Origin of the sequence: Nocardioides koreensis (assembly GCF_039531775.1) — a bacterium.
GTDB classification, from domain to species: domain Bacteria; phylum Actinomycetota; class Actinomycetes; order Propionibacteriales; family Nocardioidaceae; genus Nocardioides; species Nocardioides koreensis.
On the sequence record NZ_BAAAQR010000001.1, the window covers coordinates 285769 to 395822 of the forward strand.

Sequence of the window (110054 nt, forward strand, 5' to 3'; positions counted from 1 at the left end):
GGGGCGATCGATCGAGCCCTTCCGTGTCGCCCGGCCTCGAAGGCCTCCTTGCCGCCGCGGAAGCCGAAGGGCAGCAGACGCGGACCAGCCGATCGACCGCCAGCATCCGCTGTCTCACGGCGTCGCGCAGTGCCGTGCCGAGCAGCGCCAGCCCAGGTCGGACGGCCGGGTCAGACGATCGTGCGGTCGTGGCCCTGCCAGTACGGCGCCCGCAGCTCGCGCTTGAGGATCTTGCCGGTGGGGTTGCGCGGCAGCGCCTCGATCACGTCGACCGAGCGCGGGCACTTGAAGTGCGCGAGGTGCTCGCGGCAGTAGGCGATCAGCTCGTCCTCGGTGGCGGACGTGTCCGGCTTGAGCGACACCACGGCCTTGACGACCTCGCCCCACCGGTCGTCGGGGACGCCGATGACCGCGACCTCCATGACCGCCGGGTGCTCGGCGAGGACCCGCTCGATCTCCGGGGAGTAGATGTTCTCCCCGCCGCTGATGATCATGTCCTTGAGCCGGTCCTCGACGAACAGGAAGCCCTCGCCGTCGACCTTGCCCATGTCGCCGGTGCGGAACCAGCCATCCTCGGTGATGACCTTCGCGGTCTCCTCGGGCAGCCCGAGGAAGCCCTTCATCAGCTGCCTGGTGCGCAGCCAGATCTCACCGTGCTCGCCGGCCGGCAGGTCCTCGAGGGTGCCCGGGTCGACGATCCGCAGCTCCATCCCGGGGATCGGTCGGCCCGCCGAGACCAGCCGCTCGGGGTGCTCGGCGTCCCGGTGCGCCTCGGGCATCAGGTGGGTCGCGACGCCCGCGACCTCGGTCAGCCCGTAGACCTGGATGAAGTCGGTCTCCGGCCACGCCTCCATCGCCGCGCGCAGCAGCGGCAGCGGCATCGGGGACGCGCCGTACGTGTAGGTCCTGAGCGCGCCGAAGAGCTTCACCGCGTCGGGGCCGGCCTGGAGCACCTGGGCCAGCACCGCGGGGACGAGGAAGGTGCGGTTGGCCCCGCCGAGGATCGCGCCCGCGAGGGACGCTCCGTCGGGCTCGCGGGTCATGATGCTGGGGATGCCGTCGTGGATCCCGAAGAGCACGTACGACGAGCCGCCCACGTGGAAGAGCGGCATCGCGACCATGCTCTTGTCGCCGGGCTCGAACGCCCAGCCGTCGTGGGCGTTCACGGTGTGCTCGACCATGTTGGTGTGCGTGAGCATCACGCCCTTGGGGTGGCCGGTCGTGCCGGAGGAGTACATCACCAGGCAGGTGTCGTCGGGGTCCACGTCGGCGGGGCGCGAGACCGGCGAGGAGGCGGCCAGCCACGCTTCGTACTCGTCGCCCTCGGCGCCGTCGATCGTCACCTCGATGACCTTCTCCACCTTCGGGAGCCGGTCCCGGATCTTCTCCACCATCGGCATCAGCTCCGAGCCGACGACGAGGACCTTCGCGCCGCTGTCGTTGACGGCGTAGTCGACCTCCTCGCCCGCCAGCCGCCAGTTGACGATGGCGTTCGCGGCGCCCAGCGAGCCCGCGGCCATGCTGATCTCGACGCAGGCCGGGTGGTTCTTGTCGAGGAAGGCGACCACGTCGCCGCGCCCGATCCCCAGCGCCTGCAGGCCGCCGGCTGCGCGGCGTACCCGGTCGTTCCACTCGGCCCAGCTCCAGGTGCGGGAGCCGTAGGTCATGGCCTCCGCATCCGGGGTCTCGGCGGCCCAGTGGGCGAGGCGGTCGTCGACGAAGCGGGGCGCGGGGGCTGTCATGCGCCGATTGTGTCGGAGGCCACAAGGCCCGACAAGCCGCTCAGGCCGTATGTCCGAGCCGTCGCACGTCGGGCGAGAGCAGCGCCAGCAGCGCCGAGCCGCCCATCACGCAGCCCACCACCACCAGCCAGCGGTCGAAGCCGACCCACTCCGCCACCGGCCCCGTCAGCGCCAGGCCGAGCGGGCGGGCCACGAACGACCCGACGATGTCGAAGGAGTAGACCCGGGCGAGCCGGTCCTCCGGGATGTTCCGCTGGATGGAGAGATCCCAGTTCACGCTGAAGATCTCGAGGCCCAGCCCGTGCAGGAAGGCGCCGAGCAGCACCGGCCAGAGCTGGTCGGAGAGCGCCATCGCCAGCGGGAACGCCGCCGTCAACGACAGCAGCGCCGTCCCGACGTACAGGCCACGCACCGGTCGCCACCGCAGGCAGACCAGTCCGCCCAGCACGAACCCGGCCATCAGCGCGCCGAGCGCCAGGCCCCAGGCGGAGCGCCCGATGGCGTCGCCGACCACGATGGGCCCCAGGACGCCCTGCACTCCCCCGTAGAACAGGTGGTAGAGCAGCGCCTGCCCGATCAGCAGCCAGAGCCAGGTGTGCCGCAGCACCTCACGCGCCCCCTCGGCGAGGTCGGCGAGCAGGGACGGGCGCGCACCCTCCGGCCGGGTCTGCGGCACCCGGAGCAGCGAGAAGCACACGGCGGCCACCGCGTACGTCGCCGCGTCGACCGCGATCGCCCAGCCGGACCCCACCGCGGCCACGAGGAGCCCTCCGACGGAGAACCCGACCACCCCCGCCATGGTCTGCAGCAGCCGGCGCAGCGCCACGGCGGAGCCGAGCTCCTCCGCCGGCACCGTCAGCCGCGTCATGGCCTGCGACGAGGGGCTGCTGAGCGCCGCCAGGCAGCCGTTGACCATGCCGATCGCGCCCAGCGCCGGGATGGTGGCCCAGCCGCCGACGAGCAGGATCGCGATCAGCGCCTGGGTCGCCGAGCTCGCAGCGGCGGAACCCTCCATCATCAGCTGCCGCGGCACCCGGTCACCCAGCACGCCTCCGAACAGGACCGTGACGACCTCCGCGAGCGCGAAGGCCGCGATCACGAGACCGAGCTCGGACGCCGAGCCGCCGAGGTCGAGGACCGCGAAGGCCAGCGCCACGGGGGTGATCGCGTTGCCGAGCGAGCTGGTCGTGGTGCCGGTGACCAGGAGCCGGAAGTTGCGCGAGCGCAGCGGGCTCGCTCGTACGGCTGGTTTGTCGGTGGTGCTCATGTCTCCCCCGTCGTCGCGGCGGATGACTGTATCCCGCGTCACGTCCCGTGGTTCTTCGTGGCCGCCCAGCGGCGTCTCAGCAAAGTCACAGGCGGGCACGGCATCTTCGACATCATGACCGACACCCCCTCCGTCCCGCCCCCGGGCGAAAGGCCGACCGCTCCCCCGCCGTACACGTCGCCGTACCCGATGTCCCCCTCGGGCGGTCCCCCGCCGCCCGCCGGGCCGGCGCCGACGCGGCGTGGTGGTCGTTCGGGCCTCGTGGCCTCGGTGGTCGCGACGTCCCTGCTCGTGGGCGGGGCGGCGGGGGTGGCCGGTGCGGCCGCCTGGGACCAGTGGGGGACCAACGGCGCCGGCTCGGCCCCGCCGTCCGCGGCGCGGAGCACCTCGCAGGTGGTGGACACCCCCGACCGGCCCGCCGCCCAGGGCTCGGTGGAGCAGGTCGCCCAGAAGGTGCTGCCGTCGGTGGTGAAGATCGACGTGGCCGGCGCCCAGGAGTCGGGCTCCGGCTCGGGCATCATCCTGAGCTCGGACGGCCAGATCCTCACCAACAACCACGTGGTCGCGATCGCCGGCAGCTCCGGGAGCATCTCGGTCTCCTTCAACGACGGGTCCTCGGCCAAGGCGAAGGTGCTGGGCACCGACCCGCTCACCGACACCGCCGTGATCCAGGCCGACGGCGTCTCCGGGCTCACCCCGGCCACCATCGGCAAGTCCGCCGACCTCGCGGTCGGGCAGGGCGTGGTGGCGATCGGCTCTCCGTTCGGCCTGGAGTCGACGGTGACCAGCGGCATCGTCAGCGCGCTCGACCGGCCGGTCGACGTGGGCTCGGACGGTCAGGGCAACACCACGGCGTACCCCGCCATCCAGACGGACGCGGCGATCAACCCCGGCAACAGCGGCGGCCCGCTGGTCGACCTCAACGGACACGTGGTCGGCATCGACGCCTCCATCCAGACCACCGGTTCCTCGGGCACCGAGCAGGGCGGCTCCATCGGGCTCGGCTTCGCGATCCCCATCGACGAGGTGATGCCGATCGTCGACCAGATGGCCAACGGCGAGACGCCGACCCATGCCCGGCTGGGGATCTCGGTCTCCAACGTGGCGAGCAACGTCGGCGCCACCGTGACCGAGGGCGCGCAGGTGCGCGACGTCAACAACGGCTCGACGGCCGCCAACGCGGGCCTGCAGAACGGCGACGTGATCACGAAGGTCGACGACCACCAGATCAGCGGCGCCGACTCGCTGGTCGCGACGATCCGGTCCTACCGGCCCGGCGACGAGGTCACCCTCACCTACCAGCGCGGCGGTGACACCAACACCGTCCAGCTGAAGCTCGACTCCGACGCGAACACGTCGAGCTCCTGAGCCACACGACACCCGGGCGTGGGTGAGAGCCGCCCGGGTGTCATGCCCCCGAGAAGGCGGGGCCCCGGCCATCGAACGGTCCGTCTCCCGTTCGACCCGGCTGTGGCCCCGCTTCCTCGTGCCCCCGGCGGGCGGTGAGCAGGCCACCGATCGGCGTAGGCGGAACGGTGGCTCACCCACCGCCTAGGGTGCGTGTCTCAAGTCGACGCCGTCGCGAGCGGGGTTTCGCGCCGTATCTGGCAAGGCGGAGGCGCGAAGGCGGGACGGAGTCCCGGCGAGTCGCCGACAACGCCGCCAGATCGGATGCGAAGGCCCGCGCAGCAGGCGCATCGACTTGAGAGACGTGCCCTAGCTAGGTGCCGACGACCAGCCGCTTCTGGAACTCGCCGAGCCGGGCGATCGGCACGAACCCGAGGCGCTCGTTGACGCCGACCATGTGGGCGTTGACCTCCGCGTTGTACGTCGTGAGCTGCGTCAGGTCCGGGCGCCGGGCCTGGAGCAGGCGCAGGTTCGCGACCTTGACCGCCAGGCCCAGCCGGTGACCCCGGGCATCGCGGCGGACCAGGGTCCCCCACTGGTAGGCCTTTCCCGGCTCGTGCTCGGTGGTGGCGACATCCGAGTAGGCGACCACGTCACCGCGCGCGTCGAGGGCGACGGTGTTGTACTTCCGCCGGCCCTGTCGGGCCAGCAGCGCCTCGTCCTCGCGGACCACCGCGGGGTCCGCGCTCTCCGGCTCGCGCTCCAGCTCACCGGTGGGCGCCTCGGTCATCAGGGTCGAGGTGAGCCGGGCCCAGCCGTCCACGAGGTCCTCGGGAACCGGCCCCGCGAAGGACCGCAGCGTGTACGCCGCGTGGTGCGGCGCCGCCTCGGCCGCCAGGCCGTCGAGCAGCCCGGCCGGCACCGGCAGCTCGAGCACCCGCTTGACGTCGCCGAGCCCGAGCTCGTAGCCCGAGGCGCGTGCGAACTCCGGCCCGGGCTCCCCCGCGCCCTCCGACCCGGCCTCGTGGCTCCACACCGACTCGGCGTTGAGCAGGGCGCGCCCACGCTCGCGGGCCTCCACCTCGAGCCGTTGCACCATCTGTGTCGCCAGGCCGCGCCGCTGCGACCCGGGGTGCACGTGCACGGCGAGCGTGGCGCTGTCCAGGTTGTCCAGCAACGGTGTCGACACCTGGCCGACCACGACGACCCGACCGTCCCGAAGGCCCCGGAAGCCGCCGATCCAGCGACGGGCGCCCTGTTCGAGGAACGAGGCCCGCACCTCCTCACGCATCCACGGCGAGGCGACGTCGCCCATCGCGTGCTCGGCGGCGAGGTAGACGTCGTAGAAGGCGTCGAAGGCGTCCCGGTCGTGGGGGTCGACCGTCTCGATGACCAGGTCGTTCATCGGACGCGCTGCACCCGGCCCTCGTCCCACACCGGGCCGTCGGACTCGTAGACCCCACCGTCCGCGCCGTACACGAGGAACCGGTCGAAGCCGCGGGCGAACCAGCGGTCGTGGGTGACCGCCAGCACGGTGCCCTCGAACGCCTCGAGGCCCTCCTCCAGCGCCTCCGCCGACTGCACGTCGAGGTTGTCGGTCGGCTCGTCGAGCAGCAGCAGCGTCGCGCCGGAGAGCTCGAGCAGCAGGATCTGGAAGCGCGCCTGCTGGCCACCGGAGAGCGACTCGAACTTCTGGTCCGCCGCGTGCGCGAGCTCGTAGCGGTCCAGCACCCGGCTGGCCTGCTCGCGGCCCATCCCGTCCCGATGGTCGTCACCCCGGTGCAGGATCTCCAGGAGCGTGCGCCCGATCAGCTCGGGGTGCTCGTGGGTCTGCACGAACCACCCGGGCCGCACCCGGGCGCCGAGCTTGGCCTTGCCGGTGTGGTTCACCGGCGCCAGCTCTCCGGTGGTCGAGCCTGTCGAGACCCCGACGGGCTGGTGCTCCACGTCGGGGTCGGACCCGCCGGCGGCCAGCAGCCGCAGGAAGTGCGACTTGCCGGACCCGTTGGAGCCGAGCACGGCGACGCGCTCGCCGTACCAGACCTCGAGGTCGAACGGCTTCATCAGGCCGAGGAGCTCGAGGTCCTCGCACACGACGGCGCGCTTGCCGGTCCGGCCGCCCTTGAGCCGCATCTTCACCTGCTGCTCGCGGGGCTGCTCGGTCGGCGGGCCCGCCTCCTCGAACTTCCGCAGCCGGGTCTGGGCCGCCTGGTAGCGACTCGCCATGGCGTCGTTGTAGGCCGCCTTCTGCTTGTACATCAGCACCAGGGCCTTGAGCTTGGCGTGCTCCTCGTCCCAGCGCTTGCGCAGCTCCTCGAAGCGCGCGAACCGGTCGCGGCGCGCCTCGTGGTACGACGCGAAGCCACCCGGGTGCGTCCACACCTGGTTCCCCGCACTGCCGAGCTCGACGGTCACCACCCGGGTGGCGGTGTTGTTCAGCAGCTCGCGGTCGTGGCTGATGTAGAGGATCGTCTTGTCGGACTCCCGGATCCGCTGCTCGAGCCAGATCTTGCCGGGCACGTCGAGGAAGTTGTCCGGCTCGTCGAGCAGCAGCACCTCGTCGGGGCCACGGAGCAGGAACTCCAGCACCAGCCGCTTCTGCTCTCCACCGGACAGGGTGCGCAGCTCGCGGTACTTGGCCCGGTCGTAGGGCAGGCCCAGGCCGGCCATCGTGCAGACGTCCCAGGTGACCTCGAGGTCGTAGCCACCGGCATCGGCGTACTCGGCCAGCGCCGCGGCGTACGTCATCTGGGTCTTCTCGTCGTCGGTGTCCATCAGCGCGCGCTCGCAGCGGTCCACCCCGGCGGCGGCCGCGCGGATCCGGGGCGGTGAGACCGAGAGCAGCAGGTCGGCGACCGTGGGCGCCTCCCCCAGCCCGGCGTTGACCATCTGGCGCATCACGCCGAGCCCACCGGTCCGGGTCACGACCCCGGCGTGCGGGACCAGGTCGCCGGTGACGATCCGCAGCAGCGTGGTCTTGCCAGCCCCGTTGGCACCCACGAGCGCGACCTTGGCGCCCTCGCCGACGCGGAAGGACACCTCGTCGAGGAGCACCCGCCCGTCCGGCAGCTCGTAACGCACTCCGGCGACATCCACGTGACCCACGTCGAAGGATTCTCCGTCATCGGCCCCTGTCCCGGCATCCCGTTTAGCGGCGATACGGAAACGCGGGGGCTGCACACAGGGAACTCACAAGGTCGGTCTTCACCGTGGAGACATGCCCGGTACCACCGGGATCCCGATCCGAGGAGTCACGATGACCCACGACCGCACCACCAGCCTCCGTCGCACCAGCCGGGTGCGCCGCTCCCTCCTGGTCGGCGCCGTCACCGCCTCACTCGGCGTCACCGCAGCCTGCGGCATCGCCGCCCAGAACACCGCCGGCACGAGCACCGGCTCCGGATCCGGCACCGGAGGTGGTGGCGGATCCCACAGCTCGGCCACCACCGGCAACCACCGGTCCGCCGGCACGCCGACCCTCCAGCAGGGCTCGTCGACGGCCAGCCACGCCACCTCGAGCGGGTCCTGACATGGTCGCCGCACGCGAGTGGGACCTGTGGAGCACCCGGGCCCGCCTGGTGGTCACCGACCCGGCCGCACTCGACCCGGCACTGGTCCTGGTCGACGACCTGCTCGCGGCGGTCGAGGGGGCGGCCAGCCGGTTCCGCCCCGACTCGGAGGTGAGCGTGCTGCGTCCGGGACCGGACGGGACCGTGCTCGTCTCCCCGATGCTGGCCGACCTGCTCGGCGAGGCGCTCGCCGCCGCCGAGCGGACCGACGGCGCGGTGGACCCCACGATCGGGGCCGCCCTGTCGGCGCTGGGCTACGACCGCGACATCCGGCTCGTCGAGAGCGGGACCGGCCTGGTCGCGCTCGTCCGGCCGGTGCCCGGCTGGCGGACGCTCCGGCTCGCGGGTCGTCGACTCACGCTGCCGGACGGCCTCGAGCTCGACCTGGGCGCCACCGCCAAGGCCGTGGCCGCCGACCGCACCGCGGCCCTGGTGGCCCAGCGGCTGGGGACCGGCGTGCTGGTCAGCCTGGGCGGTGACATCGCGACCGCCGGCCCGGCCCCCGAGGGCGGCTGGCAGGTCCGGGTCCAGGACACCGGGTCCGACCCCGCCGCCCACGTCGCGCTGCCGGCCGGCTCGGCCCTCGCGACCTCCAGCACCGTCCGGCGTACCTGGATCCGGGGCTCCGAGACCCTGCACCACATCGTCGACCCGGCGACGGGTCGGCCGGCCGACCCGGTCTGGCGCAGCGTCAGTGTGGCCGCCACGACCTGCAGCACCGCCAACGCGGCCGCGACCGCGACCATCGTCAAGGGCGACGCCGGACTCGGGTGGCTCTCCGCCCGGCGGCTGCCGGCCCGCCTCGTGGACCGCGACGGCGTGGTCCACCTGCGCAACGGCTGGCCGGAGGAGCCCACGGGGGTGGCGGCATGACCGAGGCACTCTGGGCGCTCGGCCGCGGCACCGGCATCGTCGCCCTGGTGATGTTCACGATCACCCTGGTCCTGGGCATCGTCACCCGGTCCGGGCGCTCCGTGGGCGGGCTCGGCCGCTTCGGCGTCGCCGACGTGCACCGCACCGCCGCGCTCACCGGCGTCGGCCTGGTCGCCGTGCACGTGGGCAGCCTGCTCTTCGACCCGTACGCCCAGCTGCACCTCGTCGACCTGGTCTTCCCGTTCCTCGGGAGCTACCGGCCGCTCTACCTCGGCCTGGGCACCCTGGCCGTGGACCTGCTGGCGGTCGTCACCGTGGTCAGCCTGCTGCGCCACCGGGTCGGCCCGCGGGTCTTCAAGTCCGTCCACTGGCTCACCTACCTGCTCTGGCCGGTGGCCCTGGTCCACGCACTCGGCACCGGCACCGACGCCACGTCGGTGTGGATGACCGGCCTGGCCGCGGCCTGCTTCACGGCCGTGACCGCGGCCGTCGGCTGGCGGCTGCTGCCGGCGTTCGAGGACCGCGGCCGCCAGCGCACTCCCCGAAAGGTCTCCTGATGAGCACGATCGCCCCCGTCGACACCCGCCGGCTGCTCACCGCCGAGCCCGCCGACTCGCTCCCGGTGCTCTCGCTCGAGGCGCTGCTGGCGCTGGCGGAGGAGTCCGGCCTGACCGGCCGCGGCGGTGCCGGCTTCCCCACCGCCATCAAGCTGCGCGCGGTCGCCGAGGGCGGGACGGCACCCGTCGTCGTCGGCAACGCGATGGAGGGCGAGCCGCTGAGCCGCAAGGACGCCGTGCTGCTGACCCGTGCCCCCCACCTCGTGGTCGAGGGGCTGGCCCTGGTCGGGCGGGCGCTGCGGGCCCGCGAGACCGTGCTCGCGATCGGTCCCGAGATCAATCCGGCCGCGGCCGAGGCGGCGGCCCGGGTAGGCCGGGTCCGGGTCGCCCGGCTCGAGGGCGGCTTCGTGGCCGGGCAGGAGTCCGCGCTGGTCAACCAGCTCGACGGCCGTCCGGCGGTGCCCCGCGACCCGCTGGTCCGGATCACCACGAAGGGTGTCGACGGGCGACCGACGCTGGTCCTCAACGCCGAGACCCTCGCCCAGCTGGCGCTCGCCGCACGGCACGGCGCGGCGTGGTTCCGGCTGGCCGGCACCGAGGAGGACCCCGGCACCTCGCTGTTCAGCATCAGCGGCGCCGTCGAGCGCTCGGGCGTGGTGGAGGCCGCCCGCGGCAGCCGGCTGCGCGACGTACTGGCCGCCGCGGTCCCGGTGGACCCGGTGGCGGTGCTGGTCGGCGGCTACCACGGCGCCTGGCTGCCGGCCTCGCAGCTCGACACCCGGCTGACCGCCCGGGAGCTCAGGCCGTGGGGTGCCGCGGTCGGCGCGGGTGTGCTGTACGTGCTGGGCCGGGACCTCTGCCCGATCCGCGCGGCCGCCGCCATCGCGACGTACCTCGCCGACGAGTCCGCCGCCCAGTGCGGACCCTGCGTCAACGGACTGCCCCGGATGGCCGATGCCCTGCAGCGGCTCGCCGACCGGGTCCCGGACCCGGGGCTGCCGCACGAGATCGACCGGATGCGGCTGCTCGTCGTCGGGCGCGGCGCCTGTGCCCACCCCGACGGCACCGCCCGCATGGTCGCGAGCACGATGCGCGTCTTCGAGGACCACGTCACCAGGCACCTCGCCGGTCACTGCGAGATCGAGGGAGCTCGACGATGAGCCGGCTGCACGTGGACTGGACCCGCTGCGACGGGCACGGTGCCTGCGCCGAGCTGGTGCCCGAGCTGCTCGCCAGCGACGAGTGGGGGTTCCCGGTCAGCCGGACCGGCGAACGCGACCCGGAGGTGCCGGCGTACCTCGCCGAGCACGCCGAGCACGCCGTCCGCAGCTGCCCGCTGATGGCCCTGAGCCGCGTCTGAACGAGTGACCCGAAAAGGGGACGTTTCGCCGGCGTCCCCCGCTTAGGATCCCGAGCATGGGGACGGGGCCCGGGAGTGTGGCGCGCGCGCAGGCCGTCGAGCGTGCCCCGAGCACGCGGCCGTGGGCGCGCACCACCGCGATGTCGGTGTACGCCGCGCTGTTCGTGCTCTGGTCCGAGCTGCTCGGGATCCCCAGCGGCACGCTCCAGGTGTTCGCCTGGCTGTGGCTGGGCACCGTCGCCTGGCACGTCGAGGCGCACCCTCGCTACCACCTGAACTTCCTGCTCGACTGGTGGCCGCCGGTGGTCGGGCTGATGATCTACTTCTACAGCCGCGGCCTGACCGACGACCTCGGGTTCGGGGTGCACTTCACGATGCCGATCACGGTGGACAGCTGGCTCGGCGGGGGCGAGACGCCGACCCAGCGGCTGCAGGAGGCCTGGTGCGGTGACCCGTGCCTGCGGGAGACCCCGCCGCGCTGGTTCGACGTCGGCTTCACCACCGTCTACATGTCGCACTTCCTGGCCGGCCTCACGATCGCCGCGGTGCTGTGGGTGCGCAACCGGGTCGAGTGGGTCCGCTGGATGCGCCGCTACGTGACCATCAACTTCGGGGCCCTGGTCGTCTACATCCTCTACCCGATGGCGCCGCCGTGGATGGCCGCCGAGCAGGGGTACCTCCCCTCCGGCATCCACAAGATCACCGGTCGCGGCTGGTCGGACCTAGGCCTCGGCCACTTCGACGTGGCCCTGTCAGGGGTGGGCAACCCGGTGGCGGCCATGCCGTCGCTGCACGCCGGCATGACCGTCCTGATCGCCGCGTACGCCGTGCAGCGGCTACGCACGCCCTGGCGCTGGCTGCTGCTGGCCTACCCGGTGGCGATGTCGACCGCGCTCGTCTACTACGGGGAGCACTACGTGGTCGACGTGCTGGCCGGCGCCCTGCTCGCCGCCCTCGTGCTCGTCGGCTGCAAGGTGTGGGAGGACGCGCGCGGCACCTGACCCCCGGGTGGCTCAGTCCTCGGCCTACCCGGCCCAGAGGTTGATGCCCGAGTCGACCGCGTCCTTGTCGATGGCGGCGAGCTCGTCCTCGCTCAGCGGCGGGAAGGCGAGCGCGTCGAGGTTGGTGTCGAGCTGCTCGACCGAGCTCGCGCCGATGACCGCCGAGGTCACGCGCGGATCGCGCAGCGCCCACTGCAGCGCCATCTGCGCCAGCTTCTGGCCGCGCGCCGAGGCGATGTCGTTGAGCCGGCGCACGTGGCCGAGCACCTTCTCGTCGAGGTGCTCCCCGGGGATCGTGGAGTCGGAGCGGGCGGCGCGCGAGTCCTCGGGCACACCACCCAGGTAGCGGTCGGTGAGCAGCCCCTGGGCGAGCGCGGTGAACACGATGCAGCCCATCCCCTGCTGCTCGAGCTCGTCGAGGAGACTCTGCCCTCCGGTACCAGGGGCCTCGATCCAGCGGTTCAGCATCGAGTACGACGGCTGGTGGATCAGCAGCGGCGTCCCGAGGTCGCGGGCGATGGTGGCGGCCTCGCGGGTCTGCTCGGCGGAGTACGACGAGATGCCGGCGTAGAGCGCCTTGCCCTGTCGCACCGCGTGGTCCAGCGCCGTCATCGTCTCCTCGACCGGGGTCTCCGGGTCGAAGCGGTGGCTGTAGAAGATGTCGACGTACTCCAGGCCCATCCGGGCCAGCGACTGGTCGAGCGAGGCGAGGACGTACTTCCGCGAGCCGCCGCCCTGGCCGTAGGGGCCGGGCCACATGTCGTAGCCGGCCTTGGTCGAGATGACCAGCTCGTCGCGGTAGGGCGCGAAGTCGTCCTTGAGGTAGCGACCGAAGTTCTCCTCGGCGCGGCCGTAGGGCGGGCCGTAGTTGTTGGCGAGGTCGAAGTGGGTCACGCCCCGGTCGAAGGCCCGGCGCAGGATCGCGCGCTGGTTCTCCTCCGACCGGTCGTCACCGAAGTTCTGCCAGAGCCCGAGCGAGAGCGCGGGCAGCTTCAGGCCGCTGCGACCGGTGAAGCGGTACTCCATGCCGGTGGCGTCGGTGTCGTAGCGGTTCTCGGCTGCTTCGTAGGTCATGCCCAGCATCCTCTCTCGCCCGCCCGGGCGTGGGGGAATCAGGCCGGGCGGCGGCTCTCCAGCACCCGGAACCCCTTGGCGCTGGCGAGCCGCGCGGTCGGGTAGCCCTGCTCCGCCAGCCACCGTTGCAGCGAGTCAGCGCCAAGGTTCTTGCCGACCACCATCACCGCGCGGCCCCCCGGGACGAGCCGGGGCAGCCAGGTCAGCAGCAGCTGGTGCAGCGCCTCCTTGCCGATCCGGATGGGCGGGTTCGACCAGATCTCGTCGTACGCCGCGTCCGCGGGTACGCCGTCCGGCGTGCCGGCCGTGTAGCGGTCGGCCACGCCGAGGGCTGCGGCGTTCTCGTTGGCCAGCAGCACCGCACGCTCGTTGACGTCGACCGCGGTGACCACGGCGGTCGGGGCGGCCACCGCCACCGCCAGCCCGATGACGCCGTACCCGCAGCCCAGGTCGAGGACCCGGCCCCCGCCCGGCGGCTCGGTCTCCCGGAAGAGCACCGCCGTGCCGATGTCGAGACGTCCCTGGGCGAAGACCCCGGACCCGCTGGTCAGGTCGAGGTCGTGGCCCCACACCGTGGCGTGCACCGGCGCCCGCTTGAAGGCCACCGACGGATCGGCGCTGAAGTAGTGCTCATCCATGTCCCACCTCGGTCCTCCGGGCGCGGGTCTGCTCGGCGCGCGCGGCCAGCTCCCGGTCCGCGGGGTAGCCGACCTCCTCGAGCGTGAGCCCGTGCGCGTGGGCGACGGTGACCGCGGGGTCGCGGACCCGGGCGCCCAGCACCTCGCCGGCCCACGCGACCGGCCGGCGTCCCTCGCCCACGGCCAGCAGGCAGCCGACCAGGGCGCGCACCATGCTGTGGCAGAACGCGTCGGCGCGGACGGTGGCCACGGCGACACCGACCGGGTCACGGTCCCAGGAGAGGTCCAGCAGCGTGCGGATCGTGGTCGCACCCTCGCGCTTCTTGCAGAACGACGCGAAGTCGTGCTCCCCCACCAGCAGCGCCGAGGCCGCATTGACCGCGTCGAGGTCCAGCGGACGCGACCAGGCCAGCACGTGCCGGCGGGTCAGCGGGTCCACCGTCCCCGGTCGGTCCGCGACCCGGTAGGCGTAGCGCCGCCACACAGCGGAGAAGCGGGCGTCGAACCCGTCCGGGGCCGCGGCCACGCGGCGTACGCGCACGTCGGGGGGCAGGATCCCGTTGAGCCGGCGCAGCAGCGCCTCCTCAGGGGGGTCCTCCGAGCGGCCCGCCGAGGCGGCGAGCACGGACTCCTCGACGTCGAGGTGGGTGACCTGGCCGCGCGCGTGCACGCCGGTGTCCGTCCGCCCCGCGCACACGACGCTCGCCTCCGGGACCCGCAGCGCCGTGGCGAGCGCCGCCTCGAGCTCGCCCTGCACGGTGCGCAGTCGCGGCTGGGTCGCCCAGCCGTGGAAGTCGGTGCCGTCGTAGGCGAGGTCGATCCGGATCCGCACGCCCCGAATCCTGCCATCGGCCCGGTCGGCACCAGGCCGCCGACCTGCGCTCAGCCTGAAGTCACCGATCCGGTGAGTTCAGGCTCAGGGGAGCTCGTGGCGGTACGGCGGGTCCGCGCCGGGCCGCGACACGGTGACCGCCGCCGCGCCGGCGGCGTGGGAGAGGATCGCCTCGACCTGCTCGCGGTCGAGCGCGCCGAGCGCCTCCCGGTGGTCGGCGCCGAGCTGGCCGGCGTCCCACAGGGCGTCGAGGAGGGCCGCGCCGAAGGTGTCGCCGGCGCCGATCGTGTCCGCCACCTCGACGGTGTGGGAGTCGACCTCGACCACGTGGTCCGGGCCGACCCAGAGCGCCCCCTCGCCTCCCCGCGTGACCACGACGGCCCGGGGACCCAGCGACAACAGGCGACGCGCGGCCTTGACCTGGTCCAGCTGCGGGTAGATCGCCTCGAGGTCCTCGTCGGAGGCCTTGACCAGGTCGGCGATCGCGGCCATCCGCTCCACCCGGTCGATGAGGTCGGGCCCGGTGCCGGTGATCGCCGGCCGGGCGTTGACGTCGTAGCTGATCGTCGCCACCTCGCGCAGGCCCTCGAGCAGCGCGACCACGTCGTCGGCGCCCGGGCTGAGCACCGCACCGAGCGAGCAGGTGTGCACGACCAGCGGGTCCGGGCCGGACTCCACCTGGTTGAGCCGCCACTCGAGGTCGAACTCGTAGTCCGCGGCCCCGTCCACGCCGATCGTGGCCTCCGCCGTCGAGGTCCGCGAGACGGCTCCCGGGTCGGAGGCCAGGGTGACGCCGGCCGAGCTCAGGTGCTCCGCGACCAGGCGGCCGTGCTCGTCGTCGGCGAAGCTGGTCGCGAACCGGACGGTCCGGCCGAGCCGGGCCAGGGCGACGGCCACGTTGGCGGCGCTGCCGCCGGCGTACTCCTTGGTCTCCCCGTCCGCAGCGTTCACGATGTCGACCAGGGACTCACCCACCACCAGCACGTCGCGATCCATGGGGAGACTCTGACGCATCGGCCGGGCGGTGCGACACGTAGGGTCCGTCTCATGGACGTGCACCCGATCGACGCCGCGTCGGGCACCCCGCCGTACGAGCAGCTGCGCACCCAGATCGCCTCGCGGGTGGCGTCCGGCGAGCTGGCGACCGGCACCCGGCTGCCGACCGTGCGGGCGCTGGCGGCCGACCTGAACCTGGCCGTCAACACGGTCGCCCGGGTCTACCGCGAGCTCGAGGCCGACGGCGTCGTGGGTGACCGAGGGCCGACGCGGCACGTTCGTCGCCACCTCGGCCGCGGCGGGGTCGGGGGCGGCTCGACGGGCCGCGGAGCAGTACGCCGCCGCCCTCCGGCGCCTCGGCGTCAGCCTGCCCGAGGCCCACAAGATGCTCGACCAGGCCTGGTCCACCTCCTGACCCACCCGGGGCGTCCCCGAGGTGGCGGACGGCAAGGCGGCCAAGGGGGCCGCCCTGCCCGGTCGTGCGGCGAGTGGGACCAGCCGCTCTCTGCTGTCAAACCCGGTCAGGCTCGCTCTCACCTGCGGCTCGGCACGACCTCGTCCGCCACGGCACGGCGTCCCTCACTGCAGGAGCCGTCGTGCCAGCTTGCAGAAGTCGAAGTCGGGGTAGGTCGGGAAGTGTCCCTTCTCATCGATCACGTAGAGATTCTTCAGCTCCCCGCCCGGCTGGTGGTCGCCGAGCGTGTCGAAGAGCGCCCGGAGCGTGATCCGTCCTGCGTCTGACAGGACCGGCTGGTGCCTGGCGTTCTCCACGGCGAAGGGCACACCCTCGTCCACGGTCAGGAAACGCCACAGGTCGCCCTTGACGTGCTCCGCGCTGAGCTCGCGGAAGTAGCCGTGGCCGTGGGCGTACGCCTTCTTGCCGTTGTCGAGGTTGGTCCAGGTCTCGTGCCACCGGTAGTGGTCGTGCAGCAGGTAGGCCTGGCGGTGCGAGCCGGGGACGTTGTAGATCACCTGGTGGCCGCTGGCGTGGCCGGAGATCTTCCACGGGAAGCCGCATGACTTGTCGACGTTCGAGTAGGGCTCGTCATAGTGCTTGTCCGAGTAGACGCTCCCCGCCTGGGTGGCCAACGCGGGAGCGCCCAGCGGGATCAGTGCGAAGAAGAAGAGGGTCGAGAGCAGTCGACGGATCATGGCCGTCCTCCTTGCCGGGCCACGACAGGGCGCGCGGCCCTGCTCACGTGCCTACTCCACAGACCCCGCTCCGCGCATCCCCCACAGTGGCGATCATGGCTGCCGACGGACCGGCCGCAGGCTCCGCTCCCCCGGTCCTGTGGACAACCCCCGTCCCCCGGTCCGGGCTGTCCCCACCGCCTGCCAGTGTGGTCGGCACGTTCCCACGGAGGCCCCATGACCGACCACGACCCGATCCTCGCCAAGGTCCGCAAGCTGCTGGCCCTGGCCGAGGACCCGGCGGCAACCGAGCACGAAGCCGCCACCTACACCGCCAAGGCGGCCCAGCTCATCGCCGACTACGGCATCGACCAGGCTCTTCTCGCCCGGTCGGACCCCGCGTCGGACCCGGTGGGTGACCGCGTGCTGACCCTGGACGCGCCGTACGCCGCGGACAAGGCCGACCTGCTCTCGACCGTCGCCTGCCGCCTGCGCTGCCGGGCGGTGCAGCGCACCCGCTGGCGCGACGGGCGCAAGGAGCTCTCGCTGCACCTGTTCGGCCACCACTCCGACCTCGAGCGCACCGAGCTGCTCTTCACCAGCCTGCTCCTGCAGGCGGCGACCGGCCTCTCCCGGACCCGCGTCCCGCCCGAGGAGCACAAGGCCGCGTTCCGCCGGTCCTGGCTCGCCGGCTTCCGGATGGCGATCGGCGACCGCCTCGACACCGCCGAGCGGCGGGCGCAGGCGGCGTCCTCCGACAGGTTCCGCGCGTCCGGGACCTCCACGGAGCTGGTCCTCGCCGACCGGTCCGCCCTCGTCGAGGCCGCACTCCACGACGCCTACCCGCGTCTCGCCACCGCGCGGGCGCGACAGCTGTCCGGCTCCGGCGGCGCCGAGGGTTGGGCCGCCGGCCGCCGCGCCGACCTCGGCGAGCGACGCGTCGGGGGCGACCGGCGCAGCCTGCCCCGCCGCGGCTGAGGCGCCCCGGATCGCGACATGACGAAGGCCCGCCACCCTCGCGGGTGACGGGCCTTCGCTGACCTGGTGTGGGTCAGGCCTTGCCCTCGGTGTCCTCGGCCTCGGTCTCCTCGGCGGGAGCCTCGGCGGCCTCCTCCGTGGTCTCGGCCTCGGCGACGGTGCTCTCGGGCACGGTCTCCTCGGTCATCTCGACCGGGGCGTCCTCAGCCGGAGCCTCGGTCTCCTCGGCCGGAGCGGCCTTGGGGGCCTCGGCCTTCTTCGCCTTCGTGGCCGGCGCCTTCGGCGAGTACGCCTCGGTCACCAGCTCGATCACGGCCATCGGCGCGTTGTCGCCCTTGCGGGGGCCGATCTTGGTGATCCGGGTGTAGCCACCCGGACGCTCGGCGAAGGTCGGCGCGATCTCGGTGAACAGCACGTGCACGACCGACTTGTCGCGGACGGTCTTGAGGACCTCGCGACGGTTGTGCAGGTCGCCCTTCTTCGCCTTGGTGATCAGCTTCTCCGCGACCGGGCGCAGCACGCGCGCCTTGGCCTCGGTGGTGGTGATCCGACCGTGCTCGAACAGGGCCGTGGCCAGGTTCGAGAGGATCAGGCGCTGGTGGGCCGGGCTGCCGCCGAGGCGGGCACCCTTCTTGGGAGTGGGCATTGCTTCTCTCGTTTCTCTCCGGCCGTGTCAGGTACCGGGGTAGACGACCCGGGGAGGGTCGGTTTGGTTGATTGGTACTGCTCGTCCTCGACGCTGATCAGTACTGTTCGTCTTCGACAAACGCGTCGTCGTCGTCGTCGCCGTACGCCGCCAGGGCGGCGTGCGGGTCGAAGCCGGGCGCGCTGTCCTTGAGGGACAGGCCCATCTCGACCAGCTTGGCCTTGACCTCGTCGATCGACTTGGCGCCGAAGTTGCGAATGTCGAGCAGGTCCTGCTCCGAGCGCGAGATGAGCTCACCCACGGTGTGGATGCCCTCACGCTTGAGGCAGTTGTAGGACCGGACGGTCAGCTGCAGGTCCTCGACCGGGAGGGCGAGGTCGGCAGCCAGCTGCTCGTCGACCGGCGACGGGCCGATGTCGATGCCCTCGGCCTCGACGTTCAGCTCGCGCGCCAGGCCGAACAGCTCGACCAGGGTCTTGCCGGCCGAGGCGATCGCGTCGCGGGGACGGATCGACGGCTTGGTCTCGACGTCGATGACCAGCTTGTCGAAGTCGGTGCGCTGCTCGACACGGGTGGCCTCGACCTTGTAGGTCACCTTCAGGACCGGGCTGTAGATCGAGTCGACCGGCATCCGGCCGATCTCGTTGTCGGCACCCTTGTTCTGCACCGCCGAGACGTAGCCACGGCCGCGCTCGACGACGAGCTCCATCTCCAGCTTGCCCTTGTCGGACAGGGTGGCGATCTTCAGGTCCGGGTTGTGCACCTCGACACCGGCCGGGGGCGCGATGTCGGCGGCGGTGACGTCACCGGCGCCCGACTTGCGGAGGTACATGGTCACCGGCTCGTCGTGCTCGGAGGAGACGACGAGGCCCTTGAGGTTGAGGATGATCTCGGTGACGTCTTCCTTGACGCCCTCGATGGTCGAGAACTCGTGGAGAACGGTGTCGACCTTGATGCTGGTGACGGAGGCGCCGGGAATCGACGACAGCAGGGTACGACGCAGCGAATTGCCGAGCGTGTAACCGAAGCCGGGCTCGAGCGGCTCGATCACGAACCGAGAGCGGAACTCGTCAACGGTCTCTTCCGACAGGGTCGGGCGCTGAGCGATAAGCACTGATTCTTTCCTTTCCGGGCCAGCCCACTATTTGACGGGCCCGAACAATGAAGGTGAAAAGGAAGGTGGTGACACCCCGGGGAGTCCCGGGGTGCCCCCGTGGGTGTTACTTCTTCGAGTAGTACTCGACGATCAGCTGCTCCTGGACCGGGATGTCGATCTGCGCCCGGACCGGGAGCTGGTGCACCAGGACCCGCATGCGCGAGGGGATCGCCTCGAGCCACGCCGGGACGACGCGCTCACCGTGGGTCTCGCGAGCCACGATGAACGGGGTCATCTCCAGCGACTTCTCCCGGACGTCGATGACGTCGTGGGCGGTGACCTGGAAGGACGGGATGTCGACCTTCTTGCCGTTCACCTTGAAGTGGCCGTGCACGACGAGCTGACGAGCGTGGCGGCGCGTGCGGGCGAACCCGGCGCGGTAGACCACGTTGTCGAGGCGGCACTCGAGCATCTGCAGCAGGTTGTCGCCGGTCTTGCCCGGACGGCGCGAGGCCTCGACGTAGTACTTGTGGAACTGCCTCTCGAGGATGCCGTAGGAGATACGCGCCTTCTGCTTCTCACGAAGCTGGAGGAGGTACTCGCTCTCCTTGATGCGGCCGCGGCCGTGCTGGCCGGGCGGGTAGGGGCGACGCTCGAACGCCGAGTCGCCACCAACGAGGTCGACACCGAGACGGCGCGACTTCTTGGTCATGGGGCCGGTGTAGCGGGCCATAACTCAGTTGTCTCCTAGTTCAGTCTCGGGTGATCAGACGCGGCGGCGCTTGGGCGGCCGGCATCCGTTGTGGGGCGTGGGGGTGACGTCCTGGATGGTGCCGACCTCGAGGCCGATGGCACCCAGCGAACGGATCGCCGTCTCGCGGCCCGAACCCGGACCCTTGACGAAGACGTCGATCTTCTTCATCCCGTGCTCCATCGCCCGACGACCCGCGGCCTCGGCGGCCATCTGCGCGGCGAACGGGGTGGACTTGCGCGAGCCCTTGAAGCCGACGGTGCCGGCCGAGGCCCACGAGATCACCGCACCGGTGGGGTCGGTGATCGTGACGATGGTGTTGTTGAACGTGCTCTTGATGTGAGCCTCGCCCTGGGCGACGTTCTTCTTCTCCTTGCGGCGCACCTTCTTGGCGCCGGCCGCTGTGCGGCTCTTGGGAGGCATGCAGTATCTCCTGAAGTAGCTGGTCTGGAAGTCTGTGGAAGATCAGGTCGGTGATCTGCCGATTTCGGTGGTCGGGACCACCTCCGTCAGGCAGGGGTCACTTGGCCTTCTTCTTGCCGGCAACCGTGCGCTTGGGGCCCTTGCGGGTACGCGCGTTGGTCTTGGTGCGCTGACCGCGGACCGGGAGGCCCATGCGGTGGCGGCGACCCTGGTAGCTGCCGATCTCGATCTTGCGGCGGATGTCTGCCTGGACCTCGCGACGGAGGTCACCCTCGATCTTGAAGTTGGCTTCGATCGCGTCACGGAGCTTGACCAGCTCTTCATCACCCAGCTGGTGGACGCGGAGGTCGGGGCTGACCCCGGTGGTCTCCAGCAGCTGCTGGGCGCGGGTACGGCCGATGCCGTAGATGTAGGTGAGTGCGACCTCGATGCGCTTGTCGCGCGGAAGGTCAACACCAACGAGGCGTGCCATGTGGTGGCGCTTCCTTTCAAAAGGGCCGAAGCCCTTCGGGTTGTCCACAGAGGTGTCTGGTCGTGTCGCGTCCCACTCCTCGTCGGGTGGGCTCCGGCCTCTGCTCCGGAGGTGGTTCGGCACGTCGTACGACGGGCCAAGCGATCACGTTCGGGTGTTCAGTTGTGGTCGGGCTGGGTCTCGCGACTCAACCCTGGCGCTGCTTGTGGCGCGGGTTCTCGCAGATCACCATGACGCGGCCGTGGCGACGGATCACCTTGCACTTGTCACAGATCGGCTTGACGCTCGGCTTGACCTTCACGAAAGGTCCCTCTCAATTCGGCTGCTCACTTGTAGCGGTAGACGATCCGACCCCGGGTGAGGTCGTACGGCGAGAGCTCCACCACCACGCGGTCCTCGGGGAGGATCCGGATGTAGTGCTGGCGCATCTTGCCGCTGATGTGGGCGAGAACCTTGTGCCCGTTGCTCAGCTCGACGCGGAACATGGCATTCGGCAGGGCCTCCACGACGGTGCCCTCGATCTCGATCACGCCTTCTTTCTTCGGCATGTCCTCCACAATCTGTTGGTCGTTCGGCTCCCTCGCGGGAGCCGCCGGTCTACCGTGGTGCACTGTCCCCGGATCGGTCCGGGGCCAGGTGGCCCGGGAACCTCCACGTCGACCTGCTCGTGCTGCGCCGGTCGGGCGTGGTGGACCTCGTGCAGCCGTCCCGGGAACCTCATCCCGGGCACAGCCCGACGTGCTCTAGTGAGCTCGTCGAACGATGATCCGGGCAGCCGCGAGGCACCACGAAACAGACCCACGTTGGGCCGACACGCCAGTTTAGTGGCAAACGGCCGGCAAACACGAATCCACTCAGGTTCAGTCCGCCTGCGCGAGCAGCCGGAGCGTCTCCTCCCGGGCCGGGCTGGTCGCCGGCTCGGTCCCGACGTGCGCGCCGGCGACCGGGTGCACCATCACCTCGTCCACGGCGTACGCCGCGGCGAGCTCGTCGATCCGGGCGCGAGCCTCCTCGGGCGAGCCGATGACCCAGCGGGACCGCATCGCCTCGACGACGTCCCGGTGCGGCTCGGGCAGCTCCACCTTCTCCGCCTCCTCGACCAGCTGCTGGGCGGTCAGCGGCTGGCCGGTGCGCAGCGCGAGCATCGCGAGGAGCTGCGGCAGGGCCAGCCGGTGGGCCTCCTCGGTGGTCGGCGCGACCACGGCGTTCACCGTGAGGAACGTGCGGGGCTCGGCCAGCTCCGCCGACGGCCGGAAGGCGGAGCGGTAGAGCTCGAGCGCCTCCGCGGTGCCGCTGCCCGAGAAGTGGTGCGCGAAGACGTAGGGCATCCCCTTCTCGGCCGCCAGCCGGGCGGAGTAGTCCGAGGAGCCGAGCAGCCAGATGTCGGGCACCGAGGTCGCGACGGGGGTGGCGCGCAGGGGGTAGCTGCGCCCCTGGATCCCGATCGCCACGCCCTCGGCGTCCATCATGGCCAGCACGTTGTCGACGTACTCGGGGAACCGGGTGACCGCCTCGTCGCTGACCCCGCCCGCGCCGTGGCGCAGGGCGTAGGTGGTGACCGGGTCGCTGCCGGGCGCGCGGCCGATGCCGAGGTCGATCCGGCCCGGGTAGGCGGCCTCGAGCAGCGCGAACTGCTCGGCCACGACGAGCGGCGCGTGGTTGGGCAGCATCACTCCCCCGGAGCCGACCCGGATCTCCCGGGTCGCACCGGCCACCAGGCCGATCAGCACCGGGGGGTTCGTGGCGGCCACCGCCGGCATGTTGTGGTGCTCGGCGAGCCAGTACCGGCGGTAGCCGAGCTCGTCGGCCACCCGGGCCAGGGACAGCGTGGCCGCCACCGCGTCCCGGGACGCCTGGTCGCTGCGGACCGGCACCAGGTCGAGGACGGACAGGGTCGGACGTCGGGTGCTCACCCCGACCCAACCCCGACCGCCGGGCCGGGTATTCCGCGGGTCTCAGCCCTCGTCGGGCTCGCCCAGCGAGATGGTGCGCTCCTCGATCTCGGCCTGCGACATGTTCCTGGAGACGAGCAGGCTGACCACCGCGGTGACGGCGAGCGTGCCGACGATGATGACCAGCGAGAGCCAGATCGGGATGTCGGGCGCCCACTCGACGGGTTCGCCCCCGTTGATGAACGGCAGCTCGTTCTCGTGCAGCGCGTGCAGCACCAGCTTCACCCCGATAAAGCCCAGCAGGACCGCCAGCCCGTACGAGAGGTAGATGAGCCGCTGCAGCAGGCCGCCGATGAGGAAGTACAGCTGGCGCAGGCCCATCAGCGCGAACACGTTGGCCGTGAAGACGAGGTACGGGTCCTGGGTCAGGCCGTAGATCGCGGGGATCGAGTCGAGCGCGAACAGCAGGTCGGTCGTGCCCAGGGTCAGCACCACCAGGAACATCGGCGTGATCAGGCGCTTGCCGTTCTCCCGGCTGAACAGCTTGGTGCCGTTCCACTCGGTGGTCGCCGGGAGGTGCCGCTCCGCGAACCGCACCAGGCGGTTCTCCTCGTACTCCTCGTCGTCGTCGTCGTTGCGCCCCTCCCTGGCCAGCTTGACCGCCGTCCACAGCAGGAAGGCACCGAAGAGGTAGAACACCCAGCTGAACTCGTTGATGGCCGCCGCGCCGATGACGATGAAGATCCCCCGCATCACCAGCGCCAGCACGATGCCGATCATGAGCGCGGTCTGCTGGTACTGCCGGGGCACCGAGAAGTTCGCCATGATGATGATGAAGATGAACAGGTTGTCGATCGACAGCGAGTACTCCGTGAGCCACCCGGCGAAGAACTCCGGACCGGGGGCCGAGGAGAGTGCGTGCGGCTCGGCGAAGAGCCAGAGCGCACCGCCGAAGAGGACGGCCAGCCCGATGAAGAACGCCAGGTGGCGGCTCACCTCGCCCATCGTCGGCTCGTGGGGTCGACGGGCGATCACCACCAGGTCGACGAACAGGGCCCCCACCGTGACGACGATGGTGATGGCCCAGACGAGCGGGGAGGCGACCGAGTCGCCCATGATGGCATTCATCGAGTGAATTTCTCCTCCGGAGCAGGCGGCGGCGCCGGCACAGGAGCTGCGCCGGCCGTTCTTTTCTCCGGAGGTCTCTTCCGCTCGGGTGACCGAGCCGGTGGCACCGGGTCCGGGCTGAGCCGGGCCGTACTGACGACACCACCGTGACGGGAATACTCCCCTCCTGGGGTCCCATCGTCCCACGCCGGGACCGGCGCGGGGCAGGTGACCCTAGTCAGCGCCTCCGAACGGCACGCCGAGCGCGGTCAGTGCCGCCTCGCCGCCGTCGAGGGCCGTGAGCACCCAGGCCCCCCGCGGGGTGAGGGTGAAGGTGTGCTCGAAGTGGGCGGCCCAGGAGGCGTCGGAGGTGATGACGGTCCAGTCGTCCTCGAGGACGACCGTGTCCTTGGTGCCCAGCGTGATCATCGGCTCGACCGCCAGCGCCAGGCCCTCGACGAGCCTGGGTCCCCGTCCGGGCCGGCCGAAGTTGGGCACGTTGGGGGGCATGTGCATCTGCGTGCCGATGCCGTGGCCGACGTAGTCCTCGAGGATGCCGTAGGAGCCCTGGCTGCGCACGTGGCTCTCCACGGCGTGCGAGATGTCGGTGACCCGGCCTCCGAGGCGGGCGGCGCCGATCCCGTGCCACAGCGCCTCCTCGGTGACCCGCATCAGCTCGGTCACCTCGTCCGGGACGGTGCCCACCGCGACCGTGATCGCGGCGTCGCCGTGCCAGCCCTGACCGGAAGCGTCCGGAGTGATGGCGCCGCAGTCGATCGAGATGACGTCACCCTCGGCCAGGACCCGGCCACCGGGGATGCCGTGGACCACCTCGTCGTTGACCGAGGTGCAGATCGAGCCCGGGAAGCCGTGGTAGCCCTTGAATGACGGGGTCGCGCCGGAGGACCGGATGTTGTCCTCCGCGATCGCGTCGAGCTCCCCCGTGCTGATCCCGGCACGCACCGAGGAACGGAGCAGCTCGAGGGTCTGCCCGACGACCAGCCCGGCCCGGCGCATGCCGGCGATCTGGTCGGGCGTCTTGATCTCGAGTCCGCGGTCACGGAAGCCCATGACACCTCCCCAGAGCGGCGCTCAGGGCGTGCGTCGGCAAGGCGGAGGAGGGAAGGCGACCTTCAAGGCGCAGCGGTCGTCGACCGACGACAACGCTGCTGACGTGCGTCATGAGTGCCGCTCAGCTCTGCGTGACGACGTCCAGCGCCTCAAAGATGCGCTGGGTGACCTCGGCGACCTCGCCCATCCCGTCGACCTCGATCAGGATGCCGCGGGCGCGGTAGACCTCGATCAGGGGCTCGGTCTGCTCGGCGTAGATCTCCTGGCGCTTGCGGATGACGTCCTCGGTGTCGTCGGCCCGACCCTCGACCTGGGCCCGCTGCAGCAGCCGCTCGACGATCTCGTCGGCGTCGACGGTGAGCACCACGACCGCGTCGAGGCTGTGCCCGGTGAACTTGATCATGCCGTCGAGCTCTTCGACCTGGGCCAGGGTCCGCGGGTAGCCGTCGAGCAGGAAGCCGGGCTCGGCGTCCTCCTCGTCGATCCGGTTGCGGACCATCAGGTTGGTGACCTCGTCGGGCACGTAGTCGCCGGCGTCCATGTACCGCTTGGCCTCGATCCCGAGCGGCGTGCCCTCGGAGACGTTCGCGCGGAAGATGTCGCCGGTGGAGATGGCGGGAATCCCGAAGTGCTCGGCGACGAACTTCGCCTGCGTGCCCTTGCCGGCCCCGGGCGGGCCCATCATGATCAGTCGCATTTAGCGGAGGAATCCTTCGTAGTTGCGCTGCTGGAGCTGGCTCTCGATCTGCTTCACCGTGTCCAGCGCGACACCCACCATGATCAGGATGGAGGTGCCACCGAACGGGAAGTTCTGGTTCGCGTTGATGAAGACGAACGCGATCAGCGGGATCAGGGCGATCAGGCCCAGGTACAGAGCGCCCGGCGCGGTGATGCGGGACAGGACGTAGGACAGGTAGTCCTCGGTCGGCTTGCCCGCCCGGATCCCGGGGATGAAGCCGCCGTACTTCTTCATGTTGTCCGCGACCTCTTCGGGGTTGAAGGTGATCGAGACGTAGAAGTAGGTGAAGAAGACGATCAGGAGGAAGAAGGTGATCATGTACAGCGGGTGGCTGCCGCGGACGAAGTAGTCGTTGATCCACGTCACCCACGGAGAGTCGCTGTTCTGGTTGAACTGCGCGGCCATGGCCGGCAGGTAGAGCAGCGACGAGGCGAAGATGACCGGGATGACACCGGCCTGGTTCACCTTCAGCGGGATGTACGTCGAGCTGCCACCGAACATCTTGCGGCCGACCATCCGGCGCGCGTACTGCACCGGGATGCGGCGCTGGGCCTGCTCGATGAAGATGACGGCCGCGATCACCAGCAGGCCGATCACCACGACGATGCCGAAGACCCACCAGCCCTTCTCCTTCTGGACGGCCCAGAGGGAGGACGGGAAGCCGGAGACGACCGTGGTGAAGATCAGCAGCGACATGCCGTTGCCGACGCCGCGCTCGGTGATGAGCTCACCGAGCCACATGATGACGGCCGTGCCGGCGGTCATGGTGACGACCATGACCATGAAGGTCCCGGTGCCGTTGTCGTGCAGCAGCGGCTTGGCGCAGCCCTGGAGGAGGTTGCCGGAGCGGGCGAGCGCCACGATGCCGGTCGCCTGGAGCAGGGCCAGGCCGAGGGTCAGGTAGCGGGTGTACTGCGTGATCTTCGTCTGCCCCGACTGCCCCTCCTTCTTCAGCGCCTCGAGCCGCGGGATCACCACGACGAGCAGCTGCAGGATGATGCTGGCGGTGATGTAGGGCATGATCCCCAGCGCGAAGACCGTCAGCTGGAGCAGCGCACCGCCCGAGAACAGGTTGATCAGGCTGTAGACGCCCGAGTTGCCCACGTCGTTGACGCAGGACTGGACGTTGGCCACGTTGACGCCCGGGGTCGGGATCTGGGATCCGAGCCGGAAGATCGTGATGATCAGCAGGACGAACAGCAGCTTGCGCCGCAGGTCCGGGGTCCGGAAAGCGTTCGCGAACGCGCCTAGCACAGGATCCTCTTTCTCCGAGCGGGGTGCGGCCCTCGCACGACACCCGCGAAGACCCGGGGAAGCCTAACAGGCTCCCCACTGGGTCCGATGATGCCCGATGGATGTGGCGAGGGCGCGGCCGGCCTCAGCCGTCCGCGCCCTCGCACCACACACATCAAAGGCAGGTCAGTTTTTCCGTCACAGCACCGTGGTGCTGCCGCCGGCCGCCTCGATCTTCTCCTTCGCCGAGCCGGAGAACGCGTTGGCGCTCACCTGGACGGCGACGGACAGGTCACCCTGGCCGAGGACCTTGACCGGGTGGCCGTTGCGGACGGCGCCCTTGGCGACCAGGTCCTCGACGGTCACGGTGCCACCCTCGGGGAAGAGCTCGTTGATCCGGTCGAGGTTGACGACCTGGAACTCCACCTTGAAGGGGTTCTTGAAGCCCTTCAGCTTGGGCAGGCGCATGTGGATCGGCATCTGGCCACCCTCGAAGGCGACCGGAACCTGGTAACGGGCCTTGGTGCCCTTGGTACCGCGACCAGCGGTCTTTCCCTTCGAGCCCTCACCGCGACCCACACGGGTCTTCGCGGTCTTGGCGCCGGGAGCCGGACGCAGGTGGTGCAGCTTGAGCGTCATCTCACTCGACCTCCTCGACCGTCACCAGGTGACGGACGGTGTTGACCATGCCCCGGATCTCCGGGCGGTCTTCCTTCACGACCACGTCGCCGATCCGCTTGAGACCGAGCGTGCGCAGGGTCTCGCGCTGGTTCGCCTTGACGCCGATCGTGCCCCGCATCTGCTGGACCTTCAGCTGTGCCATCAGGACGACACCTCCTGGGACACGCCCTCCGGAACCTCGGCGCGAGCCTTCAGCAGCGCCGCCGGAGCGACGTCCTCGACCCGCAGGCCACGGCGCGCAGCGACGGCCTCCGGCTGCTCCAGCATCCGCAGCGCCTCGACGGTCGCGTGCACGATGTTGATCTGGTTGGACGAACCGAGCGACTTGCTCAGCACGTCGTGGATGCCGGCGCACTCGAGCACCGCACGCACCGGGCCACCGGCGATCACTCCGGTACCGGGCGCGGCCGGACGCAGCATGACGACGCCCGCCGCCTTCTCGCCCTGGACCGGGTGCGGGATCGTGCCCTGGATGCGGGGGACGCGGAAGAAGTTCTTCTTCGCCTCCTCGACACCCTTGGCGATCGCGGCCGGAACTTCCTTCGCCTTGCCGTAGCCGACGCCGACCAGACCCTCGCCGTCACCGACGATCACAAGGGCGGTGAAGCTGAAGCGACGACCACCCTTCACGACCTTGGCGACACGGTTGATCGCAACGACGCGCTCGATGTAGGCGGTCTTGTCAGCAGCCTGGCCACCGCGACGGTCGTCGCGGTTGCCTCGGCGCTCGCCACCGCGCTGTCCGCGCTGGGCTCCGCTCATGAGACTTTTCCTCTTCTCTCTCTTGCTTGTCTTGCGATCAGAACGTCAGGCCGCCCTCGCGGGCGCCATCGGCAAGGGCCGCGATGCGGCCGTGGTACTTGTTGCCGGCGCGGTCGAAGACCACGCCGTCGACGCCGGCGGCCTTGGCGCGCTCGGCAACGAGCTCACCGACCTTCTTGGCCTTGGCGGTCTTGTCGCCGTCGAAGGCCCGCAGGTCCTTCTCCGTGGTCGACGCGAACGCGAGGGTCTTGCCGACCTGGTCGTCGACGACCTGCACGGTGATGTGCTTCGACGAACGGGTGACGACGAGACGCGGACGCTCGGCGGTGCCGGCGACCTTCTTGCGGCCCCGCACCTGGCGGCGCAGGCGCGACTTGACGCGACCCGCAGTGTGCTTGTTGTTCTTCAGCGAGATCGCCATGGTCACTTACCAGCCTTTCCGACCTTGCGGCGGATTTGCTCACCCGCGTACCGAACGCCCTTGCCCTTGTACGGCTCGGGCTTGCGCAGCTTGCGGATGTTGGCCGCGACCTCACCGACGAGCTGCTTGTCGATGCCCTGCACGCCCAGCCGGGTCGGGCCGTCCACGGTGAACGTGATGCCCTCGGGAGCGTTGAAGGTGATGGGGTGGGAGTACCCGAGCTGGAACTCCAGCTGGGTCGGGCCCTTGGACAGGACGCGGTAGCCCACGCCCACGATCTCGAGCTTCTTCTCGTAGCCCTCCGTGACACCCACGACCATGTTGTTCACGAGCGTGCGGGTCAGCCCGTGGCGGGCCCGGCTCTCACGCTCGTCGTCGGGTCGGGACACGTTGAGGACGTCGTCGTTCTTCTCCACGGTGATCGGGGAGACCACGGTGTGGCTCAGGGTGCCCTTCGGGCCCTTGACCGTCACCAGCGGGCCGTCGATCGCCACGTCGACACCCGAGGGCACGACGACGGGCATTCTTCCGATGCGCGACATGTCAGTTCTCCTTCTCGGGTCTCGGGCTACCAGACGTAGGCGAGGACTTCCCCACCCACGCCCTTCTGGTTCGCCTGGCGGTCGGTGAGCAGGCCCTGGCTCGTCGAGATGATCGCGACGCCCAGGCCGCCGAGCACCTTCGGGAGTCCCGTGTGCTTGGCGTAGACCCGCAGGCCGGGCTTGCTGATGCGGCGAACGCCCGCGATGGAGCGCTCCCGGTTCCGGCCGTACTTGAGCGTGATGGTCAGCGACTTGCCGACCTCACCCTCGGCCGGCTCCTTCACGTCGAAGGACGTGATGTAACCCTCCTGCTGGAGGATCTCCGCGACGCCCTGCTTCAGCTTGCTGTACGGCATGGTCACCGCGTCGTGGTACGCCTGGTTGGCGTTGCGCAGACGAGTGAGCATGTCTGCGATCGGGTCAGTCATCGTCATGGCCGCGAGGCCCTTTCTCCACCGTGGTTTCGCACCTGCATCTCAGGTGCGACCTGCAGCGATCGTTGTTAGAAGTGGATCGGTGATTGAGCAGGCTGCGCAGCAACCGTCTCGAAATCGGTCACCAGGAGGACTTGGTCACGCCGGGCAGCTCGCCGCGGTGCGCCATCTCCCGCAGGCAGATGCGGCACAGGCCGAACTTGCGGTAGACGGCCTTGGGCCGGCCGCAGCGCTGGCAGCGGGTGTAGCCGCGGACAGCGAACTTCGGCTTGCGGGCGGCCTTGACCTTCAGAGCGGTCTTCGCCATGTCAGTTCTCCTTGAAGGGGAAGCCGAGCTGCTTGAGCAGCGCACGACCCTGGTCGTCGTTGGTGGCCGTGGTCACGATCGTGATGTCCATGCCGCGCGACCGGTCGATCCGGTCCTGGTCGATCTCGTGGAACATGACCTGCTCGGTCAGACCGAACGTGTAGTTGCCACGGCCGTCGAACTGCTTGGGCGAGAGGCCGCGGAAGTCGCGGATGCGCGGCAGCGCCAGCGACAGCAGGCGGTCCAGGAACTCCCACATCCGGTCGCCGCGCAGCGTGGTGTGCGCGCCGATCGGCATGCCCTCGCGCAGCTTGAACTGCGCGATGGACTTGCGGGCCTTGGTGACCAGGGGCTTCTGCCCGGTGATCGCCGTGAGGTCCTTGACGGCACCCTCGATCAGCTTCGAGTCGCGAGCCGCCTCGCCGACGCCCATGTTGACCACGATCTTGGTCAGGCCGGGCACCTGCATGACGTTCTTGATGTCGAACTCGGACTGCAGCGCGGGGAGGATCTCCTCGCGGTAGCGGGTCTTCAGACGCGGGGTGACCGCAGCTGAGGTCTGGGTCTCGGTCATCAGATCTCCTTGCCGGACTTGCGCGAGATGCGGACGCTGCGCGTCGACGTGTACGTCGAGCCGTCCGGGCGGCGCTTGGTGACCTCGTCACGGCGGAAGCCGATCCGGGTCACGCCGTCGCCCTCGACGAGCATCACGTTCGAGACGTGGATGGGGGCCTCGGCGGTGATGATCCCGCCGGTGTTGCCGGCGCGCCCACCCTGGTTCACGACCTTGGTGTGCCGCTTGATCCGGTTGACGCCCTCGACGATCACCCGCTGCTCCTCACGGAGCACCTGGATGACCTTGCCCTCGGCACCCTTGTCCTTGCCGGCGATCACCTTGACGGTGTCGCCCTTCTTGATGTTCACGCTGTTCTTGCCCATGAGTCAGAGCACCTCCGGCGCGAGCGAGATGATCTTCATGAACTTCTTCTCGCGCAGCTCGCGGCCCACCGGGCCGAAAATGCGGGTGCCTCGCGGCTCGCCGTCGTTCTTGAGGATCACGGCGGCGTTCTCGTCGAAGCGGATGTACGAACCGTCGGGACGGCGACGCTCCTTCACGGTGCGCACGACAACGGCCTTGACGACGTCACCCTTCTTCACGTTGCCACCGGGGATCGCGTCCTTCACGGTGGCAACGATGACGTCGCCGATACCGGCGTAGCGCCGACCCGAGCCACCGAGAACACGGATGCAGAGGATCTCCTTTGCACCGGTGTTGTCGGCGACCTTGAGTCGCGACTCCTGCTGGATCATTGTCTCTCCTGGTTGTCGAGCTGGTTCTCAGCGCCTCGCGGACGGTGAGCCTGGCCGAACTGATGTGGTTGTCCTCGCCGGAAGGCGAGAGGGTTACTTCGCCTTCTCGAGGATCTGCACGACGCGCCACCGCTTGGTGGCGGACAGCGGACGGGTCTCCATCAGGAGGACGCGGTCGCCGATGCCGCACTCGTTCTGCTCGTCGTGCGCCTTCAGCTTGCTGGTGCGACGCATGACCTTGCCGTACAGCGCGTGCTTCACGCGGTCCTCGACGGACACGACCACGGTCTTGTCCATCTTGTCGCTGACGACCAGGCCCTCACGGACCTTGCGAGCGTTGCGCTCAACTGCCTGCTCGCTCATGCGGCACCATCCTCGTTGTCCTGAACTGCATCGTTCTGGCCAGGAGCGGTCCGGATGCCGAGCTCGCGCTCACGCACCACGGTGTAGATCCGGGCGATGTCCTTCTTGACCGTACGGAGCCGGCCGTGGCTCTCCAGCTGGCCGGTGGCCGCCTGGAAGCGGAGGTTGAAGAGCTCCTCCTTGGCCTCGCGCAGCTTGGCCTCGAGGTCGATGTTGGTCATCTCGTCGAGCTCGTGAGCAGTCGTAGCCATCAGAATTCACCTGCCTCACGGGAGACGAAGCGGCACTTCATCGGGAGCTTGTGCATCGCGCGGCGCATGGCCTCACGAGCAATGTCCTCCGAAACGCCGGAGAGTTCGAACATGACGCGGCCGGGCTTGACGTTGGCGATCCACCACTCCGGCGAGCCCTTTCCGGAACCCATGCGGGTCTCGGCAGGCTTCTTGGTCAGCGGGCGGTCGGGGTAGATGTTGATCCACACCTTTCCACCGCGCTTGATGTGGCGGGTCATCGCGATACGCGCCGACTCGATCTGGCGGTTGGTCACGTAGTGGCCCTCGACCGCCTGGATGCCGAAGTCGCCGAAGGCGAGCTTCGTGCCACCCTTGGCAGCACCGGTCCGCTTGGGGTGGTGCTGCTTGCGGTGCTTGACACGACGGGGCATCAACATGGCTCAGGCCTCCTTCGGAGCGTCAGCAGCGGGGGCAGCGGCCTCGGCCGGAGCGTCCTTCGCCGGCGCCTCGGCGGCGCGGTCCGAACGGGACGGACGGTCGCCACGCGAGCCACGGCTCGGGCGGTCGCCGCCACGCGACGGACGACCACCGCGGCCGGGGACACCGGCGCGGGCAGCGGCCTGGGCCTGGCGCTCGGCACGGGTGCCGGCGACCTCGCCCTTGTAGATCCAGACCTTCACGCCGATGCGGCCGAAGGTGGTCTTGGCCTCGTAGAAGCCGTAGTCGATGTCGGCGCGCAGCGTGTGCAGCGGCACGCGACCCTCGCGGTAGAACTCGGTGCGCGACATCTCGGCGCCGTTGAGGCGGCCGGAGCACTGGATCCGGATGCCCTTGGCACCCGAACGCATCGAGGTCTGCATCGCCTTGCGCATCGCGCGACGGAACTGCACGCGGCCGGCGAGCTGCTCGGCGACACCCTGGGCGACCAGCTGCGCGTCGATCTCGGGGTTCTTGACCTCGAGGATGTTCAGCTGCACCTGCTTGCCGGTGAGCTTCTCCAGCTCGCCCCGGATGCGGTCGGCCTCGGCGCCACGGCGACCGATCACGATGCCCGGACGCGCGGTGTGGATGTCCACCCGCACGCGGTCCCGGGTGCGCTCGATCTCGACCTTGGCGATGCCGGCCCGCTCCATGCCCTTGGACAGCAGCTTGCGGATCGCGACGTCCTCACCGACGTAGCTCTTGTAGAGCTTGTCGGCGTACCAGCGGCTCTTGTGGTCCGTCGAGATTCCGAGGCGGAAGCCGTTCGGGTTGATCTTCTGGCCCATCAGGCCTTCCGTCCCTTCTTCTCAGCGACCACTGCGGCCGGCTGTACGGCCAGCGTGATGTGGCTCGTGCGCTTGTTGATGCGCGTCGCGCGGCCCTGCGCGCGAGGACGCCAGCGCTTCATGGTCGGCCCCTCGTCCACGGTGCCCACGGAGACGACCAGGTCACCGGCGTCGAGACCTTCAGTGGTCTCGGCGTTGGCGACGGCGCTCTCCAGCACCTTGTAGACGGTCTCCGACGCGGCCTGCGGCGCGAACTGCAGCAGCGCCAGGGCCTCGTCGACGGGGAGGCCGCGGACCATGTCGACGACACGGCGGGCCTTCATCGGGCTGATCCGCACGAAGCGTGCGCTCGCGAAGGCACCCGGCTGGTCGCCGAGCAGCGACTCGCGGCGGGCGCTGGTGCGCCTGCGCTCGGTAACGCTCATGGCTGTATATCTCCTCTGGCCCCACCGCGTCAGCGGCGGCGACCCTTCCGGTCTTCCTTCACGTGCCCGCGGTAGGTGCGGGTGGGGGCAAACTCGCCGAGCTTGTGGCCGACCATCGAGTCGGTCACGAACACGGGAACGTGCTTGCGGCCGTCGTGCACGGCGATCGTGTGGCCGATCATGTCCGGCACGATCATCGAGCGGCGCGACCAGGTCTTGATCACGTTGTGGGTGCCCTTGTCGTTCTCCGCGTCCACCTTCTTCTGAAGGTGGTCGTCGATGAAGGGGCCCTTCTTCAGGCTGCGAGGCATGTCGGTTACTTCCTACCCTTGCCGGACTTGCGACGACGGATGATCTGGGAGTCGCTGGCCTTGCGCTTGCGCGTGCGGCCCTCGGGCTTGCCCCAGGGGGACACCGGGTGGCGACCACCGGACGTCTTGCCCTCACCACCACCGTGCGGGTGGTCGACCGGGTTCATGACGACACCACGGACGGTCGGGCGCTTGCCCTTCCAGCGCATGCGGCCGGCCTTGCCCCAGTTGATGTTCGACTGCTCGGCGTTGCCGACCTCGCCCACCGTGGCGCGGCAGCGCACGTCGACGAAGCGCATCTCGCCCGAGGGCATGCGCAGCGTGGCGCGCGAGCCCTCACGGGCGACGAGCTGCGCGCTGTTGCCCGCGGAGCGGGCGATCTTCGCACCGCCGCCGGGACGCAGCTCCACGCAGTGGATCGTCGTACCGACCGGGATGTTGCGCAGCGGCAGGTTGTTGCCCGGCTTGATGTCGGCGCCGGAGCCCGACTCGACCGCGGTGCCCTGGCGCAGGTCCTTCGGCGCGATGATGTAGCGCTTCTCGCCGTCGGCGTAGTGCAGCAGCGCGATGCGCGCGGTGCGGTTGGGGTCGTACTCGATGTGGGCGACCTTGGCCGGCACGCCGTCCTTGTCGTAGCGACGGAAGTCGATGATGCGGTAGGCGCGCTTGTGACCGCCACCCTGGTGCCGGGTGGTGATCCGGCCCTGGTTGTTGCGGCCGCCCTTCTTGGGCAGCGGACGCGTCAGCGACTTCTCCGGCGTGGTCCGGGTCACCTCGACGAAGTCGGCGACCGACGAGCCACGACGGCCCGGGGTGGTCGGCTTGTACTTGCGGATAGCCATTTTTCAGTCCTCGTATCTGTGCCCGGTCAGGAGACCGGACCTCCGAAGATGTCGATGCGGTGACCCTCGGCCAGGCTGACGATCGCGCGCTTGGTGTCGGCGCGCTTGCCGAGACCGTTGCGGGTACGACGCGTCTTGCCGGCGCGGTTGATGGTGTTGACCGACGTGACCTTGACGTTGAACACCTTCTCGACCGCGATCTTGATCTCGGTCTTGTTGGCGTCAGGACGCACGATGAAGGTGTACTTGTTCGCGTCGAGCAGGCCGTAGCTCTTCTCGGACACGACCGGCGCGATCAGGATGTCGCGGTGGTCCTTGTGCAGCGTGCTCACTTCGAACCCTCCTTGGCGGTGCCGCCGGACACGAGCACGTCGTACGCGCCCTTGGTGAAGACGATGTCGTCGGACGCCAGCACGTCATAGGTGTTGAGCTGGTCCACCGCGACGATGTGCACCTCGGGGGCGTTGCGCAGCGACAGCCAGGTGAGGGCGTCCGTGCGCTCGAGCACCACGAGGAACCGCGTGCGGTCCGAGAGGCCGGCGAGCCCGGCGAGAGCCGACCTGGTCGACGGCTTGTCACCCGAGAACAGCGACTCGACCACGTGGATCCGGCCGTTGCGGGCCCGGTCGGAGAGGGCGCCACGCAGGGCGGCGGCCTTCATCTTCTTGGGCGTGCGCTGGTCGTAGCTGCGCGGCTGCGGGCCGTGGACGGTGCCACCACCGGCGAACTGCGGCGCACGGGTCGAGCCCTGGCGGGCGCGGCCCGTGCCCTTCTGCTTGTAGGGCTTCTTGCCACCACCGCGGACGTTGCCGCGGGTCTTGGTGGCGTGCGTGCCCTGACGGGCGGCAGCCTGCTGCGCGACGACCACCTGGTGGATCAGCGGGACGTTGACCGCCACGTCGAAGATCTCGGCGGGGAAGTCGACCTTGACGGTCTTGACCTCAGACTTGGTAGCCATGCTCACGCCTCCTTGCCCGTAGTGATGACAGAGCCCTTGGCGGCCGAGCGGAGCACCACGAGACCACCCTTGGGGCCGGGGACGGCGCCCTTGAGGAGGATCAGGCCCTTCTCGGTGTCGACCGCGTGGACGGTGACGTTCTGGGTGGTGACGGTGTCGGCACCCATGCGTCCGGCCATGCGCACACCCTTGAACACGCGACCCGGCGTGGCGCAGGCGCCGATCGACCCGGGCTTGCGGTGGTTGCGGTGCGCACCGTGCGAGGCGGACACACCGGAGAAGCCGTGACGCTTCATCGTTCCGGCGAAGCCCTTGCCCTTGCTGGTGCCGGTGACGTCGATCTCCTCGCCGGCGGCGAAGGTGTCGACGGCCAGCTCCTGGCCAACGGTGTAGGTCGCGGCGTCCGCGGTGCGGATCTCCACGAGGTGGCGGCGCGGGGTGGTGCCCGCCTTGGCGAAGTGACCGGCTCGCGGCTTGTTCACCTTGCGGCCGTCGATCTCGCCGAAGCCGACCTGGACGGCGTTGTAGCCGTCGGTGGCGGGCTGGCGGACCTGGGTGACCACGTTGGTGCTCGCGGCGATCACGGTCACGGGGACGACGCGGTTGTTCTCGTCCCACAGCTGGGTCATGCCGAGCTTGGTGCCCAGCAGGCCCTTCACGTTGCGTTCGAAAGTCATGTCAGTGACCTCAGAGCTTGATCTCGATGTCGACACCGGCAGGCAGGTCGAGACGCATCAGCGAGTCAACCGTCTTCGGCGTGGGGTCGATGATGTCGATGAGGCGCTTGTGGGTGCGCATCTCGAAGTGCTCGCGGGAGTCCTTGTACTTGTGGGGCGAGCGGATGACGCAGTACACGTTCTTCTCGGTCGGCAGCGGCACAGGGCCGGCGACCTTGGCACCCGTGCGGGTGACGGTGTCCACGATCTTGCGCGCCGAGGTGTCGATCACCTCGTGGTCATAGGCCTTGAGCCTGATGCGGATCTTCTGTCCCGCCATAGGTCTCTCTCGTCCTTAGTCAGTTCTGTGCCGGCCACATGAGCCGGAACCGCGTGCCTTCGTTTCTCGACCTGGCCCCGGGTGAGGCCCTGCCGCCCTGCTCCACCACCCCCGACGCCCGGCCTCTCGGCCGACCCCCGCGGTCGGGCGTGTCGCCACCTGCGAAATCGAACTCTGCGGGCGCGCAACACGGGACCGGGGTCTCGCATCGTTGTTGGTGACACTCGACGGGTTCGTCGAGTGAATCGGGTCCCCCTCCCTGCAGTGATGCAGGGCCGGTGCGGCCGCACGCCAAACCACCGAAACCATCAGGAGACGCGATTCAGTAGTCAAGATGTGCCGCACCCCGGCGACCCGCCGGAGCAACCGGACTATCTTGGCAGAGATCCAGCACAGCGCCAAATCGGTTCGGGACCGGGCGGTGGCGGGGCCGGATCACCCCTGCGCGAAGTCGATCACGGCCCGTCCCGCGGGCAGCAGCCGGCCCCGGTAGTCGGCCATCAGCTCGTACCCGTGACCCGATCCCCCGTCGAGGAAGGGCGTCCCGGACGTGCGCGCCAGGCGCCGGGCGGCGGCGTACTCGAGGGGTCCGTCGCTGCGCGCGTAGACGATCATGCCGGGCGACGCGTCGCGGAGGGCGGCGGCCCGCGACTGGAGGCGTACGCCGTCCCAGGTGCTGACGCCGGACACGTCGACCCAGGCGTCCACCGGGGCACCGTCGGAGACCGCGATCACGGTGTTGGAGCCGCCCATGGACGCGCCGACCAGCACCACCCGCCGCGCTCCCACCGTGTCCCGCGCGTAGGCCGCGGCCGACTCCACCTGTCCCCGCGGGTCGCGCTCCAGGCCCGGCGGGCAGGCGCTGTCGCCGTACCCGCACATGTCGATGGCCACGACGGCCAGCCCCTGCTCGGCCGCCCGGCTCGCGAACCGGCCCCAGCCGCAGAGGCCTCCGGGCCCGGTCTGGTGGAGCAGCACCAGAGCGGTCCGTGCCCGCTCGGGGCCGAAGGCGGCGGCGGACAGCCTCGCGCCGTCGGGTCCGTCCAGCACCAGGGCCCGGGCCTCGGCGTCGGAGGGGATCGCGGTGCCGCACCGCTGCGCCAGGTCGGCGGCGGGCTCGGGGCCGCCGGCGGTGCCTCCGGACGTCGGCTGGTCGCTCCCGGAGCAGGCGCCCAGGACCGCGCACAGCACGAGGAGGACGAGCACCCGCAGGATCGGCACCGGGCAAGGTTATGCCGTCGCCACGCCGGGGCACCGTGCTCTGACAGGATGGCCGCCTCGAGATGCGTCGTGAGGGGATCTGATGTCGGGCAGCGAGTGGTACCCGCCTCCGGGGCCGGCCACCCCGCCGGGTGGACAGGCCCCGCCGCCGGGGTGGAGCCCTCCCCCTCCGGGCTGGGCACCGCCCCCTCCCGGCTGGGCGCCCCCGCCCGCCGGCTGGGCTCCTCCTCCGGGTCAGGTGCCCGGGATGCTCGGCGCGGCTCACAAGCCCGGGGCGCTGCCGCTGCGGCCGCTGGGCATCGGCGACATGTACGACGCGGCGTTCCGCATCATCCGCTTCAACCCCCGGGCCACCGTGGGGTCCGCGGTCCTGGTGGCGGCGGTGGCGATGGCGATCCCGGTCCTGGTGACCGCGCTGCTCACCTGGACCGTCGACCTGTCGCTGGACCAGGGCGGCGACGACATGTCCGGCGCGGACGTCGCCGGGATGATCGGCGCCTTCGGCTCGCTGGGGCTGGGCAGCATCCTGCAGTCGATCGGGCTGATCCTGGTCACCGGGATGATCGCCCACGTGACCGCGGCGGCGGCGATCGGCAAGCGGCTCACCCTGGGTGAGGCGTGGCGGGCCACCCGGGGCAAGCGCTGGCGCCTGATCGGCCTGACGCTGCTGCTCGGCCTGATGCTCGTCGCGATCATCGCCGGCTACGCGCTCTCCTGGATCCCGGTCGTGATGCTGCTCGACGGCGGGCAGGTCCTCCTCTACGGGGTCCTCACGGTCCCGCTCTTCCTGTGCTTCCTGGTGTGGTTCTGGGTCCGGGTCTACTACCTGCCGGTGCCGGCGCTGATGCTCGAGCAGGTCGGTGTGCTCGGGGCGATCGGCCGGGGCTTCCGGCTCACCCGGCGTCAGTTCTGGCGGACCTTCGGCATCGCGCTGCTCACCGTGGTCATCGCGCAGGTCGCCGGCTCGATGCTGGCCATGCCGATCTCCCTGCTGGGGCAGGGCATCCTGATGGGCTCGGGGTCCGTGCACTTCGCGGTGCTGGCCCTGGTCCTCACCAACGCGCTCACCTCGGTCGTCTCGGCTGCCTTCGTGGCACCGTTCACCACCACGGTCGCCTCGCTGCAGTACCTCGACCAGCGGATGCGCAAGGAGGCCTTCGACGTCGAGCTGATGAGCCGGGCCGGGATCACCACCTCGTGATCCTCGCCCGCCTGCCGCTGTCCGACCCGCCCCTGGACCCCTCCGGGGACGAGGCGCGGTCGTGGCTGCGACAGGAGCTGCTGCATCCCGAGTACCACCAGCAGAACGTCGTCGAGCAGGTCATCACCTGGCTCCAGCGCCAGGTCGACAGGGGTGTCGAGGCCGCAAGCCACGCCCCTCCCCTGTCCACCTTCGCCGCGATGCTGGTCTTCCTGCTGCTGGTCGGCGGGCTGGCCTGGCTGCTGTCCCGGGTCCGCCGCACCGCCCGGCAGGCCACCGTGGCGGGACCGGTGCTCGCCGACGAGACCGTGACCGCCGACCAGCTGCGCAGCCGCGCGGACGCCGCCCTGGCCGAGGGGCGGCACGCAGCCGCGCTCGTGGACGGCTTCCGGGCCCTGGCCGTGCGCCAGGTCGAGCGCGGGCGGCTCGACGACCTCCCCGGCGCGACGGCGCACGAGGTCGCGGGCGCCCTCGCGACGGCGTACCCCGAGCAGCGGCAGCGGGTCGGCGGGAGCGCCGCCCTCTTCGACCAGGTGCTGTACGGCGACCGGCCCGCCACCCGCGAGCAGGCCACGGTCGTGCTGGCCCTCGACGACGAGCTGGCGGGCCGGCGATGACCACCGCGAGCGCCACGGAGACCACGGCCCCGCCGACGGAGGCGTCGTGGTGGCGGCGGCAGCGCTCGACGCTGGTCATCGTCGCGGCGATCGCGGTTGCCGTCCTCGTCGTCGTCGTCCTCGGGGTCGGCGGCGTGCGCACGTCGACCCCCCTGGACCCGGACAACCCCGACCCCGGTGGCGCGCAGGCGCTGGCGCGGGTGCTCGACGACCACGGGGTCGACGTCACCGTCGTCCGCGGCGCCGACGCGCTCGACGCCTCGCCCGTGCCGTCCGGGACCACGGTGCTGGTCACCTCGACCGACCAGCTGGGCGAGAGCACGATCCGGCGGATGCTCGACGACACCCGGGAGGCCGACCTGGTGCTGGCCGCTCCCGGGCCGGGGACCACCGAGGCGCTCGGGCTCTCCGGGTCGTCGTTCACCGTCACGGCGGGCGACCCGCGCGACGCCGGCTGCTCCGATCCCCGCTTCGCCGGCCTGTCGCTGGAGATGGACCACGCGCTGGAGTACCCCTCGGCCGACGGCTGCTTCCGCGGCCGGCACGGCGTACTGGTCGCCGAGCCGCGCGACGGTCTGACCCTGCTCGGGGCGAGCGAGGCGCTGAGCAACGACCAGGTCCTGCGCGCCGACAACGCCGCCGCGATGCTGCGGCTGCTCGGGGGCGGGGACCGCCTGGTGTGGTACGTCCCCTCGATCGACGACCTGGTCGCCGACGACGGCGTGAGCCTCTCGACGCTGCTGCCCCGGTGGATCCGCCCCGCCCTCTGGCTCGGAGCCCTCGCGCTGGTGGCCCTCGTGGTGTGGCGGGCGCGGCGGCTGGGGCCGCTGGCCACCGAGCCGCTCCCGGTCGTCGTCAAGGCGATCGAGACCACGCACAGCCGGGGCCGCCTCTACCGCCGCTCGGGCGACCGCGCGCACGCCGCCGCGGCTCTCCGCTCGGCCGCTCGCTCCCGGGCCCGGGAGCACCTGCGCCTGGGGCCCGGCAGCGACGACGGCACGCTCGTGCACGACGTCGCCCGCCAGGTCGGCCGGCCCGCGGAGTCCGTGGCCGCGCTGATCGCGCCCGACGCCCCCGCCCCCACCACCGACCCCGAGCTGATCGCCCTGGCCAACGACCTGGCCGAACTCGACAGAGAGGTACGCCGCACATGAACACCCCCATGAGCGAGACCGGGACCAAGCCGGCCGGGCACCCCGGTGACACCGGGCCCGACCCGGCGGGCGAGCAGGCGCGCGAGCGGCTGGCCGCGGTCCGGGCCGAGGTGGCGAAGGCGGTGGTGGGCCAGGACGCCGCCGTGTCTGGGCTGCTGGTCGCCCTGCTCTGCGGGGGCCACGTGCTGATGGAGGGCGTGCCCGGCGTCGCGAAGACTCTCCTGGTGCGCTCCCTGGCCGGAGCCCTGTCCGTCGACACCCGTCGGGTGCAGTTCACCCCGGACCTGATGCCCGGTGACATCACCGGCTCGATGGTGATCGACAGCAGCCGGGGCGAGCTCAGCTTCCGCGAGGGGCCGCTGTTCACCAACCTGCTGCTGGCCGACGAGATCAACCGGACGCCGCCGAAGACCCAGTCCGCGCTGCTGGAGGCGATGGAGGAGGGGACGGTCTCCGTCGACGGCGTCTCGCGCGGGCTGCCCGTGCCGTTCCTGGTGGCCGCCACGCAGAACCCGGTGGAGTACGAAGGCACCTACCCGCTGCCCGAGGCGCAGCTGGACCGGTTCCTGCTCAAGGTCGTGCTGCCCGTGCCGGAGCGGGAGTCCGAGCTGGAGATCCTGCGCCGGCACGCGGACGGGTTCGACCCCCGCGACGTCGCCGGGGCCGGGGTCTCCCCCGTCGCCGGGGCCGCGGACATCGCCGCGGGCCAGGCCGCCGTACGCCGGGTGCAGGTCTCGCCGCAGGTCGCCGGCTACATCGTGGACATCGCCCGCGCCACCCGGCAGTCGCCCTCGCTGAGCCTGGGTGTGAGCCCCCGCGGTGCCACGGCGCTGCTCCGCTCCGCGCGAGCCTGGGCATGGCTCAACGGCCGTGACTTCGTCACCCCCGACGACGTCAAGGCGCTGGCCCACGCCACCCTCGTGCACCGGCTCGGGCTGCGTCCCGAGGCCGAGCTCGAGGGCGTCGACGTCGCGCAGGTGCTCGGCAGCGCGCTCGGCTCCGTACCGGTCCCGCGGTGACGGCCCTGCGCTGATGGTGCTCCGCGGGCGCGTCCCCCTGCTGCTCCTCCTGGGCCTGGTCCCGGTGGTGCTGCGGCCCAGCATGTCCACGGTGTGGCTGTGGGTCCTCGCCGTCGGGCTGCTGGTCCTCGCGGACTGGCTGCTGGCCCCGGCCCCCGGCGCGGTCGCGCTCGACCGGGCCCCGGTGGCGCCGGTGCGGCTGGGGCACCCGGCCGAGTCCGTGCTGCTGGCCACCAACACCGGCTCCCGCCCGGTGCGGGCGAACCTCCGCGACGCGTGGCAGCCCACCGCCGGCGCCCACGACAACCGGCACCGGATCCGGCTCGGGCCCGGTGACCGGGTCCGGCTGCGGACCCCGCTGCTCCCCCGCCGGCGCGGTGACCTGCGCGCCGTCGGCGTGACCGTCCGCACCCACGGGCCCCTCGGGCTGGCGGCGCGGCAGCGCACCCGGGAGGTCCCGGGGGCGGCGCGGTCGCTGCCGCCGTTCGGCGCCCGCAAGCACCTGCCGAGCCGGCTCGCCCGCCTCCGGGAGCTCGACGGCCGGGCGGCGGTCCGGGTCCGCGGCCAGGGCACGGAGTTCGACTCGCTGCGCGAGTACGTCCGCGGCGACGACGTGCGCTCGATCGACTGGCGGGCCAGCGCCCGCAACCGCAACGTGGTGGTCCGCACCTGGCAGCCGGAGCGGGACCGGCGGGTGGTGCTGGTGCTCGACACCTCCCGGACCTCGGCCGGCCGCGTCGAGGACGTCCCGCGCCTCGACTCCGCCATGGACGCCGCGCTGCTGCTGGCCGCGCTGGCAGCCCGGGCCGGCGACCGGATCGACTTCGTCGCGGGCGACCGGCGGGTGCGCAGCCGGGTCCGGTCGGCGGGCGCGGCCGACGTGGTGGCACGCCTGCAGGACACCATGGCCGACCTCGAACCGGTCATCGCCGAGGCCGACTGGACCTCGCTCGCCGGGGCCGTCACCGGGTTCGGCCGGCAGCGGGCACTCGTCGTGCTCCTCACGCCGCTGGAGCCCGCCGCGATCGAGGAGGGCCTGCTGCCGGTGCTGCCGGCCCTGACCCGGCACCACCGGGTGGTCCTCGCCTCGGTCAAGGACCCGGCGCTCGAGCAGCTGGCGGCCACCCGCGGCACGCTCGACGAGGTGTACGACGCCGCCGCGGCCGAGCAGGTGCTGGTGCGTCGCCGGCGGACCGCCGACCTGCTCCGGGCGCTGGGCGTCGACGTGGTCGACGCCGACGCCGAGCGGCTGCCCCCGACCCTGGCCGACCACTACCTCGACCTCAAGGCCCGCGGCCTGCTCTGACGGCCCACCCTGCCGACCGGGCGGTCATGCCTGGGTGGCGACCCGGTCCTCGAGCAGGGAGGGGTCGAGGTCACCGGTGTGGCCGCGCAGGGCGGCGGACCGGCCGAGCACGAAGACGTAGGCGAGGAAGCAGGTCTCGGCGAGCACCCCGACCCCGATCCGTGCCCAGGTGGGCAGGCCGGACGGGGTCACGAACGCCTCGATCAGACCGCTCACGAACAGCACGGCCACCAGACCCAGCGCCACCGTGCCCGCGGTCCGGCCCTCCCGGGCCAGGGACTGGCTGCGGGACAGCTCCCCCGGCTCCACCCACGACCAGAACAGCCGCAGGCCCACGCCACCGGCGACGAAGACCGCCGTCAGCTCGAGCATCCCGTGCGGGAGGATCAGCCCCCAGAAGTGCCCGCCGTGGCCGTGCCGGGTCATGATCGAGCCGATCACGGCGAGGTTCGCGACGTTGCGGAACAGCAGCAGGATGATCGGCAGCCCGAGCACGCCGAGGGCCAGGCAGAGCGCGGCGACCCAGGCGTTGTTGACCCACACCTGGGCGGCGAAGTGCGACGCGGCGTACTCGCTGTAGTAGCCCTCGAAGTCGTGGTTGACCAGCTGGTCGACCTCGCCCGGGGACAGCAGGGACTGCTCGACGTCGGGGTGGTCGAGCAGCCAGAGCATCATCACCGCCGTCACGACGACGTTGGCGACCAGCGTGCCGATCCACCACCAGCGCAGTCGGTAGAGCGCGGCCGGGAACCGGTCGACGAAGAACGACCCGACCCCGCGCCAGGTGCTGACCCGGGTGCCGGAGGCCCGGTTCCGGGCCCGGGACAGCAGCGAGGACAGGTGCGCGATCAGCGAGGCGTCGGGCGCGGACGTGCGCACCACCGACAGGTGCGTGGCGACCTGCTGGTAGCGCTCCACGAACTCGTCGCTCTCGGCGCCGGACAGCCGGCGCCGACCGGTCAGCTCCTCGAGGCGTCGCCACTCGTGCGCGTGCGCGAGCACGTAGGCGTCGAGGTCCACCCGGTCACCCTAACGGGGTCTGTCGCTGGTGACGGTTGCGCGCAGGACACACGCGTTTCTGAACAGCTCACGGTGACCGACGGCACCGTCGGGGTCGTCTCCGAGGGGCTCTGGAAGCCGTTCGGCTCATGGCCGAAGCCCCCAGCGCCGCTACGATCGGCCGGGCCGGAACAACCGATGAGAGCTGGCGGGTGGCACGTCATGAGCACCGACTGGTCGCAGTGGCACGACGGCTACGCCAGGCCCGGCTCCGGCCTGGCGGATCGGCTCGCAGCGGTCAGGGACCGGATCGCACTGCACCTCGACGCCACGGCGCCCGACCCGGTGCGCGTGGTGAGCGCCTGCGCGGGCGACGGGCGCGACCTGCTCGGCGTGCTGGCCGGGCGTGCGGACGCCGACCGGGTCAGCGCGCTCCTGGTCGAGCACGACGCCGCACTGGCCGCCCGTGCCCGCGAGGCCGCCGAAGCGCTGCCCGCGACGGTCGAGGTCCGGCGAGACGACGCGGCCCGGAGCGACGTCTACACCCACGCGGTGCCGGCCGACCTGGTGCTGCTCTGCGGCATCTTCGGCAACGTCAGCGATGCCGACGTGCGGGCGACCATCGAAGCGGCGCCCGAGCTCTGCGCGCCGGGGGCCGAGATCGTGTGGACCCGGCACCGCCACGACCCGGACCTCACGCCCTCCATCCGGCGCTGGTTCGCGGACGCCGGTTTCGAGGAGCTCGCCTTCGTCGCACCGGAGGGCGAGCACTGGTCGGTGGGCGCCCACCGGCTCGTCGTCGAGCCTCGGCCTCTCGTGCCCGGCCGTCGCTGGTTCACGTTCTTCCGGTGACCCGGCGACGGGTCCCGCGGACGCCGTCCGTGAGCGCGCCGCCCCGGGCGAGCGGCAGCCGGGCAAGGGGCTGCGTCCGGACGGGGACACACCCAGTGAGCCGCCCTATGCTGACCGCGATGTCGACTCCGGAGTTCGCGACGCTGACGACCGACGACCTGGTCACAGGTGAGGCGGTCGCGCTCGACCTGCCCCCGGCCGGCCTCGGCTCGCGGATCGCGTCCGGACTGATCGACGTCACCGTCACCGTGCTGCTGCTCGTCGGCGTGGTGCTGCTCTTCACCGTCGCGGCGCTCCAGACCGACCAGGCCCTGGTCGCCACGGCGTTCGTCGGCACCCTGGTCTTCGTGTTCGTCGTCTTCCCGACGACCGTCGAGACCCTCAGCCGCGGCAAGTCGCTGGGCAAGGTGGCCCTGGGGCTGCGCACGGTGCGGGACGACGCCGGCCCGATCTCCTTCCACCACGCCTTCGTCCGCGCGTTGATCGCGGTGGTCGAGGTCTACGCGTTCGGCGGCGGCCCCGCCTTCTTCGCCGCACTGCTCAGCTCCCGCGGCAAGCGGCTGGGCGACTACGCCGCCGGGACGTACGTCGTCCGCGAGCGCGTGCGGCTCCGTCTCGCGCCGCCCGCCGCGATGCCGCCGCCGTTGGCGGCCTGGGCCGCGGCCGCGGACATGGCCGCGCTGCCGACCGGGCTGGCCCTCGCGGTCCGTCAGTTCCTCGGCCGGCTGCCGCAGATCGACCCGGCGTCCCGGGCCTCGATCGGCGGCCGGCTCGCCGCCCAGGTCGCGGAGCACGTCGCCCCGGCGCCCCCGGCGGGCACCCCGCCGGAGGCCTTCCTGGCCGCGGTCATCGCGTCCCGCCGCGAGCGGGACGCGGCCCGGCTGGCCCGCGAGGCCGAGCTGCGCCGTCGCCTCACCGCCCGCGGATGAGCGAGCTCCGCGCCCCGGGCCCGCCGTTCTCGCCCGACCTGGTCGAGCCGTCGGAGCTCTCCCCCGCCGACTTCGCCTGACTGACCTCACTCCGAGAGCTGGAAGGTCCCGTCCGGCACCGGCAGCGCACCGCACGTGAGGTCCGCCGTCGAGCAGGACCAGAGGGCGGACGACCCGCCTCGGGTCTGCACCAGCAGCGTGAGCGGCTCGTCGTTGGTGAAGCGGATCTGCTCGGGGACCCCGTCCAGGCCTCGCAGGGGGTGGGTGGCCTTGCCGTCCCAGACGTTCACGACGGCGGAGTCGTCGGGCGCGGTCTCGATCGTCGCGGCGGCGTAGGCGTACGGCGCCAGGGCACCGTCGCCACCCGGCAGCACGGCGGTCCGGTGGGCAGCGCCCGACCTCAGGTCGTAGAGGTGCGACTCACCGGACGGCCCGGCCACGAGCACCTTGCCCTGGGCCAGCTGTGCCCCCCAGTTGTCGCCCGCCTCCTGGGTGGGCACCGCCGACTCGCCGTCGGCGGTGTGCAGCACCAGGTCGACGTTCTCCGACACCAGTACGCCCTCCCCGCTGACCGCGGCGACGTAGCTGCTCCGGGGGACCTCGACTCGGAAGTCCACCCGGTCCGCCACGAGGTCGAAGACGGTCACGGTGCCCTGCAGGTCCAGCCAGGCCAGGTAGCGCCCCTCGGCCGACATCGCGACGCTCTGGACCGCGCCCACGACGGGACTGTCTTCCTTCGGGTAGCCGGTGTCGCGGCCCAGGCCCTCGTGGTCGTGCTCCCTGCCCAGCGCCACGACGTGGCTCTCCTCGTCGAGGGCGAAGACGCGCTCGGAGGTGTACCCGATGACGCCCTCCGACCGGAGGCCGAGCTCGTGCACGGTCCCGGACGGGTCCAGCGCGGTCAGGTGGCCGTCCCGGACGAACCAGACGGTCTCGGGCACCGACCGGACCTCCGGCGCTGCACCGGACGCCACCGGGACGTCCCGACCGTCGCCCGCGTCGACCAGGTGGGTGGCCCCGACCGCTCCCACGGCCAGCACCACGGCCGCCGCCCCGGCCAGCAGTACCCGACCGCCGAAGTGCCGGCGACGCTCGGCGCGGACCCGGGCCCGGAAGGCCACCTGGTCGACCGGGGGGATCTCCACGGCGTGCTGGACCTCGGTCAGCGCCTCACGGATCTCGGTGGTGGTCATGACATCTCCTGGACGAGCTCGAAGGTGGGCAGCGCGGCGCGCAGCCGCTTGATCGCGTGGTGGGTCTGGCTCTTGACCGAGCCGATCGAGCAGCCGAGCTCGCGGGCCGTGGCCTCCTCGGTGAGGTCCTCGACGTACCGGAGCACGAGCGTGGCCCGCATCCGGGGTGGGAGCTTGCGGATCTCGTCCCACAGCGCGAGGTGGTCGGCGCGGACGTCGAGCCCGCCGGCGTGGCCGGTCTCGGGGAGCGCGTCGGTGACGACCTCGCGCCCCCGGTGCCGCCACTGCCGGGACATCTGGTGGACCATCGCCCGGCGTACGTAGGCGTCGGCCGCGCGCTTGTCGCGGATGCCGTCCCACGTCACGCAGGTCCGGGCCAGGGCGCCCTGGAGGAGGTCCTCGGCCTCGTGCCGGTCCCCGGTCAGCAGGTACGCCGTGCGGTAGAGCGGTCCCCAGCGAGCCGCCATGAACTCGCTGAACGAGTGCTCTGTCCCTGCCATCTGCTGTCCTCCCGGAGCGGTGTGCCGTCAGGAGATGAAGAGGCCTGCGGTGCGGAGAAGGTTGAGGGGAGGCAGCAACTTATCGGGACCCGGCCCCTGCCGTCCCCGACTCGGGGTCACTACGGTGGGCCCATGATCGACCGAAGCCGTCTCGCGGCCCTTCGCGCGGCCGAGGAGGACCGGTTCGTGCGGGACCACCCGCGGTCCGCGGAGCTCGCGGCCCGGGCCGGCCACTCCCTGCTCGCCGGCGTGCCGATGCCGTGGATGACCCGGTGGCCGGGGGCCTTCCCGGTGTTCTTCGACCACGCGTCCGGCGCCCGGCTCACCGATGTCGACGGCCGGGAGTACGCCGACCTCTGCCTCGGCGACACCGGCGCGATGACCGGGCACGCGCTGCCCGCCGTGACGGCCGCGGTCGAGGAGCGCGCCCGCGCCGGGATCACCGCGATGCTGCCCTCCCCCGACGCCGTGTGGGTGGGCGAGGAGCTCGGCAAGCGGTTCGGGCTGCCACGCTGGCAGATGGCGATGTCGGCGACCGACGCCAACCGCTTCGTCCTCCGGTTCGCCCGGCACCTGACCGGCCGGCCCCGGATCGCGGTGATGGACTGGTGCTACCACGGCACCGTCGACGAGACCCTGGCCGTGCTGGACGGCGACCGGGTGGTGCCGCGGCCGGGCGCGCTGGGCCCCCAGGTCGACGTCGCCGAGACGACGGCCGTCGTGCCGTTCAACGACGTCGACGCCCTCGACCGGCGGCTGGCGGCCGGTGACGTCGCGTGCCTGCTCATGGAGCCGGCCCTGACCAACATCGGGATCGTGCTGCCCGACGAGGGCTACCTGGCGGCCGTCCGCGAGGTGACCCGTCGCCACGGGGTGCTCCTGGTCATCGACGAGACGCACACGCTGTGCGCGGGCCCGGGCGGCTGCACCGCGGCGTGGGGCCTCGAGCCCGACCTCGTCGTGGTCGGCAAGCCGATCGGCGGTGGCATCCCGGTCGCGGCGTACGGCATGACGGCGGAGGTCGCCGACCGGCTGCTGAAGCCGATGCTGGAGGCCGAGGTCGACGTGTCCGGGGTGGGCGGCACCCTCACCGGCAACGCCCTGGCCATGGCCGCGGTGCGGGCCACCCTGTCCACGGCGCTGCGCGCGGAGGACTTCGCGGTGGCGGTTCCCCTCGCCGAGCGCTTCACCGACGGCGTGGCCGGCGTCATCGCCCGGCACGGCCTGCCCTGGCACGTGCAGCGGCTGGGCTGCCGGGCGGAGTACTGGTTCTGCCCGCCCCCGCGCAACGGCGCCGAGGCGGCTGCCGCCGTGGACGAGGAGCTCGAGGGCTTCTTCCACCTCTGGGCGCTCAACCGCGGGATCCTGCTGACCCCGTTCCACAACATGGCCCTGTTCTCGCCCCACCACACCGCGGCCGACGTCGACCGGCACACCGAGGTCTTCGCCGCCGCCGTAGAGGAGCTGCTCGCATGATCGACCCGACCCCGCTGTGGAACTTCGACGACCCGGAGGGATCCGAGCAGCGATTCCGCGCGGAGGCCGAGAACGCCGACCCGGACGACCGGCTGGTGCTGATGACCCAGGTCGCACGGGCGCTGGGCCTGCAGGAGAAGTTCGACGAGGGCCACTCCGTGCTCGACGACCTGTCCCCGACCGAGGACGAGGTGGCGGTGAGGATCGCGCTCGAGCGGGGGCGACTCTTCCGGTCCGAGGGCGACCCGGAGCAGGCCCGGCCGTTGCTCGAGGCCGCGGCCCGCAGCGCCGGGGACGCCGGCCTGGACGCGCTCCACGTCGATGCCCTGCACATGCTGGCGCTGGTGGCGGAGCCGGCTGACCAGGTGGCGCTCGGGGAGCGTGCCCTCGCCGTGGCCCGCGCCTCCTCCGACCCGCAGGCCCGGGACTGGGACGCCTCGCTGCTCAACAACGTCGGCATGGCGCAGGCCGACGCCGGCGACTTCGGTGCGGCGCTCGGCTCCTTCGAGGGGGCCCTGGCCGCGCGCGAGCGCATCGGCGACCCGGCCCGCACCCGGGTGGCCCGCTGGATGGTCGGCTGGGCGTTGCGCCACCTGGACCGCCGCGACGAGGCGCTGGCGATCCAGCGGGGCCTCAAGGCCGAGCTCGACGCGGCCGGCCTGACCGACCCCCACGTCGAGGAGGAGCTCGCACTGCTCGAGGCATGACCCGGTCGGGCCGTTGTCCGGCCCCGAACCCCGTCGTACCGTCGAAGTGTGGAGCACGGCCCGGACCCGGGCATCCTGGAGCTGGTCGCGGCGATCGCGCTGGTGTGCGTGGTCGTCCGCCGTCGCGCCGCGCTGCGGGCGATCGTGGTCGCTGCCTTCCGGCGGGTCGTGCCGCGGCCGCCGGAGCCCGCGGGCCGCCCGATCGAGCTGATCGCCAGGGACGCACGACGACTCCGGCTGCGCTTCCGGTACCCGCCGCCGGGCCTGCGATTCGCCAAGTACGAGGGGCTCCGGCGCGCCTACGACGCCGTGCTCGCGGAGGGCTGCCGGGCGATCGGGCGGGAGCACCTGCTGGATGTGCTGCGCCCGGGGCACGAGCGCGACGCCGAGCGGGAGCGCGTGGAGACCGTGCTCGACGAGTACGGCTTCCACCTGCAGGACGCCGCCTGAGCCTGGGTCGGTCAGAGCCGGCGGTAGACCAGGTCGGTGATGGAGCGCCCCGCGGCCAGGCCCTTGCGCTCGAACTTCGTGACCGGCCGCTCGTCCCACCGGTCGGTGACGCCGCCCTCGAGCAGGCGCTCGGCGTCGAGGACCGCCACCATCTGCTCGGCGTAGTCCGACCAGTCCGTGGCCAGTCGCCACTCCGCCCCCGGCGCCAGCCGCGAGGCGGCGAGCGCCGCGAACTGCGGCGTGACCAGGCGCCGCTTGTGGTGCCGCTTCTTGTGCCACGGGTCGGGGAAGAAGGTCCAGAGCCCGGCCAGGCTGTCGGGGGCGAACAGGTGCTCCATCGACCAGACGGCGTCCACCGAGCAGAAGCGCACGTTCGTCGCGCCGGTCTCGGCCACGCGACCCAGGCTCTCGGCCACACCCGGACGCCAGACCTCCAACGCCAGCACGTTGTACGACGGGCGGGTGACGGCCAGCGCGGCCGTCGCTTCCCCGACCCCCGAGCCGATCTCCACGACCAGCGGGGCCTCGCGACCGAACACCCCGGCGAAGGAGAAGCCCGGCCGGTCCACCGCCTCGTCCGGCACGACCCACGCCTCGTGGTGCGCGTCCCAGGCGGCCCGCTGCTTCGGCGTGAACCGGCTGCCCCGGCGGGCGTACGTGAGGACCTCGCGCATCCGCCGACCGTCCTCGGTCAGCTTCTCGTGGGGGCGCGCGGGGCGGACCCGGTCGTTCATCGGCTCATTCTCCCGGAAGTGGGTCGTGGCGGGACAAGCAGAACGGCCCCGGACCGAGGTCCGGGGCCGTTCTGGTGGATCAGCTGGTGGTCGCGACAGGCTCGACCACCGGTGGGATCACTTGGTGATCTTGGTGACCCGGCCGGCGCCGACGGTCCGGCCACCCTCACGGATCGCGAACCGCAGGCCCTCGTCCATGGCGATGGGCTGGATCAGCTCGACGGCCATCTCGGTGTTGTCACCGGGCATGACCATCTCGGTGCCCTCGGGGAGGGTCACGACGCCCGTCACGTCCGTGGTACGGAAGTAGAACTGCGGACGGTAGTTGTTGAAGAACGGCGTGTGACGGCCGCCCTCCTCCTTCGAGAGGATGTAGACCGAGGCCTCGAAGTTGGTGTGCGGGGTCGTGGTGCCCGGCTTGATGACGACCATGCCGCGCTCGATGTCCTCGCGCTTGGTGCCGCGAAGCAGGAGCCCGACGTTCTCGCCGGCCTGGCCCTCGTCGAGCAGCTTGCGGAACATCTCGACACCGGTGACGGTCGACTTCTGGGCCTTCTCGCGGATGCCGATGATCTCGACCTCCTCGTTGACCTTGACGATGCCACGCTCGATGCGACCGGTGATGACGGTGCCACGACCGGTGATCGTGAAGACGTCCTCGACGGGCATGAGGAACGGCTTGTCCGTCTCGCGCTCCGGGGTCGGGATGGCCTCGTCGACCGCGGTCATGAGCTCCATGATCGAGTTGCCCCACTTCTCGTCGCCCTGGAGGGCCGGGAAAGCGGCAACGCGGACCACGGGGATGTCGTCGCCCGGGAACTCGTACTCGGAGAGGAGCTCGCGCACCTCCATCTCGACGAGCTCGATGAGCTCCTCGTCGTCGACCATGTCGCACTTGTTGAGCGCCACGACCAGGGCCGGCACGCCGACCTGGCGGGCGAGCAGCACGTGCTCACGCGTCTGCGGCATCGGGCCGTCGGTGGCGGCGACCACGAGGATCGCGCCGTCCATCTGAGCCGCGCCGGTGATCATGTTCTTGATGTAGTCGGCGTGACCAGGGCAGTCGACGTGGGCGTAGTGGCGCGCCTCGGTCTGGTACTCGACGTGCGCGATCGAGATCGTGATGCCGCGCTGGCGCTCCTCGGGAGCCTTGTCGATCTCGTCGAACGCCGAAGCGGCGTTCAGGTTCGGGAACTTGTCGTGCAGCACCTTGGTGATCGCCGCGGTCAACGTCGTCTTGCCGTGGTCGATGTGACCGATGGTTCCGATGTTGACGTGCGGCTTGGTCCGCTCGAACTTCGCCTTAGCCACGGTGGGCTCCTCCTGGTGTGTTTGTTACTTGACTCGTGATTTCAGTGTTGCGTGCCGAGGATCCCGGCAGGTGACCGGGGTGGGTCACTCGCCGCGGACCTTCTTGATGATCTCGTCGGCGATGTTCGAAGGAACCTCGGCGTACGAGTCGAACTCCATCGAGTACGAAGCCTGGCCGGAGGTCTTGGACCTCAGGTCGCCAACGTACCCGAACATCTCGGACAGCGGCACGAGGGCGTTGATGACCATGTCACCGTGACGCTCCTCCTGGGCCTGGATCTGGCCGCGGCGGCTGTTGATGTCGCCGATGACCGTGCCGAGGAAGCTCTCGGGGGTGGTCACCTCGACCGCGAACATCGGCTCGAGCAGGACCGGCTTCGCCATGCGGGCGGCCTCCTTGAAGGCCTGGTTGCCGGCGATCTTGAACGCGAGCTCGGACGAGTCGACGTCGTGGTAGGCGCCGTCCTCGAGGGTGAACTTCACGTCGACCATCGGGTAGCCGGCGAGGATGCCGAACTCCATGGCCTCCTGGCCGCCCTGGTCGACCGAGGGGATGTACTCCTTCGGCACGCGACCGCCGGACACGTTGTTGACGAACTCGTAGCCCGCGCCGGTGCCCGTCTCGGGGTCGATGTTCGGACCGAGGTTGACGATCACCTTGGCGAACTGGCCGGACCCACCGGTCTGCTTCTTGTGCGTGTAGGAGTGCTTGAGGACCTCCTTGCGGAGGGTCTCGCGGTAGGCGACCTGCGGCTTGCCGACGGTCGCCTCGACGCGGAACTCGCGCTTCATCCGGTCGACGAGGATCTCCAGGTGGAGCTCACCCATGCCGGCGATGATCGTCTGGCCCGTCTCCTCGTCGGCCTTGACCGTGAAGGTCGGGTCCTCGTCGGAGAGGCGCTGGATCGCCATGCCCAGCTTCTCCTGGTCGGACTTCGTCTTCGGCTCGATGGCGACCTCGATCACCGGGGCCGGGAACGTCATCGACTCGAGGATGACCTGGTTCTGCGCGTCGCACAGGGTGTGACCGGTCTTCGTGTCCTTGAGCCCCATCACGGCCACGATCTGGCCGGCGCCGACCGACGCGATCTCCTCACGCTTGTTGGCGTGCATCTGGTAGACCTTGCCGATCCGCTCCTTGCGGCCGTTGACCGAGTTGACCACGGTCGAGCCGGCCTCGAGCTTGCCCGAGTAGACCCGGACGTAGATCAGCTTGCCGAGGTGCGGGTCCGAGGCGATCTTGTAGGCGAGGCCGGCGAACGGCTCGTCGTCGCTGGGCTTGCGGACGATCTGCTCGCTCTCGTCCTTCACCGAGTGGCCGACGATGCCGTCGACGTCGAGCGGCGAGGGAAGGTACTTGACGACCGCGTCGAGCAGGGGCTGGACGCCCTTGTTCTTGAACGCGGTGCCGCACAGGACCGGGTTGAGCTTGTCGGCCAGGGTGGCGCGACGGATCGCGTCCTCGAGCTCGGCGACGGTGAAGTCCTCGCCCTCGAGGTACTTCTCCATGACGGTGTCGTCGGCCTCGGAGAGGGTCTCGAGGAGCTTCTCGCGGTACTCGGCGGCCTGCTCGGCCATCTCCGCGGGGATCTCCTCGACCTCGTAGTCCTCACCCATCTTGGTCTCGCCGCGCCAGGTCAGGGCACGCATGCCGACCAGGTCGACGACACCGAGGAAGTCGGACTCCGCGCCGATGGGCAGCTGGAGGACGAGCGGGGTGGAGTTGAGGCGGTCGACCATCATGTCGACGCACCGGAAGAAGTCGGCACCGGTGCGGTCCAGCTTGTTGACGAAGCACATCCGCGGCACGGAGTACTTGTTCGCCTGCCGCCACACGGTCATGGTCTGCGGCTCGACACCGGCAACACCGTCGAACACCGCGACGGCGCCGTCGAGCACGCGCAGCGAACGCTCGACCTCGGCCGTGAAGTCCACGTGGCCGGGCGTGTCGATGATGTTGATCTGGTGGTCCTTCCACCAGCAGGTCGTCGCGGCCGACGTGATGGTGATGCCGCGCTCCTGCTCCTGCTCCATCCAGTCCATCGTGGCAGCGCCCTCGTGGACCTCACCGATCTTGTAGGTGATACCGGTGTAGAACAGGATGCGCTCGGTGGTGGTGGTCTTACCGGCGTCGATGTGCGCCATGATGCCGATGTTGCGGACCTTGTTGAGGTCCGTGGTGATGTCGACAGCCACTGTGGTCAGCGTTCCTTAGAAAGAGTTGCGGGAGATTCAGGTGGAGCGGGGCGGCGTACCTGTGCGGCACGCCCACCCCGCCCGTGGTCACCAGCGGTAGTGCGCGAAGGCCTTGTTGGACTCGGCCATCTTGTGGGTGTCCTCGCGCTTCTTCACCGCGGCACCGAGGCCGTTGGAAGCGTCGAGGATCTCGTTCATCAGGCGCTCGGACATCGTCTTCTCGCGACGGTCCTGGGCGTAGCCGACCAGCCAGCGCAGCGCGAGCGTGGTGCCACGCGTGCCCTTGACCTCGATCGGGACCTGGTAGGTCGCGCCGCCCACGCGGCGGGACTTGACCTCGATGGCCGGCTTCACGTTGTCGAGCGCACGCTTGAGCGTGACGACCGGGTCGGTGCCGGTCTTCTCGCGGCAGCCCTCGAGCGCGGTGTAGACGATGCGCTGCGCAACCTGCTTCTTGCCGTCCTGGAGGACCTTGCTGACGAGCTGGGAGACCAGCTGCGACCCGAAGACCGGGTCGATGTCGATCGGGCGCTTCGGAGCGGGACCCTTGCGCGGCATATCAGCTCTTCTCCTTCTTGGCGCCGTAGCGGCTGCGAGCCTGCTTGCGGTTCTTCACGCCCTGGGTGTCGAGCGTGCCGCGAATGATCTTGTAGCGGACACCGGGAAGGTCCTTCACACGGCCGCCGCGCACGAGCACGATGGAGTGCTCCTGGAGGTTGTGGCCCACACCCGGGATGTAAGCGGTGACCTCGACGCCGCTCGACAGGCGCACACGGGCGACCTTGCGGAGGGCGGAGTTCGGCTTCTTCGGGGTGGTGGTGTAGACGCGCGTGCAGACGCCGCGTCGCTGGGGCGAACCCTTGAGGGCAGGCGTCTTGTTCTTCGACACCTTGTCCTGGCGGCCCTTGCGGACCAGCTGCTGAATGGTGGGCACCTTGGTGGTTCCCCTTCTTGTTCACTAGTCAGAACCCGACGCTCTGCCGGGCACGATGATGCTGCGTTGTTGCTGTGTGCCTGTGGTGTGAGTGCTGGCGCCGCTCGCGACCCGGTCGTGGAGGACTTGGAGCCGCGGACTATTTCCGAGCACGCGCAACGGTCTGGTCGTCCCAGACACGAGGAATGAGATTACTCGGTCGCTGAACGGGGGTCAAAACGGTACGCAAGCCGCCACGCAGGTGCGCGAACACCAGGACGGCGACCAGGACGCCGGCCATCGTCAGGACCCCTCCCGACACCAGCGTCCAGCGGGCCCCGAGGTGCTCCCCGATCCATCCGATGACGGGCGAGCCGAGCGGGGTCCCGCCCATCACGATGGTCATGTAGAGCGCCATCACCCGGCCGCGCAGGGCGGGGTCGGACTCCAGCTGCATGGTCGCGTTGGCGGAGTTCAGCAGGGTCAGCGTGCACAGCCCGATGACGGGGGCGAACGCCGCGAACGCGACGTACGACGGCAGCAGGCCGGCCACCACCTCGGCCGCGCCGAAGCCGAGCGCCGCGCCCACCAGGAGCCGCATCCGGATCCGGGTCCGCCGGGCCGCGAGCAGCGCGCCGGTCAGCGACCCGACCGCCATCGCCGAGCCGAGGATCCCGAACTCCCCCGCGCCCTTGCCGAACACCTGGGTGGCCATGAGTGCCGAGGTGATCTGGAAGTTCATCCCGAAGGTGCCGGCGAAGAACACCATGATCAGGATCATCACCATCTTGGGCTGGCTCCGGACGTAGCGGACCCCCTCGACGAGCATCCCGGGGGTTCGTGGTCGCAGCTCGGCGGTGTGCAGCAGCCGGGTGTCCATCCGCTGGAGCTGCCAGATCACCGCGGCGTACGACGCGGCGTTGATCAGGATCACCCAGCCGGTGGCCTCCACCCCGCCGCCGAGCGCGCCGATCATCAGGCCGGCGAGGCCGGGGCCCAGGATCCGGGCGACGTTGAACGCCGCCGAGTTGAGCCCGACCGCGTTGGTCAGCTCGTCCGGGCCGACCATCTCCGAGACGAACGACTGCCGGGCCGGCGCGTCGAACGCCGAGCCGATGCCGAACGCGAACGCGATCACGTAGACGTGCCAGGTCTGCGCCACCCCGGTCACGGCCAGCGCCGCGAGCAGCAGGGACGCGGCCGCCATCGTGAGCTGGGTGAGCTGGAGCAGCCGGCGCTTCGGGAACCGGTCGGCGATGACGCCGGCGTACGGCGAGAGCAGCAGCACCGGCAGGAACTGCAGACCGGTCGTGATCCCGAGGGCCGTGCCGCTGTTGCCCGGCAGCTGGAGCACCAGCCAGTCCTGCGCCACCCGCTGCATCCACGTGCCGGTGTTCGACACGACGCTACCGGCGAGATAGCGGCGGTAGTTCGGGTTGACGAGGGCGCGGAACGTGGGGCTCAAGCGGGAGATCAGTCCTTCGGCGTCATTCGGTTCGGGCGAGTCGTTCGAGGACGGGCGCGGCCTGCCGGAGCACGGCGCGCTCCTCGGGGGTGAGGTCACGCAGCCGCAGGGCCAGCCAGGCGTCCCGCCGGGCCCGGTCGGCGAGCACGGTGGCCCGGCCGGACCCGGTCAGCGTCACCAGCACCTGGCGGCCGTCGGTGTCGTGCGGCCGCCGGGCGACGTAGCCGCCCTCCTCCAGGCAGTTCACGGTGCGGGTCATGCTCGGAGGCTGCACGTGCTCGTGGGCCGCCAGCTCGCCGAGGGCCAGGTCGCCGTTGCGGTAGAGGACGCCGAGCACCGCCATCTGGTTCAGGCTCAGCTCGTTGTCGGGGTGCCGCTCGTGGGCCAGCCTCCGGCGCAGGCGCATGACGGAGAGCCGGAGCTCGGAGGCAAGACCGGCGTCAGTCCTGGAGACCTTCTCGACGGTGGGCATGTCGTGAGCATAAGTCATTACCCGTGCTAACTATTCCCGAATGACGCACCCCGGCCGAGTCGGCGCAGTTTGACGCCGAGAGACGGCCGAGTCGGCGCAGTTTGACCGTGGTACCGGTCAAACTGCGCCGACTCGGCGGGGGGCTCGGGGTGAAACTGCGCCGACTGGGCAGGGTCAGCTGAGCCAGGCGGTGATCGGGCTGATCGCGAAGTAGACGACGAAGAGCGCCGCGATCACCCACATCAGCGGGTGCACCTGGAAGAACTTGCCGCGGACGCTCTTGATCAGGACGAACGCGAGGAAGCCGGCGCCGATGCCGACCGAGATCGAGTAGGTGAACGGCATCAGCACGATGGTGAGGAACGCCGGGATGGCGATCTCGAGGTCGTCCCAGTCGATGCCCTTGACCTGCTGCATCATCAGGAACCCGACGAGGACCAGCGCGGGCACGGCCGCCTCGTTGGGGATGATCTCGACCAGCGGCGAGAACAGGGTGGCCAGCAGGAAGAGCAGCCCGGTGACGATGCTGGCCAGGCCGGTCCGGGCCCCCTCGGCGACACCCGAGGCGGACTCGATGTAGGAGGTGTTGCTCGACACGCTGGCCATGCCGCCGCCGGCGGCGGCGATCGAGTCCACGATCAGGATCCGGCGGGTGTTGGGCGGGTTGCCCTCCTCATCGAGCAGGCCGGCCTCGGCGCCGATCGCGGTCATCGTGCCCATGGTGTCGAAGAAGTCGGCCAGCATCAGCGTGAACACGAACAGCGCGGCGGTCACGACGCCGGCGTTCTCCCAGGAGCCGAGCAGGTTGAAGTCGCCGATGATCCCGAAGTCGGGCTTCTGGAACACGTCGGTCGGCCACGCCGGCACGTTGAGGTTCCAGCCCTTGGGGTTGACCCCACCGTCGTCGGTGAACGTCGGGCCGACGTTGGCGAGCTTCTCGACGACGATCGCGAGCAGCGTGGTGGTGACGATCGAGATCAGGATCGCGCCCCGGACACCCATGACGTAGAGCCCGATGACCAGTGCCAGGCCGACCGCGAAGACCAGCACCGGCCAGCCCTGGAGCTGGCCGCCGATGCCGAGCTCGACCGGGACCGGGCCGGCACCGGTACGGCGTACGAAGCCTGCGTCGACGAGACCGATCAGGGCGATGAAGAGGCCGATGCCCACGGAGATCGCGATCTTGAGCTGGCCCGGGACCGCGTGGAAGACGGCCTCCCGGAAGCCGGTGAGCACCAGCACCAGGATGACCAGGCCCTCGATGACGACCAGCCCCATCGCGTCGGCCCAGGTCATCTGGCTGGCGATCGAGAAGGTCACGAAGGCGTTGAGCCCCAGGCCGGTGGCCAGCGCGAGCGGGTAGTTCGCCACGGCGCCCATCAGGATCGTGAGGACGCCGGCGGCGAGCGCGGTGCAGGCGGCGATGGTCGCGAAGTTCCCGTCGGCGAGCACGTCGCCGTTCATGTCCTTGCCCTGGAGCAGGATGATCGGGTTCAGCACGATGATGTAGGCCATCGTCAGGAAGGTGACGATGCCGCCGCGGACCTCGCGGCCCACGGTCGAACCCCGCTCGGAGATCTTGAAGAATCGGTCGAGCCCGCCGGCGGTGGGTCTGCCGGTGGGGGTCGTCGTGGTCGGGTTCTCGGCGCTGCCCTGGTTGCTCACGGACCGGCATTCTGGCAGATGCCGCCTCGCGTGCGGGCATCCATCCGCCATCTTGGGGACTGGACTAGCGTATGGCCGTGGAGTTCCGCGACGAGCAGCCGATGAAGCACGAGATCGGCAGCCGCACCTACATCGTGGCCGACGTCGAGCCGCTCGACGTGGACGGGGTGCGCACCGTCGAGGTCGGGGTGGCGCTGTGGCTGGTCGGCTTCGTCGCCCTGCTCCCCTTCTACGGGCGGCTCGAGGACGCGGGCAACGTGTGGTGGCTGTGGACCTGCCTGGCCGGCTTCGGGCTCGGGCTCTTCGGCCTGGAGTACTGCCGCCGGCGCCGCAAGGCCCGCGCCGCGGAGCGTCGCGCGGCGGGCTGACCGGCCCGGACTAGAAGCTCTCCACCTCGTCGGGGGACAGGGTGTCGAAGACCGGCTCGGGCACCGGCTGCGGCTCGTGCTTCTTGGCCAGCCGCACCTCGGAGTGGGCCCCGCAGCCGTGGTCCAGGGACACGACCCGGCCGTCGTCGTTGGCGTCGCCGTTGGCGCAGACGCCGAACAGCTCCGAGAGCGGCCCGGCGATCCGCATCAGGAACCCGCAGGTGGTGCAGCTGTCCGGTGCGGACTGGGCCAGCGCGGCCGCCGGACCGCCGTCGCCGTCGTACCACCGCTGCGCGGCCAGCTCGCGCCCCTCCGGGGACAGCGTGCGGACGCGGCCGAGGCCGAGGTCCTGGGCGACCTGCCGCACCTGGGCCTTCTCGTCGGGGTCCAGCGGGTCGTCGCCGAAGGAGTACGTCGGCACCAGCCGCGCGTCGTCGTCGCCGACGGGCAGCAGGTCACCGGGCGAGAGGTCGCCGGGCTTGATCCGCTCGCGGTAGGGCACCCACTCGGGGGCGACGATCGCCTCGGCGCCGGGGATGAGCACGATCTCGTCGATCGTGACGACCTTCTGCCGGGGCGCCCGGGCCACGGTGACCGACCAGCGCCAGCCGAGGTAGCCGGCGCGCTCGCAGGCGAAGAGATGGGTGACCAGGCGCTCGCCCTCGACGAGGTGGCCGAGGTGCTCCCCCACGTCTGTCGCGTCGACCTCCTCCAGCAGCGCGGCACGGGCCGCGTCCACCGCGGCGACGGCAGCGGCATCGGGCTTGGTGCGCACGGAGGTCATCACGGCGAAATCATGACCCATGAGCCACCGCCCTGTCAGGTCGGCCCTCCGATCGGCCCCGTGTCCCGGCACCTGACGTCGCCGACAGCAGGCAGGATGGAGGCATGAGCGCGCCGCACCCTGACCCCCCGTCCGGGGACCAGCGCTGGTCCGACCCGGCCGCCGGTCCGGCCACGGTCGGCGCCGGCGCGCGCTCCCGCTCCGCCGGCCGCGGGCTCGGCGCCGGGGCCCGGGCCACGGCCCGGGGCGTCCGGGGTGCGGCCCGGGCCACGGGCCGCGCCGGCCGCTACACGGTCACCCAGGCCCGCCGGGCCGCCCGCGCGGAGGGTGCCGGCGACTCGGGCCTCTCCCGGCTGATCGAGATGCACGCCTTCAACACCGCCGGGGACGCGGCGGTCGCCATCTCGTTGGCCGGCACGCTCTTCTTCCAGGTCCCGACCGGGGAGGCGCGCGGCCAGGTGGCCCTCTTCCTGGGCCTGACCATGCTGCCGTTCGCGATCGTCGCGCCGCTGATCGGCCCGTTCCTGGACCGCTTCAGCCACGGCCGGCGGTGGGCGATCGGCGCGACCATGGCGATCCGCGGGTTCCTGTGCTGGGTGCTGGCCACCGCCGTCGTCGAGGACTCGAAGTGGCTGTTCCCGGCCGCCCTCGGCGTGCTGGTCGCGTCCAAGGCGTACGGCGTGACGCGCGCCGCCGCCGTACCCCGCTTGGTGCCCCGCAACTTCACGCTGGTCAAGGCCAACGCCCGGATCTCGCTCGCCGGCATCGTCGGGGCCACGGTCTCGGCACCGATCGCGGCGCTCGCGGCGTCGTTCGGCCCCGAGTGGTCGCTGCGCTACGCCTTCGCCCTCTTCGTGGTCGCGACGATCCTCGCGATCCTGCTGCCGGCCAAGGTCGACTCCAGCCAGGGCGAGATCCGGCTCGCGCTCGGGCCCGGCTCGCAGGCGCCGGCCCCCGGGCGCCCAGCCCGGCCGCGCGTGCCCCCGGCGGTCGCGTTCGCGCTGCGCGCCAACTGCGGGCCCCGGTGGCTCTCGGGCTTCCTGATCATGTTCATGGCGTTCCTGCTGCGGGAGAACCCCATCGGAGGCTGGAAGCCCGAGGTGCTGCTGGCCGTGGTCATCGGGGCCGCCGGGCTCGGGAACACCCTCGGCATCGCACTGGGTTCGCTGCTGCGCCGGGTCAACCCCATGACCACGGTGGTGCTCGCGCTGCTCGCCGACCTCGCCCTGGTGCTGCTCGCCGCACTGTTCTACGGCGTCGTCACCGCCGCCCTGCTCGGCCTGACGGCAGGCCTGGCCCAGGCGCTGGCCAAGCTCTCGCTGGACGCGACGATCCAGCGGGACGTGCCCGAACGCGTGCAGTCCAGCGCCTTCGCGCTCTCGGACACGACCCTGCAGCTGGCCTGGGTGCTGGGCGGCTTCCTCGGCATCGCGCTGCCGCTGAACCCCCAGCTGGGGCTGGGGGTCGCCTGCGCGGTGCTGGCCGTGTGGTCGGTCTACGTCCTGTCGAGCCGGCCTGCGACCGCGGGTCCCGCGCCGGCCTGAGGCCTACAGCTCGAGCTCGTCGGCGAGCGCGCGCAGCAGCTTGGCGGTGGGCTTGGCGGTGCGGGCGTCGGGATGCCGGCCGTGGCGGTAGCCCTCGCCGACGCCGTCGAGCAGCCGGATCAGGTCCTCGACGATCGAGACCATCTCCTCGGGCTTCTTGCGCCGGGCCTGCGACTGGCTGCGCGAGACCGACGCGGGCGCGTCGAGGACGCGCACCTGGAGGGCCTGGTCGCCGCGGCGGCCCTGGGCGATCCCGAACTCCACCCGGGTGCCCGCCTTGAGGCTCGTGGTCCCCTCGGGCAGCGCGTCGGCGCGCACGTAGACGTCCGGGCCGTCCTCCTGCGACAGGAAGCCGAAACCCTTCTCGGCGTCGAACCACTTCACCTTGCCAGTGGGCACGGCCTGACCTCTCGTCTGTGCGCCTCGCGGCCTGGTGCCGCAGCGGAGGTCAAGCCTATGTCGGCGCCGGACAGCCCCGCCAACCAGTTCAGGACCGGAGCGCGTCGTTCATGGACCCGGAGCGGAACCCGCGCGGGTCCAGTCCGGCCTGCGCGAAGCCGGCCCGGCGTACGTCGTCGAGCAGCGCGGTCGTGAGCTCGCCGTCCGGCCGCAGCGCACCCTCGAGCAGCGCCGCGTCGACCTCGACCGAGGCCCGGTCGCCGAGGTCGCGCACCCGCAGGTCACGCACGGGTACGCCGTGCCGCCCGAGCAGGGCGCGGACCGCCGCCTCGGCGCGCTCGACGCGGGCCAGCCGGTGCGGGGTCACCTCGACCCCGTAGGCCACCCGCGAGGACAGGCAGGCCGCGGCCGGCTTGTCCCAGGTCGGCAGGCCCCAGCGGCGGGACGCCTCGCGCACCTGCGCCTTGGTCAGGCCGGCGTCGCGCAGCGGCGTGATCGCGCCCCGCTCCGCGGCGGCGCGGATGCCGGGCCGGAAGCCCGCCACCGCGTCGTCGGCGTTGGTGCCGGTGGCGACGTGGGCCAGGCCGCGCTCCGCCGCCAGCGGGCCGAGGACGTCGAGCAGCTCGGCCTTGCAGAAGAAGCACCGGTCGCCGCTGTTGGCGCGGTAGCCCTCCCGGTCCATCTCGTGGGTGCGGGGCGTCATCACCGGCACGCCGAGCGACTCGGCGAACGCGCGCGCCGGGTCCCGCTCGACCTGCGGCAACGAGTCGGAGTAGCCGGTGGCCGCGGCCACCCGCTCGGCTCCGAGGGCCCGCACGGCCGCCGCAAGGAGGAGGGCGCTGTCGGCGCCGCCGCTGTAGGCCACCAGGACCGAGCCGCGCTCCTTCAGGTCGGCCTCGAGGGCGGCCAACCGGGTGGTCAGCAGGTGCTCGTCGAGCCAGGCCGGGAACTCCTCGAGGCTGTCGAGGACCACGTGGGTGCCGGCCGCGACGAGCTCCTCGCGGGTGCAGCCGCCGGTCAGCACCGACACGCTGAGCGCCCCGGCGGCCAGCGCGCCCTCGACGTCGTGGACGTGGTCACCCACGTAGACCGAAGCGCCCTCGCGGCGCAGCGCGTCGGCCTTGCCGATCCCCCACACCCAGCCCTCGAGGTGGTCGATGTCGAGCGCGAGGTGGTCCACGTGCCGCTGGGCGTTCGCGGGGAACTTGCCGGTGACCACGACGACCCGGCCGCGCTGCCCGCGGACCGCCGAGATGGCCTGGCGGGCCCCCGGCAGCACCGGGACCTGCGCGACGGCGTGCTCGGGGTAGAGCTCCCGGAACCGGTCACCGGCCGGCCCGACGGCGTCCTCGGCGAGGTGCGCCGCGAGCAGGTGGTCCAGCGGCGGGCCGAGCCGTGCCGTCATCTCCGCCACCGGGAACTCGACGCCGAGCTCGGCACCGAGCGCGAGCAGGGTCGCGCTGAAGCCCGGCACGGTGTCGATCAACGTCATGTCGAGGTCGAATCCGACCACGAGGGGTGTCGTCGAGGGTGTGCTGGGCATGATGCCAAGGGTAGGCAGGCGGGGGTCTGCCACTGGAATCGGTGCGGATCCGCTGCCACGCTGGGGCGTCCTGGGTCAGAATGGCAGCTTCGCGACCAGAGAGGCGGGTGTGAGCAGTGGCGGGTCGAGCGAGTGCGCGGCGGGCCGGCGTACGCCGTCGTGCCCTGGCCGCGGCCGGATCGGTCGCCGCGCTGGTCGCGTCGGTGGCCGGGTTGGTCGGCGTACCCATGTCGGCATCGGCCGCCCCCGCGGCCGACACCGCGCTCTACCTGGTGACCCTCGACGGGGCCGGCACCTCGGGCCACCTCGGGATCGTGCCCCGCACCCTGCGCCAGCTGCGGCTCCAGCACCAGCAGGACCTCGTCCTGGCCGAGGTCGGGTCGCCCGCACCGGTCTACCGCTGGACCACGGCGCTCAACGGCTTCGCGGTGCGCCTGACCCGTGGGCAGGCGGCGACGGTCGCCGCCGACCCCCACGTGGCACTGGTGGAGAAGAACGCCGTGCGCCGGCTGGCCGGCACGACCGGACCGAGCGGCGGCTTCGCCGGCAGCGGCCATCGACACGGTGGCGCCGGCACGGTCGTGGGGGTCGTCGACACCGGCATCTGGCCCGACAACCCGCTCTTCGCCGCGGTCCCGCGGCTCGGTCGCACGCCCCATGGCTTCCGCGGTGCCTGCCAGGCCGGCGAGGGCTGGGACGCCGACCGCTGCAACCGCAAGCTGGTCGGTGCCCGGTGGTTCGTCGACGGCTTCGGCGTCGACCGGGTCCGCGCCTCCTCCTCGCTCTCGCCCCGCGACGACGAGGGCCACGGCAGCCAGATGGCCTCGATCGCCGCGGGCAACGCCGGTGTCTCGGTCCTGGTGCACGGCCACCGCCTGGGCAGCTACGGCGGCCTCGCGCCGCAGGCCAGGCTCGCCGTCTACAAGGCCTGCTGGACCGCACCCGACCCCGCCGACGACGGCTGCGCGACCGCCGACCTGGTGACCGCGATCGACCGGGCCACCCGGGACGGCGTCGACGTGCTCAACCTCTCCGTCGGCGGCCCCGCCTCCTTCGACACCGTCGAGCGGGCGCTGCTCGGCGCCGCCGAGGCCGACATCGTCGTGGTGGCCGCCGCCGGCAACCACGGCGACCGGTCCTTCGCCGCGCACCCGAGCCCCTGGGTCACCACGGTCGGCAGCACCACGGGCGTCGTGCGCCGGGGCCGCGTGGTCCTCGGCTCGGGCCCCTCGCTCACCGGCGCGATGGCCTCCACGCGCGGCACCGGCCCGGCACGGGTCGTGGTCGGCGCGCGGGTCGCCGCTCCCGACGCCACCCGCGACCAGGCGCGGGTCTGCACCCCGGGCAGTCTCGACGCCGCGAGGGTCCGCGGGGCGATCGTGCTCTGCGAGCGGGGCAGCATCGGCCGGGTCGACAAGTCCGCGGCCGTCGCCGGTGCCGACGGCGTGGGCATGGTGCTCGCCAACACCGGGCCGGGCTCGGTCGACGCCGACTTCCACAGCGTGCCCAGCGTCCACCTCGACAAGCACGCCGCCACCAGGCTGCGGCACTGGCTCGCCGGCCACCCCCACGGCCACATATCCCTGCGTCCGCTCGGCGTGGGCCACCCGCCGGCGCGGCTGAGCCGCTGGTCGCCCGGCGGCGACCCCACGGCAGCCGCGCTCAAGCCCGACGTGGTCGCCCCCGGGGTCGGCCTGCTCGGCGCAGTCCCGCCGGCGGTCCGGGACACCCGCTGGGACTTCGTCTCCGGGACCTCGGCGGCCACGGCGTACACCAGCGGCACCGCGGCGCTGCTCCGGTCCCGCCACGGCTGGTCGGCCAGTGTGGTCCGGTCGGTGCTGGCGACCACGGCCGCCCCGGTGACCGGCGCACCCTCGGTCCTGCGCGGCGGCGCCGGCCGGGTCCGGTCGACGCCGCAGGCCCGCCCGGGCGTCGTCTACGCCGTCGATCCGCACGACTACCGCGACTGGCTGGACGGATCGATGCGAGCCGGGCGGCTGAACACGCCCTCTCTGCTGATCGATGACGACCAGTCCACCGCGACGCGCACCATCACCAACGTGGGGCGCCGGGCGCTGTACTTCTCCTCCTCGGCCTCGGGGTTCACCCGGCACGCGGTGGAGGTCCGTCCCGCCGCCGTGCGGCTCGCGCCCGGCGAGAGCGCCCGGTTCACGGTCCGGGTCGAGCACCACGGGACCGGGGTGCACCCCTTGGACGACGGCTGGGTCTCCTGGCGGGGCGGCAACGGCAGCGAGGCGCGGATCCCGGTGCTGATCAGCCGCTAGGCGCCGGCGCGACGTCGGCGGCGGACCCAGGTGACGAGGCCGACGACGGGGGTCGCGATCGCGAGCCCGGCCGCACTCTCGCGCCAGTGCCACGACAGCCACGAGGTGCTGTCACCGAAGACGGCCCCGGCGATGCCCCCGTGCCCGGGACTCCCGGTTCGGGTGGGGGCCACGCCGGTCAAACTGCGTCGACTCGGCGGTCAGGGGGCGTCAAACTGCGCCGCCTCGGCATTGCTAGAGGCCGAGCTGCTTCGCCGACTCCTCGCGCATCTGGACCTTGCGGATCTTGCCGGTGACGGTCATCGGGAACTCCTCGACCACCATCACGTAGCGCGGGATCTTGTAGTGCGCGAGCTTGCCGGTGGCGAAGGCCCGCACGGCGTCGGCGTCCAGCGGGGCGGCGTCGGCCTTGACCTTGACCCAGGCGCAGAGCTCCTCGCCGTACTTCTGGTCGGGGACGCCGATCACCTGCACGTCCTCGATGTCGGGGTGCTGGTAGAGGAACTCCTCGATCTCGCGGGGGTAGATGTTCTCCCCGCCGCGGATCACCATGTCCTTGATCCGGCCGACGATGTTGCAGTAGCCGTCCTCGCGCATCTCGGCGAGGTCGCCGGTGTGCATCCAGCCGTCCGCGTCGATCGCCTCGGCGGTCTTCTCGGGGTCGTCCCAGTAGCCGAGCATCACCGAGTAGCCGCGGGTGCAGAACTCTCCGGTCTGCCCGCGCTCGACGGTCTCGCCGGTCACCGGGTCGACGATCTTGATCTCCACGTGCGGGTGCACCCGCCCAATGGTGGCGGTACGCCGGTCCAGGTCGTCGTCGGCGCGGGTCTGGCAGGAGACCGGCGAGGTCTCGGTCATCCCGTAGGCGATCGACACCTCGGTCATGAACATGTCGTTGACGCAGCGCTTCATCACCTCGACCGGGCAGATCGAGCCGGCCATGATCCCGGTGCGCAGCGTGGAGAGGTCGTGCTCGGCGAAGCTCGGGTGGTTCTGCATCGCGATGAACATCGTCGGCACGCCGTACACGCCGGTGCACCGCTCCTCGGCGATGGTGCGCAGGGTGGTCTCGGGGTCGAAGCCGGGCGCGGGGATCACCATGGTGGTGCCGTGGGTGGTGCAGCCCAGGTTCGCCATCACCATGCCGAAGCAGTGGTAGAAGGGCACCGGGATGCACAGCCGGTCGTCCGGGCCGAGGTTGATCAGCTCGGTCGTGAAGTAGCCGTTGTTGAGGATGTTGCGGTGGCTGAGCGTGGCGCCCTTGGGGTAGCCCGTCGTGCCGGAGGTGTACTGGATGTTGATCGGGTCGCGCGGGTCGAGCGTCGCCATCCGCTCGCCGACCGCGCTCGCCGGCACCGACTCCCCACCGGCGACCAGCTCGGCCCAGTCGTCGGTGTCGACGTAGACCACCCGGTCCAGGTCCGGGCACTGACCCCGGACCTCCTCCACCATCGACCGGTAGTCGCTGGTCTTGAACGCCGAGGCCGCCATCAGCAGCCGCAGCCCGCTCTGGTTGACCGCGTAGGCGAACTCGTGGGTGCGGTAGGCGGGGTTGACGTTGACCAGCACCGCACCGACCTTGGCGCAGGCGTACTGGGTCAGCGTCCACTCGGCGCAGTTGGGCGCCCAGATCCCGACCCGGTGCCCCTTCTCGACGCCGGCGGCGATCAGCCCGCGGGCCAGGGCGTCGACGTCGCGGTCGAGCTCCGTCCAGGTCCAGCGCCGGCCGCTGGCCACCTCGACCAGCGCCTCGCCGTCGGGGTGGGCGGACACGGTCCGCTCGAAGTTGGCTCCGATCGTCTCCTCGAGCAGCACCGGCTCGAGCTCTCCCGCGGCGTAGGACTCCATGGCCGAAGCGTAGTCATCGGCGGCGAGTGTGGAAGGCCCTGCGTGACCTCGCCGGGTTTCGGTCGTTGCCCGGACGGGCACCCTCCCTGGTGCCCTCACCGCCGCGTGAGCGGCCCTCGGAAGGAACGCCCGTGACCGGTCGTCAGCTCTCACTCCTCCGCTCCCCCAGCGCGCGCTTCGTCGCCGCCGGCCTCCTCCTCGCCGCCGCCCTCGGCGCCGGCAGCGCCGACGCGGCCACTCCCGCCGAGGGCAGCCTCACCGACACCAGCCCACCGGCGTCCTGGAGCGGCGGACCCTTCGCCAACGACAACGCCTCGGCGCTGCTGCTCTCGCCACCGCAGTGCGACGCCACGCTGAACCCCTGCGACGACTTCACGCTGCACGTGTCCACGCCGGCCGGGTACGGCACCGACCACGCGCTCGTGGTCGACGTCAGCTGGGCCGACCCGTCCGCGGACTTCGACGTCTACGTGCTCGACGCCGCGGGCGACGTCGTCGGCTCGGCGGCCTCCACCGCCGATCCGGAGAAGGTCACCATCCCGCCGACCAGCGGCGACTACACCGTCCGGGTGGTGCCGTACGCCGCGACGGGACAGACCTACGACGCCTCCGCCTCGCTGCAGTCCACGGCGCCGCCGTCGGGTGGGGGCGGAACCGGCACCGGCAGCGGCCCGGCGTACGACACGTTCGCCGCGCCCTCGTCGTTCACCGACGCGGACAACGCCGGCGAGCCGTCGATCGGCGACAACTGGAACACCGGCACGACGATGTACCAGTCCAGCCTGTCGACCTACTCCGTCACCTGGGACGACTCGACGACCCCGGCCACGCCGCACTGGTCCGACGTCTCGGCCAACGCCGGCAACGGCTGCGCCCAGGGCTCGACGGTCAGCCTGGACCCCATCCTGTTCACCGACCACACCACCGGGCGCACCTTCGAGTCGCAGCTGACCGGGGTGGACTCGTTCACCTGCTGGACCGACGACGACGGTGCGACCTGGAACCCCTCCACCGGGGGCGGGATCCCCAGCGGCGTGGACCACCAGACGATCGGCGGGGGCGCGTTCTCCGCCGACGGCCTCGGCGCCCTGCCGACCTCGACCTACCCGGACGCCGTCTACTACTGCAGCCAGGACATCGCGACCGCGTTCTGCGCGCTGTCGCGCGACGGCGGCACCACCTTCGGCGCCGGCGTCCCGACGTACAGCCTGCTCGACTGCGACGGCCTGCACGGCCACGTCAAGGTCGCGCCCGACGGCACGGCGTACCTCCCGAACAAGGGCTGCGGCGACAACCAGGCGGTCGTGACCTCCACCGACAACGGCAGCACCTGGACCGTCAACCGGGTGCCCGGCACCACCCCGGGCGACTCCGACCCCAGCGTGGGGACCGGCGCCAACGGCACGCTCTACTTCGGGTACGTCGACGGCAGCGGCAAGCCCGGCGTGGCGGTCAGCACCGACCGGGGTGCGACCTGGTCGACCCCGCAGGCCGTCGGCACCGAGCTCGATATCCAGAACGCCGTGTTCCCCACGATGGTGGCCGGGGACGACGACCGGGCCGCCTTCGCCTACCTGGGCACGCCGACCGGTGGCGACTACCAGGACCAGGCGAACTTCCACGGGGAGTGGCACCTGTACGTCGACACGACGTACGACGGCGGCCGGACCTGGGTGACCAGCGACGCGACGCCGAACGACCCGGTGCAGGTCGGGTCGATCTGCACCGGCGGTACGTCCTGCGGCGACGACCGCAACCTGCTCGACTTCATCGACGTCACCACCGACGACCACGGCCGCGTCGAGGTCGCCTTCGCCGACGGCTGCATCAACGCCTGCGTCACCGACCCGCAGCACGCCGGTCGCGACGCCTACGCCACGATCGCGCGGCAGGCCGGCGGCAAGACCCTGCTCTCGGCCTACGACCCGGTCACGACCAACGTGCAGCTCTCGTCGCTGCAGGTGACCCGGCAGTCCGACGGTCAGCTCACCGCGCTGGTCGACCTCACGAACACCGGCAACCGAGCACTGACCGGGCTCCGGACCCAGGTGCTCGACGGCCGCAAGCAGGTCGGGCTGACCGCGCCCGTCGACCTGGGCGCCGGCGAGACCCGGACGATGTCGGTGACGTGGAAGCCGAGCGGGGCGAAGTCGCACACGGTGAGCGCGGTGGTCGACCCGTCGAACGCCCTCGCCGAGGACGACGAGACGGACAACAAGGCCGCCACGACGATCCCGCGCTAGCTCGGGGGCCGGTGCCCGGCGGGACTCAGCGTCCGGTGACCCGCCGCGAGAGCTCGTCGCCGGTCCGGGGGGCCGGCACGCTGGGCAGCACCGAGGCGAAGTAGTCCGCGACCTCGTCCTCGCCCCAGCCCCGTGACTCACGCAGGCCGAGCCCGATCGTGGCCAGGTACGTCGACGAGGGGTGCGCGTGCGGCACGTGTCCGAGACCGTGCGGTGCGGTGAAGGTCAGAAGCGGCAGGTCCTCGTGGCGCCCCACCTCGACCAGCGTCTCGTAGCGTCCCGGCCCTGCGGTGTGCCGACCGCCGTCGAGCGGGCCGAGGACGACCTCCTCGATCGGGTCGCCCTCCTGCGGCGCCCGGTGCATCTCCTGGGCGGCGATGTCGGCGAACTGGCCGGCGGTGACCAGGTAGCCGCGGGCCGCGGTGAACCCCGGGGTGTCGTGGTCGTAGTAGGCGACTCCCCCGCCCCACTGCTTGGACTCCCCCGCGAAGTACAGCGAGCCGGGCAGGTCGACGGGGATGCTGCGGGCCGGTGGGGTCCGGTCCCGGGCCCCGGGGTGCGCCCGGGCACCTCCGGGTGGACGACCGCCCTCGAGATAGGCCGCGAGGCGGGCCTCGGACATGTTGGAGCCGTAGCTGACGTACCAGACGTAGGACATGACCCCCGCTGTTCTACCCGAAGCACCGACCCGCCACACATTCGTGGCGGGTCGGTGGCCTGTGGTTGTCAGCACACGACGGGTCGACGCGCCGTCAGGTCGACGGTCGACGGGTCGGCGATGTCAGGCGTCGATGAGCGACGGGTCGGTCTCGATGACGCGGTCGTGGCGCAGCGAGGAGGCGCGGGTCTCCTTGGCGAACAGCACCGCAACGATGGTGAGCACAGATGCGATGGCCACGTAGATCCCGACGGCGGTGGTGTTGCCGTCGGTCACGTCACCGAGCAGCTTCAGCGCGATGATCGGCGCCAGGGCACCGGCGAAGATCGACGCGAGCTGGTAGCCGACCGAGGCGCCGGTGTAGCGGACCGAGGTGCCGAACAGCTCGGAGAAGAACGCCGCCTGCGGGGCGTACATCAGCGAGTGCAGGATCAGGCCGACCACGACGCCGAGCAGGATCTTCGAGGGCTCCTTGGTGTCGAGCAGGTTGAAGAACACGAACGTCCACACGGCCACGCCGACCGCACCGGCGAGGTAGAGCGGGCGACGGCCGACCTTGTCGGACAGCGCACCGAAGGCCGGCACGACGGCGAACTGGATGGCCGCGCCGATGAGCAGCGCCCGGAGGATGACCGGCTTGTCGACGGCGATGTACGTCGTGGCGTAGGTGATCGAGATGACCGTGAAGATGTAGTAGCTGATGTTCTCGGCCATGCGCATGCCCATGGCGACGAACACCTCGCGGGGGTACTCGCGGATGACCTCGAGGATCGGCATTCCGCGGTCCTGCTTCTCCATCTGCTCGGCGGCCTCCTTGAAGACCGGCGACTCCTCGATGGTGAGGCGGACCCACATGCCGACCGCGACCAGGACGGCGCTCAGCAGGAACGGGATGCGCCAGCCCCAGTCGAGGAAGGCGGCGTCGGACTGGACCGCGGCGAGGATCCACAGCACGCCGGTGGCGAGCAGGTTGCCCATCGCCACGCCGGCCTGCGGCCACGAGGCCCAGAACCCGCGCCAGCCGTCGCTGCCGTGCTCGGAGACCATGAGCACCGCGCCGCCCCACTCGCCGCCGACGGCGAAGCCCTGGAGCAGGCGGCAGAACACGAGCAGCAGCGGGGCCGCGAGGCCGATCGAGGCGTACGTCGGCAGCAGGCCGATCGCGAAGGTGCCGAGGCCCATCATCAGCAGCGAGGCGACCAGCATCTTCTTGCGTCCGACCCGGTCACCGAAGTGGCCGAAGACGACACCACCGATGGGGCGGGCGACGAAGCCGAGGGCGTAGGTCATGAACGCGTAGAGCGTGCCCTCGGTCCCGCCGATCTGGCCGAAGAAGACCTCGCCGAAGACGAGTGCGGCCGCGGAGCCGAACAGGAAGAAGTCGTACCACTCGGTCGCCGTGCCGATCAGGCTGGCAAGGACGACCTTGCCGACGGAGCGGCGTCCGGGGTCGGCCCCCGGTGAGTGGTTCGGGACGGCGTGCGTGGTCATGGTCCTGCCTTTCGGGTGCCGCGCCGGTGGCGCTGCTCGGGAGTGGGTGGTGCGGATAGTGCGGATAGTGCGGATGGTGCGGTGGTGCGGATGGTGCGGGGGCCTGGGTCAGGCGGCGGTCCAGCCGCCGTCGAGGAGGAAGGAGGAGCCGGTGATCGAGGCCGTGCCCGGGCCGCAGAGGTAGCCCACGAGGTCGGCCACCTCCTCGGGGTCCACGAGCCGCTTCACCGGGGTGCGGGAGAGCAGCACCTCGTCGAGGACCTCGCTCTCGTCGATGCCGTGGGTCTGGGCCTGCGCGGCGATCTGGCCCTCGACCAGCGGGGTGCGCACGTAGCCGGGGCACACGGTGTTGCTGGTGACCCCCTTGCCGGCGGCCTCCAGCGCGATCACCTTCGACAGGCCCTCGAGGCCGTGCTTGGCGCTCACGTAGGCCGCCTTGTACGGCGAGGCGCGGTGCCCGTGAACGCTGGACACGTGGACGAGCCGTCCCCAGCCCCGCTCGTACATGCCGGGCAGCAGCCGGCGGGCGAGCCGGAACGGCGCCTCGAGCATCAGCCGGTGGATCAGCGCGAAGCGCTCGGGGTCGAACTCCTCGATCGGGGCGACGTGCTGGATGCCGGCGTTGTTGACCAGGATGTCGGCCTCGACGTCGAGGGCGTCGATGGCGGCCCCGTCGGTCAGGTCGAGGCCGCGCGACTCGCCCCCGATGGCGGCCGCGACCTTGGCGGCTCCCTCGTCGTCGAGGTCGAGCACGACGACGTGGGCGCCGAGCTCCGCGAGCCGGGTGGCGACGGCGGCGCCGATGCCGCTGGCTCCCCCGGTGACGAGGGCGGTGCGGTCGGCGAGTGGTGTGACGGGAGTCTCCTGCATGACCCCGACCGTAGGGTGGGCGCGACCCGGCGATGAACGGTCACGATCACCACAGATCGCGCCCGAACATGTGCCGGATCACCATGTCCGCGCTCAGCGGGGTGGGGTCACCCCAGCGCGGCCTCGAGGTCGGCCCACAGGTCCTCGACGTCCTCGAGCCCCACCGACAGGCGCAGCAGCGCGTCGTCCGGGCGGGCCTCGGCGGCGACCGGACGGTGGGTCAGGCCGGCGGGATGCTGGACGAGCGTGTCCACCCCGCCCAGCGAGACGGCGTGCGTGATCAACCCGCAGCCCTGCGCGACGGCGGCCGCGGCGTCGTACCCGCCCCGCAGCTCGAAGGCGAGCAGGCTGCCGGGGCCCGCCATCTGGGTGCCGACCAGCCCGGCCGGGTCGCACTCCTTGAGGCCGGGGTAGAGCACGCGCGCGACCTGCGGGTGCTCGGCGAGGCGGCCGGCCAGCGTGGCCGCCGTCTCCTGCTGGGCCCGCACCCGCAGCGGCAGCGTCTGCAGGCCGCGGTGCAGCTCGTAGGCCGCGAGCGGGTGCAGCACGCCGCCGGTCACGGCACGGACCTGGCGCAGCCGGGTCACCCACTCCTCGTCGGCGGCGACCACGCCGCCCATCACGTCACCGTGACCGCCGAAGAACTTGGTCGCCGAGTGCATGACGAGGCCGGCGCCCTGGTGCGCGGGCTGCTGGAGCACCGGCGTGGCGAAGGTGTTGTCCACGAGCACCGGCACGCCCCCGGCCTGGGCCACGACGGCGGCGATGTCGACCAGGTCGACCGTGGGGTTGGCCGGGGTCTCCACCACGACCAGCCCGGTGTCCGGCCGGACCGCCTCGGCGATCCGGTCCGGGCGCGCCCAGTCGACCCGGGTGGAGAGGATCCCCGACGCCAGCACGTGGTCGGTGCCGCCGTAGAGGGGCCGGACCCCGACGACGTGCGGCCGGCCCGCGGCCACCGAGGCGATCAGGACGGCGCTGAGCGCGGCCATCCCCGACGCGAACGCCACCGCGCCGTCACAGCGCTCCAAGGCGGCGACCGAACGCTCGAGCCGGTCCACGTTGGGGTTCCACAGCCGCTGGTAGACGTGGGAGTCCCCGGGCCCGGGCCGGTGCCCGGTCGCGAGGTTCTCGTACGACGTGCCGCCCGCGGCGAGAGAGTCCAGCGGATACGTCGTGGACAGGTCGATCGGCGGCACGTGCACGCCCAGGGCCGTGAGGTCCTCCCGACCGAGGTGGACAGCGTGGGTGTCGAGGTGCGTCATGGGGCCCAGCCTGTGGTTCCCGCTCACAGGCTGCAAGAGTTCCGAAGATTCCTCGGCAGCCGGACCATCCTCCGAAGAAACCGGCCCGGGCCGGGCCTAGGATCGAGACCGTGCCGAAGAATGACCGCGCCCGTCCGCCGGGTCCCGAGCCCCGCCCCCGCCCGGTCCTCGACGAGGTGGACCGCCGGATCGTGGCCGAGCTGCTGCGGGACGGCCGCACCCCCAACGTCGTGCTGGCCCGGGCCGCCGGGATCGCCGAGTCCACCTGCCTGTCCCGGGTCCGCGCGCTGCGCGAGCGGGGCATCGTCACCGGGGTCACCGCCGAGGTCGACCTGGCCCGGGTGGGCCTCCCGGTTCAGGCCATGGTCGCGATCGGGTTCTCCGGGCACCTCCGCGCCGACGTGGACGCCTTCGCCGACGAGGTCTCCCGGCTGCCGGGCGTGGTCGCGACCTACAACATCAGCGGTGCCAACGACTTCCTCGTGCACGTGGCCGCTCCCACGCCCGAGGCGCTGCGCGACTTCGTGCTCGACAACCTCACCGGCCGGCCGGGCGTCGTGCACGCCGAGACCAGTCTGGTCTTCCACGTCAACCGCGGCTCCGACGTGCTGTCGGCCGGCTAGGGTGCGTCTCTCAAGTCGACGCCGTCGCGAGCGGGGTTTCGCGCCGTATCTGGCAAGGCGGAGGCGCGAAGGCGGGACGGAGTCCCGGTGAGTCGCCGACAACGCCGCCAGATCGGATGCGAAGGCCCGCGCAGCAGGCGCATCGACTTGAGAGACGTGCCCCTGGTGCGTCTCTCAGTCGTCGGCCCGGAGCCGGTGCACCCGCAGGGCGAGCTGGACGTCCAGCCCGCGACCCGGGTCACGCCAGTCGCTGCCCAGCAGCTCGGTGACCCGGTCGAGCCGCTGCACCACGGTGTTCGGGTGCACGTGCAGCCGCTCCGCGGTCTCCCGGACCCGTCCACCGGTCGCGAACCACGCCTCCAGGGTCTCCAGAAGGCTGGTGCCGCGCTGCGCGTCGTACGCCAGGACCGGGCCCAGCGTCGTGTCGACGTACTCCGCCAGCTGCCCGGGGCCGTTCTCCCCCAGCAGCAGCCGGGTCACGCCCAGCCCGGCCGCGTCGCTGACGTCGCCGGTCCGGCCCAGCGTCACCAGCGAGTCCAGGCAGCGCCGCGCGTCGGCGTAGGCGGGGCCGAGGTCGCCGTCGGTCCCGGCGACCCCGACGGTGGCCACGCCGCCCGCGGTGCGGACCGCGTCGCGCAGCGTCCCGCCCAGCTCGCGCGGGTCCCCTGAGGGCACCAGCACCACCAGCGCGCCGCGGTGCTCGCCGGCGAGCCCCCGGCGGGCAGCCGCGAGGCGCACCGCGACCCTGACCGCGGCGTGCCGGTCGATCCCCTCGACGGAGGCGACCGCGACCGCGAGCGGCGGGTCGAGCACGACGCGCTGGCGGCGGGCGCGCTCGCGCAGCAGCAGGTCGGGGGTCGCCCCCTCCAGCAGGTCGGTCAGCAGCTCGCCGCCGAGCCGCTCCTCGGTCTGGGCCACGGTGCGCGCGAACAGCAGCACCAGCGCGGTGACCAGGGCGCCACGCTCGAGGGTGCGGCGCTCCGCGAGGGCCAGCGGCCGGGTGCCGCCGTGCAGGACCAGGGTGGCGACGTGCTCGGTGCCCGCGAGCGCCGCCGCGACGTACGCTCCGGCGACCTCGACCGAGCGACCTGAGGCCACCGAGTCCGCGACGCCCCGCTGCCAGCCGTCCTGCGCGGCCGTCCCGGCCAGCAGGTCGCCGTCCGCGTCGTGGATCGCCAGGTCGGCCTCGAGCACCTCCGCGAGGACCCGGGCCACCTCCTCGACCCCGCCACCGTGCAGCAGCAGGTCGGTGAGCCGGTCGTGGGCGTGCGCGGCGCTCTCCACGGCCGCCGTGTGCTCGGTCATGGTCCGGTTGGCCTGGTCGAGCTCGGCGAACAGCCGCGCGTTCTCCAGCGCCACCGCCGCGTGGGCCGCGAACGACGTCAGCAGGGTGACCTCCGAGGACGGGAAGGGGCGCACCGTGCGGTGCACCGCGAGCAGCGCGCCGATGACCCGGCCCTCCAGCACCAGCGGCACCCCGAGGATCGCGCGGATCCGCTCGCCGGCGACCGCGTCGTCGATGAACTCGCGGTGCAGGAAGCGCGCGTCGGACTGGTAGTCCTCGGTGAAGTACGGCGCCCCGGACTGCGCGACCAGCCCGAGCAGGCCGGTGCCGAGCGGGAGCCGCAGCGTGCGGAACTCCTGGGTGAGCGCGCCGTCGGTGACCTTCATGTACGACGCGCCGTCGGCCTCGTCGTTGAGGGACAGGTAGGTCATGTCGGCGTTGAGCAGCTGGCGCGCCCGGCGCACGATCGCGGCCAGGATGGCGTCCACGTCACGGATCGCGGTCAGGTCGCTGGCGGTGTCGTACAGCGCGCTCAGCTCTGCCTCGCGGGAGCGCTGGCGGGCGATCAGCTCGCGCAGCCGCAGCGCCACGTCGTACTCACGGCGCAGCCCGGCGAGCTCGGCCGGCGTGGCGCCGGCGCGCTCGGCCTCCGCGACGACCTCGTCGAACGACGCGCGCGGGGCCTCGTCGTAGAGGAGGTCGAGGAAGGAACCGGCCACGATCGAGGACCGTAGTCCTCCTCCGGCCGGGAAAGCGACGGACCCCGTCGATCCCGGAGGATCGACGGGGCCCGCGGTGCTGCAGGGAACTTACTTGGCGGCGTGGACCTTCACGGTCATCACACCGGTCCTGCTGATCTTCAGCACCTTGATGGTGGTGCCGGTCTTCGGCACGTCGACACCGATCCAGCCCGGCTTGTAGGGGCCGGGGTGGTCGCTGGCGCCGTGCATGTCACGCAGGTGCCACCAGGTCTTGGTGTCGTCGAACAGCGACACGGCCTTGCGGCTCGGCAGCTTCACGACCTCGCCGTTGAGGTGCACGGTCTGCTTGTCGGTGCGGTGCAGCCCGAAGGTCGAGTCCAGGGTCTGGAGCTTCGTCCGGAGCAGCTGGTCACCGAGGTGCGCCAGCTGCGGGTGCGCGTCCACGGGCAGGATCTGGCCGTGGCCGGGGTGGTCACCCACGTTGTTGTCGGTGTAGCTGGTGTCCCAGTAGGAGATCAGCGCACCGGGCTCGTTGTGGTAGAAGTCCACCCAGTTCGACATGGTCAGGCTGTGCGTGTTGCGGAAGTTGTACAGGTGGTTGAGCAGCTTGTCCTGGCCGACGAACTGACGGTTGTCCAGGATGTAGGCGTTGAGGAACGACTGGATCTCGCTGCCCGTGGTGGTGCGGAAGCCGTCGAGGGTCCAGCCCTCGGTGTCGGTCTCGGCGTTGCCGATGTCGGTGCCACCCAGGGTGATGTTGTCCACCTGGAAGCCCGACAGCGCGTAGCCGCCGTCGGTCAGGTAGCGCCAGCGCAGCGCGTTGGTGCCGTCCGGGACCGTGGCGGTCAGGTCGACCCAGGCGCCGCCGGTGGTGCCGGAGATGCCGGTGCCGTCGGAGTTGGTGCCGGCCTCGTCGCTGCCGTCGTAGCTCTCGCTGGTCGGGACGTTGGCCCAGGTCTGGCCGCCGTCGTTCGAGGCCTGCAGGAAGGCGTAGTCGTAGCCGTCCTCGATCTCGTAGCGGACCTTGGCGGTCAGCGCGCCACCACCGGCGACCGTGCGGGTCATGGTGTTGTCGAGGCTGTCGCCCATGTCGGAGTAGAAGTACTTCGAGCCGCAGGCGTCACACGGAGCACCGAGGTCGAGCGGCACCTGCTTGTCGGGCAGCAGCGCGATGACGGACTTCTTGCCGAGGCTCGAGGACGAGTTCGGGTGGACCTTCGTCTCGACGGTCTCGCCCGGCTTGACCAGCTTGTAGTTCAGCCAGCCGAGGGCCAGCTTCTCCCAGGCGCCGAACGACATCGGCTGGTCGCCGATGCCCTCGTCCTTCTTGGCGGTGCCGCGCGACTGGCTCATCAGCGACCAGTGCTCGACGGTGTTCGAGGCACCACCGGTGTTGCCGGAGGTGTCGTAGAGGTCCGGCAGGCCGAGGTCGTGGCCGAACTCGTGCGCGAAGACGCTGAGGCCGCCGTTCTCGGGCTGGATGGTGTAGTCGTTGACCCAGACACCCGTCGGGTTGTTCGGGATGTCGACCTTGGCGCCGTTGGGGTCGGACAGGCCGCCCTCGCCGACGTTCACGCCACCGATCGGCGCCCCGCCCTCGGGGCCGGTGCCGAAGGGCTCGATCTGCGCGTTCCAGCGGTGGCTCCAGATGGCGTCCGAGCCGTAGATCGGGTCACCGTCGGCCGCGTCACCGCCGGCGTGCACGATCTGGAAGTGGTCGATGTAGCCGTCCGGCTCGTTGAAGTCGCCGTCGCCGTCGAAGTCGTAGCGGTCCTGGTGGTCGAACGTCTTCAGGTAGGCCTGGATCTCCTCCATGGACTTGCCGGAGTCGAGCTGGTCCTTGGTCCACACGGCGAGCGCGTCGCGGACGAGGAACCAGGTGTTGTTGCAGGCCACGCTGGCGCACAGGTCACGACCGTAGCGGGCCTCGTTGAACGGCACCTTCACCCACTCGGTGACGTCGCCGTCGATCGAGTAGTGGCCGGACGACTGCTTCTCGTAGAACGACTTCATCCGGTTGAAGTACATGTTCTCGTAGTGGGCGCGGTCGTAGTTCGACTGCCACAGAGTCGAGTTGTCCGTGGTGCGGTCCGGCTCGGGGATCTCGTTGCGCATCGGGCCGTCGACGCGCTGCGCGTCGGGAGCCTGACCGGCGAACGCCGAGTGCTGGGTGTTCCCGAACTCCGCGAGCACGACGAAGATCTTGTCGGTCTGCGCGGTGCCGACGCGGCCGTACTTGCCCTTGCCGAGCTTGACGGAGTCGCCCCTGGCGCCCGTGCGCAGCTGCTTCTCCAGCGCCGCCTGGTTGCGAGCCTCGTACTTCGCGCGCCACTTGGGCGTGCGCACGTCCGAGACCACCTTGCCCAGGGCGGGCGCCCCGGGGTTGGTGAACGTGGTGCCTGCCGGCGCGGCGCCGGCCTGGGCTGAGGTCAGCGACAGCGTTCCCGCCGCACTGAGCAGTGAAGCCGTCGCGAGCGCGACGAGCTTTGTCCTTCGCATGCAATGCCTCCCGGTGAGCCGTGGGTGCCACGGCGAAAAAGTGCACATGATCCGAATGCGCCACAGCCCCGGGATTCACACTGGTTCTCAGCGGCCTCTCAGGACACGGGCCGGGGGTAGTCCAACCCGCGCGGCGCGGATCCGCAGGCAGCCACTCGCACCGTTACCAGACCGTTACCAAACCGGCCTCATGTGAGAGTGCTCACGATTCGCGTGTGATGCTCATCTCCCGGTCGCCGAAGCGCACCCGGTCGCCGTCCAGCAGGGTGGCGGCCTTGCCGGCCGTCAGCGCGCGGCTGACGCCCTGCCGGATCAGGATCGACCCGTTCGTCGAGCCACGGTCCATCACGACCAGGACGCCGTCCGGCGCGACCTGGAACTGCGCGTGGGTCTTCGACAGCGACATGTCGCCGGACCGCAGCGGCACCAGGTGCCGGACCGGCTCACCCGGCCGCGGCTCGGGTCGGCGGCCGACGAGCGCGAGCCCCTCGACCACGAAGGTCTCGCCGGAGTCGAAGGAGACGCGCCAGCGGGCGAGGGCGCGACGGCCCTCGGTGGCGTTGCGAATGACGGTGCGTTCGGCCGCGGAGTGGCGCGGCGGCGGCGCAGCCGGTGGCCCGGCCGGCGCCGGGCCGGCCGGGGGCTGGGCCGGGGACGGTGCCCGGGCCGGGGCCGGGGCCGGGGGCTGGGCCGGGGACGGTGACGGCGCGGTCGCCGGCGGCTGGTCGGTCAGCGGCGGGCCGAGCGGCTGACGGCGTGCCGGGGGCGGGGCCACCGGCGGCGCGGTGGGCGGCGCCGCGGAGGAGACGACGACCGGCGTCGCCGCCGCGGGCACGGTGGGGGGTGGGCCGGACGGGGGTGGGCCGGATGTTGGTGGGCCGGATGCACGCGGCGCCCGGGCCGGCGCGGCGACGGGGGCCTGCTGGGGAGCGGGCACGAGACGCATCGCGGTGAGGTTGACGATCTGCCGGGGCGCCGCGGCTTCCTGCTCGGTCTCGACCGGAACGGGCCGCACGTCGACGACGATCGAGTGCGCCACGTGGTCGTGCCAGCCCCGTCGCTGCCGTCCCCGGTCCATCACCGCCGTCCAGGCGAGGGTGGCGACGCCGAGCCCGAAGGTCGGCAAGGCGGAGACGCCGAGGACCAGCGAGCGCAGCAGCGCCGGCCCCATCCCGATCGGGACGCCGCTGTCGTGGTGGACCAGCCGCAGGCCGACCGCGGCCTTGCCCGGCGACGTACCGCGCAGCCCGAGCAGCAGCGAGAACCCGAGGCCGACGACGAGGACCACCGCGAGGATGGCCCCGACCCCGGCCCAGACCTGGCCCCGGCCGATGAGGAAGTGGTACGCCGCCACCGCGGCCATGGCGTCCAGCGTCCAGGCGATGAGCCGGTCGAGGGTGAACGCGTAGAAGCGCCGGTCGAGCTCCGCCGGAGGGAAGCTCGACGCATGGGCGTTCACGGGCTGGGACATCGCGTGGCTCGCCCGGTCAGGGGTTCGCGACCTGGATGGTCACGCCGTCGCCGAGGTCGAGGATCGCGCCGGGGATCAGCTGCACCGCGATCCCGGGCTGCAGGTCGTCGGGCGGGAGCCCGGGCTGCACCAGGACCGTGCCGTTGGTCGAGCCCATGTCGGTGACGACGGCGGTGCCGTGGTCGGCTCCCGAGCCGGGACGGATCTCCAGGTGCGTCGAGGAGATCTCCTGGTTGGGGCTCTGCACGGTCACCAGCCGGGGCTGCTCGGTGGAGGTGAAGCGTCGCGCCTCGGGCGCGCGGCCGACCAGCACCGCGCGGTCGACCTCCACGGTCTCGCCGCTGGAGAAGAGCAGCCGCGCGACCGGCCGGGCGGTCACGCTCGGCGCCGGGGGCTGGCCGGGGATGCCGGGCTGCTGACGGGCGAGCTCGTCCGGGCCCCAGGCCCCGGCCTGGGTCATGCCGTCGTGGTCCTCGTCGCCCGGCACGGCAGGCGGCGGGGGCACCGGGGGCACCGGGGGCGCAGGGGGCGCAGGGGGCGCGGGGGGCGCCGGCGGTGTCGGCACCCAGATCGGCGGCTCCTCGTCGGCGTACTCGTCGGGCACCGCCTCCTGGCTGCCGGTCTCGTCCTCGATCAACGGCTCGCCGGCGAGGTAGGGCACCGCCTGGGTGGCCTCGCCGTCGAACTCGGCCGAGGCGCCGGGCTGCTCGCCGAGGACGGGCTCCTCGCTCACCGGCTCGGCGGCCAGGGGCTCGGCGGCCAGGGGCCCGGCTCCCCCGGGCTCCTCTCCGGTCGCTCGCGGCGGCTGGTCGAGCCGCGAGAGCCGGACCAGGCCGGCGGTGATCCGGAGGTCGGCGGGGCCGGACTCGTCCGCCACCTCGACGCTCATCCGCGTCACGTCGTGCAGGGAGCGCTCGACCCAGGTGCCGGCCGCCGAGCCGTCGAGGTCGACGGTCTCACCGCCCGCGGTGAAGCTCGCGCGGGCGTCGCCACGCAGCACCACCCGGGTCACCCCCTCGCCCTCGCTGACGAGGACGAAGCCGGGGAGGTCGCGCAGCCCGGCGGCGATCAGCGCGTCCAGGGTCTCGTCGAAGCCCGAGCCCCCGTCCACCATCTCCCACAGCGCGGCGACGCGGGCCTTCTCGGTGGGCGGCAGGATCACGGTGGCGTGCTCGCCGAAGATGCCGAACCACTCACCGGGCCGGAAGGACCGCGTGGTCGGTTCCTGGTCGTTCACGGCAGGGCCCCCAGCTTCTGTTCGAGACTCACCCGCTGGCGCTCGGAGTCGTAGGCGTTCTCAGTCGCCAATCCCACCACATCGACGACCACGGCCGTGGCGTTGTCCCGGCCGCCCGCGCGCACGGCCGCGGCGACCAGCTCGTCGGCCGCATCACGCGGATCCGCGACCCGGGCGAGGATCTCGGCCATCGCGTCGTCGGCGATCATGCCGGTCACACCGTCGGAGCAGAGCACCAGTCGCTCCACCGAGGGCAGGGTCAGCAGGAAGTAGTCCGCCTCGGCGCGGTCGGGGCCGCCGAGCGCGCGGGTGATGACGTGCCGCTCGGGGTGGGTCGCGGCGTCGGCGGCCGTGATCGTGCCCGCGTCGACCAGCTCCTGCACGACACTGTGGTCGACGCTGACCTGCTCGAGCATGCCGTCGAGGAAGCGGTAGACCCGGGAGTCGCCGAGGTTGGCCAGCAGCCACTTCGGGCCCTCGTCGTCCTCGACGAGCAGCCCGACGACCGCGGTGGTGCCGGCGTAGAAGCTGCGGGTGCCGCGGGACCGGTGGGCCGCGCCGAACTCGGCGATCCGGTCCTGGCTGGCGCGCAGCGTGGCGGCCACGGCCTCGGCGCCGCGCCGGGCGTCGTACCCCTCGTCGGCGAGCCGGCCGAACTCCTCGACCACGATCGCGCTGGCGACGTCGCCGCCCTCGTGCCCGCCCATGCCGTCGGCGACGACAAAGACCGGCGGGGCCGCGAGGAAGGAGTCCTCGTTGACCTCGCGCACGAGTCCGACGTCGGTGGCCGCACCGTAGTGGAGCTCGACGCCCCTGATCTGCTCTGTCATCCCACCTCCTGGGTGGAGAGGAGCGTAGGGCCTGGAACCGGTCGATGGGCGGGTAGCGTGGGAGGGATGTCCGGATCGTCCGCCCGCCGCGACGGGTTCCGCACCCTGGCCGACCAGCTGCGTGGCTGGCCGGACGAACGGCTGTCCCGGTTGCTGGTCCAGCGTCCCGATCTCGCCACTCCTGCCCCCCATGACTTCGGCCAGCTGGCCTCGCGGGCCGCCACCCGGTCCTCGCTGCTGCGTGCGCTCGACCACCTGACGCGGCTCGAGCTCTCTGTGCTTGATGCCCTCGTCGTCGCGGGCCAAACCACCCGGGCCGGACTCCGCGAGATCGTGAACGCCGCGCCCGACCGGGTCGACGCGGCGGTCGAGCGGCTGCTCGACGTGGCCCTGGCCTGGGACTCCGACCAGGGCCTGCGCCCGCTGAGCGGGGTGGCGGACGGCCTGACGGGAGGCCCGGCACGGGGTGCGAGCGGCCTGCGCCCGGTCTCCGCGGAGCCACCGCCCGCCGGGGAGGTGGAGCGGCGGCTCGCCGAGCTCTCCGAGCCGGCGCGTGCCCTGCTGGAGCACGTCGCCGACAACGGCGGCGAGGCGACCACGGGCTCGGCGCGGCACACCGTCCTCCCCGAGGACGCCGCGACGCCCGCCGAGGAGCTGCTCGCGCGCAAGCTGCTGGTGCCGCGGGGCGGCGGCGTGGTCGTGCTGCCCGGCGAGGTGGGCATCGCGCTGCGCGGCGGGCACACGACGCACGAGCCGGTCGACGACCTGCCCGAGCTCGCCACCTCCGACCGGGACCAGGGGCTGGTCGACCGGGCCGCGGCCGGGGCGGCGTTCGAGGCGGTCCGCCGGATCGAGCTGCTGCTCGACCAGTGGGGCACCGACCCCCCGGGGGCGCTGCGCAGCGGCGGCCTCGGCGTCCGCGACCTCAAGACGACGGCCGCCGGCCTGCACGTCGACGAGCCGACGGCCGCGCTGGTCGTGGAGAGCGCGTACGCGGCCGGGCTGCTCGCCACCGGGTCGGACTCCGACGGCAACCCGGTCTGGATCCCCACCGACGGCTTCGACGCGTGGGTCGCCCGGCCGGTCGCGGACCGCTGGGCGACGGTGGTCCGCGCCTGGCTGGAGAGCCCGCGGATGCCCGGCCTGGTGGGCTCCCGGGACTCCGCCGGCAAGGCGTGGAACGCCCTGTCCCCCGAGCTGGCCGCGGCCACCCAGGTGGAGAGCCGCACCATGACGTTGGACGTGCTGGCGGGTCTGCCCGCCGGCCAGGTGCTCGCCGCCGGGACCGGGGTGCCGTCGCTGGTGCACCGGGTCGCGTGGCTGCGCCCCAGGCGTCCCCGCACCCGTGCCGACCAGGTCGCCTGGGCGGTCACCGAGTCGTCGGTCCTGGGCGTGACCGGGCTCGGCGGGCTCGCGTCGTACGCCCGCAGCCTGCTCGTGGGCGACCACGCCGCGGCGACCGAGGAGCTGGCGGGACTGCTGCCCCGGCCCGTCGACCACGTGCTGATCCAGGCCGACCTCACCGCGGTCGCGCCGGGCCCGCTGGAGTCCCCGCTGGCCCGGACCCTGCAGCTGCTGGCGGACGTCGAGTCGCGCGGCGGCGCCACCGTCTACCGCTTCACGCCCGCGTCGGTGCGCCGCGCCCTCGACACCGGGTGGTCGGCCGTGGAGATCCACGACTTCCTCGGCTCGGTGTCGCGGACGCCGGTCCCCCAGCCCCTGACCTACCTCGTGGACGACACGGCCCGGACCTTCGGCACCGTCCGGGTCGGTCACGCCGAGGCCTTCCTGCGCGCCGACGACGAGGCCGCCCTCACCGAGCTGCTGCACCACCCGCAGGCGTCCTCGCTCGGGCTGCGCCGGATCGCGCCCACGGTGATCGTCAGCTCCACGCCGATCGACGTGCTGCTGCCCCGGCTGCGCGACCTCGGGGCCGCACCGGTCGTCGAGGCGGCCGACGGCACCGTCCGGGTGGCGCGCCCCGACCTGCTCCGGGCCCGCACCCCCAAGGACCGGCGCGGACCCGCCGTCCGGGCGGCGCACCAGAGCGCCCAGCTCGCGCAGGTGGTCAACGCGGTGCGCTCCGGGGACCGGGTCGCGGCCGCGCGCCCGGCCACGCCCGCCGCCGAGCTGACCCCGAGCGGATCGCTGGCCGCGCTCCGGGAGGCGGTCGAGGTGGGGTCCACGGTGCTGATCGGGTACGTCGACAACCACGGCACCAGCTCGGAGCGGATCGTCGACCCGGTCAAGGTGGAGGGCGGGTGGCTGACCGCCCACGACCACCGCAGCGACGACGTCCGGACCTTCGCGGTGCACCGGATCACGGCCGTCAAACGCGTGGACGAACGTCCGTAGACTCGGGTCGTGGACTTCCTCAGGTATGCCGAGCAGTCGGCCGCTCTCCTCAACACGGAGATCGCCGACGTCGATGCGCTCGTCGCCCATCTCACGGGGCGCGAGTGGCTGCACAGCCAGTGCACCGACCGCGACTGCATGCTGCTGCGCAAGTTCCAGCGCGAGCTGCGCCCGGTCTTCGAGGCGGGTGAGGCGGGCGACGTCGAGGGCGTGGTCGAGGGGCTCAACGCGCTGATGGTCCGGCACCCGATCACCCCCCGCATCGCCCACCACGACCACGAGGACCTGCACATGCACGTGGCGACCAAGTCCGCCAGCGTCGCCGAGCTGCTCCTGGGCGAGTCGCTGCTCGGGCTGGCCACGCTGGTCTGCGACCTCGGCCCGACCCGGCTCGGGGTCTGCTCGGCCGCGCCGTGCACCAACGTCTTCGTGGACACCTCGCCCAACCAGTCCCGCCGCTACTGCTCCGACCGCTGCTCCTCGCGCGCCAACGTCGCGGCGTACCGCGCCCGGCAGAAGGCCGTCGCCGGCGCCTGACCGCTCGACGGTCCGGGTGCACCCGGCCGGGAGGCGACCCCGAGGCGCCGTCCGTAGGATCGTCGGGTGAACGACGGACCCCTCATCGTCCAGTCCGACAAGACGCTGCTGCTGGAGATCGACCACGAGCGCGCTGCCGACTGCCGCAAGGCGATCGCGCCGTTCGCCGAGCTCGAGCGGTCCCCGGAGCACATCCACACCTACCGGCTGACCCCGCTGGGCCTGTGGAACGCGCGCGCCGCCGGGCACGACGCCGAGCAGGTCGTCGACACGCTGCTGGAGTACAGCCGGTACGCCGTGCCGCACGCGCTGCTGGTCGACGTCGCCGAGACCATGGCCCGCTACGGCCGGCTGCGCCTGGAGAAGCACCCCACCCACGGGCTGGTGCTGGCCAGCACGGACCGGCCGGTGCTGGAGGAGGTGCTGCGGGCCAAGAAGATCGCCGGGATGCTCGGTGAGCGGATCGACGACGACACCGTCGTCGTGCACGGCTCCGAGCGCGGCAACCTCAAGCAGGCGCTGCTCAAGCTGGGCTGGCCGGCGGAGGACTTCGCCGGGTACGTCGACGGCGAGGCGCACCCGATCGCGCTGGACCAGACCGAGTGGCACCTGCGCGACTACCAGCGCGACGCCGCCGAGTCGTTCTGGCACGGCGGGTCCGGCGTGGTCGTGCTGCCCTGCGGCGCCGGCAAGACGCTGGTCGGAGCGGCCGCGATGGCGCACGCCCAGGCCACGACCCTGATCCTGGTCACCAACACCGTCTCGGCCCGGCAGTGGAAGGACGAGCTGGTCCGTCGTACGTCGCTGACCGAGGACGAGATCGGCGAGTACTCCGGCGCGGTCAAGGAGATCCGGCCGGTCACCATCGCGACGTACCAGGTCCTCACCACACGCCGGAAGGGCGTCTACCCGCACCTCGAGCTGCTCGACGCCCGGGACTGGGGGCTGATCGTCTACGACGAGGTGCACCTGCTGCCGGCCCCGATCTTCCGGATGACCGCCAACCTGCAGGCGCGGCGCCGGATCGGGCTGACTGCGACCCTGGTGCGCGAGGACGGCCGCGAGGGCGACGTGTTCTCGCTGATCGGCCCGAAGCGGTACGACGCGCCGTGGAAGGACATCGAGGCCCAGGGCTGGATCGCCCCGGCCGACTGCGTCGAGGTGCGGGTGACGCTCCCGACGAACGAGCGGCTGGTCTACGCGACCGCGGAGGCCGACGAGCGCTACCGGCTGGCCTCGTGCACCCACCACAAGATCGACGTGGTGCGCGAGCTGGTCGAGGCGCACCCGGGCCAGCCCACGCTGGTGATCGGGCAGTACATCGACCAGCTCGACGAGATCGCCGCGGCGCTGGACGCGCCGGTGATCAAGGGCGAGACCTCGGTCAAGGAGCGCCAGCGGCTCTTCGAGGCCTTCCGCTCCGGGGAGATCGGGCTGCTGGTGGTCTCGAAGGTCGCGAACTTCTCCATCGACCTGCCCTCCGCGGAGGTGGCGATCCAGGTGTCCGGCTCCTTCGGCTCGCGCCAGGAGGAGGCCCAGCGACTCGGCCGGCTGCTCCGCCCCAAGGAGGAGGGCAAGACCGCGCACTTCTACACGATCGTCTCCCGCGACACCGTGGACGCGGAGTTCGCCCAGAACCGCCAGCGGTTCCTCGCCGAGCAGGGGTACGCCTACCGGATCATCGACGCGGAGGACCTGGACCGAGCCTGAGCCGAGTCGGCGCAGTTTGACCCGAGGACCGGCCGAGTGGGCGCAGTTGTACCGGCGTGGGGGTACAACTGCGCCGACTCGGCCTTGCCTTGGCGTACAACTGCGCCGACTCGGCAGGTCAGGCGACCAGCTCGGGGTCCGGCGTCGGCGTCGACTCGGTCTCCTCGACCGGGGCGGAGCGGGCGGAGCGGGCGGAGCGGGCGGTGGCGACCGCCATCAGGACCAGGCCCAGGCCGAGCACCAGGCCGTGGGTGACCCGCAGCGCCGGGGTACCGAAGAACTGGGGCAGGTAGGTCATCAGCCCGAGGCCGGCCAGCAGGCCGCCGGTGCGGCCGAGCGCCCCGGTGCGCCACATCCCGTGGGCGATCCGGCCGCCGACGAGCAGCAGCGCGAACAACCCGAGCGTGAACGTGGTGACCTCGAACGGCGCGTAGCGGAACGCGTCGGCGACGTCGAGGACGCCCGGCTCGTGGTGGTCGGTGGCGTACCGACCGATCTGGTTGAGGCCGTAGGCCTCGGCGCCGTAGTAGGGCAGCAGCAGCGCGACGGCGAGCCAGGCGCGGGTCTCGACCTCGCGGAGCGGGCGACCGGTCCACCGCCGGGGCGGCCTGGTCGCCGCCGCCCGCAGCGTGAAGGCGAGCGTGACGAAGCCGAGCATGCCCAGGGCGTGCGCGACCAGCCAGGCGGTGGCCCCGAAGTCCGCGGCTCCGGCCAGCCCGGACTCGGGACCGTAGGGACGCAGGGCCGGGTACGCCGCGAGGGCGACGCCGGCGGTCGCGAAGCCGATGACGACGCTGAGGTTGTTGCGAGTACGCATCTCGATCTCCAAAGTGTGAGCAGTGCTCTCTGTTCGATGGATCGAGTGTGCACCACCTCCCGCATCAAATGCAAGAGCAGTGCTCACAAAAGTGAGTGGCGATCTCTGATGTGGCATGCTGTGGGCATGGCCAAGGGACCCACGCCCCGCGAGATCGCGCGCGGCGAGAACATCGCGCGCATCAAGGAGCTCGCGCTCTCCCAGCTCGCCGAGTCCGGCGCCGGCGCGCTCTCCCTGCGCGCCATCGCCCGAGAGCTGAACCTCGTCTCGAGCGCGATCTACCGCTACTACGCGAGCCGCGACGAGCTCATCACCGCGCTGATCGTCGACGCCTACGACGACCTCGGCGCGCTGCTCGAGGAGGCCGTGGGCACGACCCGGGGGCCGCGCCGCCGCTGGCTGGACACCTGCCGGGCGATGCGGGCGTGGGCGCTCGGTGCGCCGCACCGGTTCGCGCTGGTCTACGGCTCGGCGATCCCGGGGTACGCCGCGCCGGCCGACACGATCGCACCCGCCGGCCGGGTGGTGCGCGCGTTCTGCGGGGCGGCGTCCGACGCCGTCCTCGTGGCCGACTCCCGGCCGCTGGGACGCCGGCTCGGCACCCAGCTGGACGTCTCCGCGGACGCGCTCGGGCTCGACGTCGACCGGGACACCATGCTGGCGCTCACCGCGGCGTTCGCCCGGGTCGTCGGCCTGCTCACCCTCGAGCTCAACGGGCACTTCGTCGGCGGCTTCGAGCCCGCCGACGACCTCTTCGACGCGCTCGTCGAGCGCGAGGCCGACCTGCTGGGGCTCGCCACCTCCCGCTGAGGCCGGTGAGAGCCCCGAGACGCAGGAGGTTGCGCCGGGGGCCTCAGGCGAAGAGGTGGTCGAGGTCGGCGTCGACCTCGAGCAGGTCGTTCTCGAGCCAGGGGGCGGCCTCGTCGCCGCCGACGGGGTGGCACCGGACGACGACTCCCGTCCCGACGTCGAGCGCGACGTCGTAGCCCTCGGGGTAGTGCCGCCCCCGCCACGACTCGGGCACCCGGGAGGGGTCGTCGGCGAAGTCGGCGAGCAGGCCGGCCTCGCTCCAGAGGAGCTCGCAGCAGTTGCCGCCGCAGCGCGGAAGGTAGCCCGTCTCGGGGACCAGGAAGGCGCGCCAGGCGGGCCGGCCCGACACCTCGTCCTCCCGCGGGTCCTCGACGCGGACGTGGTGGCTCAGCTCGACCGGGTCGAGCATCGCGACCCATGCGAAGTTCTGCCACATGGGGTCGTCGTAGTCCACCTCCGACTCGCTCGGCCGCTCGGCGACGAGGCCGTCGGGCCGCCGCGGAGGCTGCACCTCGTGCGGGAGCACGGTCCGGACCTCGCCACCGTCGGCTCCGAGCACGCTCTTCGAGTACGGCAGGCCGGACTCCCGATGCAGGGCACCGTCACGGTCGCGCACGAGCAGCGCCCCCGGCCTGCGCACCCAGGCCTCCACGCTGCCGCGGGCGTCGCGGTGCGTGAAGTGCAGCGTGGTCCAGCGCCACGGCGAGCTGCGCGCCAGGGCGTGGAACGTGTCGGCGGTCGGGATCACCCCAGCATGGTCACCCGCGGGACCGACGCGGGGCGACCGGGTTTCCCGGTGTCCGCCCTGCGTCGCGGAATCGGCGCCTCGGGCAACGCCTCCTAGGCTGGGTGACCGTGAAGGTGCTGCTGCTCGAGAACATCCATCCGATCGCCGTCGAGATCCTCGAGGCCCGGGGCTTCGAGGTCGAGCTGCGACCGGGCTCGCTGAGCGAGGACGAGCTGATCGCGGCGCTGGCCGACGTCCACCTGCTCGGGATCCGGTCGAACACCACGATCACCCCGCGGGTCCTGGAGCACGCCTCGGAGCTGCTGGCCATCGGCTGCTTCTGCATCGGCACCAACCAGGTCGACCTCGCCGCCGCGGCCGAGCGCGGGATCGCCGTCTTCAACGCGCCGTACTCCAACACCCGCAGCGTCGTCGAGCTGGTCATCGCCGAGATCATCGTGCTGGCCCGCCGTCTCGCCGAGAAGACCCAGCGCATGCACGACGGCGTGTGGGACAAGTCCGCCAAGGGCAGCCACGAGGTGCGCGGCCGCACGCTGGGCATCGTGGGCTACGGCAACATCGGCACCCAGCTGTCCAACCTCGCCGAGGCGATGGGGCTGCGGGTCATCTTCTTCGACACCGCCGACCGGCTGGCGCACGGGAACGCGCGCCGGGTCAGCACCCTCGACGAGCTGCTCGCCGAGGCCGACGTGGTGAGCATCCACGTGGACGGCCGGCCCGGCAACGCCGGCCTCTTCGGCGCCGAGCAGTTCGCCAAGATGAAGCCGCGCTCGCTGTTCATCAACGCCTCCCGCGGCATGGTCGTCGACGACGTGGCCCTGCGCGAGCACATCCTGTCCGGCCACATCGCTGGCGCCGCCCTCGACGTCTTCCCGGTCGAGCCGAAGGCGCAGGGCGACGAGTTCACCTCGGTGCTGCGCGGCCTCGACAACGTGATCCTCACCCCGCACGTGGGCGGCTCGACCCAGGAGGCGCAGGAGGAGATCGGCTACTTCGTCGCCGGCAAGCTGGCCGGCTTCGCGCTCCAGGGCCAGACCGCGCTCTCGGTGAACCTGCCGGCCGTCCAGGCGCCGGACCTCGACCGGGGCTACCGGGTGGGCTACCTGCACATCAACGTCCCCGGGGTGCTGGCCGGGGTCAACCAGGCGCTGGCCGAGCAGGGCGACAACGTGATCGGCCAGTACCTCTCCACCCGCGGCCAGCAGGGGTACGTCGTGACCGACGCCGTCGACCCGCTCTCCGACGACGTGCTCAAGCGGCTCATCGACTCCCCGCACACGATCTGGCTGCGCACCTGGCAGGCGTGACCGCTTGGCCCGGTCGGTCACGATGAGGGGGTGACTCCTCCCGGATCGACCGCCGTGCGGGCCGCGCGCACGCGGCTGGGGCACGCGTTGTTCCTGCGCGTCGCCGGGCCCGACGGGGCGAAGCACCGCGACCGGATCCACGGCCGCCCCGGGCCACGCTGGTTCGAGCCGGACAGCCCGATCGGGCGGGTGCACGGGGATGCGTCCATGTTCATCGGCGGCATCCGCGCGCTGCTGCTGCAGACCCTGCACCCCGCGGCGATGCGGGCAGTCTCCGAGCACTCCGGCTTCCGCGGCGACATGTGGGGCCGGCTGGCGCGCACCAGCCGGTTCCTCGCCGTGACCACGTTCGGCCACGCCGAGGACGCCCAGCAGGCCGTGGACGCGGTCCGCGCCATCCACGACCGGGTCACCGGCACGATGGACGACGGCACGCCGTACGCCGCCTCCGACCCGCACCTGCTGATGTGGGTGCACGTCGCGGAGGTCGACAGCTTCCTGCTCGCGCACACCGTCTACGGCAAGGAGCCGCTCGACCAGGCCGGCCGGGACACCTACGTCGCCCAGACCGCCGAGGTCGCGCGGCGGCTCGGCGTCCTCGACCCGCCGACGACCGAGGCCGAGCTGAAGGCCGCGCTGGCGGCGTACCGGCCCGAGCTCCGCGGCACCGAGGACGCCCGCGAGGCCGTGTCCTACCTGCTGTTCAGGCCGCCGCTGCCGCTGGCCGCCAGGGCGCCGTACGGCGTGCTGGTCGCCGCCGCGATCGGGCTGATGCCGCGCTGGACCCGTCGGCCGCTGCGTCTGCCCTGGCTCCCGGTCTCTGAGCGCACCGTGGTCCGGGCGCTCGGCGCCGCGGCCACCGGCACGATCCGCTGGGCGATGCGGCCCCCGGCTCAGTCCGAGCGGGACGGCAGCGCCGCCACCACCGCGTAGGTCAGCCCGCACACGACCCCGGCGAGGAACGTGCCCCAGACCAGGTCGACCACGACGACCGCGACGGGGAAGTCCCGCAGCACCGCGAGCCCGGTGAGGTCGAAGGTCGCGTAGGCGACCAGCCCGAAGAAGCCGCCGTTGAGCAGCGCCCGGGTCCGGGAGGTCGCCGGCCGGACCACGAAGTGCACGAGGCCGGCCACGAACAGCGCGTAGAACAGCACCGCGGCACCGGCGTTCGGGTCCTCCGACAGCAGGGTCCCGAGCCGCTCGTCGTAGAGGTCCTGCCCGACCGAGGAGAGCCACACCAGGTCGAGCAGGCAGAACGCGACGGCGGCCACGGCGTACTGGAGCACCCAGGTCTTCACGGGCCCCAGTAAACGGGTACCGCCCACGGGCACCGTAAACAGGTGGTCCGAACCGGGGTGCGCTGCTAGCGTCGCCGTCCCCCCTTCGACGCCCGCGACCGCGGAGGTGCCGCCATGCCCCCAGCCCCCGACAGCACAGCCGTCCACCCTGCCGGTGCCGAGCTGCTCGCCGAGCAGGAGCACCTCGCCGAGTCCCGCCGCCAGCTCGCCCGGATGAGGGAGCGGACCGCGGCGATGGACGCCGCGGCGGCGGGCGACTGGGTGAGCCGGGAGTACCTCGAGTCGACCTTCGCGCTGCGGATGAAGCAGCTGGCCGACGACCCGACGATCCCGCTGTTCTTCGGGCGGCTGGACATGGTCTCGACAGGCTCGACCACCGAAGCAGGCTCGACCACCGAAGCGGGCTCGACCACCGAAGCGGGCTCGACCACCGAAGCGGGCTCGACCACCGAGAGCTGGCACATCGGGCGGCGGCACATCTCCGACCCGACCGGCGAGCCGATGGTGATCGACTGGCGGGCGCCGGTGAGCCTGCCGTTCTACCGCGCCAGCCGGACCGAGCCGATGGGCGTGGGGCTGCGGCGCCGCTACGGCTTCCAGCACGGCCGGCTCACGGCGTTCGAGGACGAGGACCTGGCCACCGGGCGGGTGGACGAGTTCTCCGCGATCCTCGAGGCCGAGATCGAGCGGCCGCGGGTCGGGCCGATGCGCGACATCGTGGCCACCATCCAGCCCGAGCAGGACGTCATCGTGCGCTCCGAGCTGTCCCGGTCGGTGTGCGTGCAGGGCGCGCCGGGCACCGGCAAGACGGCCGTCGGCCTGCACCGCGCGGCGTACCTGCTCTACGCGCACCGCGAGCAGCTGACCCGGCAGGGCGTCCTCGTCGTGGGGCCGAACGCGAGCTTCCTGCGCTACATCCGCGACGTGCTGCCGGCGCTCGGCGAGATCGACGCGACCCAGTCGACCATCGAGGAGCTGGTGGCGAGGACGCTGCGCGAGCAGAACCCGCGCTGGGAGGTCCGGGGCGAGGATCCCGCGGACGTGGCCGTGCTCAAGGGCGACGCCCGGCTCGCCGAGGTGCTGCGCCGGGCCCTGTGGTCCCACGTGCGGACGCCGGACGAGAGCCTGGTCGTGCCGCGCGGCGCGCGGCGGTGGCGGGTCGCGGCGTACGAGGCCGAGGAGCTGGTGGCCTCGCTGCGCGAGCGCGGGGTGAGGTACGGCGCGGCGCGCGCGATGGTGCCCCAGTCGCTGGCCCACCGGGTGCTGGTGCGGATGGAGCTGGCCGGCGACTCTCCCGACGACCGGGTGCAGAACGCGGTGGCCCGGAGCAAGCCGGTCAAGGACTACGCCAAGGCGTTGTGGCCGGCGGTCGAGCCGGCCCGGCTGGTGTGGCGGCTGCTGTCCGACGCCGACTTCCTCGCCGCCGCGGCCGAGGGCATCCTCGACGCCGACGAGCAGGCCCGGCTGCGGTGGTCGCGGCCTGCCAAGAGCCCCGCCTCGACCCGCTGGTCGCTGGCCGACGCGGTGCTGGTCGACGAGGCCGCCGACCTGGTGGAGCGGACTCCGTCGGTGGCGCACATCGTGGCCGACGAGGCGCAGGACCTCTCCCCGATGATGCTGCGGGCGCTTGCCCGGCGGTCCTCGACCGGCTCGCTGACCGTGCTCGGCGACCTCGCCCAGGCGACCACCCCGTGGGCGACCCGGTCCTGGGCGGAGGCCCTCGCGCACCTCGGCAAGCCGGACGCGCACGTCGAGCAGCTGACGCGCGGGTTCCGGGTGCCCGGCGAGGTCATCGAGTACGCCGCCCGCCTGCTCCCCCACATCGCCCCGGACCTCGAGCCGCCCACGTCGGTACGCCGGTCGCGGGGTGAGCTGAGCGTGGTCTCGACAGGCTCGACCACCGAGGACCGGGTCGTCGAGGCGGTGCGCGCGGCCGTGGTGCGCGAGGGGTCGGTCGGGCTGATCGCGCCGGACGCCGGGCTCGACGAGGTCGCGGCCCGGCTCAGCGCGGCCGGCATCGGGTTCGCCGTGCTGGGGGACGCCCCGGCCGACGAGCTGGCGACCGAGTTCGACGCGCACCTCGACCTGGTCCCGGCGAGCCTGGCCAAGGGCCTGGAGTTCGACCACGTCGTGCTGCTGGAGCCGGCGGGCATCGTCGCCGGTGAGCCCGACCGGGTGACCGGGCTGCGCCGGCTGTACGTCTGCCTGACGCGGGCGGTCACCTCGCTGGTCGTGCTCCACGCGGAGCCGCTGCCGGAGGAGCTCGGGAGCCCGGCGGTTCGGGCACACTGACCGGCATGGGTGACCTCGCTGACTGCTGGCCACTGTCGGAGGGCACCGAGGTGCGTGACCGGCTGCTCGAGGCGTACGCCGACCCGGCGCGCGGCTACCACGACCTGCGCCACCTCGAGGAGGTCTGCGCCCGGGTCGAGGAGCTGATCGCCGGAGGGGTGACCGGCTGCGACCGCGAGGTGGTGCTGCTCGCGGCGTGGTTCCACGACGCGGTCCACGACGGGCGCCCGGAGGACGAGGAGCGCTCCGCCGCCTGGGCCGAGGACGAGCTGCCCGCCCTGGTCACCGAGCCCGCCACGGTCGGCGAGGTGGCCCGGCTGGTGCGGCTCACCGAGACCCACCGGCCCGCGGACGACGACGTCGACGGCTGCGTCCTCTCCGACGCCGACCTGGCGATCCTCGCCGCCCCGCGGGACCGGTACGAGGAGTACGCCGCGGACGTGCGGCGGGAGTACGCCCACGTCCCCGACGCCGACTTCAGGACCGGCCGGGCGCTCGTGCTGCGCGACCTGCTCGCCAAGCCGCACCTGTTCCACACGGCGTACGCCCGGACGCAGTGGGAGGCCGCCGCGCGGGCGAACGTCGAGCGCGAGCTGGCCACGCTGACCGGGCCTCGGTGACCTCACCCACCCGTTTGCTTGCGGCGGCGCAGGCCGGCCACGAGGAGGCGCCGCACCAGCTCGCGCGACGAGACCGGCAGCGCGCCGGCGGCGACGACCTGGTCGTACCACTCCGCGGGCACGTCGTAGTGGTCGCGGTCGAAGCCACGCTCGGGGATGCCGACGGTGCGCGCGAACGCGTGCAGCTCGTCGTACGACGCGTCGCTGGCCAGGTGGGACCAGAGCCGGCCGTGACCGGCGGTGTTGGGCGGATCGATCAGGACCGTCATCGGGTGGAGCTGACCGACCCGGCGGCGCGCTCGACGGCGCTGTCGAGCAGCAGCCGCCACGAGCGGACGTGGCCGGCGTCGACGTACGACTTGAGGGAGCCGCCCGGGCGCACCTGCGGCCCGAGGTGGAACATCGACACCCCGGCCCGCACGAACCACGGCACCTGCTCGGCGAGCAGTCCCCCACCGGGCATCAGCAGCCGGGCGACCTGCGGGTCGGCCGCGGTGGCGAGCAGGTCGTCGTACCCCACGCTGAGCCCCTGCGGCGACCCGGCCGAGCGCACCGCGACCAGGCCGGGCAGCCCGAGCAGCCGTCGCCAGGACCGGCGCGGGTCGAGCGTGGCGTCGACCGCCTCGTGGAAGGTCCACGGGACCCCCGGCAGGCTCGTCGCGAGGTGCGTGCACACCTCGGCGTCGATCTCGAGGTCGGCGTCGAGGAAGCCGAACGACACCCCCGCCGCCCCGCAACCGAGGTAGTCCTCGGCGAGGCCGACCAGCCGGGTCAGCTCGCCGCCGGTGGTGGTCCACGAGTCGTTGAGCCGCAGCAGCACGAACACCGGCAGCTCGGTCTCCCGGCAGACCGACGACACGACGCCGGGCTCGGGCGAGAGGACCGCGTCCGCGCCGGCCGCCACGAGGTGCAGGCGGTCGGCACCGCCCTCCTGCGCGCCCGGGACGTCGCGCGGGTGCAGGACCGTCACCTCGAGCAGCGCCTCGCTCATGGTCCGACTCTAGGGCCCGTCGGCCGGGATCCCGCGGCGCCGCACGTGCTCGGCGCCGCCCGCCTTGCCCGCGAGGCATGATGGAGCCCGTGGACAACGCCCTGCTGTTCGACGCCCGGGCCCGGGTCCTCGCCGACCTCCAGGCCCGCGACCACGCGACCGCGACCGCCGTGTCGGCCCTCGAGGACGCGGTCTCCCAGCGCAAGTGGTGGGCCGAGCAGTGGCCCGAGGGCGAGGTGTACGTCGCGGGGCTCGTCGCCCAGGACGTGCAGGACGCGCTGTTCGAGTCGGTCGGCCGGTGGCCGGTCTGCCTGTCCTGCGGGGACGCGCCGGTCCACACGCTCTACATCCAGCCCGACCTGGGCGGGCCGGACCCGGTCTGGGTGTGCGAGGAGTCCGGCAACCCGGTCGCCGAGCTGGGCCGGCTGCACGAGCCGTTCTAGCTCAGCCTTCCTCGCCGAGCTGCACCCACATCGTGAACCGGTCCGCCCGGTAGACCGAGCGGGACACCTCGACGACCTTCTCCTCGGCCACCGCACGACGCGAGTGGCGGAGCACGGCGGCGCCGGTCTCGGTCTCGAGCAGGCCCGCCTCCTCCTCGGTGGCGACGTCGGCGGTGATCGAGTCCTCCGCCCAGGTGGGGCGCAGCCCGCGGGCGTCCAGCGCCTCGTACAGGCTGGTGGGCATCCCGGCCTGCAGGAAGCCCGGGATCAGGATCTCGTTGAGGTAGGCGTCCTCGATGCACATCGGGATGCCGTCGGCGCGGCGCAGCCGCCGCCAGTGGATGACGGCGTCACCCTCGGTGAGGTTCAGGGCGCGGGCCACCCCCGGCCCGGCCTGCTCGCGGCGGGCGAGCAGGGTCTGCGACTCCGCGAGCAGCCCGCGGCGCTGCATCTCCTCGGTGTACGAGGTCAGCCGGCTCGCGACCCGGCGGGGCCGCGCCACGAAGGTGCCCCGGCCTGGGATCCGCTCGAGCAGCCCCTCGACCACGAGCGCGTCCATCGCCTGCCGCACCGTCATCCGGGCCACGCCGAAGCGCTGCACCAGCTCACGCTCGGAGGGGGCCGGGGAGCCCGGCGCGGCGCCGGACACGAGCGAGCGGACGTACTCCCGCACCTGGACGTGCTTGAGCGCGCGGCCCTCGGTCACCAGCAACTCCTCCACGGGAGGCACTGTAAAGCGGCGACGGCGCCGCCGTCCCGGGTTCTTCTCAGACGGGGTGGCCAAATGTTTCCCCTCTCATTCGGTCGCGATGGCTCGCAGTACGTCGAGCCGGGCGGCGCGACGAGCAGGGAAGACGGCCGCGAGGACTCCGATGAGCAGCGCCAGCAGCAGGAAGACCACCAGCTGCGCGTACGGGACACTGATCGCCTCCAGACCCTGGTCCTTCAGCGCGTACATCAGCGCGACCCCGAAGCCGATGCCGAGCACGACCCCGAGCACCGCGCCGAGCACCGAGATCACGACCGACTCCAGCGTGATCATCCAGCGTAGCTGCCGTCGGCTCACCCCGATGGCGCGCAGCAGCCCCACCTCCCGGGTCCGCTCGATCACCGACAGCGCGAGCGTGTTGACGATGCCGAGCACCGCGATCACCAGGGCCAGCCCGAGCAGGGCGTAGATCATCTGCACCAGCTGGTCGATCGGGCCGCGCTGCTCCTCCGCGAACCCCGCCTCGTCCTTCACGGTCACGATCGGGAGCTGCTCCACCACCTGGTCCAGCCGCGCCTGCACCCCGGTGGCGCCGGGCTCGGTGAAGATGATCAGCGCGTTGTCGCGCTGCGGGATCCCGGCGTCGGCCAGCGTCTCCAGCGTGGTGAGGATCGGGAAGAACACCACGGGGTTGTCGTCGTAGATCCCGGCCACCCGCCACCGCTTGGTGCCGGTGGGCATCTTGAGGGTCACGGTGTCCCCGACCGAGAGCCCGTGGTCGGAGGCCCACGAGTCCTCGAGGAAGACGGTCCCGTCCCGCAGGTCGGAGGCCCGGCCCGCGGTCATCGAGAGGCCGAGCGCCGCGGTGTCCCCGGGGTCGGTGGCGGCGACGCCCTGGTCGCCGCCGTCGCGGCTGCCGAAGCCGTAGCGCTCGCGGACCACGTTCGCGACCCCGTCGACCCGCTCCATCCGGTGGGCGATGCCGGCGGGGAACGCGCCGCCGAAGACGTTGCTGACGATGTAGTCGCCCACGAAGTTCTCGGCCACCGACTTGTCGACCGAGGCCTTGGCGGAGTCGCCGACGATCGCCATCGTGCAGGCCAGGGTCAGCCCGATCATCAGCGCCGACGCGGTGGCCGTCGTACGCCGCGGGTTGCGCAGGGAGTTCTGGCCGGCGAGGTTGCCGATGCTGCCGAAGCCGCGGGCGTAGGACGCGCGGGCGCCCAGCAGGAACGGTCGGCTGATCACCGGGCTCGCCGAGGACACCCCGAGCAGCACGGCCAGCACCCCGCCGCCGACGAAGTACCCGGCGTGCGGGACGTCGGCGAACAGCCCCAGCGCCAGCGTGGTCAGCCCGGCGCCGATCAGCACGATCCCCAGCAGCAGCCGCCGGTGCATCGAGCCTTCGGGCAGCGCCACGTCGTCGCGCAGCGCCTGCACCGGCGCGATCCGTCCGGTCCGGCGCGCGGGCAGCCACGCCGCCGTCATCGTGACGACGACGCCCACGACGTACGCCGCGAGGACCGTGCGGGGCTGGAAGATCAGCGCCTGCCCGGACAGGTCGAGCCCGAAGCGCGCGAACAGGGCCCGGATGGCCATCGCCAGCACGTAGCCCAGGCCGAGCCCGGCGGTCGACCCGAGCACGCCGAGGACGAACGCCTCGAGCAGCACCGACGCGCTCACCTGGCGCTTGGAGGCGCCGAGGGCGCGCAGCAGCGCGAGCTCGCGGCTGCGCTGCGCGACCAGGATCGAGAAGGTGTTGACGATGAGGAACGCCCCGACCACCAGCGAGATCCCGGCGAAGATCAGCAGGAACGTGGTGAGGAACGAGACCGCCTGGAGCAGGTCGGTGGCGGACTCGTCGGCCGCGGTGTCGCCGGTGACGACCTCGTAGCCGGCGGGCAGGGCGGCGTCGACGCGGTCGCGCAGCTGCTCCTGCGAGACGCCGTCCGCGGCGGTCACCCACACGTCGTTGAAGACGTCCTTCCCGCCCAGGAAGAACCGCTGCGCGGTCGGGGTGTCGAACAGCGCGAGCGTGGCGCCGTTCAGCGACCCGCCCTCGGGGAAGCCCGCGATGCCGACCAGCTCGGGCATCAGGGTCAGCCGGGTGGCCGTGATCAGCCGGACCCGGTCGCCGATCTGGTAGCCGCCCCGGTCGGCGGTCTTCTCGTCGAGCACCACCTGGTCCTCGCCGTGCGGCGGGTGCCCGCTCAGGATCGCGAGGCCCTGCAGGTCGTGACCGGCCGGGGCGCCGGTCCAGTTGCCGCCCAGCGCCGGCGGCCCGAAGCCGCCCACGACCTTGTTGTCCGTGCCCACCACGAACGCGCCGACCGAGCTGACGTTGCCGTCCACCCGGGCCGCGCCCGGCACCGTCCGCAGCCGGTCGACGACCCCTGCGGGGATCGTCTTCGTGGACGGCTCGCCGGTGACGGTGGTGCCGCCGACGGGGCGTACGACGACGTCCCCCACCGTCGAGGCGAACAGCGCGGTGAAGCTGCGGTTCAGGGTGTCGGAGAAGACCAGCGAGCCGACCACGAACGCCACCCCCAGCACGATGGCGAAGGTGCTCATGATCAGGCGCACCTTGCGCCCGAGCAGGCTCTTGAGGGCCGCGCGGATCATGTCAGGCGCCCGGTCCGGCGGCCGACATCCGGGCCATGATCTCCAGCACCTGCTCGCGGTTCGGACGGCGGACCTCGTCGACCACCCGGCCGTCGGCGAGGAAGACGACCCGGTCGGTGTACGCCGCCGCGACCGGGTCGTGGGTGACCATCACGATGGTCTGCCCGAAGTCGTCGACACTGCGCCGCAGCAGCTCGAGCACCTCGGCGCCGGAGCGCGAGTCGAGGTTGCCGGTGGGCTCGTCGGCGAAGACGATCCGGGGCCGGGAGACCAGCGCGCGGGCGACCGCGACCCGCTGCTGCTGGCCGCCGGACAGCTCGCTGGGCTTGTGCCGCAACCGGTCACCCAGCCGCACGGTCGCGATCACGCTGTCGAACCAGCCCGGGTCGGGCCTGCGGCCGGCGATGGCCAGCGGCAGCAGGATGTTCTCCTCCGCGGTCAGCGTCGGGACGAGGTTGTAGGACTGGAAGACGAAGCCGATCTCGTCGCGGCGCAGCCGGGTGAGCGCCTTGTCCTTGAGGGTGGTGAGGTCCTGGTCCCCGATGAAGACCGACCCCGAGTCGCCGGTGTCGAGGGCGGCGCAGCAGTGCATCAGCGTCGACTTGCCCGAGCCGCTGGGGCCCATCACCGCGGTGAACTCGCCGGTGGCCAGGTCGAGCGAGACGTCGTCGAGGGCCGTGACCAGCGCGGCCCCGCTGCCGTAGGTCTTGGTCAGGTGCCGGACGCGCGCGGCCGGCAGTGCGGTGTGCGTTCCGTCGGTGAGGGCGGTCTGCGTCATGGCACCACGATCTCGCGGATCACCAAACGGCGACCACGGGTTTGCGGCCCTTGCGCCCCCGGCCTCTCCTCGACTCCTCCCCGACACCCGGGACCACGAGATCGAACACGTGTTCGACGTGGCGAGGTAGCATCGGGGCATGGACTTCCAGGGAACCCTCTTCGAGGCGCCCCCGTCGGGCGTGCGGTCCTTCGCCGGGCTCGAGCGGCGGGCCCTGAGCCGGGGCGCCTGGGTGGACGTGCAGCGGACCTGGCTGCCCGGCGCCGACGAGGTGTTCGCCGCGCTCGTGGCCGAGGTGCCGTGGCGGGCCGAGCGGCGCCAGATGTACGACCGGGAGGTCGACGTACCCCGCCTCCTGCACACGTACGGCGTGGGCGAGCCGCTGCCGCACCCGGTGCTGGAGGAGGCCCGCGACGCGCTGTCCGACCACTACCTGCCCGAGCTCGGGGAGCCGTTCGTGACCGCGGGCTGCTGCTACTACCGCGACGGCCGCGACAGCGTCGCCTGGCACGGCGACACCATCGGCCGCGGCCGCAGCCAGGACACCCTGGTCGCGATCGTCTCGGTCGGGGACCCGCGCCGGCTGGTGCTGCGCCCGCGGACCGGCGGCGAGTCGATCGCGATCGAGATGGGCCACGGCGACCTGGTCGTGATGGGCGGCTCCTGCCAGCGGACCTGGGAGCACGCCGTCCCCAAGGTCGCGCACGCCGGGCCCCGGATCTCTGTGCAGTTCCGGCCGCTCAACGTCTTCTGAACGCGTCCACGGCGACCGGGCCGCGGTGGCTGCCGAAGCCCCGCCCGGGGACCCGCTGGTCACTGCCCGCCCCTCGCCCTGCAAAGAGGACCTAGGGGGCCAACTCTCACTGAGGACAAGGGACGGGCCACTTCATCCGTACCCCGGACCCAGCCCGGCTGAGGGGTCGAAGGTCCCCAGTTCTCAGGTCTTCTGGTCGCGACCGTCCGGTTTCGAGACGGTCTGAGCCTCCCCGGCCCCGCTCCCGGTCCCGGTCATCGAACAATCTCCTGGAGCGCCCAGGAGTTCCCATCGGGGTCGGTGAAGAACGCGTACTTGACGCCCCCATGTCGTTGACCTCGGAGACCACGACGCCCCTGCCCGACAGGTGAGCACGGGCCTCCTCGACGTCGTCGACCACCAGGTGCAGGTTGAGCACGCGGGGCGCGTCGGGTTCACTGAACCCGACTCCGAGGGCGATCGAGCACGCCGAGCCGGGTGGGGTCAGCTGGACGACCCGCATCCCGTTGCCGGGCTCGACGTCGTGGTCGAGGTGGAATCCCAGCCGGTCGACGTAGAACTCCTTGCTCCGGTCCACATCGGTCGTGGGCAGCGGGACGAGCTCCAGGCGCATGTCCATGTCGTGACTCCTTCTGTGGCTCGGCGCGTATCGATGGCCAGGAGCATCGCACGTTCGCTCGTCACCTCGTCGGACGCCGGAGCCGCACCAAGCGTTCGGCCAGGGCGGCGATGTCCGCCGGCCCGGTGCCACAGCAGCCGCCGACGAGGCGGGCACCGGCGGCCATCCAGTCCTCGGCGAGACCGAGGTCGAGCGGGTCCCCGTAGGCCCACTGCTTGGTGTCGCTGTCCCAGCTGCCGCCACGGTTGGGGTAGGCCACGGCCGGCAACCCGGTCGCGGCCACCGCAGCGCGCACGGCGCCCAGCACGTCGGCCTGCTCGGAGCAGTTGACGCCCGCGGCGATGATCGACCGGCTGCCGGCGAGGACGGCGTACGCCTCCGGCAGCGGCTGGCCGGCGTTGGTGGTGGCGCCGCGCACGGAGTAGCTGAACCAGGCGGGGACACCGAGATCCTCCAGCAGCGGGACCAGGACCTCGGCCTCGTCGGAGTCGGGGACGGTCTCGACGGCGAGCAGGTCGGGGCCGGCCGCGGCGAGCAGCTCCAGGCGCGGGGCATGGAACTCCCGCAGCCGCGCCGCCGGGACGCCGTACCGGCCCCGGTACTCCGAGCCGTCGGCCAGGAACGCGCCGTACGGCCCGACGGAGGCGGCCACCAGCAGCCCCGGGTGCGTGTCCGCCAGCTCGTCGCGGACCTCGCGCGCGAGGGTCACGCTGGAGGTGATCAGGCGCCGCGCCTGCGCCGCGTCGTACCCGGCGGCGACCAGGCCCTCGACGCTGGCCTGGTAGCTCGCGGTCGTCACGACCCGGGCCCCCGCCCGGTAGTAGGCGCGGTGCGCCCGCGCGATCCGGTCCGGCTCCTCGCCCAGGAGCCGGGCCGTCCACAGCGCGCCGCCGAGATCGGCGCCCTGTTCCTCCAGGGCCGTGGAGAGCCCGCCGTCGAGGACGACGGGTCCGGCGAGGGAGGCGAAGTCGAGCACGATTACATCCTGCCCCCTCGCTGCGCAGGGCTAGCTGCGCAGGTAGGAGGCGCCGTTCACGTCGATGATCGTGCCCGTGGAGAAGCGCGCCTGCGGGGAGGCGAGCCAGAGCACCGCGGCGGCGACCTCCTCGGGGCGGGCCACCCGCCCGAACGGCGACTGGGCACGTACGGCGTCGCCGCCGGGGCCGTCGAGCACCTCGCGCGCCATCTCGGTCTGCACGAAGCCGGGCGCCACCGTGCCGACGGCGATCCCGTGCGGCGCCAGGGCGAGCGCCATCGACTGGCCGAAGGCGTTCATCCCTGCCTTGGACGCCGCGTAGGCCGGGTTCGCCGGCTCGCCCCGGAACGCACCGCGGCTCGACACGTTGACGATCGCGCCGCCGCCGGCGGCCTGCAGGTGCGGGACCGCGCAGAAGGCTGCGTTGGCGGCGCCGACGAGGTTGGTGGCCAGGGTCTGCGACCAGGCCGCCTGCCACTCGTCGTACGACGTGGTCAGCGGCGGGTGCGCGCGGAAGACCCCGGCGTTGTTCACCAGCACGTCCAGCCGGCCGAGCTCGTCGGCGGCGCGGTCCACCGCCGCGCGCACCGCGTCCGGCTGGGCCATGTCCGCCTGCACGCTGACGTGCCCCTCCCCGGCGAGGGAGGCGCGCACCTCCTCGGCCGACCGCGCCGAGGTCCCGTAGTGGACCGCGACCCGGTCGCCCTGCTCCGCGAAGGCGCGGGCGATGGCGGCGCCGATGCCGCGGGAACCCCCGGTGACCAGGACACCGCGGCGCTCCGGCGTCATCGGACGCCCCCGGTGGCGCGGCTGCGGGCAGGCTCTCGTGTCATGGTGCGATCCTCTCGCAGGGCACGGGGTCGTGTGCTGCGCGAACGCGACATGCCGCGTTCCCAGGCACATGGCCCGAGGCGGGACTAGCCTGTCCGGCGTGGTGAGCCAGCCCGACACGGGAGAGATCGACGTCCTGGTCCTCGCGGCCGTGGCGCCCGCGGGTAGCACGGCCACGACCATCGCCGAGCGGCTCGGGCAGCCGGCCGAGGCCGTCCGGGCGGCCGTCCTGCGGCTCCGGCAGGGCGGCCTGGTGGAGGCGACCGGGGACTCCGTGACGCTCACCGCAGCGGGAGGACTGGCCGCCGCCCACGCCCGGAGGCTCGGACCCACCGCGGTCGCGGGGAGCCCGGCACCCACCCTCGACCTGGGCGAGGCCGCCCGGATGATCGGGTCCCTGTTCCCGGCCCGTGGCGCTCCCCCGGCGGAGACCGCGGCGCGGGACGGCCTGCTCGCCGCGGACGCCGACCGGGACGCCGTGGTGCGGCTGCTGTCCGAGGCGTTCGCCCAGGGCAGGCTCTCGTCCGGCGAGCTGGAGCAGCGGACCGGTCGTGCACTGTCGGCCCGGACCTACGGCGAGCTCGACGACGTCCTCCAGGGGCTCGGCGGTCTGCCGCGGCCGGTCAGCCGCCATCCCGTGCGCACGGCCGTCTTCTGGGTGGTCGCGCTGCTCCTGTCCCCGTTCGTGCTGCTGGGGGCGCTGTTGCTCGCATTCGGGTCCGACGCGGGTGACCGCGTCGGCGGCATCGTGCTCCTCGTCCTGCTGCTGCCCGGGCTGTACCGGCTCCGGAGCTGGGCCGCGCCGCGCGGCTGAGCCGGCTGCCGTTGGGACGTGCGTCACGCCGTCGGTAAACCGCGTGCCGCTGTCGGCGCCCGCTGCGACACTGCTCGGCGATGAGCACCACGACGCCGCCCCGCCCCAGCCTCGCCTCGTTCTGGCACGACCTGCCCCGCGAGGGGAAGCTGCTGCTGTCGGTGGTGGTCTTCGAGTTCCTCGGCACCGGCCTGGTGCTGCCCTTCCACGTGGTCTACCTGCACGAGGTCCGCGGCTTCTCGCTCAGCGACGTGGGCCTGCTGCTGGCCCTGCCCCCGCTGGTCGGGTTCCTGGTCGTCGGCCCGGGCGGCACCCTCATCGACCGGCTCGGGGCGCGCAGCATCCTGGTCGGCACCATGCTGCTCCTGGTCTGCGGAGACGTGCTGCTCGCCTTCGCCGGCACCCCGTGGTCGGCGGGGACGGCGCTCACGCTGTCGGGTGTCGCCTTCGGCGTCTCCTGGCCGGCGTCGCAGTCGTTCATCGCCGCGGCGGTCCCGGCCGCGTTGCGCCAGCGCTACTTCGGTGTCAGCTTCACCCTGCTCAACCTCGGCATCGGGATCGGGGGCATCATCGGCGGCGCGTTCCTCGACGTCGACCGGCTGGGCACCTTCCAGACGATCTACCTGCTCGACGCGGTGAGCTTCCTGCCCGGCCTGTTCCTGCTCGTGGTGCCGCTGCGGCACGTCGCCGGCCGCCCGGTGCACGACGACTCCCTCGAGGACGCCCGGGTCAGCTACCTCGCGGTGCTGCGGCGCCCGGCGGTCGCGTCCTTGATGCTGCTCGGATTCGTCTCCTCGTTCGTCGGCTACTCCCAGCTGAACGCCGGCATGCCGGCGTTCGCCCGGGCCGTGGGCGAGGTGTCGACCCAGGGCCTCGGTCTCGCGTTCGCCGCCAACACCGTGGTGATCGTGCTGCTCCAGCTCGTGGTGCTGCAGCGCATCGAGGGCCGCCGCCGGACCCGGGTCATCGCCGTGATGGGCGTGCTGTGGGCGGTGTCCTGGGTGCTGCTCGGCGGCTCGGGCCTGGTGCCGGGCACGCTCGGCGCCACCATGCTGGTCGCCGGCTGCGCCTCGGTCTTCGCCCTCGGCGAGACGCTGCTGCAGCCGACCATCCCGGCGCTGGTCAACGACCTCGCCCCCGACCACCTGCGGGGGCGCTACAACGCGCTGAGCTCCGCCGCCTTCCAGCTCGCGGCGATCATCGCGCCGCCGATCTCGGGCGCGCTGGTCGGCCACCACCTCGGCAACGTCTACATCGGCTCGCTGGTCGTCGGCTCGCTCCTGGTCGGGGCCCTGGCCATCGCACGCCTCGAGCCGCAGCTCCCGCCCGAGGTGAACGGCGTCCGCACGCCGGCGCCCGCCGAGGAGGCCGTGCCGGCCTGACAGCACGACGGGTCGCGGTCAGTCGCGCCTCGAGACCACCCACCAGATGAGGGCGAGCACGCCGAGCACGACGGCACCCTGCTTCCAGTAGCTCTTCACGAGCACCGGCAGCACGGCGGCGCCGAGGTCCAGCGCGTCGTCCCCGGCGGCCGCGTGCTTCGGCGCGCCCACCGGGGCGGCGCGCGGCGCGGGGGGCGGGGCGGCGGGGGCACCGGCCGCGTGAACCTCCGCGGCCGGCGTCCCCTCAGCGCCCGCGGCCCCGGCGACAGGGGACACCGGTTCGGCCGCGGGCTCTGCACCGGCGGCGGGAGCCTCGGCCAGCGGGCCGCCACCCAGCCTGGACTCCAGGCAGGCGACGAACTGCCCGAGCAGCTTGTCGGAGACGTCCTGCATCACCCCGCGCCCGAACTGTGCGGGCTTGCCGGTGATGGACAGGTCGGTGAGCACCTCCACGTCGGTGGCGGAACCCGCGTCGGCGTCGGCCATGGTGAGCGTGACGGTGGCACCGGCCGTGCCGTTGCCGCGCTTGTCCTTGCCCTTGGCCTCCACGACGAAGCGGTGCGCCGTCTCGTCCTTCTCGATGAACGTGCCGGAGCCGTTGTACACCAGCGCGATCGGACCGAGCTTGACCTTCACCGAGCCGGTGAAGGCGTCGGACTCGACGGCGGTCACCGACGCCCCCGGGAAGCACTCGGCCACCGAGGCGATGTCCTGGAAGTGCGCCCAGGTCTCGTCGACGCTGGTCGGGACGGTGAAGCGGTGTTGAAGATCCACGGGCCTCAGCTCCCTGCGGCCGCGAGGACCGCGCGCCGGGTCAGCACGGTGGCGAGGTGCCGGCGGTAGTCGGCGTCGCCGTTGAGGTCCGAGGGCGGGTTGGCCCCCTCGGCGGCCCTCGCCGCCGCGGAGCGGACCGCCTCGTCGGTGGCCGGCTGTCCGGCCAGGGCCTCCTCGACCGCGCGGGCCCGCAGCGGCGTGGAGCCCATGTTGGTCAGCCCGACCCGGGCCTCGCTGATCGTGCCCCCGTCGACCTTGACCGCGGCGGCGACCGCCACGATGGGCCACTGGTGCGCCACCCGGACGAACTTCTCGTAGTGCGCGCCCCAGCCGGTGTGCTTGGGGACCCGGACCTCGGTGAGGATCTCGTCCTCACCGATCGCGGTCTCGAAGAGGTCGACGAAGAAGTCGTCGGCCGCCACGGTGCGGGTCCCGCCGCTGCCGGCGATCACGAACTGGGCGCCGAGGGCCAGCGTCGGGGCGCCGAGGTCACCGGCCGGGTCGGCGTGCGCCAGGGCGCCGCCGAAGGTGCCCCGGTGCCGGATCTGGGCGTCGGCGAGGTGCTCGACCGCCTTGCTGATCAGCGCCGCGTGCTCGGCGACCAGCGGGTCGGACCCGACCACGGCGTGCTGGGTCATCGCGCCGATGACGATCGCGTCACCGTCGTCCCGGATCCCGCGCATCGAGTCGATCCGGCCGAGGTCGATGACGACCTCGGGGGCGTTGAGCCGCATCCGCAGCACCGGCAGCAGGCTCTGACCGCCGGCGAGGATCTTGGCGTCGTCGCCGTGCTCGGCGAGCGCGGCCAGCGCCTCCTCCACCGAGGTGGGTGCGATGTAGTCGAACTGTGCGGGGATCACTGGCCCGCTCCTTCCGTGCTGTCCTGACCCGGCTCGGCCTGATCGAAGTGCGGCATCGCGGCTCCCTCGGTGTCGGCGGTCCCGCCGCCGCCGGCGCCGTTGATTGCCTTCCACACCCGCTCGGGGGTGCAGGGCATCTGGATGTCGTTGATGCCGAGGTGGCGCACCGCGTCCACCACCGCGTTCACGACCGCGGGGGTCGAGGCGATCGTGCCCGCCTCGCCCACACCCTTAGTGCCGAGGCTGTTGGTCGTCGCCGGCGAGGTGGTGTGGTCGATGTCGAAGCTGATCGTGTCGGCCGCGGTCGGCAGCAGGTAGTCGACGAAGGAGCCGGACACCAGCGTCCCGGAGTCGTCGTACACCGCCTCCTCCCACAGCGCCTGCGCGATCCCCTGGACCAGGCCACCGTGCACCTGCCCGGAGACGATCAGCGGGTTGACGATGTTGCCGATGTCGTCGACGCAGACGTACTTGCGCATCTTCAGCGCCCCGGTCTCGGTGTCGACCTCCATCGCGCACAGGTGGGTGCCGTGCGGGAAGTTGAAGTTGACGGGGTCGTACGTCGCCTCCGAGTCGATCGAGGGCTCCACACCGTCGGGCAGGTTGTGCGCCGCGAACACGGCGGTGGCGATCTCCCCGATCGCCATGCCCTGGTCGGTGCCCTTGACGGAGAACCGGCCGCCGGAGAACTCCAGGTCGTCGACCGAGGCCTCGAGCAGGTGCGCCGCGATCGGCCTGGCCTTCTCGATCACCTTGTCGGCCGCCCGGACCACCGCCTCGCCGCCGACGACCAGCGACCGCGACCCGTAGGTGTCCAGGCCCTTGTGGGAGATCTGGGTGTCACCGTGCAGGATCTCGACGTCCTCGAAGGCCACGCCGAGCCGGTCGGCGACGATCTGGCTGAAGGCCGTCTCGTGGCCCTGGCCGTGCGCGGAGGCGCCGGTGATCACCTCGACCTTGCCGGTGGCCAGCATGCGCACGCTCGCGTGCTCCCAGCCGCCGGCGCCGTAGTTGAGCGAGCCCAGGACCCGGGACGGGGCCAGGCCGCACATCTCGGTGAAGGTGGAGACGCCGATGCCGAGCTGGACGGGGTCACCGGAGTCCCGGCGACGCTTCTGCTCGGCCCGCAGCTCGTCGTACCCGAACAGCTCCTTGGCCCTGGCGGTGGCGGCCTCGTAGTTGCCCGAGTCGTACTCGAGCCCGGCCACCGTGGTGAACGGGAACTCCTCGTGCCTGATCCAGTTCTTCTCGCGGACCTCGAGCGGGTCCATGCCCACCTCGGCGGCCAGCTCGTTCATCAGCCGCTCGATGGCGTACGTCGCCTCCGGCCGGCCGGCGCCGCGGTAGGCGTCGGTCCAGGTCTTGTTGGTGAAGACGGTCTGGCAGTTGAACTGGTAGGCGGGGAACTTGTAGATCGCGTTGAACATGAACGCGCCGAGCACCGGCACCCCACCGCCGACGAGCGCGACGTAGGAGCCCAGGTCGGCCAGCAGGTCGACCTTGAGGCCGGTGACCGTGCCGTCCTTGGTGGCGGCGAGCGTGAGCGTCTGCCACTGGTCGCGGCCGTGGTGGCCGCTCATCAGGGACTCCGAGCGCGTCTCGGTGTACTTCACCGGCTTGCCCAGCCGGCGCGCCACCGCGAAGGCGATCATCTCCTCCGGCGTCTGCTGCAGCTTGCCGCCGAACCCACCGCCGACGTCGGGGGCGATGACCCGGATCTTCGACTCGGGAACCCCGGTCGTGGCCGCCAGCGCGAACCGGAGGATGTGCGGGATCTGGGTGGCCGACCACATGGTGATCTGCTCCCCGGTCGGGTCGACGACGACCGAGCGGGGCTCCATGAACGCCGGGATCAGCCGCTGCTGGCGGTACTCGCGCTCGATGACGATCCCCTCGGAGCGCGCCTTGTCGATCGCCTCGTCGACGCTTCCGCCGGTCCCCGCCTGCTCGGAGTCGAACTGCCAGAGGGCCGACTTGTTGGTGCCGAGGTCCGGGTGGGCGAGCACCCCCCCGTTGTCAGCAGTAGCCTCGGCC

General features: G+C 72.0%; 118 protein-coding genes and 1 pseudogene (1 of these 119 running past the window's edge). 37 read left to right on the forward strand and 82 right to left on the reverse strand.

Annotated features, from left to right (window positions below; all coding sequences use genetic code 11):
- Window positions 1-170 precede the first annotated feature (170 nt).
- Window positions 171-1742, reverse strand: coding sequence for a long-chain-fatty-acid--CoA ligase (locus ABD268_RS01265; RefSeq protein WP_344146380.1), 1572 nt, complete (start codon window positions 1740-1742; stop codon window positions 171-173).
- 40 nt (window positions 1743-1782) lie between these two features.
- Window positions 1783-3009 carry an MFS transporter gene (locus ABD268_RS01270; RefSeq protein WP_344146383.1) on the reverse strand — a complete coding sequence of 409 codons (1227 nt, stop codon included), beginning with the start codon at window positions 3007-3009 and terminating at the stop codon, window positions 1783-1785.
- Window positions 3010-3123: 114 nt separating this feature from the next.
- Here ABD268_RS01270 and ABD268_RS01275 point away from each other — a divergent pair, with 114 nt between their 5' ends.
- Entirely contained in the window at window positions 3124-4377 is a 1254-nt protein-coding gene (locus ABD268_RS01275; RefSeq protein ID WP_344146386.1) for a S1C family serine protease, read from the forward strand.
- Window positions 4378-4729: 352 nt separating this feature from the next.
- Here ABD268_RS01275 and ABD268_RS01280 read toward each other — a convergent pair whose 3' ends face one another.
- Together ABD268_RS01280 and ABD268_RS01285 are read right to left on the reverse strand one after the other, a co-directional pair.
- Window positions 4730-5761, reverse strand: coding sequence for a GNAT family N-acetyltransferase (locus ABD268_RS01280; RefSeq protein ID WP_344146389.1), 1032 nt, complete (start codon window positions 5759-5761; stop codon window positions 4730-4732).
- A complete protein-coding gene (locus ABD268_RS01285; RefSeq protein WP_344146392.1) occupies window positions 5758-7461 on the reverse strand; it encodes an ABC-F family ATP-binding cassette domain-containing protein in 1704 nt (567 codons plus the stop codon). Before ABD268_RS01285 ends, ABD268_RS01280 begins: the two co-directional genes overlap by 4 nt.
- Window positions 7462-7573: 112 nt before the next feature.
- On the opposite strand from ABD268_RS01285, the gene ABD268_RS01290 reads away from it, so the two are divergent.
- The 6 genes from ABD268_RS01290 to ABD268_RS01315 are packed head-to-tail and all read left to right on the forward strand — an operon-like array spanning window position 7574 to window position 11716.
- Complete coding sequence (locus ABD268_RS01290; RefSeq protein ID WP_344146395.1) at window positions 7574-7885, forward strand: hypothetical protein; 312 nt, start codon at window positions 7574-7576, stop codon at window positions 7883-7885.
- 1 nt (window position 7886) lies between these two features.
- Window positions 7887-8798, forward strand: coding sequence for an FAD:protein FMN transferase (locus ABD268_RS01295; protein WP_344146398.1), 912 nt, complete (start codon window positions 7887-7889; stop codon window positions 8796-8798).
- The gene (locus ABD268_RS01300; protein ID WP_344146401.1) at window positions 8795-9355 is read left to right on the forward strand and encodes a ferric reductase-like transmembrane domain-containing protein; all 561 of its coding nucleotides are present in this window, start codon (window positions 8795-8797) and stop codon (window positions 9353-9355) included. Before ABD268_RS01295 ends, ABD268_RS01300 begins: the two co-directional genes overlap by 4 nt.
- The gene (locus ABD268_RS01305) at window positions 9355-10515 is read left to right on the forward strand and encodes an NADH-ubiquinone oxidoreductase-F iron-sulfur binding region domain-containing protein (protein WP_344146403.1); all 1161 of its coding nucleotides are present in this window, start codon (window positions 9355-9357) and stop codon (window positions 10513-10515) included. Before ABD268_RS01300 ends, ABD268_RS01305 begins: the two co-directional genes overlap by 1 nt.
- Entirely contained in the window at window positions 10512-10715 is a 204-nt protein-coding gene (locus ABD268_RS01310) for a ferredoxin (protein ID WP_344146406.1), read from the forward strand. The genes ABD268_RS01305 and ABD268_RS01310 overlap by 4 nt, the downstream gene beginning before the upstream one ends.
- A 56-nt stretch (window positions 10716-10771) precedes the next feature.
- Window positions 10772-11716: a phosphatase PAP2 family protein gene (locus ABD268_RS01315; RefSeq protein ID WP_344146409.1), complete on the forward strand. Its 945-nt coding sequence runs from the start codon at window positions 10772-10774 to the stop codon at window positions 11714-11716.
- A gap of 24 nt (window positions 11717-11740) precedes the next feature.
- Here the strand turns inward: ABD268_RS01315 and mgrA are convergent, their stop codons facing one another.
- The 4 genes from mgrA to ABD268_RS01335 all read right to left on the reverse strand — a co-directional run bounded on the left by mgrA (window position 11741) and on the right by ABD268_RS01335 (window position 15256).
- Window positions 11741-12790 carry an L-glyceraldehyde 3-phosphate reductase gene (mgrA, locus tag ABD268_RS01320; RefSeq protein WP_425573656.1) on the reverse strand — a complete coding sequence of 350 codons (1050 nt, stop codon included), beginning with the start codon at window positions 12788-12790 and terminating at the stop codon, window positions 11741-11743.
- 38 nt (window positions 12791-12828) lie between these two features.
- The gene (locus ABD268_RS01325; RefSeq protein WP_344146415.1) at window positions 12829-13428 is read right to left on the reverse strand and encodes a class I SAM-dependent methyltransferase; all 600 of its coding nucleotides are present in this window, start codon (window positions 13426-13428) and stop codon (window positions 12829-12831) included.
- Complete coding sequence (truA, locus tag ABD268_RS01330; RefSeq protein WP_344146418.1) at window positions 13421-14260, reverse strand: tRNA pseudouridine(38-40) synthase TruA; 840 nt, start codon at window positions 14258-14260, stop codon at window positions 13421-13423. Before truA ends, ABD268_RS01325 begins: the two co-directional genes overlap by 8 nt.
- 84 nt (window positions 14261-14344) lie before the next feature.
- Window positions 14345-15256 carry a carbohydrate kinase family protein gene (locus tag ABD268_RS01335; protein WP_344146421.1) on the reverse strand — a complete coding sequence of 304 codons (912 nt, stop codon included), beginning with the start codon at window positions 15254-15256 and terminating at the stop codon, window positions 14345-14347.
- 51 nt (window positions 15257-15307) lie between these two features.
- Here ABD268_RS01335 and ABD268_RS01340 point away from each other — a divergent pair.
- Window positions 15308-15448: pseudogene (locus tag ABD268_RS01340) on the forward strand (GntR family transcriptional regulator); the annotation flags it as partial.
- Between the two features lie 61 nt (window positions 15449-15509).
- Window positions 15510-15671: a hypothetical protein gene (locus ABD268_RS01345; protein ID WP_344147959.1), complete on the forward strand. Its 162-nt coding sequence runs from the start codon at window positions 15510-15512 to the stop codon at window positions 15669-15671.
- Between the two features lie 164 nt (window positions 15672-15835).
- On the opposite strand, the gene ABD268_RS01350 is transcribed toward ABD268_RS01345, so the two are convergent.
- A complete protein-coding gene (locus ABD268_RS01350) occupies window positions 15836-16408 on the reverse strand; it encodes a hypothetical protein (RefSeq protein WP_344146424.1) in 573 nt (190 codons plus the stop codon).
- A 216-nt stretch (window positions 16409-16624) separates the two neighbouring features.
- Between ABD268_RS01350 and ABD268_RS01355 the strand changes: the two genes are divergently transcribed.
- Window positions 16625-17365, forward strand: coding sequence for a DUF2786 domain-containing protein (locus tag ABD268_RS01355; protein WP_344146427.1), 741 nt, complete (start codon window positions 16625-16627; stop codon window positions 17363-17365).
- Between the two features lie 73 nt (window positions 17366-17438).
- On the opposite strand, the gene rplQ is transcribed toward ABD268_RS01355, so the two are convergent.
- The 34 genes from rplQ to ABD268_RS01525 all read right to left on the reverse strand — a co-directional run bounded on the left by rplQ (window position 17439) and on the right by ABD268_RS01525 (window position 37870).
- Window positions 17439-18011, reverse strand: coding sequence for a 50S ribosomal protein L17 (gene rplQ / locus ABD268_RS01360; RefSeq protein ID WP_344146430.1), 573 nt, complete (start codon window positions 18009-18011; stop codon window positions 17439-17441).
- A 97-nt stretch (window positions 18012-18108) separates the two neighbouring features.
- Window positions 18109-19125 (reverse strand): DNA-directed RNA polymerase subunit alpha, encoded by a 1017-nt coding sequence (locus ABD268_RS01365; RefSeq protein ID WP_344146433.1) that lies wholly within the window; start codon window positions 19123-19125, stop codon window positions 18109-18111.
- 106 nt (window positions 19126-19231) lie between these two features.
- Entirely contained in the window at window positions 19232-19840 is a 609-nt protein-coding gene (rpsD, locus tag ABD268_RS01370) for a 30S ribosomal protein S4 (RefSeq protein ID WP_344146436.1), read from the reverse strand.
- Window positions 19841-19873: 33 nt separating this feature from the next.
- On the reverse strand, window positions 19874-20281 hold the full coding sequence (rpsK, locus tag ABD268_RS01375) for a 30S ribosomal protein S11 (RefSeq protein WP_090849777.1): 408 nt from the start codon (window positions 20279-20281) through the stop codon (window positions 19874-19876).
- Window positions 20282-20378: 97 nt separating this feature from the next.
- Window positions 20379-20753: a 30S ribosomal protein S13 gene (gene rpsM / locus ABD268_RS01380; RefSeq protein WP_344146445.1), complete on the reverse strand. Its 375-nt coding sequence runs from the start codon at window positions 20751-20753 to the stop codon at window positions 20379-20381.
- Window positions 20754-20940: 187 nt separating this feature from the next.
- Window positions 20941-21054, reverse strand: a complete 114-nt coding sequence (gene rpmJ / locus ABD268_RS01385) for a 50S ribosomal protein L36 (protein ID WP_011757308.1) — start codon at window positions 21052-21054, stop codon at window positions 20941-20943.
- Window positions 21055-21079: 25 nt separating this feature from the next.
- Window positions 21080-21301 carry a translation initiation factor IF-1 gene (infA, locus tag ABD268_RS01390; RefSeq protein ID WP_011757309.1) on the reverse strand — a complete coding sequence of 74 codons (222 nt, stop codon included), beginning with the start codon at window positions 21299-21301 and terminating at the stop codon, window positions 21080-21082.
- A gap of 312 nt (window positions 21302-21613) precedes the next feature.
- Window positions 21614-22666, reverse strand: a complete 1053-nt coding sequence (locus ABD268_RS01395) for an LLM class flavin-dependent oxidoreductase (RefSeq protein WP_344146449.1) — start codon at window positions 22664-22666, stop codon at window positions 21614-21616.
- A 42-nt stretch (window positions 22667-22708) separates the two neighbouring features.
- Window positions 22709-23773, reverse strand: a complete 1065-nt coding sequence (locus tag ABD268_RS01400; protein WP_344146452.1) for a TerC family protein — start codon at window positions 23771-23773, stop codon at window positions 22709-22711.
- Between the two features lie 213 nt (window positions 23774-23986).
- Window positions 23987-24823, reverse strand: a complete 837-nt coding sequence (map, locus tag ABD268_RS01405; protein WP_344146454.1) for a type I methionyl aminopeptidase — start codon at window positions 24821-24823, stop codon at window positions 23987-23989.
- Between the two features lie 121 nt (window positions 24824-24944).
- Window positions 24945-25520, reverse strand: a complete 576-nt coding sequence (locus tag ABD268_RS01410; RefSeq protein WP_344146457.1) for an adenylate kinase — start codon at window positions 25518-25520, stop codon at window positions 24945-24947.
- Entirely contained in the window at window positions 25521-26816 is a 1296-nt protein-coding gene (secY, locus tag ABD268_RS01415) for a preprotein translocase subunit SecY (RefSeq protein WP_344146460.1), read from the reverse strand.
- A gap of 177 nt (window positions 26817-26993) precedes the next feature.
- Entirely contained in the window at window positions 26994-27434 is a 441-nt protein-coding gene (gene rplO / locus ABD268_RS01420) for a 50S ribosomal protein L15 (protein ID WP_344146463.1), read from the reverse strand.
- 1 nt (window position 27435) lies between these two features.
- Window positions 27436-27618: a 50S ribosomal protein L30 gene (gene rpmD / locus ABD268_RS01425; RefSeq protein ID WP_344146466.1), complete on the reverse strand. Its 183-nt coding sequence runs from the start codon at window positions 27616-27618 to the stop codon at window positions 27436-27438.
- Entirely contained in the window at window positions 27618-28238 is a 621-nt protein-coding gene (gene rpsE, locus ABD268_RS01430) for a 30S ribosomal protein S5 (protein ID WP_344146469.1), read from the reverse strand. Before rpsE ends, rpmD begins: the two co-directional genes overlap by 1 nt.
- 37 nt (window positions 28239-28275) lie before the next feature.
- Window positions 28276-28659, reverse strand: a complete 384-nt coding sequence (gene rplR / locus ABD268_RS01435) for a 50S ribosomal protein L18 (RefSeq protein ID WP_344147929.1) — start codon at window positions 28657-28659, stop codon at window positions 28276-28278.
- Window positions 28660-28661: 2 nt separating this feature from the next.
- Window positions 28662-29201: a 50S ribosomal protein L6 gene (rplF, locus tag ABD268_RS01440; RefSeq protein ID WP_344146472.1), complete on the reverse strand. Its 540-nt coding sequence runs from the start codon at window positions 29199-29201 to the stop codon at window positions 28662-28664.
- Between the two features lie 26 nt (window positions 29202-29227).
- Window positions 29228-29635, reverse strand: a complete 408-nt coding sequence (gene rpsH / locus ABD268_RS01445; RefSeq protein ID WP_344146475.1) for a 30S ribosomal protein S8 — start codon at window positions 29633-29635, stop codon at window positions 29228-29230.
- A 121-nt stretch (window positions 29636-29756) separates the two neighbouring features.
- Window positions 29757-29942: a type Z 30S ribosomal protein S14 gene (locus ABD268_RS01450; RefSeq protein WP_011757321.1), complete on the reverse strand. Its 186-nt coding sequence runs from the start codon at window positions 29940-29942 to the stop codon at window positions 29757-29759.
- Between the two features lies 1 nt (window position 29943).
- The gene (rplE, locus tag ABD268_RS01455; RefSeq protein WP_180934350.1) at window positions 29944-30516 is read right to left on the reverse strand and encodes a 50S ribosomal protein L5; all 573 of its coding nucleotides are present in this window, start codon (window positions 30514-30516) and stop codon (window positions 29944-29946) included.
- Window positions 30516-30881 (reverse strand): 50S ribosomal protein L24, encoded by a 366-nt coding sequence (rplX, locus tag ABD268_RS01460; protein ID WP_344146483.1) that lies wholly within the window; start codon window positions 30879-30881, stop codon window positions 30516-30518. The genes rplE and rplX overlap by 1 nt, the downstream gene beginning before the upstream one ends.
- Window positions 30882-30884: 3 nt before the next feature.
- Entirely contained in the window at window positions 30885-31253 is a 369-nt protein-coding gene (rplN, locus tag ABD268_RS01465) for a 50S ribosomal protein L14 (RefSeq protein WP_011757324.1), read from the reverse strand.
- Window positions 31254-31346: 93 nt separating this feature from the next.
- Complete coding sequence (gene rpsQ / locus ABD268_RS01470; protein ID WP_125038971.1) at window positions 31347-31616, reverse strand: 30S ribosomal protein S17; 270 nt, start codon at window positions 31614-31616, stop codon at window positions 31347-31349.
- Window positions 31613-31867, reverse strand: a complete 255-nt coding sequence (gene rpmC, locus ABD268_RS01475; RefSeq protein WP_344146490.1) for a 50S ribosomal protein L29 — start codon at window positions 31865-31867, stop codon at window positions 31613-31615. The genes rpsQ and rpmC overlap by 4 nt, the downstream gene beginning before the upstream one ends.
- Complete coding sequence (gene rplP / locus ABD268_RS01480) at window positions 31867-32286, reverse strand: 50S ribosomal protein L16 (protein ID WP_344146493.1); 420 nt, start codon at window positions 32284-32286, stop codon at window positions 31867-31869. The genes rpmC and rplP overlap by 1 nt, the downstream gene beginning before the upstream one ends.
- A gap of 3 nt (window positions 32287-32289) precedes the next feature.
- The gene (gene rpsC / locus ABD268_RS01485; protein ID WP_344146496.1) at window positions 32290-33117 is read right to left on the reverse strand and encodes a 30S ribosomal protein S3; all 828 of its coding nucleotides are present in this window, start codon (window positions 33115-33117) and stop codon (window positions 32290-32292) included.
- A complete protein-coding gene (gene rplV / locus ABD268_RS01490) occupies window positions 33117-33542 on the reverse strand; it encodes a 50S ribosomal protein L22 (RefSeq protein WP_344146499.1) in 426 nt (141 codons plus the stop codon). The genes rpsC and rplV overlap by 1 nt, the downstream gene beginning before the upstream one ends.
- 29 nt (window positions 33543-33571) lie before the next feature.
- Complete coding sequence (gene rpsS / locus ABD268_RS01495) at window positions 33572-33853, reverse strand: 30S ribosomal protein S19 (protein WP_344146502.1); 282 nt, start codon at window positions 33851-33853, stop codon at window positions 33572-33574.
- Between the two features lie 5 nt (window positions 33854-33858).
- Window positions 33859-34695, reverse strand: a complete 837-nt coding sequence (gene rplB / locus ABD268_RS01500) for a 50S ribosomal protein L2 (RefSeq protein WP_344146505.1) — start codon at window positions 34693-34695, stop codon at window positions 33859-33861.
- Window positions 34696-34721: 26 nt separating this feature from the next.
- Window positions 34722-35027 carry a 50S ribosomal protein L23 gene (gene rplW / locus ABD268_RS01505; RefSeq protein WP_344146508.1) on the reverse strand — a complete coding sequence of 102 codons (306 nt, stop codon included), beginning with the start codon at window positions 35025-35027 and terminating at the stop codon, window positions 34722-34724.
- Window positions 35024-35653: a 50S ribosomal protein L4 gene (gene rplD / locus ABD268_RS01510; RefSeq protein ID WP_344146511.1), complete on the reverse strand. Its 630-nt coding sequence runs from the start codon at window positions 35651-35653 to the stop codon at window positions 35024-35026. The genes rplW and rplD overlap by 4 nt, the downstream gene beginning before the upstream one ends.
- Window positions 35654-35655: 2 nt before the next feature.
- The gene (gene rplC, locus ABD268_RS01515) at window positions 35656-36330 is read right to left on the reverse strand and encodes a 50S ribosomal protein L3 (protein ID WP_344146514.1); all 675 of its coding nucleotides are present in this window, start codon (window positions 36328-36330) and stop codon (window positions 35656-35658) included.
- A 10-nt stretch (window positions 36331-36340) separates the two neighbouring features.
- Entirely contained in the window at window positions 36341-36649 is a 309-nt protein-coding gene (rpsJ, locus tag ABD268_RS01520) for a 30S ribosomal protein S10 (RefSeq protein WP_008360994.1), read from the reverse strand.
- Between the two features lie 435 nt (window positions 36650-37084).
- Entirely contained in the window at window positions 37085-37870 is a 786-nt protein-coding gene (locus tag ABD268_RS01525) for an alpha/beta hydrolase (RefSeq protein WP_344146517.1), read from the reverse strand.
- A 247-nt stretch (window positions 37871-38117) separates the two neighbouring features.
- Here ABD268_RS01525 and ABD268_RS01530 point away from each other — a divergent pair, with 247 nt between their 5' ends.
- From ABD268_RS01530 to ABD268_RS01550, 5 genes are read left to right on the forward strand one after another with little or no spacing between them, the layout of a single operon-like run.
- Window positions 38118-39071, forward strand: coding sequence for a hypothetical protein (locus ABD268_RS01530; protein ID WP_344146520.1), 954 nt, complete (start codon window positions 38118-38120; stop codon window positions 39069-39071).
- On the forward strand, window positions 39068-39688 hold the full coding sequence (locus ABD268_RS01535; protein WP_344146523.1) for a DUF4129 domain-containing protein: 621 nt from the start codon (window positions 39068-39070) through the stop codon (window positions 39686-39688). The genes ABD268_RS01530 and ABD268_RS01535 overlap by 4 nt, the downstream gene beginning before the upstream one ends.
- Entirely contained in the window at window positions 39685-40842 is a 1158-nt protein-coding gene (locus ABD268_RS01540; protein WP_344146526.1) for a DUF4350 domain-containing protein, read from the forward strand. Before ABD268_RS01535 ends, ABD268_RS01540 begins: the two co-directional genes overlap by 4 nt.
- An 8-nt stretch (window positions 40843-40850) precedes the next feature.
- A complete protein-coding gene (locus ABD268_RS01545; protein WP_344146529.1) occupies window positions 40851-41861 on the forward strand; it encodes an AAA family ATPase in 1011 nt (336 codons plus the stop codon).
- 13 nt (window positions 41862-41874) lie between these two features.
- Window positions 41875-43167, forward strand: coding sequence for a DUF58 domain-containing protein (locus ABD268_RS01550; RefSeq protein ID WP_344146532.1), 1293 nt, complete (start codon window positions 41875-41877; stop codon window positions 43165-43167).
- 24 nt (window positions 43168-43191) lie between these two features.
- Here the strand turns inward: ABD268_RS01550 and ABD268_RS01555 are convergent, their stop codons facing one another.
- Window positions 43192-44187 carry a stage II sporulation protein M gene (locus ABD268_RS01555; protein WP_344146535.1) on the reverse strand — a complete coding sequence of 332 codons (996 nt, stop codon included), beginning with the start codon at window positions 44185-44187 and terminating at the stop codon, window positions 43192-43194.
- A 201-nt stretch (window positions 44188-44388) separates the two neighbouring features.
- On the opposite strand from ABD268_RS01555, the gene ABD268_RS01560 reads away from it, so the two are divergent.
- Window positions 44389-45018: an SAM-dependent methyltransferase gene (locus tag ABD268_RS01560; protein ID WP_344146538.1), complete on the forward strand. Its 630-nt coding sequence runs from the start codon at window positions 44389-44391 to the stop codon at window positions 45016-45018.
- A gap of 119 nt (window positions 45019-45137) precedes the next feature.
- Window positions 45138-45947, forward strand: coding sequence for an RDD family protein (locus ABD268_RS01565; RefSeq protein ID WP_344146541.1), 810 nt, complete (start codon window positions 45138-45140; stop codon window positions 45945-45947).
- Window positions 45948-46033: 86 nt separating this feature from the next.
- Here ABD268_RS01565 and ABD268_RS01570 read toward each other — a convergent pair whose 3' ends face one another.
- Together ABD268_RS01570 and ABD268_RS01575 are read right to left on the reverse strand one after the other, a co-directional pair.
- Window positions 46034-47140, reverse strand: a complete 1107-nt coding sequence (locus ABD268_RS01570; protein ID WP_344146544.1) for a hypothetical protein — start codon at window positions 47138-47140, stop codon at window positions 46034-46036.
- Window positions 47137-47640: a SigE family RNA polymerase sigma factor gene (locus ABD268_RS01575; protein WP_344146547.1), complete on the reverse strand. Its 504-nt coding sequence runs from the start codon at window positions 47638-47640 to the stop codon at window positions 47137-47139. Before ABD268_RS01575 ends, ABD268_RS01570 begins: the two co-directional genes overlap by 4 nt.
- A gap of 132 nt (window positions 47641-47772) precedes the next feature.
- On the opposite strand from ABD268_RS01575, the gene ABD268_RS01580 reads away from it, so the two are divergent.
- Genes ABD268_RS01580 through ABD268_RS01590 form a run of 3 tightly spaced genes read left to right on the forward strand, consistent with a single transcriptional unit; the run spans window position 47773 to window position 50273 of the window.
- Entirely contained in the window at window positions 47773-49116 is a 1344-nt protein-coding gene (locus ABD268_RS01580; RefSeq protein WP_344146550.1) for an aspartate aminotransferase family protein, read from the forward strand.
- Window positions 49113-49823, forward strand: coding sequence for a hypothetical protein (locus tag ABD268_RS01585; protein ID WP_344146553.1), 711 nt, complete (start codon window positions 49113-49115; stop codon window positions 49821-49823). The genes ABD268_RS01580 and ABD268_RS01585 overlap by 4 nt, the downstream gene beginning before the upstream one ends.
- Window positions 49824-49871: 48 nt before the next feature.
- Window positions 49872-50273 carry a hypothetical protein gene (locus tag ABD268_RS01590; protein ID WP_344146556.1) on the forward strand — a complete coding sequence of 134 codons (402 nt, stop codon included), beginning with the start codon at window positions 49872-49874 and terminating at the stop codon, window positions 50271-50273.
- An 11-nt stretch (window positions 50274-50284) separates the two neighbouring features.
- Here the strand turns inward: ABD268_RS01590 and trmB are convergent, their stop codons facing one another.
- The 8 genes from trmB to ABD268_RS01630 form a co-directional block, all read right to left on the reverse strand.
- The gene (gene trmB, locus ABD268_RS01595) at window positions 50285-51007 is read right to left on the reverse strand and encodes a tRNA (guanosine(46)-N7)-methyltransferase TrmB (protein ID WP_344146559.1); all 723 of its coding nucleotides are present in this window, start codon (window positions 51005-51007) and stop codon (window positions 50285-50287) included.
- A gap of 117 nt (window positions 51008-51124) precedes the next feature.
- Window positions 51125-52318, reverse strand: a complete 1194-nt coding sequence (gene tuf / locus ABD268_RS01600; RefSeq protein ID WP_344146562.1) for an elongation factor Tu — start codon at window positions 52316-52318, stop codon at window positions 51125-51127.
- Window positions 52319-52402: 84 nt separating this feature from the next.
- Complete coding sequence (gene fusA, locus ABD268_RS01605) at window positions 52403-54514, reverse strand: elongation factor G (RefSeq protein ID WP_344146565.1); 2112 nt, start codon at window positions 54512-54514, stop codon at window positions 52403-52405.
- A gap of 87 nt (window positions 54515-54601) precedes the next feature.
- A complete protein-coding gene (gene rpsG, locus ABD268_RS01610; RefSeq protein ID WP_344146568.1) occupies window positions 54602-55072 on the reverse strand; it encodes a 30S ribosomal protein S7 in 471 nt (156 codons plus the stop codon).
- A 1-nt stretch (window position 55073) separates the two neighbouring features.
- Window positions 55074-55448: a 30S ribosomal protein S12 gene (rpsL, locus tag ABD268_RS01615; protein ID WP_011757353.1), complete on the reverse strand. Its 375-nt coding sequence runs from the start codon at window positions 55446-55448 to the stop codon at window positions 55074-55076.
- 139 nt (window positions 55449-55587) lie between these two features.
- Window positions 55588-56892, reverse strand: coding sequence for an MFS transporter (locus ABD268_RS01620; RefSeq protein WP_344146571.1), 1305 nt, complete (start codon window positions 56890-56892; stop codon window positions 55588-55590).
- A gap of 22 nt (window positions 56893-56914) precedes the next feature.
- On the reverse strand, window positions 56915-57364 hold the full coding sequence (locus ABD268_RS01625; protein WP_344146574.1) for a MarR family winged helix-turn-helix transcriptional regulator: 450 nt from the start codon (window positions 57362-57364) through the stop codon (window positions 56915-56917).
- A 174-nt stretch (window positions 57365-57538) separates the two neighbouring features.
- The gene (locus ABD268_RS01630) at window positions 57539-59029 is read right to left on the reverse strand and encodes an NCS2 family permease (RefSeq protein WP_344146577.1); all 1491 of its coding nucleotides are present in this window, start codon (window positions 59027-59029) and stop codon (window positions 57539-57541) included.
- A 77-nt stretch (window positions 59030-59106) separates the two neighbouring features.
- Between ABD268_RS01630 and ABD268_RS01635 the strand changes: the two genes are divergently transcribed.
- The gene (locus tag ABD268_RS01635; RefSeq protein WP_344146580.1) at window positions 59107-59397 is read left to right on the forward strand and encodes a DUF2530 domain-containing protein; all 291 of its coding nucleotides are present in this window, start codon (window positions 59107-59109) and stop codon (window positions 59395-59397) included.
- Window positions 59398-59407: 10 nt separating this feature from the next.
- Here the strand turns inward: ABD268_RS01635 and ABD268_RS01640 are convergent, their stop codons facing one another.
- The gene (locus ABD268_RS01640) at window positions 59408-60181 is read right to left on the reverse strand and encodes a DUF3027 domain-containing protein (protein WP_344147932.1); all 774 of its coding nucleotides are present in this window, start codon (window positions 60179-60181) and stop codon (window positions 59408-59410) included.
- 104 nt (window positions 60182-60285) lie between these two features.
- Here ABD268_RS01640 and ABD268_RS01645 point away from each other — a divergent pair, with 104 nt between their 5' ends.
- On the forward strand, window positions 60286-61725 hold the full coding sequence (locus tag ABD268_RS01645) for an MFS transporter (protein WP_344146583.1): 1440 nt from the start codon (window positions 60286-60288) through the stop codon (window positions 61723-61725).
- 3 nt (window positions 61726-61728) lie between these two features.
- Here the strand turns inward: ABD268_RS01645 and ABD268_RS01650 are convergent, their stop codons facing one another.
- Window positions 61729-62124 carry a cold-shock protein gene (locus ABD268_RS01650; protein ID WP_344146586.1) on the reverse strand — a complete coding sequence of 132 codons (396 nt, stop codon included), beginning with the start codon at window positions 62122-62124 and terminating at the stop codon, window positions 61729-61731.
- Window positions 62125-62212: 88 nt separating this feature from the next.
- Window positions 62213-63667 carry an ATP-dependent sacrificial sulfur transferase LarE gene (gene larE / locus ABD268_RS01655; RefSeq protein WP_344146589.1) on the reverse strand — a complete coding sequence of 485 codons (1455 nt, stop codon included), beginning with the start codon at window positions 63665-63667 and terminating at the stop codon, window positions 62213-62215.
- A 116-nt stretch (window positions 63668-63783) separates the two neighbouring features.
- Between larE and ABD268_RS01660 the strand changes: the two genes are divergently transcribed.
- Entirely contained in the window at window positions 63784-65952 is a 2169-nt protein-coding gene (locus ABD268_RS01660; protein ID WP_344146592.1) for a S8 family serine peptidase, read from the forward strand.
- On the opposite strand, the gene ABD268_RS01665 is transcribed toward ABD268_RS01660, so the two are convergent.
- Entirely contained in the window at window positions 65949-66125 is a 177-nt protein-coding gene (locus ABD268_RS01665) for a hypothetical protein (protein ID WP_344146595.1), read from the reverse strand. The genes ABD268_RS01660 and ABD268_RS01665 overlap by 4 nt on opposite strands.
- A gap of 61 nt (window positions 66126-66186) precedes the next feature.
- Entirely contained in the window at window positions 66187-67800 is a 1614-nt protein-coding gene (locus ABD268_RS01670) for an AMP-binding protein (RefSeq protein ID WP_344146598.1), read from the reverse strand.
- A gap of 131 nt (window positions 67801-67931) precedes the next feature.
- Between ABD268_RS01670 and ABD268_RS01675 the strand changes: the two genes are divergently transcribed.
- On the forward strand, window positions 67932-70043 hold the full coding sequence (locus tag ABD268_RS01675) for a CARDB domain-containing protein (RefSeq protein ID WP_344146601.1): 2112 nt from the start codon (window positions 67932-67934) through the stop codon (window positions 70041-70043).
- Between the two features lie 25 nt (window positions 70044-70068).
- Here the strand turns inward: ABD268_RS01675 and ABD268_RS01680 are convergent, their stop codons facing one another.
- The 4 genes from ABD268_RS01680 to ABD268_RS01695 form a co-directional block, all read right to left on the reverse strand.
- Complete coding sequence (locus ABD268_RS01680; RefSeq protein WP_344146604.1) at window positions 70069-70701, reverse strand: histone deacetylase; 633 nt, start codon at window positions 70699-70701, stop codon at window positions 70069-70071.
- Window positions 70702-70824: 123 nt separating this feature from the next.
- Window positions 70825-72192, reverse strand: a complete 1368-nt coding sequence (locus tag ABD268_RS01685; RefSeq protein WP_344146607.1) for an MFS transporter — start codon at window positions 72190-72192, stop codon at window positions 70825-70827.
- A gap of 108 nt (window positions 72193-72300) precedes the next feature.
- Window positions 72301-73062: a 3-hydroxybutyrate dehydrogenase gene (locus tag ABD268_RS01690; RefSeq protein WP_344146610.1), complete on the reverse strand. Its 762-nt coding sequence runs from the start codon at window positions 73060-73062 to the stop codon at window positions 72301-72303.
- 107 nt (window positions 73063-73169) lie between these two features.
- The gene (locus tag ABD268_RS01695) at window positions 73170-74327 is read right to left on the reverse strand and encodes a trans-sulfuration enzyme family protein (protein WP_344146612.1); all 1158 of its coding nucleotides are present in this window, start codon (window positions 74325-74327) and stop codon (window positions 73170-73172) included.
- A gap of 110 nt (window positions 74328-74437) precedes the next feature.
- On the opposite strand from ABD268_RS01695, the gene ABD268_RS01700 reads away from it, so the two are divergent.
- Window positions 74438-74950 (forward strand): Lrp/AsnC family transcriptional regulator, encoded by a 513-nt coding sequence (locus ABD268_RS01700; protein WP_344146615.1) that lies wholly within the window; start codon window positions 74438-74440, stop codon window positions 74948-74950.
- A gap of 174 nt (window positions 74951-75124) precedes the next feature.
- Here the strand turns inward: ABD268_RS01700 and ABD268_RS01705 are convergent, their stop codons facing one another.
- The 5 genes from ABD268_RS01705 to ABD268_RS01725 all read right to left on the reverse strand — a co-directional run bounded on the left by ABD268_RS01705 (window position 75125) and on the right by ABD268_RS01725 (window position 82973).
- Window positions 75125-76954 carry a helix-turn-helix domain-containing protein gene (locus tag ABD268_RS01705; RefSeq protein WP_344146618.1) on the reverse strand — a complete coding sequence of 610 codons (1830 nt, stop codon included), beginning with the start codon at window positions 76952-76954 and terminating at the stop codon, window positions 75125-75127.
- A gap of 90 nt (window positions 76955-77044) precedes the next feature.
- Entirely contained in the window at window positions 77045-79435 is a 2391-nt protein-coding gene (locus ABD268_RS01710; RefSeq protein ID WP_344146620.1) for an immune inhibitor A domain-containing protein, read from the reverse strand.
- A gap of 202 nt (window positions 79436-79637) precedes the next feature.
- The gene (locus ABD268_RS01715) at window positions 79638-80906 is read right to left on the reverse strand and encodes an RDD family protein (RefSeq protein ID WP_344146623.1); all 1269 of its coding nucleotides are present in this window, start codon (window positions 80904-80906) and stop codon (window positions 79638-79640) included.
- Window positions 80907-80922: 16 nt separating this feature from the next.
- The gene (locus ABD268_RS01720) at window positions 80923-82143 is read right to left on the reverse strand and encodes an FHA domain-containing protein (RefSeq protein WP_344146626.1); all 1221 of its coding nucleotides are present in this window, start codon (window positions 82141-82143) and stop codon (window positions 80923-80925) included.
- Complete coding sequence (locus ABD268_RS01725) at window positions 82140-82973, reverse strand: PP2C family protein-serine/threonine phosphatase (RefSeq protein WP_344146629.1); 834 nt, start codon at window positions 82971-82973, stop codon at window positions 82140-82142. Before ABD268_RS01725 ends, ABD268_RS01720 begins: the two co-directional genes overlap by 4 nt.
- A 66-nt stretch (window positions 82974-83039) precedes the next feature.
- Between ABD268_RS01725 and ABD268_RS01730 the strand changes: the two genes are divergently transcribed.
- The 3 genes from ABD268_RS01730 (at window position 83040) to ABD268_RS01740 (ending at window position 87575) form a co-directional block, all read left to right on the forward strand.
- Window positions 83040-85328: a helicase-associated domain-containing protein gene (locus tag ABD268_RS01730; protein WP_344146632.1), complete on the forward strand. Its 2289-nt coding sequence runs from the start codon at window positions 83040-83042 to the stop codon at window positions 85326-85328.
- A gap of 9 nt (window positions 85329-85337) precedes the next feature.
- A complete protein-coding gene (locus ABD268_RS01735) occupies window positions 85338-85865 on the forward strand; it encodes a CGNR zinc finger domain-containing protein (RefSeq protein WP_344146635.1) in 528 nt (175 codons plus the stop codon).
- Window positions 85866-85931: 66 nt separating this feature from the next.
- On the forward strand, window positions 85932-87575 hold the full coding sequence (locus tag ABD268_RS01740; RefSeq protein ID WP_344146638.1) for a DNA repair helicase XPB: 1644 nt from the start codon (window positions 85932-85934) through the stop codon (window positions 87573-87575).
- Between the two features lie 118 nt (window positions 87576-87693).
- On the opposite strand, the gene ABD268_RS01745 is transcribed toward ABD268_RS01740, so the two are convergent.
- Window positions 87694-88392, reverse strand: a complete 699-nt coding sequence (locus tag ABD268_RS01745; RefSeq protein ID WP_344146641.1) for a hypothetical protein — start codon at window positions 88390-88392, stop codon at window positions 87694-87696.
- Between the two features lie 126 nt (window positions 88393-88518).
- Here ABD268_RS01745 and ABD268_RS01750 point away from each other — a divergent pair, with 126 nt between their 5' ends.
- Window positions 88519-89202, forward strand: coding sequence for a TetR/AcrR family transcriptional regulator (locus tag ABD268_RS01750; protein ID WP_344146644.1), 684 nt, complete (start codon window positions 88519-88521; stop codon window positions 89200-89202).
- 43 nt (window positions 89203-89245) lie between these two features.
- Here the strand turns inward: ABD268_RS01750 and ABD268_RS01755 are convergent, their stop codons facing one another.
- Window positions 89246-89950, reverse strand: a complete 705-nt coding sequence (locus ABD268_RS01755; RefSeq protein ID WP_344146647.1) for a hypothetical protein — start codon at window positions 89948-89950, stop codon at window positions 89246-89248.
- A gap of 107 nt (window positions 89951-90057) precedes the next feature.
- On the opposite strand from ABD268_RS01755, the gene serA reads away from it, so the two are divergent.
- Window positions 90058-91257 (forward strand): phosphoglycerate dehydrogenase, encoded by a 1200-nt coding sequence (serA, locus tag ABD268_RS01760; RefSeq protein ID WP_344146650.1) that lies wholly within the window; start codon window positions 90058-90060, stop codon window positions 91255-91257.
- 30 nt (window positions 91258-91287) lie between these two features.
- Complete coding sequence (locus tag ABD268_RS01765) at window positions 91288-92190, forward strand: oxygenase MpaB family protein (RefSeq protein WP_344146653.1); 903 nt, start codon at window positions 91288-91290, stop codon at window positions 92188-92190.
- Here the strand turns inward: ABD268_RS01765 and ABD268_RS01770 are convergent.
- Window positions 92151-92555: a DUF2177 family protein gene (locus ABD268_RS01770; protein ID WP_344146656.1), complete on the reverse strand. Its 405-nt coding sequence runs from the start codon at window positions 92553-92555 to the stop codon at window positions 92151-92153. The two genes, ABD268_RS01765 and ABD268_RS01770, sit on opposite strands and share 40 nt — an antisense overlap.
- Window positions 92556-92669: 114 nt before the next feature.
- Here ABD268_RS01770 and ABD268_RS01775 point away from each other — a divergent pair, with 114 nt between their 5' ends.
- Together ABD268_RS01775 and ABD268_RS01780 are read left to right on the forward strand one after the other, a co-directional pair.
- A complete protein-coding gene (locus tag ABD268_RS01775; RefSeq protein WP_344146659.1) occupies window positions 92670-94847 on the forward strand; it encodes a HelD family protein in 2178 nt (725 codons plus the stop codon).
- Between the two features lie 5 nt (window positions 94848-94852).
- On the forward strand, window positions 94853-95467 hold the full coding sequence (locus tag ABD268_RS01780) for an HD domain-containing protein (protein WP_344146662.1): 615 nt from the start codon (window positions 94853-94855) through the stop codon (window positions 95465-95467).
- A 2-nt stretch (window positions 95468-95469) separates the two neighbouring features.
- On the opposite strand, the gene ABD268_RS01785 is transcribed toward ABD268_RS01780, so the two are convergent.
- Both ABD268_RS01785 and ABD268_RS01790 read right to left on the reverse strand, forming a co-directional pair.
- Window positions 95470-95736, reverse strand: a complete 267-nt coding sequence (locus tag ABD268_RS01785; protein WP_344146665.1) for a DUF4031 domain-containing protein — start codon at window positions 95734-95736, stop codon at window positions 95470-95472.
- Window positions 95733-96458, reverse strand: coding sequence for a copper homeostasis protein CutC (locus ABD268_RS01790; RefSeq protein WP_344146668.1), 726 nt, complete (start codon window positions 96456-96458; stop codon window positions 95733-95735). The genes ABD268_RS01785 and ABD268_RS01790 overlap by 4 nt, the downstream gene beginning before the upstream one ends.
- A gap of 80 nt (window positions 96459-96538) precedes the next feature.
- Between ABD268_RS01790 and ABD268_RS01795 the strand changes: the two genes are divergently transcribed.
- Window positions 96539-96901 carry a hypothetical protein gene (locus ABD268_RS01795; RefSeq protein ID WP_344147935.1) on the forward strand — a complete coding sequence of 121 codons (363 nt, stop codon included), beginning with the start codon at window positions 96539-96541 and terminating at the stop codon, window positions 96899-96901.
- A gap of 1 nt (window position 96902) precedes the next feature.
- Here ABD268_RS01795 and ABD268_RS01800 read toward each other — a convergent pair whose 3' ends face one another.
- From ABD268_RS01800 to ABD268_RS01810, 3 genes are all read right to left on the reverse strand, one after another.
- Entirely contained in the window at window positions 96903-97622 is a 720-nt protein-coding gene (locus tag ABD268_RS01800; protein WP_344146671.1) for a GntR family transcriptional regulator, read from the reverse strand.
- A 75-nt stretch (window positions 97623-97697) separates the two neighbouring features.
- The gene (locus ABD268_RS01805; RefSeq protein ID WP_344146674.1) at window positions 97698-100232 is read right to left on the reverse strand and encodes an ABC transporter permease; all 2535 of its coding nucleotides are present in this window, start codon (window positions 100230-100232) and stop codon (window positions 97698-97700) included.
- Between the two features lies 1 nt (window position 100233).
- Window positions 100234-101010, reverse strand: coding sequence for an ABC transporter ATP-binding protein (locus ABD268_RS01810; protein WP_344146677.1), 777 nt, complete (start codon window positions 101008-101010; stop codon window positions 100234-100236).
- A 139-nt stretch (window positions 101011-101149) separates the two neighbouring features.
- On the opposite strand from ABD268_RS01810, the gene ABD268_RS01815 reads away from it, so the two are divergent.
- Window positions 101150-101764: an alpha-ketoglutarate-dependent dioxygenase AlkB gene (locus tag ABD268_RS01815; protein ID WP_344146679.1), complete on the forward strand. Its 615-nt coding sequence runs from the start codon at window positions 101150-101152 to the stop codon at window positions 101762-101764.
- Between the two features lie 106 nt (window positions 101765-101870).
- Here the strand turns inward: ABD268_RS01815 and ABD268_RS01820 are convergent, their stop codons facing one another.
- The 3 genes from ABD268_RS01820 to ABD268_RS01830 form a co-directional block, all read right to left on the reverse strand.
- Window positions 101871-102383, reverse strand: coding sequence for a VOC family protein (locus ABD268_RS01820; protein ID WP_344146687.1), 513 nt, complete (start codon window positions 102381-102383; stop codon window positions 101871-101873).
- Between the two features lie 61 nt (window positions 102384-102444).
- Window positions 102445-103359, reverse strand: a complete 915-nt coding sequence (gene mmuM / locus ABD268_RS01825) for a homocysteine S-methyltransferase (RefSeq protein ID WP_344146690.1) — start codon at window positions 103357-103359, stop codon at window positions 102445-102447.
- Between the two features lie 30 nt (window positions 103360-103389).
- Window positions 103390-104148: an SDR family NAD(P)-dependent oxidoreductase gene (locus ABD268_RS01830; RefSeq protein ID WP_344146693.1), complete on the reverse strand. Its 759-nt coding sequence runs from the start codon at window positions 104146-104148 to the stop codon at window positions 103390-103392.
- Between the two features lie 142 nt (window positions 104149-104290).
- Here ABD268_RS01830 and ABD268_RS01835 point away from each other — a divergent pair, with 142 nt between their 5' ends.
- Window positions 104291-105004, forward strand: coding sequence for a DUF1707 SHOCT-like domain-containing protein (locus ABD268_RS01835; RefSeq protein ID WP_344146696.1), 714 nt, complete (start codon window positions 104291-104293; stop codon window positions 105002-105004).
- An 80-nt stretch (window positions 105005-105084) separates the two neighbouring features.
- Window positions 105085-106386, forward strand: coding sequence for an MFS transporter (locus ABD268_RS01840; protein WP_344146699.1), 1302 nt, complete (start codon window positions 105085-105087; stop codon window positions 106384-106386).
- An 18-nt stretch (window positions 106387-106404) separates the two neighbouring features.
- Here the strand turns inward: ABD268_RS01840 and ABD268_RS01845 are convergent, their stop codons facing one another.
- The 3 genes in view from ABD268_RS01845 to ABD268_RS01855 are tightly spaced (at most 5 nt apart) and all read right to left on the reverse strand, a layout consistent with a single transcriptional unit that may run on beyond the window.
- A complete protein-coding gene (locus ABD268_RS01845; protein ID WP_344146702.1) occupies window positions 106405-107160 on the reverse strand; it encodes an SRPBCC family protein in 756 nt (251 codons plus the stop codon).
- Between the two features lie 5 nt (window positions 107161-107165).
- The gene (locus tag ABD268_RS01850) at window positions 107166-108020 is read right to left on the reverse strand and encodes an FAD binding domain-containing protein (protein WP_344146705.1); all 855 of its coding nucleotides are present in this window, start codon (window positions 108018-108020) and stop codon (window positions 107166-107168) included.
- Window positions 108017-110054, reverse strand: partial view of a xanthine dehydrogenase family protein molybdopterin-binding subunit gene (locus ABD268_RS01855; RefSeq protein ID WP_344146707.1) — the 3' portion only. It continues 452 nt past the right edge of the window; 2038 of the gene's 2490 nt are visible here — the last part of the coding sequence; its start codon lies off the right edge, out of view — the gene reads right to left on this strand; the stop codon is at window positions 108017-108019. The genes ABD268_RS01850 and ABD268_RS01855 overlap by 4 nt, the downstream gene beginning before the upstream one ends.

Bases quoted from the DNA above. Each gene is read 5' to 3' on its own strand.
- ABD268_RS01275 (WP_344146386.1), top strand. From the start codon at position 3,124: ATGACCGACACCCCCTCCGTCCCGCCCCCGGGCGAAAGGCCGACCGCT.
- ABD268_RS01810 (WP_344146677.1), bottom strand. From the start codon at position 101,010: ATGACGCAGACCGCCCTCACCGACGGAACGCACACCGCACTGCCGGCC.
- ABD268_RS01745 (WP_344146641.1), bottom strand. From the start codon at position 88,392: ATGCGTACTCGCAACAACCTCAGCGTCGTCATCGGCTTCGCGACCGCC.
- ABD268_RS01690 (WP_344146610.1), bottom strand. From the start codon at position 73,062: ATGCAGGAGACTCCCGTCACACCACTCGCCGACCGCACCGCCCTCGTC.
- rpsH (WP_344146475.1), bottom strand. From the start codon at position 29,635: ATGACGATGACTGACCCGATCGCAGACATGCTCACTCGTCTGCGCAAC.
- ABD268_RS01840 (WP_344146699.1), top strand. From the start codon at position 105,085: ATGAGCACCACGACGCCGCCCCGCCCCAGCCTCGCCTCGTTCTGGCAC.
- rplB (WP_344146505.1), bottom strand. From the start codon at position 34,695: ATGGCTATCCGCAAGTACAAGCCGACCACCCCGGGCCGTCGTGGCTCG.
- rplC (WP_344146514.1), bottom strand. From the start codon at position 36,330: ATGACTTTCGAACGCAACGTGAAGGGCCTGCTGGGCACCAAGCTCGGC.
- ABD268_RS01450 (WP_011757321.1), bottom strand. From the start codon at position 29,942: ATGGCGAAGACCGCTCTGAAGGTCAAGGCCGCCCGCAAGCCGAAGTTC.
- ABD268_RS01645 (WP_344146583.1), top strand. From the start codon at position 60,286: ATGAGCGCGCCGCACCCTGACCCCCCGTCCGGGGACCAGCGCTGGTCC.
- rpsG (WP_344146568.1), bottom strand. From the start codon at position 55,072: ATGCCGCGCAAGGGTCCCGCTCCGAAGCGCCCGATCGACATCGACCCG.
- rpsS (WP_344146502.1), bottom strand. From the start codon at position 33,853: ATGCCTCGCAGCCTGAAGAAGGGCCCCTTCATCGACGACCACCTTCAG.
- ABD268_RS01725 (WP_344146629.1), bottom strand. From the start codon at position 82,973: ATGACAGAGCAGATCAGGGGCGTCGAGCTCCACTACGGTGCGGCCACC.
- ABD268_RS01565 (WP_344146541.1), top strand. From the start codon at position 45,138: ATGTCGACTCCGGAGTTCGCGACGCTGACGACCGACGACCTGGTCACA.
- ABD268_RS01640 (WP_344147932.1), bottom strand. From the start codon at position 60,181: ATGACCTCCGTGCGCACCAAGCCCGATGCCGCTGCCGTCGCCGCGGTG.
- mgrA (WP_425573656.1), bottom strand. From the start codon at position 12,790: ATGACCTACGAAGCAGCCGAGAACCGCTACGACACCGACGCCACCGGC.
- rpsE (WP_344146469.1), bottom strand. From the start codon at position 28,238: ATGAGCGGAGCCCAGCGCGGACAGCGCGGTGGCGAGCGCCGAGGCAAC.
- ABD268_RS01775 (WP_344146659.1), top strand. From the start codon at position 92,670: ATGCCCCCAGCCCCCGACAGCACAGCCGTCCACCCTGCCGGTGCCGAG.
- ABD268_RS01315 (WP_344146409.1), top strand. From the start codon at position 10,772: ATGGGGACGGGGCCCGGGAGTGTGGCGCGCGCGCAGGCCGTCGAGCGT.
- ABD268_RS01815 (WP_344146679.1), top strand. From the start codon at position 101,150: ATGGACTTCCAGGGAACCCTCTTCGAGGCGCCCCCGTCGGGCGTGCGG.
- ABD268_RS01750 (WP_344146644.1), top strand. From the start codon at position 88,519: ATGGCCAAGGGACCCACGCCCCGCGAGATCGCGCGCGGCGAGAACATC.
- ABD268_RS01295 (WP_344146398.1), top strand. From the start codon at position 7,887: ATGGTCGCCGCACGCGAGTGGGACCTGTGGAGCACCCGGGCCCGCCTG.
- ABD268_RS01325 (WP_344146415.1), bottom strand. From the start codon at position 13,428: ATGGATGAGCACTACTTCAGCGCCGATCCGTCGGTGGCCTTCAAGCGG.
- ABD268_RS01305 (WP_344146403.1), top strand. From the start codon at position 9,355: ATGAGCACGATCGCCCCCGTCGACACCCGCCGGCTGCTCACCGCCGAG.
- rpsM (WP_344146445.1), bottom strand. From the start codon at position 20,753: ATGGCACGCCTCGTTGGTGTTGACCTTCCGCGCGACAAGCGCATCGAG.
- ABD268_RS01530 (WP_344146520.1), top strand. From the start codon at position 38,118: ATGCTCGGCGCGGCTCACAAGCCCGGGGCGCTGCCGCTGCGGCCGCTG.
- ABD268_RS01575 (WP_344146547.1), bottom strand. From the start codon at position 47,640: ATGGCAGGGACAGAGCACTCGTTCAGCGAGTTCATGGCGGCTCGCTGG.
- ABD268_RS01785 (WP_344146665.1), bottom strand. From the start codon at position 95,736: ATGACGGTCCTGATCGATCCGCCCAACACCGCCGGTCACGGCCGGCTC.
- ABD268_RS01545 (WP_344146529.1), top strand. From the start codon at position 40,851: ATGAGCGAGACCGGGACCAAGCCGGCCGGGCACCCCGGTGACACCGGG.
- rpsD (WP_344146436.1), bottom strand. From the start codon at position 19,840: ATGGCCCGCTACACCGGCCCCATGACCAAGAAGTCGCGCCGTCTCGGT.
- rpsK (WP_090849777.1), bottom strand. From the start codon at position 20,281: ATGCCTCCCAAGAGCCGCACAGCGGCCGGCGCCAAGAAGGTGCGCCGC.
- ABD268_RS01795 (WP_344147935.1), top strand. From the start codon at position 96,539: ATGGAGCCCGTGGACAACGCCCTGCTGTTCGACGCCCGGGCCCGGGTC.
- ABD268_RS01680 (WP_344146604.1), bottom strand. From the start codon at position 70,701: ATGTCCTACGTCTGGTACGTCAGCTACGGCTCCAACATGTCCGAGGCC.
- rpsC (WP_344146496.1), bottom strand. From the start codon at position 33,117: ATGGGCCAGAAGATCAACCCGAACGGCTTCCGCCTCGGAATCTCGACG.
- ABD268_RS01310 (WP_344146406.1), top strand. From the start codon at position 10,512: ATGAGCCGGCTGCACGTGGACTGGACCCGCTGCGACGGGCACGGTGCC.
- rplX (WP_344146483.1), bottom strand. From the start codon at position 30,881: ATGGGCAAGAACAGCGTGAACATCAAGAAGGGCGACACCGTCAAGGTG.
- ABD268_RS01830 (WP_344146693.1), bottom strand. From the start codon at position 104,148: ATGACGCCGGAGCGCCGCGGTGTCCTGGTCACCGGGGGTTCCCGCGGC.
- rpsJ (WP_008360994.1), bottom strand. From the start codon at position 36,649: ATGGCGGGACAGAAGATCCGCATCAGGCTCAAGGCCTATGACCACGAG.
- ABD268_RS01710 (WP_344146620.1), bottom strand. From the start codon at position 79,435: ATGCGAAGGACAAAGCTCGTCGCGCTCGCGACGGCTTCACTGCTCAGT.
- ABD268_RS01300 (WP_344146401.1), top strand. From the start codon at position 8,795: ATGACCGAGGCACTCTGGGCGCTCGGCCGCGGCACCGGCATCGTCGCC.
- ABD268_RS01350 (WP_344146424.1), bottom strand. From the start codon at position 16,408: ATGATCCGTCGACTGCTCTCGACCCTCTTCTTCTTCGCACTGATCCCG.
- ABD268_RS01400 (WP_344146452.1), bottom strand. From the start codon at position 23,773: ATGAATGCCATCATGGGCGACTCGGTCGCCTCCCCGCTCGTCTGGGCC.
- ABD268_RS01335 (WP_344146421.1), bottom strand. From the start codon at position 15,256: ATGGATCGCGACGTGCTGGTGGTGGGTGAGTCCCTGGTCGACATCGTG.
- ABD268_RS01550 (WP_344146532.1), top strand. From the start codon at position 41,875: ATGGTGCTCCGCGGGCGCGTCCCCCTGCTGCTCCTCCTGGGCCTGGTC.
- ABD268_RS01820 (WP_344146687.1), bottom strand. From the start codon at position 102,383: ATGGACATGCGCCTGGAGCTCGTCCCGCTGCCCACGACCGATGTGGAC.
- ABD268_RS01570 (WP_344146544.1), bottom strand. From the start codon at position 47,140: ATGACCACCACCGAGATCCGTGAGGCGCTGACCGAGGTCCAGCACGCC.
- ABD268_RS01280 (WP_344146389.1), bottom strand. From the start codon at position 5,761: ATGAACGACCTGGTCATCGAGACGGTCGACCCCCACGACCGGGACGCC.
- rplF (WP_344146472.1), bottom strand. From the start codon at position 29,201: ATGTCGCGCATCGGAAGAATGCCCGTCGTCGTGCCCTCGGGTGTCGAC.
- rplV (WP_344146499.1), bottom strand. From the start codon at position 33,542: ATGAGCGTTACCGAGCGCAGGCGCACCAGCGCCCGCCGCGAGTCGCTG.
- rplN (WP_011757324.1), bottom strand. From the start codon at position 31,253: ATGATCCAGCAGGAGTCGCGACTCAAGGTCGCCGACAACACCGGTGCA.
- trmB (WP_344146559.1), bottom strand. From the start codon at position 51,007: ATGAACGACCGGGTCCGCCCCGCGCGCCCCCACGAGAAGCTGACCGAG.
- ABD268_RS01265 (WP_344146380.1), bottom strand. From the start codon at position 1,742: ATGACAGCCCCCGCGCCCCGCTTCGTCGACGACCGCCTCGCCCACTGG.
- ABD268_RS01585 (WP_344146553.1), top strand. From the start codon at position 49,113: ATGATCGACCCGACCCCGCTGTGGAACTTCGACGACCCGGAGGGATCC.
- rplP (WP_344146493.1), bottom strand. From the start codon at position 32,286: ATGTTGATGCCCCGTCGTGTCAAGCACCGCAAGCAGCACCACCCCAAG.
- rplE (WP_180934350.1), bottom strand. From the start codon at position 30,516: ATGACCGAGACCCAGACCTCAGCTGCGGTCACCCCGCGTCTGAAGACC.
- rplD (WP_344146511.1), bottom strand. From the start codon at position 35,653: ATGGCTACCAAGTCTGAGGTCAAGACCGTCAAGGTCGACTTCCCCGCC.
- ABD268_RS01560 (WP_344146538.1), top strand. From the start codon at position 44,389: ATGAGCACCGACTGGTCGCAGTGGCACGACGGCTACGCCAGGCCCGGC.
- larE (WP_344146589.1), bottom strand. From the start codon at position 63,667: ATGCCCAGCACACCCTCGACGACACCCCTCGTGGTCGGATTCGACCTC.
- rpsQ (WP_125038971.1), bottom strand. From the start codon at position 31,616: ATGAGCGAGCAGGCAGTTGAGCGCAACGCTCGCAAGGTCCGTGAGGGC.
- rpmD (WP_344146466.1), bottom strand. From the start codon at position 27,618: ATGGCACAGCTGAAGGTCCAGCAGATGCGGGGCACGATCGGCGTCAAG.
- ABD268_RS01270 (WP_344146383.1), bottom strand. From the start codon at position 3,009: ATGAGCACCACCGACAAACCAGCCGTACGAGCGAGCCCGCTGCGCTCG.
- map (WP_344146454.1), bottom strand. From the start codon at position 24,823: ATGGGCTTCCGTGACCGCGGACTCGAGATCAAGACGCCCGACCAGATC.
- ABD268_RS01695 (WP_344146612.1), bottom strand. From the start codon at position 74,327: ATGACGCACCTCGACACCCACGCTGTCCACCTCGGTCGGGAGGACCTC.
- ABD268_RS01780 (WP_344146662.1), top strand. From the start codon at position 94,853: ATGGGTGACCTCGCTGACTGCTGGCCACTGTCGGAGGGCACCGAGGTG.
- ABD268_RS01730 (WP_344146632.1), top strand. From the start codon at position 83,040: ATGTCCGGATCGTCCGCCCGCCGCGACGGGTTCCGCACCCTGGCCGAC.
- rplR (WP_344147929.1), bottom strand. From the start codon at position 28,659: ATGGCGATCTCGCTGAAGAACAACAAGCACACTGCGGGTCGCGTCAAG.
- infA (WP_011757309.1), bottom strand. From the start codon at position 21,301: ATGCCGAAGAAAGAAGGCGTGATCGAGATCGAGGGCACCGTCGTGGAG.
- rplO (WP_344146463.1), bottom strand. From the start codon at position 27,434: ATGACGCTCAAGCTGCACCACCTGCGTCCGGCTCCCGGCGCCAAGACC.
- ABD268_RS01790 (WP_344146668.1), bottom strand. From the start codon at position 96,458: ATGAGCGAGGCGCTGCTCGAGGTGACGGTCCTGCACCCGCGCGACGTC.
- ABD268_RS01355 (WP_344146427.1), top strand. From the start codon at position 16,625: ATGACCGACCACGACCCGATCCTCGCCAAGGTCCGCAAGCTGCTGGCC.
- ABD268_RS01805 (WP_344146674.1), bottom strand. From the start codon at position 100,232: ATGATCCGCGCGGCCCTCAAGAGCCTGCTCGGGCGCAAGGTGCGCCTG.
- ABD268_RS01410 (WP_344146457.1), bottom strand. From the start codon at position 25,520: ATGCGACTGATCATGATGGGCCCGCCCGGGGCCGGCAAGGGCACGCAG.
- ABD268_RS01715 (WP_344146623.1), bottom strand. From the start codon at position 80,906: ATGTCCCAGCCCGTGAACGCCCATGCGTCGAGCTTCCCTCCGGCGGAG.
- ABD268_RS01290 (WP_344146395.1), top strand. From the start codon at position 7,574: ATGCCCGGTACCACCGGGATCCCGATCCGAGGAGTCACGATGACCCAC.
- ABD268_RS01580 (WP_344146550.1), top strand. From the start codon at position 47,773: ATGATCGACCGAAGCCGTCTCGCGGCCCTTCGCGCGGCCGAGGAGGAC.
- ABD268_RS01540 (WP_344146526.1), top strand. From the start codon at position 39,685: ATGACCACCGCGAGCGCCACGGAGACCACGGCCCCGCCGACGGAGGCG.
- ABD268_RS01625 (WP_344146574.1), bottom strand. From the start codon at position 57,364: ATGCCCACCGTCGAGAAGGTCTCCAGGACTGACGCCGGTCTTGCCTCC.
- ABD268_RS01670 (WP_344146598.1), bottom strand. From the start codon at position 67,800: ATGGAGTCCTACGCCGCGGGAGAGCTCGAGCCGGTGCTGCTCGAGGAG.
- rplQ (WP_344146430.1), bottom strand. From the start codon at position 18,011: ATGCCCACTCCCAAGAAGGGTGCCCGCCTCGGCGGCAGCCCGGCCCAC.
- rpmC (WP_344146490.1), bottom strand. From the start codon at position 31,867: ATGGCTACGACTGCTCACGAGCTCGACGAGATGACCAACATCGACCTC.
- ABD268_RS01685 (WP_344146607.1), bottom strand. From the start codon at position 72,192: ATGACCACGCACGCCGTCCCGAACCACTCACCGGGGGCCGACCCCGGA.